At 44.3% G+C, this 112,426-nt stretch carries 100 protein-coding genes and 6 tRNA genes; 43 read left to right on the forward strand and 63 right to left on the reverse strand.

Going from position 1 to position 112,426, the window contains the following annotated elements:
- Positions 1 to 587: O-antigen ligase family protein (locus tag BSR11_RS10095; protein ID WP_139299825.1), on the forward strand; the 587-nt coding region annotated here is incomplete at its 5' end.
- Between the two features lie 57 nt (positions 588 to 644).
- On the opposite strand, the gene BSR11_RS10100 is transcribed toward BSR11_RS10095, so the two are convergent.
- Both BSR11_RS10100 and BSR11_RS10105 read right to left on the reverse strand, forming a co-directional pair.
- Positions 645 to 1,634, reverse strand: coding sequence for a WavE lipopolysaccharide synthesis family protein (locus tag BSR11_RS10100; protein WP_072670281.1), 990 nt, complete (start codon positions 1,632 to 1,634; stop codon positions 645 to 647).
- The gene (locus BSR11_RS10105; protein ID WP_072670282.1) at positions 1,621 to 2,760 is read right to left on the reverse strand and encodes a glycosyltransferase; all 1,140 of its coding nucleotides are present in this window, start codon (positions 2,758 to 2,760) and stop codon (positions 1,621 to 1,623) included. The genes BSR11_RS10100 and BSR11_RS10105 overlap by 14 nt, the downstream gene beginning before the upstream one ends.
- A 77-nt stretch (positions 2,761 to 2,837) precedes the next feature.
- Between BSR11_RS10105 and BSR11_RS10110 the strand changes: the two genes are divergently transcribed.
- The 5 genes from BSR11_RS10110 to waaA are packed head-to-tail and all read left to right on the forward strand — an operon-like array spanning position 2,838 to position 7,856.
- Positions 2,838 to 3,221, forward strand: coding sequence for an HAD family hydrolase (locus BSR11_RS10110; protein WP_072670364.1), 384 nt, complete (start codon positions 2,838 to 2,840; stop codon positions 3,219 to 3,221).
- Positions 3,212 to 4,786 carry a phosphotransferase gene (locus tag BSR11_RS10115; RefSeq protein WP_072670283.1) on the forward strand — a complete coding sequence of 525 codons (1,575 nt, stop codon included), beginning with the start codon at positions 3,212 to 3,214 and terminating at the stop codon, positions 4,784 to 4,786. The genes BSR11_RS10110 and BSR11_RS10115 overlap by 10 nt, the downstream gene beginning before the upstream one ends.
- Positions 4,786 to 5,529, forward strand: coding sequence for a glycosyltransferase family 2 protein (locus tag BSR11_RS10120; RefSeq protein ID WP_072670284.1), 744 nt, complete (start codon positions 4,786 to 4,788; stop codon positions 5,527 to 5,529). Before BSR11_RS10115 ends, BSR11_RS10120 begins: the two co-directional genes overlap by 1 nt.
- Positions 5,530 to 5,539: 10 nt before the next feature.
- Positions 5,540 to 6,589, forward strand: a complete 1,050-nt coding sequence (waaF, locus tag BSR11_RS10125) for a lipopolysaccharide heptosyltransferase II (RefSeq protein ID WP_072670285.1) — start codon at positions 5,540 to 5,542, stop codon at positions 6,587 to 6,589.
- A gap of 1 nt (position 6,590) precedes the next feature.
- A complete protein-coding gene (gene waaA / locus BSR11_RS10130; protein WP_072670286.1) occupies positions 6,591 to 7,856 on the forward strand; it encodes a lipid IV(A) 3-deoxy-D-manno-octulosonic acid transferase in 1,266 nt (421 codons plus the stop codon).
- On the opposite strand, the gene BSR11_RS10135 is transcribed toward waaA, so the two are convergent.
- Together BSR11_RS10135 and BSR11_RS10140 are read right to left on the reverse strand one after the other, a co-directional pair.
- The gene (locus BSR11_RS10135; protein WP_072670287.1) at positions 7,853 to 8,557 is read right to left on the reverse strand and encodes a 3-deoxy-D-manno-octulosonic acid kinase; all 705 of its coding nucleotides are present in this window, start codon (positions 8,555 to 8,557) and stop codon (positions 7,853 to 7,855) included. The genes waaA and BSR11_RS10135 overlap by 4 nt on opposite strands.
- Positions 8,558 to 8,578: 21 nt before the next feature.
- Entirely contained in the window at positions 8,579 to 8,965 is a 387-nt protein-coding gene (locus BSR11_RS10140; protein ID WP_072670365.1) for a diacylglycerol kinase, read from the reverse strand.
- A 100-nt stretch (positions 8,966 to 9,065) separates the two neighbouring features.
- Between BSR11_RS10140 and BSR11_RS10145 the strand changes: the two genes are divergently transcribed.
- The 3 genes from BSR11_RS10145 (at position 9,066) to BSR11_RS10155 (ending at position 12,164) form a co-directional block, all read left to right on the forward strand.
- On the forward strand, positions 9,066 to 10,133 hold the full coding sequence (locus tag BSR11_RS10145) for a glycosyltransferase family 9 protein (protein WP_072670288.1): 1,068 nt from the start codon (positions 9,066 to 9,068) through the stop codon (positions 10,131 to 10,133).
- 35 nt (positions 10,134 to 10,168) lie between these two features.
- Entirely contained in the window at positions 10,169 to 11,275 is a 1,107-nt protein-coding gene (locus BSR11_RS10150) for a glycosyltransferase family 4 protein (RefSeq protein ID WP_072670289.1), read from the forward strand.
- Positions 11,276 to 11,378: 103 nt separating this feature from the next.
- Entirely contained in the window at positions 11,379 to 12,164 is a 786-nt protein-coding gene (locus BSR11_RS10155; RefSeq protein ID WP_072670290.1) for a glycosyltransferase family 2 protein, read from the forward strand.
- On the opposite strand, the gene BSR11_RS10160 is transcribed toward BSR11_RS10155, so the two are convergent.
- Positions 12,133 to 13,167, reverse strand: a complete 1,035-nt coding sequence (locus tag BSR11_RS10160; RefSeq protein ID WP_072670291.1) for a glycosyltransferase family 9 protein — start codon at positions 13,165 to 13,167, stop codon at positions 12,133 to 12,135. The two genes, BSR11_RS10155 and BSR11_RS10160, sit on opposite strands and share 32 nt — an antisense overlap.
- A gap of 110 nt (positions 13,168 to 13,277) precedes the next feature.
- Between BSR11_RS10160 and coaD the strand changes: the two genes are divergently transcribed.
- The gene (gene coaD, locus BSR11_RS10165) at positions 13,278 to 13,772 is read left to right on the forward strand and encodes a pantetheine-phosphate adenylyltransferase (RefSeq protein ID WP_072670292.1); all 495 of its coding nucleotides are present in this window, start codon (positions 13,278 to 13,280) and stop codon (positions 13,770 to 13,772) included.
- Here the strand turns inward: coaD and mutM are convergent.
- The 6 genes from mutM to BSR11_RS10195 form a co-directional block, all read right to left on the reverse strand.
- Complete coding sequence (gene mutM / locus BSR11_RS10170; protein ID WP_072670293.1) at positions 13,769 to 14,578, reverse strand: bifunctional DNA-formamidopyrimidine glycosylase/DNA-(apurinic or apyrimidinic site) lyase; 810 nt, start codon at positions 14,576 to 14,578, stop codon at positions 13,769 to 13,771. The genes coaD and mutM overlap by 4 nt on opposite strands.
- A gap of 32 nt (positions 14,579 to 14,610) precedes the next feature.
- Positions 14,611 to 15,102: a hypothetical protein gene (locus BSR11_RS10175; protein ID WP_072670294.1), complete on the reverse strand. Its 492-nt coding sequence runs from the start codon at positions 15,100 to 15,102 to the stop codon at positions 14,611 to 14,613.
- 165 nt (positions 15,103 to 15,267) lie between these two features.
- Positions 15,268 to 15,435 carry a 50S ribosomal protein L33 gene (gene rpmG, locus BSR11_RS10180; RefSeq protein WP_004397475.1) on the reverse strand — a complete coding sequence of 56 codons (168 nt, stop codon included), beginning with the start codon at positions 15,433 to 15,435 and terminating at the stop codon, positions 15,268 to 15,270.
- 13 nt (positions 15,436 to 15,448) lie between these two features.
- A complete protein-coding gene (gene rpmB / locus BSR11_RS10185) occupies positions 15,449 to 15,685 on the reverse strand; it encodes a 50S ribosomal protein L28 (RefSeq protein WP_004728407.1) in 237 nt (78 codons plus the stop codon).
- A gap of 277 nt (positions 15,686 to 15,962) precedes the next feature.
- Positions 15,963 to 16,637, reverse strand: a complete 675-nt coding sequence (radC, locus tag BSR11_RS10190) for a RadC family protein (protein ID WP_072670295.1) — start codon at positions 16,635 to 16,637, stop codon at positions 15,963 to 15,965.
- 184 nt (positions 16,638 to 16,821) lie between these two features.
- Positions 16,822 to 18,498, reverse strand: a complete 1,677-nt coding sequence (locus BSR11_RS10195) for a methyl-accepting chemotaxis protein (RefSeq protein ID WP_072670296.1) — start codon at positions 18,496 to 18,498, stop codon at positions 16,822 to 16,824.
- 244 nt (positions 18,499 to 18,742) lie between these two features.
- Between BSR11_RS10195 and coaBC the strand changes: the two genes are divergently transcribed.
- From coaBC to BSR11_RS10225, 6 genes are all read left to right on the forward strand, one after another.
- Entirely contained in the window at positions 18,743 to 19,942 is a 1,200-nt protein-coding gene (gene coaBC / locus BSR11_RS10200; RefSeq protein ID WP_072670297.1) for a bifunctional phosphopantothenoylcysteine decarboxylase/phosphopantothenate--cysteine ligase CoaBC, read from the forward strand.
- 138 nt (positions 19,943 to 20,080) lie between these two features.
- Positions 20,081 to 20,671 (forward strand): nucleoid occlusion factor SlmA, encoded by a 591-nt coding sequence (gene slmA, locus BSR11_RS10205; RefSeq protein WP_072670298.1) that lies wholly within the window; start codon positions 20,081 to 20,083, stop codon positions 20,669 to 20,671.
- 8 nt (positions 20,672 to 20,679) lie between these two features.
- Positions 20,680 to 21,630 (forward strand): LpxL/LpxP family Kdo(2)-lipid IV(A) lauroyl/palmitoleoyl acyltransferase, encoded by a 951-nt coding sequence (gene lpxL / locus BSR11_RS10210; protein ID WP_072670299.1) that lies wholly within the window; start codon positions 20,680 to 20,682, stop codon positions 21,628 to 21,630.
- Positions 21,631 to 21,793: 163 nt separating this feature from the next.
- A complete protein-coding gene (locus tag BSR11_RS10215) occupies positions 21,794 to 23,443 on the forward strand; it encodes a LytS/YhcK type 5TM receptor domain-containing protein (protein WP_139299828.1) in 1,650 nt (549 codons plus the stop codon).
- Positions 23,428 to 24,141: a LytR/AlgR family response regulator transcription factor gene (locus tag BSR11_RS10220; protein ID WP_072670301.1), complete on the forward strand. Its 714-nt coding sequence runs from the start codon at positions 23,428 to 23,430 to the stop codon at positions 24,139 to 24,141. Before BSR11_RS10215 ends, BSR11_RS10220 begins: the two co-directional genes overlap by 16 nt.
- Positions 24,142 to 24,275: 134 nt before the next feature.
- Complete coding sequence (locus tag BSR11_RS10225; RefSeq protein ID WP_072670302.1) at positions 24,276 to 25,499, forward strand: MFS transporter; 1,224 nt, start codon at positions 24,276 to 24,278, stop codon at positions 25,497 to 25,499.
- Between the two features lie 153 nt (positions 25,500 to 25,652).
- Here BSR11_RS10225 and pyrE read toward each other — a convergent pair whose 3' ends face one another.
- Both pyrE and rph read right to left on the reverse strand, forming a co-directional pair.
- Complete coding sequence (gene pyrE / locus BSR11_RS10230; RefSeq protein WP_072670303.1) at positions 25,653 to 26,300, reverse strand: orotate phosphoribosyltransferase; 648 nt, start codon at positions 26,298 to 26,300, stop codon at positions 25,653 to 25,655.
- A gap of 97 nt (positions 26,301 to 26,397) precedes the next feature.
- Entirely contained in the window at positions 26,398 to 27,114 is a 717-nt protein-coding gene (rph, locus tag BSR11_RS10235; protein ID WP_072670304.1) for a ribonuclease PH, read from the reverse strand.
- Between the two features lie 322 nt (positions 27,115 to 27,436).
- Between rph and BSR11_RS10240 the strand changes: the two genes are divergently transcribed.
- Positions 27,437 to 28,303, forward strand: a complete 867-nt coding sequence (locus BSR11_RS10240; RefSeq protein ID WP_072670305.1) for a YicC/YloC family endoribonuclease — start codon at positions 27,437 to 27,439, stop codon at positions 28,301 to 28,303.
- A 171-nt stretch (positions 28,304 to 28,474) separates the two neighbouring features.
- Entirely contained in the window at positions 28,475 to 29,701 is a 1,227-nt protein-coding gene (locus BSR11_RS10245; protein ID WP_072670306.1) for a tyrosine-type recombinase/integrase, read from the forward strand.
- 134 nt (positions 29,702 to 29,835) lie between these two features.
- Here the strand turns inward: BSR11_RS10245 and BSR11_RS10250 are convergent, their stop codons facing one another.
- Together BSR11_RS10250 and BSR11_RS10255 are read right to left on the reverse strand one after the other, a co-directional pair.
- Entirely contained in the window at positions 29,836 to 31,875 is a 2,040-nt protein-coding gene (locus tag BSR11_RS10250; RefSeq protein WP_072670307.1) for an ATP-binding protein, read from the reverse strand.
- Positions 31,872 to 33,290: an SIR2 family protein gene (locus BSR11_RS10255; protein WP_072670308.1), complete on the reverse strand. Its 1,419-nt coding sequence runs from the start codon at positions 33,288 to 33,290 to the stop codon at positions 31,872 to 31,874. Before BSR11_RS10255 ends, BSR11_RS10250 begins: the two co-directional genes overlap by 4 nt.
- A gap of 751 nt (positions 33,291 to 34,041) precedes the next feature.
- Here BSR11_RS10255 and BSR11_RS10265 point away from each other — a divergent pair.
- From BSR11_RS10265 to BSR11_RS10275, 3 genes are read left to right on the forward strand one after another with little or no spacing between them, the layout of a single operon-like run.
- Positions 34,042 to 34,428, forward strand: a complete 387-nt coding sequence (locus tag BSR11_RS10265) for a hypothetical protein (protein ID WP_072670310.1) — start codon at positions 34,042 to 34,044, stop codon at positions 34,426 to 34,428.
- Positions 34,421 to 35,584 carry a hypothetical protein gene (locus BSR11_RS10270; protein ID WP_072670311.1) on the forward strand — a complete coding sequence of 388 codons (1,164 nt, stop codon included), beginning with the start codon at positions 34,421 to 34,423 and terminating at the stop codon, positions 35,582 to 35,584. Before BSR11_RS10265 ends, BSR11_RS10270 begins: the two co-directional genes overlap by 8 nt.
- Positions 35,585 to 35,586: 2 nt before the next feature.
- Positions 35,587 to 35,943 (forward strand): hypothetical protein, encoded by a 357-nt coding sequence (locus tag BSR11_RS10275; protein ID WP_072670312.1) that lies wholly within the window; start codon positions 35,587 to 35,589, stop codon positions 35,941 to 35,943.
- A gap of 71 nt (positions 35,944 to 36,014) precedes the next feature.
- Here BSR11_RS10275 and BSR11_RS10280 read toward each other — a convergent pair whose 3' ends face one another.
- From BSR11_RS10280 to BSR11_RS10350, 15 genes are all read right to left on the reverse strand, one after another.
- On the reverse strand, positions 36,015 to 36,680 hold the full coding sequence (locus BSR11_RS10280) for a hypothetical protein (RefSeq protein WP_072670366.1): 666 nt from the start codon (positions 36,678 to 36,680) through the stop codon (positions 36,015 to 36,017).
- Between the two features lie 133 nt (positions 36,681 to 36,813).
- A complete protein-coding gene (locus BSR11_RS10285) occupies positions 36,814 to 37,203 on the reverse strand; it encodes an ABC transporter substrate-binding protein (RefSeq protein ID WP_072670313.1) in 390 nt (129 codons plus the stop codon).
- A gap of 31 nt (positions 37,204 to 37,234) precedes the next feature.
- Positions 37,235 to 38,047 (reverse strand): hypothetical protein, encoded by an 813-nt coding sequence (locus tag BSR11_RS10290; RefSeq protein ID WP_072670314.1) that lies wholly within the window; start codon positions 38,045 to 38,047, stop codon positions 37,235 to 37,237.
- Between the two features lie 236 nt (positions 38,048 to 38,283).
- Positions 38,284 to 38,544, reverse strand: a complete 261-nt coding sequence (locus BSR11_RS10300; protein WP_072670316.1) for a hypothetical protein — start codon at positions 38,542 to 38,544, stop codon at positions 38,284 to 38,286.
- A 219-nt stretch (positions 38,545 to 38,763) separates the two neighbouring features.
- The gene (locus BSR11_RS10305; RefSeq protein ID WP_072670317.1) at positions 38,764 to 40,152 is read right to left on the reverse strand and encodes a hypothetical protein; all 1,389 of its coding nucleotides are present in this window, start codon (positions 40,150 to 40,152) and stop codon (positions 38,764 to 38,766) included.
- Entirely contained in the window at positions 40,152 to 40,415 is a 264-nt protein-coding gene (locus BSR11_RS17360) for a hypothetical protein (protein WP_208604782.1), read from the reverse strand. The genes BSR11_RS10305 and BSR11_RS17360 overlap by 1 nt, the downstream gene beginning before the upstream one ends.
- Positions 40,406 to 42,166 (reverse strand): ATP-binding protein, encoded by a 1,761-nt coding sequence (locus BSR11_RS10310; RefSeq protein ID WP_208604783.1) that lies wholly within the window; start codon positions 42,164 to 42,166, stop codon positions 40,406 to 40,408. The genes BSR11_RS17360 and BSR11_RS10310 overlap by 10 nt, the downstream gene beginning before the upstream one ends.
- Positions 42,163 to 43,131: a DNA methyltransferase gene (locus BSR11_RS10315; protein WP_072670318.1), complete on the reverse strand. Its 969-nt coding sequence runs from the start codon at positions 43,129 to 43,131 to the stop codon at positions 42,163 to 42,165. The genes BSR11_RS10310 and BSR11_RS10315 overlap by 4 nt, the downstream gene beginning before the upstream one ends.
- A gap of 36 nt (positions 43,132 to 43,167) precedes the next feature.
- Positions 43,168 to 43,407, reverse strand: a complete 240-nt coding sequence (locus BSR11_RS10320; RefSeq protein ID WP_072670319.1) for an HTH-like domain-containing protein — start codon at positions 43,405 to 43,407, stop codon at positions 43,168 to 43,170.
- Positions 43,408 to 43,762: 355 nt separating this feature from the next.
- Positions 43,763 to 45,385, reverse strand: a complete 1,623-nt coding sequence (locus tag BSR11_RS10325) for a hypothetical protein (protein WP_072670320.1) — start codon at positions 45,383 to 45,385, stop codon at positions 43,763 to 43,765.
- Entirely contained in the window at positions 45,386 to 48,496 is a 3,111-nt protein-coding gene (gene mobF / locus BSR11_RS10330; protein ID WP_072670321.1) for a MobF family relaxase, read from the reverse strand.
- A complete protein-coding gene (locus BSR11_RS10335) occupies positions 48,493 to 50,469 on the reverse strand; it encodes a type IV secretion system DNA-binding domain-containing protein (RefSeq protein ID WP_072670322.1) in 1,977 nt (658 codons plus the stop codon). The genes mobF and BSR11_RS10335 overlap by 4 nt, the downstream gene beginning before the upstream one ends.
- Positions 50,456 to 50,812 carry a hypothetical protein gene (locus BSR11_RS10340; protein ID WP_039508414.1) on the reverse strand — a complete coding sequence of 119 codons (357 nt, stop codon included), beginning with the start codon at positions 50,810 to 50,812 and terminating at the stop codon, positions 50,456 to 50,458. Before BSR11_RS10340 ends, BSR11_RS10335 begins: the two co-directional genes overlap by 14 nt.
- An 11-nt stretch (positions 50,813 to 50,823) precedes the next feature.
- Complete coding sequence (locus BSR11_RS10345) at positions 50,824 to 51,216, reverse strand: hypothetical protein (protein ID WP_072670323.1); 393 nt, start codon at positions 51,214 to 51,216, stop codon at positions 50,824 to 50,826.
- Positions 51,216 to 51,680, reverse strand: a complete 465-nt coding sequence (locus tag BSR11_RS10350; protein ID WP_072670324.1) for a hypothetical protein — start codon at positions 51,678 to 51,680, stop codon at positions 51,216 to 51,218. The genes BSR11_RS10345 and BSR11_RS10350 overlap by 1 nt, the downstream gene beginning before the upstream one ends.
- Positions 51,681 to 52,553: 873 nt before the next feature.
- Here BSR11_RS10350 and BSR11_RS10355 point away from each other — a divergent pair.
- The 3 genes from BSR11_RS10355 to BSR11_RS10365 all read left to right on the forward strand — a co-directional run bounded on the left by BSR11_RS10355 (position 52,554) and on the right by BSR11_RS10365 (position 54,316).
- A complete protein-coding gene (locus tag BSR11_RS10355; RefSeq protein WP_072670325.1) occupies positions 52,554 to 53,417 on the forward strand; it encodes a hypothetical protein in 864 nt (287 codons plus the stop codon).
- Between the two features lie 78 nt (positions 53,418 to 53,495).
- Positions 53,496 to 53,942: a hypothetical protein gene (locus tag BSR11_RS10360; RefSeq protein WP_072670326.1), complete on the forward strand. Its 447-nt coding sequence runs from the start codon at positions 53,496 to 53,498 to the stop codon at positions 53,940 to 53,942.
- 2 nt (positions 53,943 to 53,944) lie between these two features.
- Positions 53,945 to 54,316: a hypothetical protein gene (locus BSR11_RS10365; RefSeq protein WP_072670327.1), complete on the forward strand. Its 372-nt coding sequence runs from the start codon at positions 53,945 to 53,947 to the stop codon at positions 54,314 to 54,316.
- Positions 54,317 to 54,750: 434 nt separating this feature from the next.
- On the opposite strand, the gene BSR11_RS10370 is transcribed toward BSR11_RS10365, so the two are convergent.
- The 4 genes from BSR11_RS10370 to BSR11_RS10385 form a co-directional block, all read right to left on the reverse strand.
- Positions 54,751 to 55,512 carry an ABC transporter ATPase gene (locus tag BSR11_RS10370; RefSeq protein WP_439900663.1) on the reverse strand — a complete coding sequence of 254 codons (762 nt, stop codon included), beginning with the start codon at positions 55,510 to 55,512 and terminating at the stop codon, positions 54,751 to 54,753.
- Positions 55,502 to 56,413 (reverse strand): helicase RepA family protein, encoded by a 912-nt coding sequence (locus BSR11_RS10375; RefSeq protein ID WP_240004063.1) that lies wholly within the window; start codon positions 56,411 to 56,413, stop codon positions 55,502 to 55,504. Before BSR11_RS10375 ends, BSR11_RS10370 begins: the two co-directional genes overlap by 11 nt.
- Positions 56,410 to 56,649, reverse strand: a complete 240-nt coding sequence (locus BSR11_RS10380; protein ID WP_072670328.1) for a hypothetical protein — start codon at positions 56,647 to 56,649, stop codon at positions 56,410 to 56,412. The genes BSR11_RS10375 and BSR11_RS10380 overlap by 4 nt, the downstream gene beginning before the upstream one ends.
- Positions 56,650 to 57,026: 377 nt before the next feature.
- Entirely contained in the window at positions 57,027 to 57,593 is a 567-nt protein-coding gene (locus tag BSR11_RS10385) for a hypothetical protein (protein WP_072670329.1), read from the reverse strand.
- Positions 57,594 to 58,008: 415 nt separating this feature from the next.
- Between BSR11_RS10385 and BSR11_RS10390 the strand changes: the two genes are divergently transcribed.
- The 4 genes from BSR11_RS10390 to BSR11_RS10405 all read left to right on the forward strand — a co-directional run bounded on the left by BSR11_RS10390 (position 58,009) and on the right by BSR11_RS10405 (position 61,664).
- On the forward strand, positions 58,009 to 58,596 hold the full coding sequence (locus BSR11_RS10390) for a hypothetical protein (protein ID WP_072670330.1): 588 nt from the start codon (positions 58,009 to 58,011) through the stop codon (positions 58,594 to 58,596).
- Positions 58,597 to 58,657: 61 nt separating this feature from the next.
- A complete protein-coding gene (locus BSR11_RS10395) occupies positions 58,658 to 59,029 on the forward strand; it encodes a hypothetical protein (RefSeq protein ID WP_072670331.1) in 372 nt (123 codons plus the stop codon).
- Positions 59,026 to 61,137, forward strand: a complete 2,112-nt coding sequence (locus BSR11_RS10400) for a hypothetical protein (RefSeq protein ID WP_072670332.1) — start codon at positions 59,026 to 59,028, stop codon at positions 61,135 to 61,137. The genes BSR11_RS10395 and BSR11_RS10400 overlap by 4 nt, the downstream gene beginning before the upstream one ends.
- Positions 61,138 to 61,250: 113 nt before the next feature.
- A complete protein-coding gene (locus BSR11_RS10405; protein ID WP_072670333.1) occupies positions 61,251 to 61,664 on the forward strand; it encodes a hypothetical protein in 414 nt (137 codons plus the stop codon).
- Positions 61,665 to 61,721: 57 nt separating this feature from the next.
- On the opposite strand, the gene BSR11_RS17300 is transcribed toward BSR11_RS10405, so the two are convergent.
- A complete protein-coding gene (locus BSR11_RS17300) occupies positions 61,722 to 61,862 on the reverse strand; it encodes a hypothetical protein (RefSeq protein WP_167363658.1) in 141 nt (46 codons plus the stop codon).
- 267 nt (positions 61,863 to 62,129) lie between these two features.
- Between BSR11_RS17300 and BSR11_RS10410 the strand changes: the two genes are divergently transcribed.
- From BSR11_RS10410 to BSR11_RS10420, 3 genes are read left to right on the forward strand one after another with little or no spacing between them, the layout of a single operon-like run.
- Positions 62,130 to 62,378: a helix-turn-helix transcriptional regulator gene (locus BSR11_RS10410; protein ID WP_072670334.1), complete on the forward strand. Its 249-nt coding sequence runs from the start codon at positions 62,130 to 62,132 to the stop codon at positions 62,376 to 62,378.
- A complete protein-coding gene (locus tag BSR11_RS10415; protein WP_029852871.1) occupies positions 62,365 to 62,598 on the forward strand; it encodes a helix-turn-helix transcriptional regulator in 234 nt (77 codons plus the stop codon). Before BSR11_RS10410 ends, BSR11_RS10415 begins: the two co-directional genes overlap by 14 nt.
- A 52-nt stretch (positions 62,599 to 62,650) precedes the next feature.
- Positions 62,651 to 63,400, forward strand: coding sequence for a hypothetical protein (locus BSR11_RS10420; protein ID WP_039546400.1), 750 nt, complete (start codon positions 62,651 to 62,653; stop codon positions 63,398 to 63,400).
- A gap of 312 nt (positions 63,401 to 63,712) precedes the next feature.
- Here the strand turns inward: BSR11_RS10420 and fhuF are convergent, their stop codons facing one another.
- The 8 genes from fhuF to BSR11_RS10460 all read right to left on the reverse strand — a co-directional run bounded on the left by fhuF (position 63,713) and on the right by BSR11_RS10460 (position 74,575).
- Positions 63,713 to 64,543: a siderophore-iron reductase FhuF gene (fhuF, locus tag BSR11_RS10425; RefSeq protein ID WP_072670335.1), complete on the reverse strand. Its 831-nt coding sequence runs from the start codon at positions 64,541 to 64,543 to the stop codon at positions 63,713 to 63,715.
- A gap of 336 nt (positions 64,544 to 64,879) precedes the next feature.
- Positions 64,880 to 65,338: an ion channel gene (locus BSR11_RS10430; RefSeq protein ID WP_072670336.1), complete on the reverse strand. Its 459-nt coding sequence runs from the start codon at positions 65,336 to 65,338 to the stop codon at positions 64,880 to 64,882.
- 183 nt (positions 65,339 to 65,521) lie between these two features.
- The gene (locus BSR11_RS10435; protein WP_208604784.1) at positions 65,522 to 67,075 is read right to left on the reverse strand and encodes a TolC family protein; all 1,554 of its coding nucleotides are present in this window, start codon (positions 67,073 to 67,075) and stop codon (positions 65,522 to 65,524) included.
- Entirely contained in the window at positions 67,072 to 68,973 is a 1,902-nt protein-coding gene (locus BSR11_RS10440; protein WP_072670337.1) for an FUSC family protein, read from the reverse strand. Before BSR11_RS10440 ends, BSR11_RS10435 begins: the two co-directional genes overlap by 4 nt.
- Positions 68,963 to 70,021, reverse strand: a complete 1,059-nt coding sequence (mdtN, locus tag BSR11_RS10445; RefSeq protein WP_072670338.1) for a multidrug transporter subunit MdtN — start codon at positions 70,019 to 70,021, stop codon at positions 68,963 to 68,965. Before mdtN ends, BSR11_RS10440 begins: the two co-directional genes overlap by 11 nt.
- Before the next feature lie 2 nt (positions 70,022 to 70,023).
- Positions 70,024 to 70,275 (reverse strand): YtcA family lipoprotein, encoded by a 252-nt coding sequence (locus tag BSR11_RS17585; RefSeq protein ID WP_072670339.1) that lies wholly within the window; start codon positions 70,273 to 70,275, stop codon positions 70,024 to 70,026.
- Positions 70,239 to 71,402: a linear amide C-N hydrolase gene (locus tag BSR11_RS10455; RefSeq protein ID WP_208604785.1), complete on the reverse strand. Its 1,164-nt coding sequence runs from the start codon at positions 71,400 to 71,402 to the stop codon at positions 70,239 to 70,241. Before BSR11_RS10455 ends, BSR11_RS17585 begins: the two co-directional genes overlap by 37 nt.
- Positions 71,403 to 71,779: 377 nt before the next feature.
- Positions 71,780 to 74,575, reverse strand: a complete 2,796-nt coding sequence (locus BSR11_RS10460; RefSeq protein WP_139299827.1) for a M16 family metallopeptidase — start codon at positions 74,573 to 74,575, stop codon at positions 71,780 to 71,782.
- Positions 74,576 to 74,817: 242 nt separating this feature from the next.
- On the opposite strand from BSR11_RS10460, the gene BSR11_RS10465 reads away from it, so the two are divergent.
- Positions 74,818 to 76,137 carry a metal-dependent hydrolase family protein gene (locus BSR11_RS10465; RefSeq protein ID WP_072670341.1) on the forward strand — a complete coding sequence of 440 codons (1,320 nt, stop codon included), beginning with the start codon at positions 74,818 to 74,820 and terminating at the stop codon, positions 76,135 to 76,137.
- Positions 76,138 to 76,253: 116 nt separating this feature from the next.
- On the forward strand, positions 76,254 to 76,742 hold the full coding sequence (locus BSR11_RS10470; protein WP_004397492.1) for a TIGR00645 family protein: 489 nt from the start codon (positions 76,254 to 76,256) through the stop codon (positions 76,740 to 76,742).
- Between the two features lie 81 nt (positions 76,743 to 76,823).
- On the opposite strand, the gene murP is transcribed toward BSR11_RS10470, so the two are convergent.
- Positions 76,824 to 78,272: a PTS N-acetylmuramic acid transporter subunit IIBC gene (gene murP, locus BSR11_RS10475; protein WP_004397493.1), complete on the reverse strand. Its 1,449-nt coding sequence runs from the start codon at positions 78,270 to 78,272 to the stop codon at positions 76,824 to 76,826.
- Positions 78,273 to 78,296: 24 nt separating this feature from the next.
- The gene (gene murQ / locus BSR11_RS10480; protein WP_072670342.1) at positions 78,297 to 79,199 is read right to left on the reverse strand and encodes an N-acetylmuramic acid 6-phosphate etherase; all 903 of its coding nucleotides are present in this window, start codon (positions 79,197 to 79,199) and stop codon (positions 78,297 to 78,299) included.
- A 292-nt stretch (positions 79,200 to 79,491) separates the two neighbouring features.
- Here murQ and BSR11_RS10485 point away from each other — a divergent pair, with 292 nt between their 5' ends.
- Positions 79,492 to 80,340 carry a MurR/RpiR family transcriptional regulator gene (locus tag BSR11_RS10485; protein WP_072670371.1) on the forward strand — a complete coding sequence of 283 codons (849 nt, stop codon included), beginning with the start codon at positions 79,492 to 79,494 and terminating at the stop codon, positions 80,338 to 80,340.
- Positions 80,341 to 80,343: 3 nt separating this feature from the next.
- Here BSR11_RS10485 and BSR11_RS10490 read toward each other — a convergent pair whose 3' ends face one another.
- The gene (locus tag BSR11_RS10490) at positions 80,344 to 80,664 is read right to left on the reverse strand and encodes a DUF3630 family protein (protein ID WP_072670343.1); all 321 of its coding nucleotides are present in this window, start codon (positions 80,662 to 80,664) and stop codon (positions 80,344 to 80,346) included.
- The gene (gene recQ, locus BSR11_RS10495; protein ID WP_072670344.1) at positions 80,657 to 82,492 is read right to left on the reverse strand and encodes an ATP-dependent DNA helicase RecQ; all 1,836 of its coding nucleotides are present in this window, start codon (positions 82,490 to 82,492) and stop codon (positions 80,657 to 80,659) included. The genes BSR11_RS10490 and recQ overlap by 8 nt, the downstream gene beginning before the upstream one ends.
- 225 nt (positions 82,493 to 82,717) lie before the next feature.
- On the opposite strand from recQ, the gene rarD reads away from it, so the two are divergent.
- The 3 genes from rarD to BSR11_RS10510 all read left to right on the forward strand — a co-directional run bounded on the left by rarD (position 82,718) and on the right by BSR11_RS10510 (position 85,239).
- Positions 82,718 to 83,629: an EamA family transporter RarD gene (rarD, locus tag BSR11_RS10500; RefSeq protein ID WP_072670345.1), complete on the forward strand. Its 912-nt coding sequence runs from the start codon at positions 82,718 to 82,720 to the stop codon at positions 83,627 to 83,629.
- A 78-nt stretch (positions 83,630 to 83,707) separates the two neighbouring features.
- Complete coding sequence (locus BSR11_RS10505; RefSeq protein WP_072670346.1) at positions 83,708 to 84,502, forward strand: AraC family transcriptional regulator; 795 nt, start codon at positions 83,708 to 83,710, stop codon at positions 84,500 to 84,502.
- Positions 84,503 to 84,576: 74 nt separating this feature from the next.
- A complete protein-coding gene (locus tag BSR11_RS10510; RefSeq protein ID WP_072670347.1) occupies positions 84,577 to 85,239 on the forward strand; it encodes a LysE family translocator in 663 nt (220 codons plus the stop codon).
- 679 nt (positions 85,240 to 85,918) lie between these two features.
- Here BSR11_RS10510 and uvrD read toward each other — a convergent pair.
- Positions 85,919 to 88,093 (reverse strand): DNA helicase II, encoded by a 2,175-nt coding sequence (uvrD, locus tag BSR11_RS10515; RefSeq protein WP_072670348.1) that lies wholly within the window; start codon positions 88,091 to 88,093, stop codon positions 85,919 to 85,921.
- A 164-nt stretch (positions 88,094 to 88,257) separates the two neighbouring features.
- Positions 88,258 to 90,300 carry an oligopeptidase A gene (gene prlC / locus BSR11_RS10520; RefSeq protein WP_072670349.1) on the reverse strand — a complete coding sequence of 681 codons (2,043 nt, stop codon included), beginning with the start codon at positions 90,298 to 90,300 and terminating at the stop codon, positions 88,258 to 88,260.
- Between the two features lie 431 nt (positions 90,301 to 90,731).
- Between prlC and BSR11_RS10525 the strand changes: the two genes are divergently transcribed.
- Together BSR11_RS10525 and gorA are read left to right on the forward strand one after the other, a co-directional pair.
- A complete protein-coding gene (locus BSR11_RS10525; protein WP_072670350.1) occupies positions 90,732 to 91,571 on the forward strand; it encodes a 23S rRNA (adenine(2030)-N(6))-methyltransferase RlmJ in 840 nt (279 codons plus the stop codon).
- Between the two features lie 317 nt (positions 91,572 to 91,888).
- On the forward strand, positions 91,889 to 93,244 hold the full coding sequence (gorA, locus tag BSR11_RS10530) for a glutathione-disulfide reductase (RefSeq protein ID WP_072670351.1): 1,356 nt from the start codon (positions 91,889 to 91,891) through the stop codon (positions 93,242 to 93,244).
- 70 nt (positions 93,245 to 93,314) lie between these two features.
- Here the strand turns inward: gorA and BSR11_RS10535 are convergent, their stop codons facing one another.
- The 12 genes from BSR11_RS10535 to rep form a co-directional block, all read right to left on the reverse strand.
- A complete protein-coding gene (locus BSR11_RS10535; protein WP_072670352.1) occupies positions 93,315 to 94,079 on the reverse strand; it encodes a substrate-binding periplasmic protein in 765 nt (254 codons plus the stop codon).
- Positions 94,080 to 94,233: 154 nt separating this feature from the next.
- Complete coding sequence (locus BSR11_RS10540; protein WP_072670353.1) at positions 94,234 to 95,136, reverse strand: SPOR domain-containing protein; 903 nt, start codon at positions 95,134 to 95,136, stop codon at positions 94,234 to 94,236.
- 172 nt (positions 95,137 to 95,308) lie between these two features.
- Complete coding sequence (locus BSR11_RS10545; RefSeq protein WP_072670354.1) at positions 95,309 to 96,247, reverse strand: ABC transporter permease; 939 nt, start codon at positions 96,245 to 96,247, stop codon at positions 95,309 to 95,311.
- A 2-nt stretch (positions 96,248 to 96,249) separates the two neighbouring features.
- Positions 96,250 to 97,227, reverse strand: coding sequence for an ABC transporter permease (locus BSR11_RS10550; RefSeq protein ID WP_072670355.1), 978 nt, complete (start codon positions 97,225 to 97,227; stop codon positions 96,250 to 96,252).
- A 149-nt stretch (positions 97,228 to 97,376) separates the two neighbouring features.
- On the reverse strand, positions 97,377 to 98,933 hold the full coding sequence (locus BSR11_RS10555) for an ABC transporter substrate-binding protein (protein ID WP_072670356.1): 1,557 nt from the start codon (positions 98,931 to 98,933) through the stop codon (positions 97,377 to 97,379).
- 99 nt (positions 98,934 to 99,032) lie between these two features.
- Complete coding sequence (locus tag BSR11_RS10560) at positions 99,033 to 100,748, reverse strand: dipeptide ABC transporter ATP-binding protein (protein WP_072670357.1); 1,716 nt, start codon at positions 100,746 to 100,748, stop codon at positions 99,033 to 99,035.
- A 530-nt stretch (positions 100,749 to 101,278) separates the two neighbouring features.
- Positions 101,279 to 101,355, reverse strand: a tRNA-Pro gene (locus BSR11_RS10565).
- Between the two features lie 20 nt (positions 101,356 to 101,375).
- A tRNA-His gene (locus BSR11_RS10570) sits at positions 101,376 to 101,451 on the reverse strand.
- 69 nt (positions 101,452 to 101,520) lie between these two features.
- A tRNA-Pro gene (locus BSR11_RS10575) sits at positions 101,521 to 101,597 on the reverse strand.
- Between the two features lie 150 nt (positions 101,598 to 101,747).
- A tRNA-His gene (locus tag BSR11_RS10580) sits at positions 101,748 to 101,823 on the reverse strand.
- 40 nt (positions 101,824 to 101,863) lie between these two features.
- Positions 101,864 to 101,940: transfer RNA gene (locus BSR11_RS10585), tRNA-Arg, on the reverse strand.
- Between the two features lie 196 nt (positions 101,941 to 102,136).
- A complete protein-coding gene (rep, locus tag BSR11_RS10590; RefSeq protein WP_072670358.1) occupies positions 102,137 to 104,155 on the reverse strand; it encodes a DNA helicase Rep in 2,019 nt (672 codons plus the stop codon).
- 497 nt (positions 104,156 to 104,652) lie between these two features.
- Between rep and BSR11_RS10595 the strand changes: the two genes are divergently transcribed.
- From BSR11_RS10595 to ubiK, 3 genes are all read left to right on the forward strand, one after another.
- Entirely contained in the window at positions 104,653 to 105,759 is a 1,107-nt protein-coding gene (locus BSR11_RS10595; protein WP_072670359.1) for an efflux RND transporter periplasmic adaptor subunit, read from the forward strand.
- Positions 105,760 to 105,770: 11 nt separating this feature from the next.
- Complete coding sequence (locus BSR11_RS10600; protein ID WP_072670360.1) at positions 105,771 to 108,896, forward strand: multidrug efflux RND transporter permease subunit; 3,126 nt, start codon at positions 105,771 to 105,773, stop codon at positions 108,894 to 108,896.
- A gap of 115 nt (positions 108,897 to 109,011) precedes the next feature.
- Entirely contained in the window at positions 109,012 to 109,263 is a 252-nt protein-coding gene (gene ubiK / locus BSR11_RS10605) for a ubiquinone biosynthesis accessory factor UbiK (RefSeq protein WP_072670361.1), read from the forward strand.
- 224 nt (positions 109,264 to 109,487) lie between these two features.
- Here the strand turns inward: ubiK and ilvC are convergent, their stop codons facing one another.
- Positions 109,488 to 110,975 (reverse strand): ketol-acid reductoisomerase, encoded by a 1,488-nt coding sequence (gene ilvC, locus BSR11_RS10610; protein WP_072670362.1) that lies wholly within the window; start codon positions 110,973 to 110,975, stop codon positions 109,488 to 109,490.
- A gap of 136 nt (positions 110,976 to 111,111) precedes the next feature.
- Between ilvC and ilvY the strand changes: the two genes are divergently transcribed.
- Positions 111,112 to 111,999 (forward strand): HTH-type transcriptional activator IlvY, encoded by an 888-nt coding sequence (gene ilvY / locus BSR11_RS10615; RefSeq protein ID WP_072670363.1) that lies wholly within the window; start codon positions 111,112 to 111,114, stop codon positions 111,997 to 111,999.
- A gap of 253 nt (positions 112,000 to 112,252) precedes the next feature.
- Here the strand turns inward: ilvY and BSR11_RS10620 are convergent.
- Positions 112,253 to 112,329, reverse strand: a tRNA-Asp gene (locus BSR11_RS10620).
- Positions 112,330 to 112,426: the final 97 nt, after the last annotated feature.

The following is a 112,426-nucleotide window of genomic DNA, read 5'->3' on the forward strand; positions in this document are numbered from 1 at the left end:
TACTATGTGCAATTATAATAATAATTGCTTATTCTATTAAAAATAATAAACATTGGATGCGTATCGGTGTTACTATTATATTAGCGACAGTATCTATCTCCTATATGATGAAAGATACCATCAGTAAACGCATTGAACAAACGAGAGTAGAGATAGAAAGAATTGAATCTGGTGATCTAGCCAGTTCAATAGGCTTAAGATTACAAATGTGGCAAGCGGCAACAGAAATTGCCAAAGTTAACCCATGGTTTGGGGTCGGCTCTGAACATAAAAATATTCTTATTTCTTTAGTTGAAGAAGGTAAACTACAAGAAAGTATTGGCGAGTTTCACCCTGACCATTATCATAACCAATTCTTTGAAAACTTAGCCAAAATGGGAATAATTGGATTAATTCTAACTATTTTATTAATGCTGACACCTATTATCTATGCGATTAAGAAGAATGTCGCTAATCGTGAGCTGATCATATCATTATCCGTACTGTTTTTTATTGCTTGTTTAACAGATGTACCTTTTTGGTATGCTGAAACCAGTCTATTGTATTTTTTATTAATCATTCCTCTCTGCAATAGTAAGCTTGAATGATAAATATATAATCCATCAAAAATCAAGCCCGAGTTTAAATAACTTGGGCTTGATTTTTTATAATTTCAACCATCTCTCTAGTATTTTTATTTTTGTCTGCATTCGATTAGGAAAAATATAAAAACAACGCATCAAAAATAATTTTATGGCTTTCATCGTGTAATTCTCTATTACCATACTAGGATCGCAATGGCGTTGATACCATTTTTGCCACTCAAAGAACTGCACATGGGCAACCTTTCCACTACGTCTTGACACCCTTGCTGTGCCTAAAAACTTTTGACACAGCCCCAATCCAATCCGACGTGGTGAGGCAACGATTAAATTATTAGCAACCACTTTTTCTGATTTTAATAATGTCTCTTGATTGTTATCAAGCAAGCTATTTAGAGCAAGACTTGAATCAAATTTTTGAATCGCTGCTAAAAATAGAGCCTGAGTACAATCAATCACAAAATCAGGAAAGCCGTTATTAATCGGCACCGATTCGGTGGGTTGAAAGTCTTCAAATAGGGCAATATCCCATAAGGCCAGCACATCTTCCGTTCGTCCATAATAGAAAAAATCACTAATATGAAAAGCAACCGGAAAGCCTTTGGCATAACGCCGAGTAAAAACATCACTCACTACCACATGCTCTTTAAAAAAAGCGTACTCTTGAGAGCGCTTTCGATATTGCTGTTGTAGCTCAACAAAATGATTACCCGTTAAATAGTTATCGCTTCTTAATTTCACCGCGTAAGGGGTCACGACTTGTTGTAGGCCCGCTTTTGATGACACAATTTGCCTATTGTTGTTATAAGGTTGCGGTTTTCCTTCGATGGTGTAATGACGAACGTTAGCTCCGGGGTCTTCAGAAATGACTAATTGGTCATAATCCAAACCGGTAAGATCTTGATTTGGCCAAGTAGACAATATAATTGTTGCCCCTGGGAGGTACTCTCTTACCGATTGTAAGCACTTATGCGTTATGTTTGGTTCTTGAGGACGGTCTTGAAAAGTTTGTACTGGACCTTGTACAACGACGGTAATATCACGAAAATCCATCACGCATTTTCTCACTCAGTTGTTCATACTTTTTACCCACTTCTCGATAATCAAGAAAATGAATGTCTTCAATGCCAACAGTTGGCGGATTGGCTAAAATCGCATCAATTTTTGCAGCTAATTGATCAATATCTTGTCGCGGTACAATCCATTCCTTTAGACGTTCACCGAGCAGCTCCCTCACTCCACCGGCATCGGTTGCTACCACTGGCGTTCCTAGCATCAGGCTCTCAATGACGACTGTTGGTAAACCTTCAACATCAGAACTTAATACATACAGGCTTGCCTGTTTAAAATAGGGTAATAAGTTATCACAAAAGCCCCAGAAAATGACCTTATCTTGAATGCCTAATTGGATCGCCAATTGTTGTAAGTCTTTGAGTTTTCGTCCTTCGCCAAAAATGACCAGCGGCAAGGCTTGTTGGGTTTTAGCATAAGCGCGCAGTAAAATATCAAACCGCTTAGTTCTATCTGGTCGCCCTGCTGCCATAATAAAATGCTCGGGAACCTTTTCGGTCTGACCTTGATTGGCTTTATCAATTAGATCGTCAAAATTAAAGCCATTATAGATAGCTTCAATACTTCTCGGGGTCGCTTGCATATTATTCAGCATATCTTGTTTCACTGACTCAGATACGCAGAGTAACCGTTTACCGCTGTACACTTTTTGATAGATTTTTTGATACAGCTTTCTGGTTAAACGAGAACGCCGTCCAAGAAAATTATCGGTCTTACAACTGTGTAATACACCATAAAATGGTAAGCGTAACGCATGCAAAGGAATACAGAGGACACCATGAACGAAAATACTATCGTAACCAGCAAATAGCGGTTCAATTTGCCGACAAAAATAGCGGCTTAAAAAGTAATCATAAATATGTCTACTGAGCAGATTTTTCAGTAAACGAAAAGGTAAGCCCTTGAAGGAATACAAGCTGTTGCTACTCATTCCTTTGATATCTATGTATTGATCATTATCTCTGAGATCGTCAGCAAACCATTCAAGAAAAATCAGATCGACTTGATGTCCTCTGTCTCTCAAATATTGGACAGTTGCTTGAGTGACGCTGTAAAGGCTGGTGTTATAATTGCCAGCTATCACAAAAGCAATTTTCATTTTTGTCATTGCTCGATCTCTATGACTACAAAAAACTCATCACGAATGCTACCATAAATGCCTTTATAACCACCACGACGTTTGATATGAAAAGGCTGATTGTTGATCTCGATGGCACTATCACTACCGCAGATACCTCTGATTATCGTCATGTTTCTCCTAATTTAGCAGTGATTGAACGCTTACGCGAATACCAAGCTCTCGGGTTTAGTATCACCATTTCCACCGCACGAAATATGCGCACTTATGAGGGTAATGTCGGCAAAATCAATATCCATACCTTGCCAATTATTACCGAATGGCTCGACAAACACCAAGTTCCGTATGATGAAATTCTGGTCGGCAAGCCGTGGTGTGGACAAGCGGGTTTTTATATTGATGATCGCGCTATTCGTCCTTCTGAGTTTGCTACTTTAAGTTTAGATGCCATTAATGACTTACTCGAAAAGGAACGTCACTCATGTTCCTAATTATGTCTGGCGCTTATGTAGGGCAAGATCTTCGTGCTGAATTTGGGATGATTCCTCCCGCCTTCTTACCTTTAGGAAATCGACGACTTTTCCATCACCAAATCGCTTTGGTTCCTAAAGGAAAACCAATTTATCTTTCTATTCCTCAGTCCTATCAGGTAGAAGCATTCGATAAACAATGGTTAACCGAACATAACGTTGAACTATTAGCATTACCGGACGATCTCTCTTTGGGTGAATCGTTAATGGCAGCTTTAGCCTTAACCTCTCAATCTTTTGATACGGATCTGAGCATCCTCTACGGTGATACATTACTCACACCTCCAACACAAAAGGATGTGATTACGATTGCTCAGGTGGATAGTGGTTATAACTGGGCAACCATTGATGAAAACAATTCTCAATGGTTGGCAACAGAAGACAGCAATTTGACGAGTCAAAGCCAAGTGGTTAGTGGTTTTTTCAATTTTTCATCACCACGCACATTAATGCGTTGTTTAAGTCAAACCCATTGGAACTTCTTACAAGCATTAAACGTTTACCACAAAACTCTCGGCATTCAAGTCAGTCAATCTAATGATTGGCTCGATTTCGGCCATGTAAATACTTACTATCGCTCCAAAGCTGAATATACAACGCAAAGGGCGTTCAATGAACTGACAATTACCCCTGACTGGATAGAGAAAAGCAGCGTTAAAGAGCATAAAATTGTGGCGGAATCGCTTTGGTTTCAACACATCCCAAATGAATTAAAACATTTTTCTCCGCAGTTTCTCGGTGAATATACTAAGAACGACAAAGTGGCATATCGTTTAGAATATCTATATCACAATGCGTTAAATGAATTGTTTGTTTTTGCCCGCTTACCAGAAATGACATGGCGACAAATTTTGCTGCAAATGCGTACTTTTCTTTCTGCTTGTTACTCAATGACCGCACCTGAACATGCCGTTACCGATTCGTTAGAAACGCTATTTGCTAGCAAAACCGAGCAGAGATTGATGCAGTTCTGTCAAGAACGACAATTCGACTGGACACATCCTTGGACTTATAATCAACACCCACACTTAAGTCTTAAAGCGTTACATGAGGCGTCTTTGCAGCATTTACCAACGAGTCAAGTGGCGACCGTCATGCATGGTGATTTTTGCTTTAGTAATATTTTGTATGACTTTCGTAAAAATCGTATTAAAGTCATCGACCCTCGAGGCATGACGGCAGATAATCAACCCACTATTTATGGGCATATCGAGTATGATATTGCTAAGGTTTGCCATTCAGTGATTGGTTTGTACGATTGGATCATTGCTGGGTATTATCGCGTTGATATCAATAAATACACGATTGAGTTTTCACTGGCCGATACTGATCACCTCTCTGACGTACAGCAACTCTTTTTGGACACACTCTGTGCCGACTACCAGTTGACGGCTAAGGCACTCTACGCGATGCAAATTCAACTGTTTTTATCTATGCTCCCCCTACATAGTGATGATCTTTCTCGACAAAACGCTTTATTAGCCAATGCGTTTCGACTTTATAACTGCATGTTAGAGGCAAAGTAATGATTGTGATCCCGATGGCCGGACTCAGCTCTCGCTTTTTTAAAGCCGGATTTGATAAACCCAAATATATGCTAGATGCTCATGGCAAGAGCCTTTTTGAGCACGCCGTGAGCAGTTTCCAGCACTACTTTCAAAGTGAACATTTTTTATTTATTGTCCGAGATGTCGATAATACCGTCGAATTTGTCAATCAACAGGCACAAACATTGGGCATCCGCTCCTTTAGTGTCAAGTTGTTGACCCAAGAAACTCGGGGCCAAGCAGAAACAGTCTTTATCGGTATTGAGGATGAGGGTGATCAAGAACAATCACTCACCATTTTTAATATCGATACCTTTAGACCAGGGTTTGTTTTCCCTAGCGAACTCGCTCACTGGGATGGCTATCTTGAAGTCTTTGATGGCCAAGGTGACAATTGGTCATTTGTCCGGCCACAATCAGCAAACACAACACGAGTGATCGAGACTGCAGAAAAAAGACCCATATCACAACTTTGTTGCACGGGGCTCTATTACTTCGCGTCACTGCAAGACTATCGCGATGCTTATCAGCATTACCTCGCTTTACCACCAGAGTTGTGGGAAAAAGGCGAGCTTTATGTGGCTCCGTTGTACAATTACTTAATTCAGCAAGGTAAACAGATCCATTATCACTTAATCGAACGCGATGAAGTTATTTTTTGTGGTGTTCCTGATGAATATTATGCTTTCTTAAAGCAAGAGCCTTCTGCTTTCAAAGGTTAACACGCTACTTATGAATCGTATTCTTATCATTGGCCCATCTTGGGTGGGCGATATGGTGATGTCGCAATGTTTATATATCACCCTTAAAAAGCAGTATCCTGATGCTTTGATTGATGTCATGGCTCCCGCTTGGTGTAAACCCATATTGGAGAGAATGCCGGAAGTCCATCGCGCATTAGAACTGCCTTTTGGGCATGGCGAATTTAATTTTTTTGCTCGTCGAGCACTTGGGCTATCCCTACGTGGTCAATATGATCACGCCTACGTTCTACCTAATTCTGCTAAATCAGCTCTGATCGCTTGGTTTGCGCGTATCCCTGTACGTACAGGCTGGAAGGGAGAGATGCGCTATGGTCTTTTAAACGATATTCGGAGTAACAAAAAACAGTTCCAATATATGACTGAGCGCTATGTGGCACTGGCTTACGACAAATCAACCATGACTGGCTCTGATGCTTTAGGGGGCTTAGATAAGCTACCAAAGCCTAAATTGACCATTACACCAGAGCAACAGCAAACTACCGCTAGAAAGTTTTCTTTATCGCAAGGTGATACCGTTGGCCTTTGCCCTGGCGCCGAATTTGGCCCCGCCAAACAATGGCCAACCACTCATTACGCCCAAGTTGCCACCTATTTGCTACAGCAAGGTAAGCAGGTATGGTTATTTGGTTCAGCAAAAGACCGCGTGACGACTCAAGCCATTATTGATCAGGTGCCTGAAACGCTTAGAACTCACTTGGCTGATTTGGCTGGAAAAACCAGCTTAATCGAAGCCGTTGATTTACTCTCTTGCTGCCAAACCGTAATCAGTAACGACTCAGGATTAATGCACGTGGCTGGCGCTGCTGGCTGTCAGGTTATCGGTGTTTATGGCTCAACCTCCCCGCATTACACGCCTCCTTTGGCTGAGAAAAGTGCTATTGTCCATACAGACATAGAGTGTCGTCCTTGCTTTAAACGTGAATGCCCTTACGGTCATTTAAAGTGCTTAACTGAATTGGCCCCACAACAAGTGATCATGGCCTTGCAGACTTTTGAGTCGTCAAGCGTGGAGCTATAACGTGCTGATTCGCTGGCTATACAGTACACTACTATTACTCGCAGCGCCTTTTATGCTTCGCTCGTTGTATAAACGCAAACCGGGTAAACCGCCTTTTGGCTCTCGATGGCAAGAACATTTTGGTCGAACCCCAAAACTCAATGGCTCAAAAAGCCCAATTTGGATTCATGCTGTATCCGTCGGTGAATCAATAGCCGCCACACCTATTATCCATGCGATTAAACAACATAATCCACAGCAATCGATCATTGTTACCACCACCACCAGTACCGGTGCGCAACAAATTGCTAAATTAGGCAATCTGGTTGAACATCGCTATATGCCGTTGGATTTTTCCTATTGTGTACGTCGATTTTTAAACGTGGTACAACCAAGCCAACTGCTGATCATCGAAACGGAATTATGGCCGAATACGCTGCGCTGTGTTGCTCAGCGCTCGATTCCGATCACAGTAATTAATGCTCGTCTTTCTGAACGATCTTGTCGGCGATATCAACGGTTTCAAGTGGTTTTTGATCAACTAGCCTCACATATTACTAAGCTGTTATGCCAGTATCCAAGTGACGCAGAACGCTTTTTACGGTTAGGTGTTGCAAAAGAAAAAGTCATGGTCACGGGCTCAATAAAGTTTGATCTCAATATCAATCATGAGGTAATCCAAGCCGGTCAGCAGCTTCGCCAGCAATTGGGTCCACATCGCCCAATATGGATCGCCGCAAGCACCCACAAAGGTGAAGATGAACTTTGCTTGGCCGCTCATCGGCAAGTATTGACTATTTACCCAGAAGCTTTGCTGATCCTTGTGCCTCGTCATCCAGAACGTTTTGATACGGTCGCACAACTTTGTAGAGCTGAAGGTTTTACTTTAAGTCGACGAACAGAGCCAATGACTGTAAAGACTCAGATTTATCTTGGAGATACCATGGGTGAGATGCTGACCTTGATTGGTAGTGCAGATATTTGCTTTATGGCTGGGAGCTTATTGGGCAATAAAGTCGGAGGGCACAATCCACTAGAGCCAGCAGCGTTAGCAAAGCCGATACTTAACGGCCCCAGTTATTATAATTTCAGTGAAGTGACAGAGGCTTTATTAACAGCGAATGCGGTACGCCTTTGCGCTTCAACTGAAGAAATTGCTGACACCCTGATTGAGCTATTCAGTCATCCTGATGCTGCTCGTGAGCAGGGGCAAAAAGCCGCGCAAGTAGTCGCAGTCAATCGTGGCGCGCTAGCAAAAACCGTAGCGGTTATTTTCTCTACAAATTAAGAGACATAGCCCGCTAATAGTGACTGCCATTGCTGCTTTTGCCAGTGAATACCAAATCGCTGCTGCTCTTTATGAAAAGAGCGCAGCAAACGCTGTAAATTCGCTTCTTTCCACTTTTCACCAGATTGCTGATGGCATTTATCAAAATCGATAATCCATACCTTGTCTTGATCATCAATTAAAATATTATGGATGTTAAGGTCGGTATGATTAACTTGCGCGCGATGCACCTTAGCAATCTCTTGACCTATCAAAAAATAGTGTTGCTCATCGAGGGGGGTTTCCTGCAAAACCGCCACTAGATCACGGGCATTGGTGATTTTTTCACTCAATAAATCGGCTTGATAAACCAGTCCGCGTTTAACCGCTCGCGCGGCTATTGGGCGGGGGACATTCACACCTTGTTGACGTAAATGTGCCAACAGATGGAACTCAGCATAGCTGCGCGTTTTATGCCATCCTTGAAACCAATATTGATCGCTAACTACCTTGCCAAATAATCCACCACGATGGTAATGACGCAACGCCGCCTCTATATGCTGCATAGCAACAAACCACGTCGTTCCTCGCCCCTTAGCACTACCAATGATTTTTTGTTCAGCGTGCCAATAAGCCACATCAAAAAGATCGTAGAGTGGTTCACTAACCCATTGATCGTCATACCAAATCATTTGCTGCTTAAGCGAGCATTGCTTAATCATTATGAGTTATCCTTCATAGACTTATAAATAATGAGTATAGATAAGCACCGTCCATATTAGTCCGGCTAGTAGTAATGTCACCATTACCGCCGCAGACCCGATATCTTTCGCACGCCCACTCAGCTCATGACGCTCAGAACCGACTCTATCCACCACCGCCTCAATCGCTGAGTTAAGCAATTCCACGATCAGCACTAATACTACGCTAGAGAACATCAATAATCGTTCCAATGCAGGCAAATCTAGCAGGCATAAAGTAACGCCAGCAATCACTAGCAATAGCAACTCTTGGCGAATAGCCGCTTCATGTTGAAAAGCGGCTTTTAACCCTTGCCATGAATAACCGGCCGCATTGATGATTCGGCGTAATCCTGTCGCGCTAGGTTTTCCGCTAAAGGGAGGTTGCATCATGAATCTCTCTTATTTTATGGTGGATTTGAAAAGGCTTATTTTACATTTATCGGTGGACTCTGCATAATTTAGGCTCATTAATAAGTGAGCTTTTTCTATGCCTCTGTTTTCTTCGCCGCCTCAGTCTGTCTGTTTTTTACGCCTTTCAGCGATAGGTGATGTCTGCCATGCCGTCGCCGCTGTTCAAGCTTTGCAAAAACACTGGCCAGACACCAAAGTAACTTGGATCATTGGCAAAGTTGAAGCGCAGTTATTACAAGGCTTAGACCATGTCGAACTGATCATCTTCGATAAAAAAGCGGGTTTCGCTGGTATGAAAGCGGTTTGGCAACAATTAAAAGGCCGGCGATTTGATGCCCTCATCCATATGCAGCTTGCGCTGCGAGCCAGCTTACTGACGTTAGGGATTCATGCTCAATACAAAGTGGGCTTTCATCGCCGACGTGCCAAAGAAGGCCAGTGGTTATTCACAAATCGAAAAATTGCCGATCATCAATCTACTCACGTCTTAGACAGCTTTTTGGCCTTTATTGAGTATCTCGGTGTACCTCGCACAGCACCAACATGGTCAATGCCGATTGGTGAGCCAGAACGAGCCTTTGCTCGTCAACAATTACACGATAAGCCAAGCGTGGTGATTTGTCCTGCAGCCAGTAAAGATGAGCGAAATTGGTTAGCCGAGCGTTATGCACAATTTGCCGATTATGTTACCACTCAAGGTTATCAAGTGGTGTTGTGTGGGTCACCTGCCCCACGAGAAGTTCAGTTAGCAACAACAATTTCAGGATTAATGACTCAACCTGTCATCAATCTGGTAGGCGAAACCAGCTTAAAACAATTAACCGCTATACTGGGTGAGGCTAAGTTAGTACTTGCTCCAGACTCAGGGCCAGCCCATATCGCCACAACGCAAGGCACACCAGTACTTGGTTTGTATGCGCATAGTAACCCTAAACGTACCGGGCCTTATTTTAATATTGACGATGTGGTGAGCGTATATGAAAAAAACGTCACTGAGCAACAAGGAAAACCACTTCATGAGCTGGCTTGGAGCACGCGAGCCAAAGGCGCAGATTTGATGCAACAGATCTCGCTAGCAGAAGTGATCAAAGCTTTTGAGCGCATGATGTCATCCCAGCGCACTCAAAAAGATAAGCGCCACTAACGGCAATTCAACCATAACCCTTAAGGTGCTTTTTAATGCGAATTCTAATTTTTAGCTCTTATCATGATGCGTGGAATAGTGTCCGTCCTGAAGCGGAAATGTTTATCGAGATCGCCAAACTTGGTCACGATGTGACGGTTATGACTCAAGGAGACTCAGAATATCTTCCTCGATTTAAAGAAAACGGTATCAAAGTTATCGATTGTTACCCAAGTAAGAAAATTTGCTGGAAAGCAATTCAAACCTTACGCACTGAATTAGCTAAATATCACTATGATATTGTCTACGCAATGAATTCAAGGACCATTCCTAATGCTGCGTTTGCTTGTATCGGTTTTAAACACACGAAATTGGTTACTTATCGAGGTACCGTCGGTGGATTATATCGCCATGACCCCACCGCTTATCTCACTCACCTACATCCACGCGTCAACGGAGTGGTCTGCGTTGCTGAGGCGGTGGCTAATGATGTCAAATCGCGAGTGTGGAAAAACAAGCAAAATGTGGTGACGATTTATAAAGGTCATGATATTGCTTGGTATCAAGCGCAACCTATAAACTTAAGCAGCTTAGGCCTCCCTGATGATGCGTTTTGTGTCATTTGCATTGCCAATGCTAGATTAAGTAAAGGCGTGCATATTTTACTCGATAGCACCAAACAACTGGCTGATTTGGGTAATTTACACCTTCTCTTGGTTGGCCGAGATATGCAGACCGAGCAAAACTTATTATTAGCCAAATACAGTGGTATGCAAGAACGTATTCATTTTCTTGGTTACCGTAAAGATGTCCCAGAATTACTCGCCGCGAGCGCTGTACAAATCCAACCCTCAATCAGCGGAGAAGGACTGCCTAAAACGATCATTGAAGCCATGGCGATGGGTATCCCTTCTGTGGCGACCACGACGGGGGGAGGGAAAGAATTATTGGTTGATGGTGAAAGTGGCTTTATTGTCCCAGTACAAGACCCCACAGCGATTGCCGAAAAAATTCGTTTACTCTACCAATCACCTGAGCTACGTCAATTGATGGGGCAACGTGCTCAACAGCGGATGATTAATGACTTTTCTTGCCAAGAAAGCGCTAAACAGCACCTAGACTTTTTTCAGCGGTTATTAGGGTCTGTTGACCTTTCGAGCTGATAATATTGAATCGCGAAAAGACAACAGATCCTATATTCGTAATTAAAAACTTTGAGCTTGTGAATGACATAAACTCATCCACTTATTTTTGGGGATAACTACTATGGCAGATTCAATGCCAACACTCGCAGTAGCACTGATTGTAAAAAATGAAGCTAAGCATTTGCAAGCGTGCCTAGAAACCGTTGCTGATTGGGTCGATGAAATTGTGATCCTTGATTCAGGCAGTACCGATGACACTGAACAGATTGCTCGCCGTTTCACCGATAAATTTTTTGTTAATCGTGATTGGCAAGGTTTTGGCCCTCAACGCCGCTTAGCTCAACAATATGTAACGGCCGATTATGTACTGTGGCTAGATGCCGATGAGCGCATTACCCCAGAGTTAAAACGCTCGATTCAACAGGCAGTACAAGCTAATGAAAACCAAACTCTCTATAGTATTTGTCGTCTAAGCTGGGTTTTTGGGCGATATATTCGTCACTGCGGCTGGTATCCCGATAGGGTTGTACGCTTGTACCCAACCGCATTGACGCACTACGATGAATCACTAGTACATGAAAAGGTCATAATTCAACCGGACATGCAAGTAAAATACCTGCAAGGCGATGCGATTCATTACACCTATAATGATATTCACCATTACTTAGTAAAATCTGCTGGTTATGCGAGAGCATGGGCGGAACAACGGCAAAAGCGCGGTAAAAAAAGCAGCATCAGCCAAGGTATTTTACATGCACTGGGCTGCTTTCTTAAAATGTACGTTATTAAGGCTGGCTTTTTAGACGGTAAGCAAGGTTTCTTACTGTCGCTATTATCGGCGCATTCAACCTTTGTTAAATACGCCGATTTATGGGTTAGAACCCAAACTGAGCCGCCCAAGGATTAAGCTCGACGAGCACCTGATCGATCTCGATTCGGCTCATATCGGCTTGATCCTGTTTTGATTCTGCTGGTGGTGGAGTAAACGCAATATGGCGGCCTGATGAATTTAAAGGCAGCCAACGTAACGGGGTTGATGAACGTTTGGCGGGAAAAAAACCTACTGTTGCTACATCCAAAGTAGCAGCGATATGCAGTGGTCCGGTTGAGCCAGCAATAAACAGATCCGCGCAGGCGATTGAGCGAGTAAAATCCACCAGCCCGTCATTTTTATCATACAACGCGGAAGTGGCGCCTTGTCGCTCTAATAAAGCTTTTAACTCCGCCGCTTTCGCTTCCTCTCCCGGTCCAGCCGTCAGAACTATCTCTTTCTCGCCTTGAATACCTAGTAATAACTGGGCGTATTGCGAGAGAGAGAGGTTATTCGCTGAACCACCGCTGCCAGCATGAACAAATAGCCACGGCTGATTAATGTTCAAGTTCAACTGCTCCGCGAGTTTCTGTTTCTGGTTCGCTATCAATGCTGGTTCAAATTGCAAATAAGGAGCTTTAGGTTCAATGATCGGCTGGCCAATGTCCTGCAAAAAAGCTCGGATCAGATCGAGATTATATTGATATTCTGGTTTTGCAGATTGAGAACGCTGCTGCTTAATCCGTTTATTATAAAAAATCTGAGCCAATTTGGTCGCAGGAGCAAGACGATAGGGTATGCCCGCTTTCCAGACTAAAAGAGCGTTATAAGTGGTTGAGAATAGATTGATCGAAGCATCAAAATTGTGCGCTTTTATCGCTCGTAAACACTGTTTTTTTTGCTCAGGGGAGCCATTTTTCGTTGGATCAATCAATACCTCATCAATCCATGGACACAGTTTAGCCAGTGCCTCTGTATAGTGCGGGACCAATGCCGTAATCTGACAATCGGGCATGGCGTTTTTTAACATTGCAAAGCTTGGCCAAGCCAGCATAAAGTCGCCAATTTTATCGTTACGAATTACCAATATTTTTTTCATGATTCTTTTTCTCACCAGCTCGTTAGCCGCTCTATGATACCGAGTTGAATAGGTTATTGAGAGTATTTTTGCTACTATCACACTAAGTTAATCAGTTGTGAGTCACTGTCGTGAGCCAAAAACGCATTTCTCGGGTTATTTATCCCGGTACTTTTGATCCGATCACCAATGGACACTTAGATATTGTTGAACGTGCCGCCAGTATGTTCGATGAAGTGATTATTGCGGTAGCAGCAAGTCCCAGTAAAAATACCATGTTTACTTTGGATGAACGGGTCGCATTTACCCAAGCGGTGACTCAGCATTTACCTAATGTCACCAGTAAAGGCTTTAGCGGTTTAATGGTCGATTTTGCCCGCACAGAACAAGCCAATGTTTTGATCCGTGGTCTAAGAACCACAGTGGATTTTGAATATGAATTTGGCCTAACCAATATGTATCGCCGCTTAATGCCGGGGTTAGAAAGCGTGTTCTTAACCCCAGCAGAAGAATACGCTTTTATTTCATCGACCATTGTCCGTGAAGTGGCAATTCATGGTGGCAATGTTGATGGCTTTGTTCCTGCCGTTGTCGCGCACGCTTTGCACAATAAAAAACAAATTTAGCGCTGACAAGCATCGCAAAAAAAGGTGTTGCGCTGAGCGATCTTTTGCTCAGTGATCGATTCTGCACAAATGGGACAAGGTTTACCGCCTTTGCCATACACTTGCAGCTCTTGGGCAAAATAGCCGGGCTTGCCATCGGCTTGCGAGAAATCTTTCAAGGTTGTGCCACCTTGCTCAATGGCCGTCGCGAGTACGGCTTTTATCTCGCTAACCAAGCATTGCCATTCAAGGTTCGATAAGCTGTGCGCTGGTCTTAAAGGGTGGATTTTGGCTTTAAACAGTGATTCATTAGCGTAAATATTGCCCACCCCAACCACGTTTTTATTATCCATAATAAATGCTTTTATCGCTAAGCGTTTATTATGCGCGCGTTTAGCAATCGTCTCGGCATTAAACGCGTCGGTCAATGGTTCAGGCCCCATATGTTCAAGTAAGGGGTGACGCTCTCCGGAAGCAATGTAGAGCCAAGCGCCAAAGCGGCGTGGATCGTGATAGCGCAGTAACTTGCCATTCGCAAGAACAAGATCAACGTGATCGTGCTTACCTGCTGGGAAATCTGCGTCTAATACTCTCAGGGCTCCCGACATACCGAGATGAATAATCGCACTGCCTGCCTTGGTTTCGATAAATAGGTATTTTGCGCGGCGTGAAATGGCAACAATCTTCTGACCTTCGAGCTGAATTAACTGATGGGGAATAGGCCAACGCAACTTTTCACAGCGCCAAGTCACTGCAGCGATGGTTTGACCCACTAAATGCGGCGAAATGCCTAAACGACTGACTTCAACCTCGGGTAATTCAGGCATCATAGCTCCAAGATGGTTTACGAATTAAGATCTTAACGACTGGATGAAGGGAAAAGATAATCGGCTTCCACTGAGATAGCAATCCACTTATCTTGCCAGTTTTTAAATAGCCAAAACTGCGGTGCTTGATAATAAGTGATCCGTTGTGGCTCTTCCAGATCTTGATACCAGACTTCGATGGTTTGCGGTCCTATCAAGCTCGGTTGTAACGAACGTACGGTTTGTTCATCAACCTCAGTACCGACTAAAGCTTGCCAGCGCTGCACTAGCTGTTCAGGTGTTGCATCAATCGAAGGAGTTACTTGCCACTCACCTTGATCTAGCGTCAGCTCAAACGCTCGTGTATAAACGGCCTGTAATGGTGCATTCGGAATAAATAAACTTGGGTAAACTTGTTCTTCATTGCTGTTAGACATCAGATAAGATTTAAGTAATGGCGGTAAGTTTAACACTCCAATAAACAGCAGTACCAAGATAATCAGGATATTGTTCCATCGCCGACGACGATGAGGGGCAATACGCATGCAGCATTCCTTAGCTGATGAACAGGATGAACTAAGAATAGCAAAGTAGCTAGCTAGGTTCTAGGTTCTAGGTTCTAGGTTCTAGGTTCTATTTTATCCACATAAAGAAAAACCCAACCAAATTGGCTGGGTTTTCGCTACTTTTACAACAGAATGCGCAATCAATTACTTGATTTTGCCTTCTTTGTAAACAACGTGCTGGCGAACTACTGGATCAAACTTTTTGATCTCAAATTTGCCTGGCATGTTGCGCTTGTTCTTGTCAGTTGTGTAGAAGTGACCAGTACCTGCAGAAGATATTAGTCGGATTTTCTCACGAATGCCTTTAGCCATTGCTCAATTCCTCTTAAACGTTTTCGCCACGTGCACGGATATCAACAAGAACAGCATCGATGCCTTTCTTATCAATGATACGCATGCCTTTAGCAGTTAGACGTAGTTTAACAAAACGTTTTTCGCTCTCTACCCAGAAACGATGAGTTTGTAGGTTCGGCAGAAAACGACGCTTAGTAGCATTTCGTGCGTGTGAACGGTTGTTACCCGTTACTGGACGCTTACCAGTTACTTGGCATACTCGGGACATGAATGTCTTCTCCAAATCGTTTCAGCTCGATATCAACCTTGGTGGCCGAACCTCGTTCTCGATGTATTAAGAAATTTGAGGTTAAAAACCGTTATGGAAAATCCATACAAGGCTATCAAAGGTCGCGTATTATACTAACTTGACATGCATTGCTCAAGACCCGAACAGATCCTTTTTACGGATTTGGTGATCTTTTTTAAGCAGAGCTGAGTTTAGGTTGATAATTTAGTGCGCGAATCATACCAGAATAATCTTAAGTCACAACATAAAATATCCGTCAAATCCATCCTAGTTCTGCAAAGGAAACCACCTCACCATCACCAATCACAAAGTGGTCAAGCACTCGAATATCCACTAACTGCAAGGCTTCTATCAAACGCTGAGTAATTCGGCGATCCGCTTGGCTTGGTTCAGCAATACCAGAAGGATGGTTATGCGCCAGAATTAACGCCGCCGCATTGAGTTGCAACGCCCGCTTGACGACTTCCCTAGGGTAAACACTAGCGGCATCAATTGTCCCTTCAAATAAGATTTCATCTTGGATAACACGATGTTGATTATCGAGAAAAAGAATATAAAAGGCTTCACGATGACGATCGCGTAGCACACTGGTTAAATATAACTTGGTTTGTTGGGGGCTAGTCAACGCGTCACCGCGCTTTAACGTTTCAGCCAAGTAACGCTGAGTCATTTCTAAGACCGCTTGTAATTGAACAAATTTTGCTTCTCCCAATCCTTTATGTGCACAAAACTGATCTTTACTGGCAGAAAACAAAGCGCGCAATGAACCAGATTGACGTAATAAAAAATCCGCCAATTCTAAGACATTCATCTCTGGCGTACCGGTGCGTAAAAAAATGGCTAACAGTTCAGCATCAGATAACGCTTGCGGTCCTCTGATAAGTAATTTTTCCCGTGGCATTGATTCGACAGGAAGATCTTTAAGGCCCATGATTCAGCTCCAAGTCTGCTAAATAGGGGGCGAAGTGGCGCTCTCTCACCACAAAGCAACCGATTATTTAAACTAGATTAATGTCGCACATGAGCTCTTTTATAAGCCAAGAATAGACTCAGGCCCAAATGGGCCTGAGTGAAGATGGGAATAAGATCAATCTCGGTGGTAACTCATTTGTTGATTAAAGCTTAAAGTGACTGACGAGATTCCCCATTTGTTGTCCTGAGGACGCCAAGCGTGAGCTGATCGATTCTGAGTGCTGTAAATTATCACTCAACTGGTTAACGATTTGCTGAATCGCGACCAAGTTCTGATTGATGTCTTCGGCTACCGCACTTTGCTGCTCTGCCGCCGATGCGGTTTGGATCCCCATATCTTGAATTAAACCGACGGCTTGTGAAATCCCAGCCAAACTTTGTTTGATATGCATCGATTCTTCAGCGGTTTTTTCGCCCCGCTTTTGGCTAGTATTCATGCTTTCAACCGCTTTGCTTACCCCTTGGTGAAGAGACTGAAGCATCTCACTGATCTCTTGCGTACTATTTTGTGTCCGACTGGCCAACGAACGAACTTCATCAGCGACCACGGCAAAACCTCGGCCTTGTTCTCCAGCTCGCGCCGCTTCGATAGCCGCATTCAATGCTAGTAGGTTTGTCTGCCCCGCGATTTCACCAATCACATTTAACACTTGAGTGATTTTATCGGTACGCTGACTCAGATCTTGAATCGCGTCTGAGGTGAGGTTAACCTCACGCACCAATTCGCTGATCCCTTCAATTGCACTATTCACTTCATGCTGGGCATCTCGGATTTGACCATTAGCAGATTCAATCGCTTGCGAAGTCGCATTGGTATTATTCGCCACTTCTCGTGCGGTGGCACTCATCTCTGTCACCGCGGTCACAACTTTATCTGTTTCAAGGCAGTGGCTGTTCATTTTCTGATTAGATTGCGTGGTTTGTGTATCTAACTCTCCGGCAGCCAATTGCACTTCTTGTGCCGATTCTCGTAACTGTTTGATCATCGGGTGGAGTTTATCCATAAAGGCATTAAACGCTTTGGCAACCTCACCAATTTCATCTTGGCTTTCGACTTTTAGTCGAGCGGTTAAATCCCCTTCACCAGCCGCCACGTCTTGCAGTGAGGCAACCACGTGCTGTAATGGCGCAACCCCCTTAGCCACCAACGCGCTAACCACCATACTGGTGATCAATAATCCAACTAACGATAAACCAATCGTTGACCACATTTGCTCTTTCGCTTGGTCTTGACGCAATACTTGAAATTGGGCGACTTGTGCATCGATATCATCAATATAAATTCCAGTGCCCAGTACCCAATCCCATTTAGGTAAATACTCGGCATAGCCCAGTTTGGGCGCTTGCGCATTAATCGTCGGTTTATGCCAAGAAAAATACAGAAAACCATCACCGGATTTCGCGGCGCGGATCAGCCCAGCAATCACTGGCACGCCATTTTCATCTTGCAAACCATAGAGATTTTTTCCTTCCAGAGAGGGATTGATGGCATGCAAGGTATTGACACCTTGTGAATCATAAGCAAAAAAGTAACCATCACTTTCAAAACGCATTGCTTTCAGTAAGGTTTTTGCTGCAGCTTGATTCTCACCATTACGATCACTCTCATACAGGGACTGAACCGCAGTCACACCCATCATTAAATACGCTTGCAACTCAGCTTTACGAGTCTCGACCAATTGCTCGCGATATTGGGTTAATTCTTGTTCGAGTGCGCGCGCGTTACTCCAATAATTCACCATGGTCATTAATCCAGTGATCAGCATCAATGGAATCAACGTCAATAATAGCAATTTGGTTCTGCTCTTTAACGAGATCATTCTGTCATCCTAATTAGCTTTTTGTTGTTTTTATGATGCAGAAAAAATCGCAATATATCTGTGAGTCCCCGTGAAATTTGACGATATTTAGGCCAACCAATTGGTTTTTTGTTCGGCGTAAAATGAGAAAATCCTCATAACTATTGATAAACCATATAATTCAGAGAGAAAATGCAGCGAACACGGCAGCCACATATTTCGGGAGTTGTGCTAACATAACTCGCAGAATTTTCGAGGAATCCAGATGCAAACATTAGCAGGAAAACATATTCTGCTTGGCATTAGTGGCGGCATTGCGGCCTATAAATGCGCAGAATTAACCCGTCGCTTACGCGAACGAGGCGCGGAAGTCCGTGTGGTGATGACCCATGCAGCAAAAGAATTTATTACCCCTTTAACCATGCAAGCCGTCTCGGGGCATCCTGTTGCAGATAGCTTACTTGATCCTGCTGCAGAAGCGTCCATGGGGCATATCGAGTTAGCTAAATGGGCGGACTTGGTATTATTAGCGCCGGCAACGGCGGATCTTATCGCACGTTTGGCGGCCGGGATGGGCAATGATTTATTGACCACTTTGGTGCTTGCGACCGATGCTCCCGTGGTGATTTCACCCGCCATGAACCAACAGATGTACCGTAATCAAGCAACACAAGATAATATCGCGACCCTCGTGCGACGCGGCGTTTCGGTATGGGGGCCTGCCGCTGGAGAACAAGCCTGTGGCGATATCGGGCCGGGACGTATGCTTGAGCCACTCGAATTGGTTGAGCGCTGTAACGTTTTTTTTGCGCCTAAACCTTGGCTGGGGAAAAAACTGTTGCTTACTGCAGGACCGACACGCGAAGCGTTAGATCCCGTTCGTTATATTACTAATCACAGTTCAGGCAAAATGGGCTTTGCCATTGCCGAGGCAGCGGCTACTCTAGGCGCTGAAGTGACGTTAATCAGTGGGCCGGTTACCTTAACAACGCCTGCCAAAGTGAAGCGGATTAATGTTCAGAGTGCACTAGAGATGCACGCAGCGGTGATGGATCATGCCCAACAACATGATGTCTTTATCAGCTGTGCAGCGGTCGCGGACTATCGGCCTGACGTCGTCGCTACGCAAAAAATCAAAAAAACGGAACAGAGCGATACACTGTGTATCACTATGGTTAAAAACCCAGATATCGTAGCTTCGGTGGCGGCATTAACCGAACGCCGCCCTTTCACAGTAGGGTTTGCCGCAGAAACACAGGATGTGGAAAAATACGCTCTAGGAAAATTGACCAAGAAAAAGCTGGATATGATTTGTGCCAATGATGTCTCTGTTACTGGCCAAGGTTTTGATAGCAACGACAATGCACTGACAGTGTATTGGTCCAATGGTCAACACGCTTTGCCACTCAGCAGCAAACGTGAGTTAGCCCAAGCGTTAATGTTATTCATTCATCGCCATCTATAGTAGATACGCATGAGTACTCGCTTTGCCAGTAAGTTTATCATCGCACAACCACTCGTTAGCGAGGAACCCACTTAGCTAACTCGGCAAAGCTTGCCGCTTATTATCTCGCTATCAATGGTCATCAAAGGAAATCGGGTTATGGCTGGTAACAAAAAAATCAATCGCCGTGAAGAAATACTCCAAGCATTGGCACAAATGCTGGAATCCCATGAAGGTGCCTCGCGCATCACGACGGCCAAACTCGCTAAGCAAGTCGGCGTATCGGAAGCCGCTTTATATCGTCATTTTCCCAGTAAAGCGCGAATGTTTGAGGGGCTGATTGAATTTATTGAAGAATCACTCATGTCACGTATTAATCGTATTTTGGATGAAGAAAAAGACACGTTAAATCGCATTCGCCTCGTTGTGCAGCTGATTTTAGCCTTTTCCGAACGTAACCCTGGTCTGACGCGAATTTTATCCGGTCATGCTTTAATGTTTGAAAATGAGCGGCTGCGAGAGCGCATTAATCAGTTGTATGAACGAATCGAAACGTCTCTGCGCCAGATTTTACGCGAACGTAAACTGCGTGAAGGGAAATCGTTTCCTGTCGATGAGAGCATTTTAGCGGCACAATTACTCGGCCAAGTCGAAGGAAGTTTAAACCGTTTTGTTCGTTCTGATTTCAAATATCTGCCTACCGCTAATTTCGAGGCGTATTGGGCATTACTGAGTGCACAAATTAAGTAGTAATTACCATGACAAATCCCAAAAAATACGGCAAACCAGAATTTTCAGTGGCATTACTGCACCCTAAATATTGGGGTGTATGGCTGGGCTTTGGTTTTCTCGCACTGATGGTTAATCTCCTTCCTTATTCATGGCTATTAAATATTGGCCGTAGCCTAGGCCAATTTGCTATGCGCTTTGGTAAAAAGCGGGTACATATTGCGCAGCGAAACCTCGAATTGGCTTTTCCAGAGATGACCGCCACTGAGCGCCAGCAGTTTGTGATTGAGAACTTTAAAAATACCGGCGCAGCACTGATTGAAACGGGTATCACTTGGTTTTGGCCAACGTGGCGTTTTAAAACCTTATTGGTTGAAAAAGATCTTTCCGCGCTGCGAAAACATGACCAAAACAGCCGAGGCGTACTATTGTGTTGTGTGCACGCGTTAAATTTAGAAATTACCGCTCGAGGTTTCGCGGTATTAGGATTACCTGGTTATGGCGCATATCGACCACATTCAAACCCTGCCTATGAATTCATTCAATATCGGGGACGAACACGTAATGGTAACCAATTAATTGATCGCACTGATTTAAAGCAGATGATTCGAGTACTCCGCCAAGGCGCACGCCTTTTTTATCTGCCCGATCAAGATTATGGACATAATAAGTCTGTGTTTGTGCCTTTCTTTGCCGTGCAAGAAGCCTGTACTACGACAGGTACCAGCATTTTAGCTTATACCAGCCACTGTGCGATTGTCATGGGCTCTGGTTTTCGCAATACACAAGGTCGCTATGAACTAATGGCCGATCTGTCTGTTGAGACCGACTATCCACAAAAGGATGAAACGACGGCGGCGGCTTATATGAATAAGTACGTTGAACAGGTTATCTTACGTGCTCCAGAACAATGGATGTGGCTGCATAAACGATTTAAAACCTTACCAGATCCTGAATTAAGGGACAGTCGCTACGCCTAAATGATTTGCCTGCGCTATTCATTTGCCGGCACTACTTTCTGCGACGAAAAGAGCTTTATCAGCGCATGATCTGAATCATAGGTATTAAAAAGGGAAGTCCGTTACACTGGCTTCCCTTTTTCATTTCTCACTCTTGCCATTTATGTATAACGACCAATTTGTGATGTTACTGGCGGTGTTTGAACGCGCGGCCCTACTGCTGATGGTGCTGTTTTGGTTAACACGCTTGCACCTGATTCAAACCATAGTACAAAAGACCGATCGCCGGCCCGCGGAAACCACCTTGCTGGCGGCGCTGTTTATCGGTTTTGCCCTGTTTAGCACTTATACTGGAGTCAATGTGGATGGTTCTTTGGTCAACGTACGGATTATTGCCATTGTCGCCGGCGGTATTTTGTTTGGCCCTTGGGTTGGGGTCAGTGCCGGCGTCGTTTCTGGGCTGCATCGCTACTTAATTGATATTGATGGCCCCACTTCACAAGCCTGCTTGATTGCTAGCATAGTGGCGGGATTATTATCGGCGTTGATCCATTATCGAGCTGACAAAGCTCACTATGCTCGCTACGGTATTTTGGTCGGCATGGCGTGCGAAGCGCTCACCATGGGACTGATTGTACTGCTCGCCGAAGATAATCAGTTGGCTTATAGCATTGTCAGCCACATCAGCTTTCCGATGATCGCGGGTACTTTATCTATTGGCTTGATTATTCAACTGGTGCAACACCTAGATGATGAAAAAGAGCGTCTTGCTGCCCAGCAAGCCAAACAAGCGTTACATATTGCTACGCAAACTTTGCCCTATTTTCGCCAAGGTGGCCGTTCGGCTTTAACGAAAGGTTGCCAAGTCATTTTACAAAACACACAAGCCGATGCGGTTGCGATCACCGATACACAAGATGTCCTAGCTTATGTCGGAATCGGTGAAGAAGAGTACCTCGATGCGCATCATCAAATCAGTGAACTGACCCAACAAGCGGTCAAACTCGGCCAACAAATCATCAGTAATAATTTGAATCTACATAACTTTCGCTCCTTGTTGATCATTCCGTTGTGGGAAAATCAACAAGTCGCTGGCACCTTAAAGATTTTTTATCGCCAACCGAACCGTATTCGTCGCCCACTCAAAGAGATGGCGATTGGTTTATCACAGCTGATCTCCACGCAATTAGAAGTCTCTCGGGTGGAACAATTAAAAGAAATGGCTAGCCAAGCCGAATTTTCTGCCCTGCAAAGCAAGATCAATCCCCATTTTCTGTTTAATGCGTTAAATGCGATATCCAGCTTGATTCGTCTGCGCCCCGATGAGGCGCGCAGCTTAATTGGTAATTTAGCAGACTTCTTACGCTATAATTTGCAGCGCACACAAATTCTCATCCCATTAGAGGATGCGTTAAAACAAGTGCGCGACTATGTGGCCATTGAACAAGCTCGCTTTGGGCGTAAACTGCAAGTGCATTTTGATGTTGAGCCGGTCGCAATTTCGATTGCGCCGCTTTTGATCCAACCTTTGGTGGAAAACGCCATTCAACATGGATTTCAGCCTTCGGCACACGCCTGCGAGGTGACGATCAAAGTACGCAAAACCGCGCAAGGTGCGCAAATTACCATCACAGATACAGGGGTGGGTATCGCCGCAGAACTGATTGATAAGCTGTATCAAGGTGACATAGACAGTCAGCATATTGGCTTAATGAACGTTCATCAGCGATTGCAGTTACTGTACGGTCAAGGGCTGCATATTGAACGGTTAAACCCCGGCACACAAATTCGCTTTGATATTCTCACTAAGGGGAAAACATGTTACGCGCAATAGTGGTTGAGGATGAATATCTGGCTCAAGAGGAGCTGCGTTATTTAATTGCCAAACACAGTGATATTGAGATTATCGCCAGCTTTGACGATGGTTTGTCAGCGTTAAAATATCTACAAAACCATCCGGTAGAGGTGCTGTTTTTAGATATTAATATGCCCGCGATGGATGGCATGTTATTAGCTCGTAGTCTGCCAGCCGCCATTCGACCTCCTTATATTATTTTCACCACCGCTTACAAAGAGCATGCGGCGGAAGCCTTTGAACTGGACGCTTTTGATTATTTGTTAAAACCGCTCAATGAGCAGCGAGTGCAAAACGTGCTCGATAAGTTACAACAGGCACAATCGATCAAGCAGCCGAAGCCAAGCAGTACGCCGCTGCACCTTATGCGTGAGAATCGGATTCGGATCACCGAACCTGAGCAGGTCATTTACGCCATGGCGAAGGAGAAAATTACTCTAGTGTACTGTGAAGATGGTGAGTTTTATGTGCCGTATCCGATCAGTGATTTTTGTGACCAGTTGCCAGCGCAGCACTTTTTCCGCTGTCATCGCTCTTATTGTGTCAATCTCACTCGCGTGCAGGAGATCATCCCTTGGGTTAACAGTACGTACCTCCTGCACTTACAAGGTACGCAAAGCGAAATCCCTGTCAGCCGGAGTAACTTAAAAGCCTTCCGCGAGCGAATGCAATTGTAATTCATGCCAAATAATTGCATTTGATGCGCGAGTAATGCAGCTCATTTTATCTTGTTTTAACCCTATTGCAGCTAAGGGATTTAGGCTCGTATCTTAACGGTAGTTCTTACCCATTTTGTTATGGAGTACCGTTTATGTTAGGCATGATATCCCCCCGATCACGGACCTTAATTGGTACCATTATTGCGCAATTTGCCCTTGGCTCTGTGTATACTTGGAGCTTATTTAATGCTCCGCTGGCGGAAAAACTAGCCGCCCCAGTCAACCAAATTGCCTTCTCTTTTGGTCTTTTGACTTTAGCCCTAGCCTTGGCCTCATCTGTCTCGGGCTTACTGCAAAAACGTTTTGGCGTGCGCCGAGTGACGATGGCAGCAGGCTTATTATTAAGCCTAGGTTTACTTTGGGCAGGACAAGTGACTCAAGTGTGGTTGCTGTATGTCAGTGCAGGGTTAATCCTTGGCTTTGCCGATGGCACTGGTTACTTAATGACATTATCCAACTGCGTGCGGTTTTTCCCAGAACGTAAAGGCCTAGCTTCAGCTTGTGCTATCGGCGCTTATGGCCTCGGTAGCTTAGGGTTTAAGTACATTAATTTATACTTTCTTGAACATAGCAGCGTGAGTATGACCTTTACCATGTGGGCTCTGATTGCCGGCAGTTTGGTGGTATTGGGTGGTTTGCTGATGCATGACGCCCCCGTGCAAGCGCCAAGCTCATCGAGCAGCACAAGCAGCCAAGATTACTCGCTACAGCAAAGTACCAAAACACCTCAGTTTTGGTTATTGGCAACGGTATTTTTTACCATTTGTATGAGCGGATTATACGTGATTGGCGTTGCGAAAGATGTTGGCGAACTGCAAGTGCATCTCTCCACCGCGGCGGCGGCTTCTTCAGTGGCGATCCTGGCGATGGCGAACCTTGCGGGTCGATTAGTGCTGGGGATTTTGTCTGATAAAATGGAGCGTCGCAAAGTGGTTGGGATAGCACTGCTGATTTGCACGGTAGGCATTAGTACTTTGTTGTTTGTCCCTCTCAATGAAATGCGCTTTTTTATGGCGATTTCTTGTGTTGCCTTTAGCTTTGGCGGCGCGATTACCGTATTTCCAACCTTAGTCAGCGATTATTTTGGGCTAAATTCTCTGACTCAAAACTACGGAGTGATTTACTTAGGCTTTGGTTTGGGTAGCTTCTTTGGCTCTATCGTAGCGTCATTATTCGGTGGCTTCCAAGCGGCGTTCAGTGTCATGCTCATATTGTTTGGTGTGTCCTTATGTATCGCTCTTTGGCTACGGGCCCCAAAAGAGAAAGCATCCGCCACGCTGACTTGGCAGCCATCGCTTCATTCAAGCAGTCGTTAATCACGTCGCACTTAGGCTGCTTAACGTTGCCGCCAGCACCACAGCATATTTCAATAAGCAAAGATGAACAGCAATAAGCAACGGCTCGGTTATAGACTGAGCCGTTGTTTTCTCTAACGGGCTTTATCTAACGGACTTTCTGTTACGGAGTCGTTAAGCGACAACACCATATTGAGCTCGGTAAGCCTCTACTGCAGCTAACTGCACCGGATCTCCCCCTTGCTCTTTTAGATAAGTCACTAGATCGCCCAAGCTAACGATAGAAATAATCTGACAACCAAAATCACGCTCAACTTCTTGAATCGCCGATAATTCGCCTTTACCTTTTTCTTGACGGTCAATCGCTACTAAGACACCGGCCAATTGGGCGCCATTGGCTTGAATGATTTCCATTGATTCGCGAATCGCGGTGCCCGCGGTGATGACATCATCCACCAACATGATCCGACCTTCTAATGGCGAACCAACCAAGTTACCGCCTTCACCATGATCTTTGGCTTCTTTGCGATTAAAGCAGTAAGGAGTATCGATTTGATGGTGATCAGCTAAGGCAACCGCGGTGGTCGTCGCAATCGGAATGCCTTTGTAGGCAGGTCCAAATAACACATCAAATTTAATCCCCGCATCAACCAAAGCAGCGGCATAAAAACGACCTAAACGGGCCAGATCACCACCGGTATTAAACAGCCCAGCGTTAAAAAAGTAAGGGCTTTTACGACCGGACTTCAAAGTAAACTCACCAAATTTCAATACTTGCTTTTCTAAGGCAAACTCAATAAATTCACGCTGGTAGGCTTTCATGAATACTCTCTCGATGTTAAATGGGTTTTGGGTTCTAGGTTCTAACTTCTTGCAATAGATAAAAAAATAGCCCCCTCAACGGGAGCTACTTACTCAATCATTCCGCCAACGCGGCTTTCTGTGCGGCGACAATATCAACAATGCCTTTTTGCGCCGAGGCAAGTAATGCCAGCAACTGCTCATGGCTGAACGGTTCGCCTTCTGCGGTGCCTTGGATCTCGATCATCTTGCCTTCTTCGGTCATGACCACATTCATATCGGTATCAGCGGCAGAATCTTCCACATACTCTAAATCGCATAGGACGTTTTCACCTAAGATACCCACGGATACCGCGGCAACGTGGCTTTTCATCGGACTCGCTTTCAGTTTGCCTTTGGCGACTAAATGCGCGAAAGCATCAGCCATAGCAACACTAGCACCACTGATCGCTGCCGTGCGTGTCCCGCCATCCGCTTGAATCACATCACAATCAACGGTGATCATGATTTCACCCATGGCTTTTAAATCAACCACGGCACGTAAACTACGAGCAATCAGGCGCTGAATTTCCATCGTTCGGCCACCTTGCTTACCATTGGCCGCTTCGCGACGGGTGCGCGAATGGGTGGCTCGTGGCAACATACCATATTCAGCCGTTACCCAGCCTTTGCCTTGACCTTTCAGCCAGCGTGGTACGGTTTCTTCCACCGTTGCGTTACACAGCACTTTGGTATTACCAAATTCAACGAGTACCGAACCTTCAGCGTAAGCCGTATAGTTACGAGTGATTTTAATTGGGCGAACTTGATCTGCAGCGCGGTCATTTGGACGCATGGATAAATGCCTTTTGTGAAGGGAACAACAAGATTGGGGCGAGATTATACTGGAAGTCACGGTAAAATCCTAGGTGCTAGGTGCTAGGTGCTAGGTGCTAGGTGCTAGGTGCTAGGTGCTAGGTGCTAGGTGCTAGGTGCTAGGTGCTAGGTGCTAATAAGCAAAACTCAAACGAAATACACAAGCAACCTATGAACACGCGTTTTTTAACTATCTGTACCTCGAAAAAAGTCAGTGCTTATCTAACCTAGGATCTCGTCAGTCTTTGCCGTATTATTGATTTATTGCACTAAAAGCAGACCGACTAATAAAGGATACCGTAATGATTTACAGCATGACCGCTTACGCACGTAAAGAAGTCAAAGGCGACTGGGGCACGGCAGTATGGGAAATTCGCTCCGTTAACCAACGTTATTTAGAAACTTACTTTCGTCTTCCTGAACAGTTTCGCGGTTTAGAACCGGTGCTGCGTGAGCGTTTTCGTCAACGCCTTGCCCGCGGTAAAGTCGAATGCCATTTACGTTATGAAGCCAATCCAGCGGCCAAAAGTGAACTCAATATTAATGAAGCATTGGCGAATCAAGTGATCAAAGCCGCTAATCAAATCATGCATATGACCGGTGAGCTCAGCCGCATCAATCCCTTCCAAATTATGCAATGGCCAGGTGTGATGGAAACGCCTGAGCAAGATATGGACAGCATTAATAAAGCGTTATTGGCCGGTTTTGATGACGCGATTGTTGAATTTATTGACGCTCGTGGTCGTGAAGGCGACAACATGAAAGCGTTAATCGAGCAACGCTTAACCGCGATCAGTGAAGAAGTGGTCAAGGTTCGCGCGCGAATGCCAGAAATTTTGCAATGGCAACGTGAACGACTATTGAACAAGTTTGAAGAAGCAAAAATTGAGCTTGATGCTACCCGTGTCGAGCAAGAGCTGATCCTACTGGCGCAAAAGTCGGACGTGGCGGAAGAGCTGGATCGTTTAGATTCTCACATCAAAGAAACGCGCAATGTCCTGAAAAAAGGCGGCGCGTGTGGCCGTAAGCTCGATTTTATGATGCAAGAGTTTAACCGCGAGTCCAACACACTGGCTTCAAAATCGATCTCAACCGATATCACAGCTTCAGGGGTAGAGCTAAAAGTTCTGATTGAACAAATGCGTGAGCAGATCCAGAACATTGAATAATTTTCTCTTGTTTTCCAAAGCTTTCCAATACTCACCAAAGCCCTGATTTAGAAGGGCTTTTTATTTTCACTCTGTTCTTGTACGTTTCAATCTGTTTCATCTAAGTGGTGAGTTAACTGGTGAGTAATGCCTCGCTATACTTGCATCAAATGGTGAGTATTAGGAGGCACAATGGCATCAATGACCGCAAAGCAGGTGGCATCACTTGCAAAATCAGGAGAGCCAACAAGGAAATCCGACGGGAAAGGACTCTACTTTGTCGTTCCAGACTCGGGAGCGCCCTATTGGGCCCTTCGATATAGTGGAAATGGCAAACGTAAACAAATGACTCTGGGGCAGTACCCTGATATGTCGTTGGCCGATGCAAGATCAGAAGCCGAAGTGTTTAAACGTGACTTAAGGCAAGGCGTAGATCCCCTCATTGCAAAACAGCGTCAAAAGTGGACGGGTATCATATCGGTCGATGATTTATTTGAGGATTGGTATAAAAACGATTTAGCGCCAAGGCTAAAGCATCCCAACATTCCAGCTCGAATATATAGAAAGGAAATTAAGCCAGTCATCGGCGAGTTCAAAATTCAGGACGTCACAGCTCTGGATGTTCGAGAAATAATTCAAAGAGTTAGGGATAGCGGCCGTCTAACCATTGCCAATGACACTCTGGGTTATATGAAGCAGCTTTTCAAGCACGCATTAAAGCTTGAGCTAACCGCCAATAATCCCGCTGCACCGTTCACAATAAACGATGCTGGAGGGCTCGAAAAAACTCGTAAGCGAGCATTAGAGCTAAATGAAATAGAGAAAATATTTAAAGTATTTCGTAGTCATCTAAACAGTTTTGGTAGAGAGAACTATTTGTTGTGCTGTCTCTTCTTGGTACTAGGTAATAGGAAGAGTGAACTGTGTGAGGCTCCCTGGTCAGAGTTCGACCTAGAGGAATCTGTCTGGCATATCCCAGAGTGGCGGGTAAAGACAGGCATCGCTATATCTATTCCCCTGCCAAGCCAAGCAATGACATGGCTCAGTGAGCTCAAAGTAAGATCGATGGGTTCTGAATACGTTTTTCCAGCCCGACGCCGAAGCAATCTATTACATATGGGGCCTGACACCCTAAATAGCGCAATCTCAAAGTTGTTTGGACGAGAAGCTGGGAGGAAGATTCAGCCACCCAACGTGATGGGTGACATAGAGCATTTTACAGTACATGACTTACGGCGAACATTCAGGAGTCTAGCTGCATCAGTAGGAACACCAAATCACGTCGCTCGGTTGTGCATCAATCACCGGCAGGGAGGAGTTGACGGTATATATGATAGGTATGAATACTTTGAAGAACGGAAAGCTGCTCACCAGAAAGTTGCCGATCTAGTTACACCTCTCATTCATCTAGGCCAATAAGTTCTTCTCATCTTCCTTAGCAAATAACCATTTGTTTTAAATGGATATATGAAGGCGCTTTCGTCGTTTGAGCGATAAAAACGCCTTATGAGAACTAACCGGAAAGTTAAGGTGATAGATATATCTTTGGTTTGTTAGTCTTGGTTCTGCCAGCTATCAGCTATCGGCTGCCAATTAACCACACGAGGTTCTTCTGTAGTGTTAGACCACACATCCCAAAAATCTGGATCGTCAGATTGCGGTCTTTGCTTTTCGGTAAGCTCTTTCATTCTAACTAAAACAGGAAGCTCAGAAGCCCATCCCAGTAAAATAGCGTGTCGAGATGGTAGCGATGGCAATTCCCTCAATAGCCCTCGCATATTATCAGGAACAAGTCGGTGGACTTGCTCCTGATCTCTATCATTGCTAATCCTGTGTAACAAAAAAGTATTGCATTGGGATAATACCGTAGGAGATAGTTCTGAAGGTCGTTGGGAAGAAACCACAAGACCTAAACCAAATTTCCTTCCTTCACGAGCAATTTTCTCAAATACTTTGCAACATACGTCAGAGACTGACTGACTTTCACTATCTTCTTTATAGCGCTTAATAAATGTGTGCGCTTCCTCTGCAACCATGACTGTTGGAAGTGGTTTTCCATGCAGCCTTCGATAACGTTGAAGTGCTTCAAAAGTTACTCTCGAAATTACAGCAGTTACCAGATGTATTATTTCATTTGGAACTAGTGATAAATCGATTACAGTTATAGAACCTTGTCTATCTTTCCCGAGAAAAGTATCTAACCAGGTTGTTAAACTGATAGGCTCTTCCGAATCATTTGTCACTGCGCTTATTCGAGTGTCACCTAACATTGTGCGAATACGAGTCAGAAGAAACTCCACGAACTGCTCTGTACCTGTTTCTTGAGCTAAGGCCTCAAGATATGCTACAAAATCGTCACCTTTAAAACGAATAGGCGCATCTTCACTTTTCGGAAGAAGCTCTTGTTCATCGCCGCCAAGCGCAGCATGTGCATTTTTTAATTCGCTAATCAACTGGTCTGTGTCGGAAACTTTGGGTTTTTCAGGCCACTGGACTCCTGTTCGAGTGGAAAGATATCCGTTAATCGTATTTATTATGGGATCAAAAGGCCTTTTATCGATTTTTTCATTTAACGTGGAGAGGCTATTAACCCATGAGGTTAAACTTTCAACAAAACCTTTCGCATGACCGCCATTTACATATATCTGGCCTTGGCTTGCTAATTGTCTTATTGACACAAGAAGGATGCCGCAGAAGTGTTTAGCTTGAATTGTCACATCATCTTCTGACAAAACATCATTTCTCATAGCCCTCAGAGCTCGGCGCAATAAAGGAAGTTGAACTTTTGAACTTGCTTGAGTAAAAGCAGCCCATTCTGAACTATTCCATAACCATGACGGCACTTTAAGTTCAATCTCTTCAGCTTCAGTGTTAGCTTCTACACGTAACAGCTTACCCTTATATCTTGATTCTGGTCCGAATGCTCTACTGTATTCTCCATTTGGATCAAGTATTATGAACCGAGCATTAGGAGTTTGTCCCTGTTGCAAAACTGCATCTAAAGACCATTGAATCAACCCAGCCACTGAGCATGATTTACCACTACCTGTATTGCCCAAAACAGCTATATGTCGTCCAAAAAGCCTATCAGGGTCCACTTTTATTTCTGCATTGTTAGCTAGGGGGCTATCCCCTATTTTTACTCTTCTATTGTCACCTGACTCGATTATTGATTTTAATTGCTCATCAGTTGGCAGGAGCACCGAGTCACCTACCGATGGAAAAGCATCTGTTCCTCTTGTGAACTTGAAACCTTCGTTTTTTCTATCAACTCTTAACGTGCCAACTGGATTGATGCTGAGCTTCTTAAGTGGAAAAGGAAGGTCTATTAAGCCAAAATCTTGCAATCCCCTTCTTTTAGGGTATGGTGAATGTTCTACGGCAATCCACTCAACCTGCCCAACAAGAAATCCATCATCACTACTTATAAGCACATAACTATTTATTCGAGGAAAATTACGAGGTGAACCTCCTTGAAGCGATACGGAATCTGGAGAGTCAATCTCTAAAGAAACTCTGATTTCACTAGGCGATACAAAACCAACAGTCCCAATTCTTAATTGCTCTAACCTTTCAATTGGTAAGTAGCTCATAGTGATACCTCGACGTCAGTTGAATTACCTAATTCTTTTGACTGCATGAATCCTCTTTGCTTGAGCAATTCAGCCATCTTTATTGATGCTTTATCAATAGCAGGTTTAGGTAGATAGTTATCAACTAAAGTTTTGAGATCTCCTAAATGGTCTCCCATTAACAGAGTGATCTGAGCTTTCCTTCCACTCTTAGTAATGAAATTCATAATTCTTCCAAGTGGATCTCCGAAGGCTATTATGACTATATGAGTCGAGGGAACTGTAAGCATGTCTTCAATTACCCTATTGATATGCTCATCACCAAAGCTATAGCCATAGGTGACTAATGTGCTGTTTGGACGGCTGGTTGCTGCTGCAAGATCTCGAAATAGCTCAACATAAGGGTACTCAGCAGTTTCCCTGTCTTTTACTGAATTAGGGTAAATCATGAGTTGTTCATAGCTGTTGCTCTTATGACCTTCAGCTTCTAAAAATGGATCAACAGAGCGTGCCCCAAAAGGTAAACCAAAGCGCCTAATCGCGCTATTTTGTTCATGCCAATCAAGAGAACCATGGAGTTTAGTAAAACGCGCCACTCCCTCTAAATATCTTGGTTCGCCACGGATTCCTGGAGGATTATAATGATAATCAACTTCTAATCTCGAAGATCGAAACACTGGAGCGATACTTCCTACAAAGCGATCTATAAGTCTTAAACCAGCAAGCTCAGCACCGACTTCGATAATACGGTCGTAGTTTGTTGTGAAAATATGTAACCTATCGCGAGTGGCAGTTCTACTTGCAAAGCTCATCAAGAAGCTCACCAGATAATTGAATGTTTCCTCTTTTCGCTTAGGGTCAGCATTTTTAATCAAGTATTCTCCAGTACTTACAGATCTTGAAAACTCACCTAGGCATCGAGAAAGCTCTACCCTAAGTGCTTCCAAATCAGCTTTTAGATTTCTATAAGCAACATGAGGAGCTGGAGGGTTTTCAGGTTGAGAGGTATTCAGCACTGTCAGAATTTCAAGCCCTTTAATAAGTTCATTAATAGCTCTAATTTGATCTTCTATATTTCCCTTATCGCGGCCAGCAGCTTGGGCGGCTTGGGTAGCAAATGTATCTATTTCACTTTGACATACTGCTAGGTCGCTTATCCAGCTCATTCCTGCTGGAGGTAAACCTGTAGCAGACATTTGAATAGATGTACTTAAGCCTGCCCCGATCAATAAATTTAAATGCTCGGATTGGAAGAGAGCTGTTAGCCAAGGCTCAATATTTTGGCGCAATTTCTCTATCGATATTTCTGCATCTTGCTCCCCCCATGCGCAGTTTGCCGATAGGATAAAAGGGTGAAAGTCAGCTTGCTCGTTAGAGTTGGGTAACAGCTCAACAATTTCAGGGACACTGCCAACCTTGATATACTGATTGCTCATAAATGCACTTCTCTTATTTGTATGGAAAACATAGTGTTATTGAGGCAAACGAAAAATATTAGTGTGATAGCTTAGAACCTCACGCCTCTCAAACCGCCAAAATCCTCCGCGAATCATCAATGCCCCCGAGGTACTCGACCAACTTCCTAACTTAGCATGGCTAAATAGCGACCGAATAGCACATAAGCTCTTGGCTTTGACATAAATTGACTATTCTTCTCAAGTGAGTACGTTCAGCGAGGTAAAAATTAGGCTGTATTCATGCTCTTTGCTATCAGATTAAACGTGCAACTGGCCCATATACCAGTTCAAGGTATCCGTGCAACGGCCCCACATACGCTCCCAGACCAACGAATCAGTCCGTATACATGTGATTTGGCCTTCATTTTGTTCAGTAAACGCCAAAAGCTGGGCTTTGTGCAGCCCCAATCGTGCAACCACCCCATAGGTTTAAGCGTTAATCGTGCAGCAAACCAATATACTCAAGGCTAAAACGTGCAACGTTCCCACATATGCCCTGGCAGTGGCGTTACATGTCACACTTTATATTCGTGACATGTAACGAAAAACAAATAACTTTTTAAATTCAGTCAGATATATTCAATCAGCAACACCAATCTAGGTCAAAATCTGGAAATTCCCTTTTGACTCTACAAACAAAACATTTGTCCAAATCGGGCAATTTGGCGTGCCAATCTCGGCGGTTATCAGCGGGATAATGGCTCCGTCCACTAAGCACGGAGTTATTTTTATGAAGTTAAATGGCATTGAACTGCTCAACCTAGCTGTAGCACATGAGCTAAGAGAAGTTTGGGTCGTCAGGTTAGACCCACCCGATCAGCCCGGCAATCGAGGACCAGATGGAGAACTGCTCTGGCCGGAGGTTTTGCTGTGCAAAAGTTCTGACGATGCTACTCATTTGGCTGAGTATTTAAGCAAAGCAGCCTTTGATGATTTTTCTGATTTTATGGCCGCAGAAGAAGATGGGGAAATCCATTCAGAACCTCAGGACGCAGATCAGTACATAGTTGCGCTCTGTAAAAGTATTCAAAGGTACAGATACGCTTGGCTGGTAGAGCCGAGCATCAATAGCATCTCACAAATCACCTTGCTCAAGGAGGCTTTTCAACATGATTAAAAAGTCATTGAATTTGCTGGCCTTTACATTAATTGCATACTCAAACATTACACTTGCTCAAGAAAGCGCCACTGTGGGCCAAAAATCCTCACAGGAAAAGCGCACCCAAAAAGAAACCACGTTGAACGATGAGACAAGCATGGAGTTACAACGCCAAAAGGGAGAGGAAGCAAGAAAAGGTGAGGAAAAAAGAGACACGACTTCCACGTCAGTTCGAAATGCAAGCGAAGCATCATCTAGGCAGCAATATCAAAATGCTAACCGTCTTTCAGTAAAAACAGCACCACTTTCTATTCTCGTAGAGCTATTTGCCTATGTCGAAAATGGCAAATCTGTAAGAGGGAAAACAGCAAACCTCATCAGAAATTGTTCGCTCATTACGAACCCACAAGCGCCACAATTTCCAGAGCTAGAACCCAAACCCCTAGTTACAAGCGTTCAGGCCTGTATGGCCTGGAACAAAGAAAAAACACTGGGACAATGCCAAGTTGAGTTGCAGCAGGCAGCTTTCAACTGGACGACCACTGGCATGCCTTCATCCATAAGAGTTCCTTCTGAGCACCTGAAAAGAGAGGGCGTCTGCTGGGTGACATACGGGCTTGTAGCAGAAGCAACGCTAGATGACATATCAAGCGGGATTTCGGTCAACGGAAGTGACAAGTCCGAGATAAAAATGGCACTTGCCAAGGCGATGAGTAAACAGCTCATACGTAATGACTTACCAGAAAAGGCCTTGAAGATAATAGATAGACAATTTGGAAGGAACTGCGTAGTGCCATCGACACGAGGGTATAAGTATGAAGGAAAATACGAATGGTCTTGTGGCTCTTTTTCTGCTGATCCAAAAAATCTGTCAGCTTCAATTGGCGAGTTCACTATCTTTGGCCGAGGAAACTCACTATTTGGAGAGTCATGGGAGCTGGAGACATCATTAAATCACGACACTCTTTTTTCATTATCGACTACCAGAACTAACTCAAAGGAAGCGTCAACGTCTAATGCTCAGTATGCAAGCGCCGACAATCGTTCATCCAAGTCCCGTAATCTCTCAATGAGAACTTCCGAGCGCCTACAAACTGAGGAAGCATCCAATCTCAGCAACTCCACGGAGGCAAGCTTCACAGTGTCTCAGCCAGGCATAAAAGGGGGTAATTAAAAATGAAATCTGTACTGTATGGCATCATCATTGCCTGCCCAATAACAGCCATCGTGATCTACTTTGCCTTAACTGGTAGGCAGGAAGTTCTTATCCAACAAAAAACACATGAAGTTCAACAACAAATCCGCTCGGAAGAGTTTCATCGTGACTTCTCTAAGGCTTGGGCTGAGTTTGATCTACCCAACAAGCATGATAAGGCCCTTCTCTCGTCGGAAAATGCTGAACGAAACGAGCGAATAAAGCAGCTCAAAAAACTTCGCTCTCAGTTGGAAGCGGCTAACGGTGAGTCAATGGATGACCTCAAAGGAGACTTAGCGGAGATTAGAAAAGCGTTAAAAGAAGCCGATAAAAATTAAATTAAAAGCCACATTCTCACCTTCTACCTATATGTTGTAGTAGTAAACGGAATGTGGCCTTCCAATTTTATCTACACTTCATTCTTTTCAGTAAATGAATGGTATGCGGCACAGTATGCGTCCCGATCTAATATTGCGTCTCTTATAAACGCAGGATATAGCTTCAGTGCAGCACAGTAAGACTCCCAGTATATGCCTTCTGTTCCTCTTGGATTCTCTGGCACACCACTCTTTACTATATCGAGAGCTTGTTCTGCGGTGAAAGTTATTCTATGACCTTCTAACTCTTCAACATTGGCAACGATCACGTGGCCATTTTCTACTAATTTTATAAATGGCTGTAAGGTTAAGCATATTGGCTCAAACTGGTCCCAACGCAACATTTCAATTCGCCCATCACTATTCTTAATAAAGCGACTGACATCCGTTTCAAACATGCAGCGCTCTGCTGATGAATAAGGCGCTGGAGGCTTATAGCCTAAAACTTGCTCCCTCCATTTTATGTAGTCGTTTTTACAATCACTGTAACTGAATTGCTGGCTGCGCCTTATTTTTAAGCACACATCTATATCACCAAATTTTTCACCACCTCTAGCCAAACTGCCGACTAATGCAGCCTCTTCTATTTCATAGTAGGAAGAGTAAAGCTCATTCCAATCATTCAGCCTTTCTAAAACACCTTGCAGCTTTTTGTAAGCAACTGCTTTGCTTACCTTAGATCTATAGTTCTTTGGCACGGCAATCCTCATATTATGGTCATTAGAAGCACCTTTACTCGAACATACACCAAAGCCGGATAAATTTTAAGCCACCATAAATGACAAAAAAGGCAGGTTAATCTGCCTTTTTAAAGTGGGATAGGAATAATTATTATTTTGTCTTATCCGGTTTTAGCGCTACAAGTTCCTCTAATGGACTAGGCCCTGTAAGGCTAAAATTAATCACCGCCGGATTATTGTAACGAACATCAGAGAGGTCCAGATGTAGTCCCACTTGGCTCTCTCCTGTTACATCCTCCAGGCAATGTCGAGATTCCATATCAAGAGCAGCCATATATTTCTCTTCATTACTTTGAGGGCCGAGCGCCATGGTAATGAGACAATCTTTTCCATGCTCAATCTTGTAAGTAACATTAATAGTGTCACCACTTGCAGGGAACTTAAAAACCATAAGTGAAGCGTCGTTAATTCCAGGCTTTGTCGCACACCCAGCCAAAGAGAGCATAGATGCGGTTGCCACTGCTAAGATTGCTTTTTTCATTTCAGTTTCCTCATTTATTTGAATGTAATTCTCAACGGCCAATTGACTGGTTTTTGTCGCGGTCGATTCTTTTTTCACTGTGTTGTTGGTGCTGAATTGACGATACAGCTTGGCGTTCTTTTTCTCTCGATTGAGCCTGGGATATAGATTTTTGATGTTCTGAGCGAGGTTGATATTGGCTGTACTCTTTCTTGGCAGAATGAGATAGCTTGTTATAGGTACTAACTATCAACTTATCAGCCTCCTTCTGTTGGCCGCTTTGCTCCAACCGTTTGGCATTGCTTATCGCGTCTGACATCAGTCCATGCCGCTGTTCTGTTTTGACCTCTAGTTGAAGGCGGGATAACTCAACACCTAGGGCCTTTGTCATTTTCCCAATATCTTTTTTTAGTTCCTGGGCTGCTTGTTGCTGCTTAGCGTTATCTGACTCAAAAAAGATTTTCTGGATAGCCTTTGCAGCCATCCACACCATGGCTCCTGCGGCTTCAGTGAAAATATCGTTCTCCAGATAACCTCTTTGATAGTTAGAAAGCGTTTTAGATAGCCAGTTATCTTGAGTTGGTTTATCGAGCCCCATGCTTTCAACCTGCTTCATTAGCAACTGGACAGAATCAACAATTTTCATCTGCTGCTCAGATAGCTGTCGATACTGCTCATTCATGTAAGCATGATCAAAAACGCTAGTTTTAATCTGCTCATCTTTAATAGAATGACTATTCAAACTTTGCACAATTGACTTAGCCGCCGATTCAAGCTGCTCAACCAATTTGTTAGGGTCAGAGACATCAGCTTTGCTAAGTTCTTGATAGAGCGCCGCAACTTTCGCTTTTTCGTTCAATTCCATTCCAATTACCTCTTAATGACGATGTTTTACATGTAGATTTCCATTAACCCACTCTGCGCTAATGAAATTATTGGGCTCGGTAATGTGTTCAAAGTGGCTAGCTGACGCCTCTATATCTGCATGAAAGCGCTCGATCTCAGCCTGATAATTCCGAATTTCAGCCACAAGGTTGGATAGTTGAGAGTACAGATCAGGCTTGGGCTCTCTTCTGAAGATTTTTCTGAAAATACTGGTAATCATTGAGTGCCGCCTTGATACCAAGAAGCAATAGGTTCGAAGTGATCTCCCCACTCCATGATCTTCAAAAAGTCATCGATGTTATCGACTCTGGCAAGTCCACAATATGTTTTCGTGTATCGACCATCGAGACACTTCAATACAGTGAAATGAAGAGGTTCACCAGACACTGCTCTTGCAGCGGTTACGCCTCGTCTTTGATGAATGTGAGCGTCATTTATTGGAAGTACTAATCCGTTAATTTGAATCTCTGCCGTCATAGTGTCCTCATTTATCTCTACTCTCTTTGAGCTAATATTTTCTCAGGTAATAGAGGGATAAATGGCACGCCAAACTGCCCTTTTTGGACAAAACAAGATCAAGTAATAGTGGCTACGTACATGTATCAAAGAGGAATAAAACTATAGTATGAATGTAAATTCGTTTGAAATAGAGGCGCCGTATATAGCACGCCTCTATTTTTAATTAGATGTGAAAATCTACTCACTCATAGATTGGATAGCAAATTTCTCCAACATCTTGGAAGAAGGGTGATTCGCGAGAGATACTAGCTGATTTACCAAAGCAATAGGCACAATAGCATTCTCGTACATATCACATTTTAAGTAATCCACTACATTTAGAATTTCATCAAGATTTGAGAACGAATTCCTATTCAATACTTTTACTTCGTTACTGTCATGGATTGGAATAGTTAATACCCAAGTTCGATCTGTTTGACTACGATAAATCAACTTTCCACTATAATATGAGGTTGATGCGTATGGAGAAAGTTTGTCTAGTTCTTCCTCTGTAGATGGTCCAGGTAGAATATGTTTATAAATATAATTATTAAACAGCGGTAGGACTTGCCCCTTTTTAAGGCAAGCATTTTCTCCTGAAGATATATGCTCTGCATGTTCCACAAAAGAGCCTGACTTTTCTAACCCAACCAACTTTAACGAATATTCCCGAATATAAATATTACATAATTCCCTCATATCTTTATGCAACTTAGCTGTTTGACCAAAGAAACCAAGAGGTCCATCTTTAATAAAGAGGAAACGCTTCAGAAAAGAAGGTTTTCTAGTGACAATTTCTTTGATGCAATGAACTATAATTACGTGCTCTATAACATTTGTTAGATAACCTAAAATACCACTAGCACCAAGCTCTTCATCTACAACCTCATGAAACCTTAGTATGTCAATAAGATTGAACTTTTCACCGTCGCATTCGAAATATCCACTAGAGTCAATCTCTGACTTTTCTATTTCTATATCTTTAAATACTTTATCATTTCTTTTTGGCAAGCTTCCAAAAGTGATATTCTTCAACGACTCATCATTTCCAATACCTTTATTCTTAAACTCATGAAAGACAAGCCACTTTAAGGTATCTATATATTTTTTCCCATCACGAATCTCATTAAAGAACTCAATTAATGGAATTCTTACCGAGTCGATCATTGATAAAGAGTCTAAAGAGGTTGCTTTTGTTGGTATTGCAAGCTTAAAACGTTCTAACTTTTTAAATTTTTCCATTTTTTCTGGGTGAATAAATGGTGACTCGCCCAATTGCTTCAAATCATCGAGACTAAACTCTAAACCACCAAACTGAAAAAATGCAACCTTAGAACTGGGATAGTTTTTTCGCACTGTTACTTCAGAGTATCCACCATCTACCGCAATAATAGTTGTTATATTGCGATAAGAACCTGTTTCTATATCAAAAGCAAAGTCTCTAACATCATTCTCTGCCTCCTCATTAGTAGATGGAAACTTACATCTTTTCATCAAACTCTGAACATACGGATCGTTTATCACATGAGAATGTTGTGACTTACTGGCCCATTCAAATGGACGATTTCCCTTTGAACTGTAGCTCATCACATTCCCCTATTCGCCAAGAATCTATCAATCTGAACAGGAACAATAAATGGGTTTGTGTAGGTTTTCATTCTCACAAATCCCTTGTCATTTGTGGCAGAGAAGCGAACTAATGATTGTGTGAAATCCTTGAAATCATAATATTTCTCTAACTCTCTTGTTTCATCAACATTATTAAGGTGAGCGATAAACCAATTTTGTGTGTTTTTTAAAATATTAGAACTAATTGAACTCACTTCTTGTGTCGCATATATCATTCCCAAGTGAAGTTTTGCTCCTTCCTTTGCGATCCTATTATATATTTGACTGAGGTCTTTATCATCCTTTTTGGGAATAGGTTATGGGCCTCTTCAAAGTAAAACTGAATGAAATTGTTAGGAAGATTTTTTATAAATCTATCCATGGAAATATTAAAGACGGAACGGCATATTTTCTCTGAAAAAAGCCTTTGTACGACAGGCTCCCCCTGAGACAAATCAACAATAACAATCTTACCTTCTTGCAATAGCTTAGGAATTTCAACTTCAAATGATTCATCCATACTTATTGTATGCAAATTGTGCAGCTGCTTTACACGAATCTTTTTATAACCACTGACTTGATTCTTTTTCCCTGGTGATTTATATGTAGATAAGAAAACCATCATAGACTTCAAGTCATCATTTGCCCATTCATATCCTTTTTTGTTTATATAATCCCTAAAAAAACTTAATTCGTCGTATTGTTCCCAAGCTCTTTCAAACCAAGTACATGCCTCTTCCAGAGTTAAGCCTTGTTTTGGGTCTAGTACTTTTCCCTCAAGAATAGTGCTGTTTATCTCAGTTGCTCCAGTGAATTTTACCTTTAATCCCTGAGGAACCTTGAAGCCAGCTCTATACAGACAGCATTTATATGCAGCAATTAACCTATTGTGTCTAGTCCATTCTGATCCATTTACATTAGTGCTTTCTGGTGTTTCAAAATTAGCTGCAGTAAAGTTATTAACATAGTCCCCACCTATTGATTGCTCTTGAAGATAACTAGATATCAGGCTAAAACCACTTTCAATATCTTTAAAGAAGTTAACCTTCATTACCTTGAAATTATCACCTTTCTCCAAAACACTATATCTAACTACTTTATTTTTATATAGATCATAAATAGCTGTTCCCGAATCTTGTCTATTAGCATTGGCGTATTCACCATTAACATCAAATATAATTTGGCCGACAGGGAATGTAGGGCTACCGGAAGCAGAAAACTCCAATGTATCAACAGGGGCAGTAAGAAGTTCCGTTTTGGCTTTTGCCGATATTTCCTCGGTAGCTTCTATGATTTTCTTTACGGTATTAGACTTACCAGTACGAGTCATACCAAACATCGCAGATCTCTTACCTAAAAAGTCTTTAGGATTTACCCATACACCAACATCTTGTTCTTGTGTTTGGTGCCTGCGGCTGGAAGAATATCTGACACTACCAATTTTAAAGTCAGAGTCTTGACCAGCTAAACCATCATCATCCCTCTGATTTACAATGAATTCAAGGACATCGCCACTTGCTTTGTAAACACTATAATTGTTAGCCGAATAGAAGTTTTCAAGATCAGCGCCGAACTCTATTTTCCCATTTTGGTTTCGATAAAATACGCCAAGAACGCGACATTCAAGCCCTGAAAAACTAAACTCGTATCGCGTGAACTCATCTAGCTTTCCTCCTTTTACACTGCCAGCTCGACCAGATATATCTAAATTATCTTTATAATATTCGATCATTGATGATATTACATCGTTATCAGTCGGTAACTTTGTCTGTGAAAGAGCTCTCAATAGCACAGCTTCTTCAACACCGTCCTCACCATCGTAAAATGCTAGAAGGAAACAACCAGCTGGAATACCTTTTACCTGAGCCTTCCATGCATCACAGACTAACAACCTCGCTATGTCATATGACAAATAGAACGGGCGCCCAACAAACTGTTCTTTGTTTTTACCTTCCTTTAACAAATCCGTCGATAAAGCTTCGTTCAAATTCATATTATTTCCTTTTTTAAGTCAGGGTCTTCAAATCTGATTTTTGATTGTTCTGCGTACTTACAGTCCGCTTCAATAGACAACCATTTTCTATTTTTCAACTCAGCACAAAACCCAGATGTATTACTACCGCCAAAGGGATCAAAAACTATATCATTTTCATCGGTTAGAAATTCTATAAAGAAGTTTACAATACCTTTGTTCATTCTTGCTGGGTGAGGTGTAATACCTAGCTCTTTGCACTTCCTTGTAAAGAAGTCGTTTGATGACACATTTGAGAAAGACATTACATTATGTGGTAGACGAACTTCTCGCGACTCGTCTAAAGGTTCCATCTCAAAGAAGTTATGACAAATGCTGCCACCATGGTCTTTCAGAAACCCTGTTTCACTAATTTTATGTTCTGAAGGTCTTACGCCTGCATTGTAGCTCTGGCGTTCTAAAAGCTTTTTCATACTTTTGCTATAAGGACGTAAGACCTTACGGTTATCTGCTTTGGGAAAATCTGTTTTTGCCAACCACCAAACATGAGTATAGCTGTCAACAGTTCGCCAGCGATTTACTGTAACCCACTGAGCAGGTGAGGGAAGTTTGGCAGGGTTATAACAAATAAACTCTTGGATTAGTCGTAACTCGGAGTTTTCCTGCTTAGTCATTTCAAAAAGGCACTCTAAGTGTAAAGTAGACTGAACAGGTCTCTCAGGCTCCCAAGCATTCCCAATCTCAATAACAAGTGAGCCATCCTCAGCTAGGAGCTGATTGAATATTGGTGTTAGTTTTCTAAACCATTCACGATAAGCATCTCCAATCTCATTGCCGTATTTCTTCTTATTATTTAATGGGAATGGTGGGGAAGTAATTATTAAATTAACCTTCCCTTTATAATTATTTATATCGTCCTCGTTCAGTGCCTCCAAAGAGTCACCTAGATAGAGTTTTCCAAGTTCAGTTTTATAATAAAGCTTCATTTAATGCTGATTACCTTTTTGTTTTATTCATTCTGGTTAAATTAGATCTGTTACTAAACCAGCAGCTTTCAATCTTGGAGTAAGATTACGCATCTTAGAAAATTCAGTCCCTAAACTTTCTCTGATGCCAACTCCTTCACAGAACTCCTTTGCGGTTATGTGGTTAAGATCATCGGCATATTTCAGCATTTGAAGATGCAGTTCGAGCGTGTAATGATTCCTTGGAGCACGTTCTAGGGCTTCCCGGATTTTATTGAAAATAGTTTGATCATCCATAGTGAGTCATCTGTGGCATATAATTTATATAATTTATATAATTTATATGCCCAGTTCAAGGGAAACTTGCCAACCCTCAGATTGCTAAATCAAATATTAGAAATTGTTAGTCAGAATGCCAGCCGAACGAGGGGTTACCATACGAGAAATCGATGACTCTTATAGAGATATCAGTCATAGTTCAGTGCTTTGAACTGAGAGAGGATAGTTTGGAAGCTACTCTAGTAAGTTAATGTCTTTTTGTACTTAGAAAAATATATTCTTGAAATAAACTAATGGGCCTAAAACTAGACCCATTACAATTTAACTAAAAATCAACAACATAAGTAAATTGAAACATTTATAACTCTTACAGCTATTTCTGATGTTCACCCAGTTCTATTTGCTCTCGGGTGAAGACGGTTGGACAGCGAGATAGATCAGGTTGTCCGTCCCCATTTAATGTATTTGACCGGCTGCATATGTAGGCGTCAAACCGACCTGCGGTTTGCATCATTTTTGCCTTCGCCTTCATTGATTCACTGGCTTTTTCTAGGTAATCACAGGCAGGATAAGACCATGTTGCGAGTCCTGAATGGCCTGCCGCATATGTAGAGCAGGTTTCCCGCTCCGTGACTTTCTCTGTGTAACTTGCAATACCACTTCCTTTTTTCTGGAGTTGAGTCTGAATAGTTGAGTCGTGCTGGTACGGACCGGGATAGCTCCAATAAGGCACCTGATAGTTGTTGAATGCAGGAGAGTACACCGACATAAACCCACGAAGACCCTCGCTTTCGCCAGCAATGTAATCAGCAACACGTTTCCAGTTACCGTCTGTCCATTTCAAACAATGGTAACCTCCATCCGCTTGACGAGGTTTAGCTCCCAGCGCGATAGCGAGCTCATCAATTTCGATGTCACTATCCTGGTTGCTATTGTCTGTACCAAACGCTGCACACATACCACCCACGTGCATTACGGATATGACGCTGGAGCGGCCTATGGCGTACGGCTTGATATCAAACGCATCAAAGTACCCAGTTCGTTGATAATTATAGAAGTTGGCAGCAATCATATTCATTGCTCCAGACCTGGATTGCATGTTTAACACATCACGAGACATTTTAAGCGCACTATCCCAACCAACTCGCGACGCCGCTGCCGCAATAAGGCTGCCCATCACATCATTATCATGAGACGAGATAGTGTATTGAACAGATGAAACTGGAGTCCGCACTGCACAGTATTCGTAATATTCATTAAAGGCTAAATCCTTACGCGCTTGTGGAGCGGCTGTATTGTGGTTCACCAAGAATTTATCCAAGCTCAGTTCCTGACCGTTCTCCGTACACTCACTACCTCCGTTGATTAGACAACGCTCATAAAGCTCAACCGTGCTTTTGAAAGAGGCAACGTTGGTAAGCGCATAATGGTCGATAAAATCGTCTACTGAGAACATTTGACCAGAATCATTGAAGCAATCATGGAATCCATACTTCATAGCCTTATCTGCTTCGTCGGAATAGCGATCTATTTTTGAAAAATTCACTTTCCTTTCTTTTTGGCGTCGCTCATCGTTGGCTGTACGAATGCGTTCTAGGGCTGCTGATTGATAACCCGGCTCTAGCAACGCCTCGGTCCAAGAGTTAAAGGTTTGCCACTCGGCACCTAAATTTGCCACCATCTTAGCTGCCGAGTTGAATGCCTCCTCACTGCCGAAGTCTTCCTGTCTGAATCCAACGAGTTTCATGTCGGCTAGTGCCGCTTGTATGTCCGGATCTGTTTTTTCAATTTTCTGGACCGACGTATCTGTCTTAGTCTTTCCGGCGATGTTAGGCATGGTCGCGGAGCAACCTGCCAGTGCAGTCATTACAACTATTGACGTAAAAAGAACTTTCACTTTTAGATCTCCCTTTTGGTTCTGTATCCATTCCATTTTCAAATAAAAGGGCAGTCTAGCCAGTACGCCAAACTGCCCTTTTTGGACAATAGACTGCAATTATCTAGTTAGACTGCGTTCACTGTCGCCTCTTGATATACCTTTAGCCTGAGATTTACCAGTTGTCTGCGTTGATGAGCGTCCTGACTCTGGTTGTTGCCATAGCTTATCAATCAAGTGCTCCAGCGGTTCCAGAGACTGGTAACGGCTTTCCTTAGCCGTCTGTTTTTGACCTGATCGTTGCTCTACAGCTCGAACCAGCCCTTCTTTTGAATCGGTATAGAGATACACGCGGTCCTTTGCTCTTGATATCTGCACATAGAACTGTTCCGTGTTCAATAAAGCTTCTCGGTTGGTTTCAGCGTGCACAAACACGTTCTGGGCTGTCTTACCTTGGGCAGCGTGAACAGTCATGGCGTAACCGTGATCCCAATGGGAATTAGCCAGCTTGGACATGTCAAACTCACCAGTTTTACCATTTGAAAGTCTGAAGGTTACGTTCGTGCCTTCTATCTTCTCAACAGTGGCCGTGTCATTGTTCAATCGTCCAGTCGGCTTATCGTTATCACGCCACACGATCTTCTCACCAACGGCCAAGCCACTTTCAGTTAGTTCGAACAACTGGATGTTCTTGGCCGCATAGTTTTCAGGAGAGAAGCGAATCAGCTCAGCCTGCTCATTACCCCCCAACTTCTTCAATAAGAGATCGTGATTCTCTCGACCAACGACCTGATAATAGAGGCCCTGCTTGATGCCCTCACGCTTGAAGCTACGCGCAAACCGAACGATGCACCCATTTTGATATGACGTCACCATACGCCTTTCAGCTTCTGTTGCATCGACCGGTGATAGCTGGTTAGTACGCAGCTCTTCGCCCAGAGCATCTTCTTTTTTTAGGGCGTCACGAACTAATTCATTCGTGCGACGGCGGCCCTCACGGCTTGGTTCGAGGATAATACTTTTGGCTCGTTCATCCGGCGCAAGAGCCATGTAGTCCTTCACAAGCTCTTGTCTGCGGACTTCACCGCTTTTCTCATGGTCAATTTTTCCACTTTTCTTATGCGCGACCAATTCTTTAATCGTGCTGCCACTCTCCTGTAACCGACTTAGAGCATTAGATGCCCTTTTCATTAGGGAGAGGTATACCGCATCCCTTGTTCCTCGGTTCGTCTGCCGAACGATTTCTTCTAGTCGATATGTTTCCATTCCATGAGCCTGAAGCTGACGAAAAGCAGCACCAGCCTCTACTGAAGCAAGCTGGCGGACGTCACCAGTCAACACAACCTTAGCACCTACCTGGCTAGCTCTTTGAAGTAGATCGCGCATCAATTTTGTACCGATCATTGATGCTTCATCAACAACCCAAAGTTGAGGGGACCGCTGCATTCCCTTAGCTAACTCATCCCGCTGACTTTTTAACTCTGTTTGTTCGTAACAAAGTTCATCGAGTCGCTTTTGGTAAATGGGGGAGGTTTCAGGGATCTGAGCACCAGTTTTTAGGTCTACTCCGGGGTTTTCAAGGGCCTTCTTGAGCCGTTCCAGCCGTCTGTCTATTCTCTCTACTTGGGCGATCAGTCGCTTCTCTTCTACCCATTCATTGCGATTTTGTCCCAGAAAACTTTGGATTGTACTGGAGGGAATATTCGCGCCCTCAGATAAACTTTGAGCAGCCGAGTTAGTTGGAGTAAGACCTCTTACTTCGTACCCCATAACTCGTGCTTTTTCAGCAACAGTGCTGAGCACGGAGTTGGTTTTAGCTGTACCGGCTAATCCTTGCACTCCAACGATCCGATTCTCGGAGAGAAGAATGCCCTCTGTAGCTTTCCTTTGGTCAGCGTTCCACTCGTACCCCAATTCGTTGGCTTTCTCCTCGGCATTAGAAATGGCCGCAGCCGCCTGTTCCCTGCTGCACAATGCCTGAACTCGGTCGCGGCCAAGGTATTCCTCCTTGATCACCTCATCCTCGATGGCGATGGCCGCTTTCGACGTATATCCCCGAACATCAATCTCTTGCTTGCTGACCTTATCAAAGGTTCTAACCGACTTCTCTATGAGCTGACCACTGCGAATTGCAGCATCAATTGCATTCGTTATATCAGAAAGTAGTACTCGCGATCCGGCATAACGGCTAGCCACTTTGACTAGATCGTGGTGTGCCCAAGACGTATCACGTTCTCCAAGGTGCTCAGTCGCCCACATGACGGCTTCGTTGGCTAATTGAACCCGCGCCAAAATCGCCTCGGATTGCCGCTCTAGGGATGGGGTATTCTCCCGAGACAGAGCTATGACCCCTTCCAATTCTGTCAGCTTCTCTTCGCCCAATTCTGCATGCCAGCGATTCAGAAGTTCACCACGCTCAGCAGCGACTTTTCGATCCCGCGTGTCGAGCGTGGCGGTCTCCTTTTCCCCAGCCGTGGCCGTTTCACGAGTCTTTCCCCTAGCCTCCAGCGCATCTCCGATTGCCTCTGATCGTTTCGACAGTTCACGTACAATATCTTTACTTACCCCAGCAATCTCCCAGGTCCCATCTTTACCCTGGTGCTCTAGTCGAAAGCCCAGTGAACCAACCTCTTGAGCGAGAAATTGACGGTAGACCAGACCAAGGTGCTTTTGGTCAATGAAGATTGGTTTATTCTCCGTTGAGCGCCACTGGCCGTCATTTCGCTGTGTTAAGTTCATTACCACGCAGTGTGTGTGAAGCTGAGGATCAAGGGCACGACTGGTTGTGTGTTTGAAAGTGGCTGCGACCAGCGAACCTGTTTTCTCGTATTCAACGGTATCCTTAGTACGGTTGCGATTCCTTGTGACAATATATTCACTCTCTATATATTGAAGTACCGCTTGGACAGCCCGGTCATGGGCTTCGAGAAGCCGTTTGTCGCCTGCAACCTCTGCCAGAATAGAAACACTCTTAGGTGCCGAAAACGTAAGGTCGGTTCCTGGTTGGTGTTTCCATTCGCCGTCACGGAAAATGCCAACCTGTTGACCATCTGGAAGCCGCCCCTCCAGAAGTGATTTAAAAGTTCCTCGATCCACCTCACCAGCAAGGCCAAGAGTCTCAGCTCCAGAACCTGTCCATGTTGAAGGAGATAGCCCGTCTACATAGTAATCATCATGCTCAAAGTAATGACCGGCAGCTCCGGCACTTTTAATAGAAGACGCAGACATCATGATTTCTTGCCTCCTTTTTCAAGCAGACCAAATACCAAATCATCATCCACTACATCCGTTCCCAACACTGAATGTACTTCCTGTTCTATATCACTTAGGGCTGGTAATTGCCCTTTAGACACCTCATTACCATGCTTATTGGAAAGTTCTTTCGGAGCAAAGTCAGTATCAGCTTCCATTTTCAAGGCCCGTGCGGCATTGAGCAGACGCATACCAACTGTCTCATTCTCATCACCTTGAATAAAACCGTCAGCGATCTTCGGTAGTCTCAAGAAAGGAATATCAATACGCGCTTTACTCTCCACGCCCCAAATTTTGGCAAAACAAGACAAATCAGGCAGGTCCATGATTTCACTGGGAAGCACAATTTTTCGGTTTTGACGTTTAGAACTGACCCGAACGCCGTCTCGAATGTCATCGGCGGAGTAGTTTAAGTCTTCATCAACTTCCTCACGCTCAGCTTCACCAAGCACCTTGGAGACCCATTCCGCAGTGTCGGCATTATTCAAACGAAAATGAAGCTGCGTGGAGCATAAGCCTAGTATGGTTTTAGAGGTGTTTTTCCCGAACTCTTCCTCTAATTGGTTTATTTCCTGAATACCCAAAATAACAGCGGCACCGAAGCCCCGCCCTTCAGCCATCAACATTGAAAGAGCAGGAATTTTTTTGAGGCTTGGTAGCTCATCGACAACAATCCAAAGAGTCCGCTCGTTATTAACCCCGCGTGCCATCAACCCTTTGGCCGCAGCTTGTATCCAGGTCGAGATAAGCGGTTTCTGTATTTCTATTTCAGATTCTCGTACTGGTAAGAATAACCAACTATCATCGGCATTAGGTTCATCGCCTTCTGCTATCCAATCTCTTATTGAGAAGAATCCCTTTTTATTCTCTTCTTTCAACAGGCGAAGTGGACGAACACCATCTACGATGGTTGAACGGATACTTTCGAGAGTTCGCTCGTTATCTTCATTGAAATATGTCGCTGCTGGAGTGCCTGCAACCAGTTCTTTGAGTAACTCAAGGTCATTCCACGCTGTCGCCCGAAGAAGTGGAAGCAATGACTTCGGCCCATCTAGATATAAATTCTGAAGTGAGGCTGAAACAACGGCTCTGGCAGCGGATGTAAAGAATTTCTCAGAACCGCTATTACTATTAGAACTAGGTAAAAGTGTCTCAGCTATCCAGTCTGCATCGAATGGTGAGGCCATTTCTTCCCATGGAGTCCATTGGTGTGAGCGGCTATCTGCCGGATTGAGTATGTGATCAACTCTGTCCCGGTAGAACATCTCTACGAACTCGCCTTTCTTGTCATATACCACGGCTCGGTCTCCACGAGCACGAATAGCTTTAAGCAAATGAGTTAGTGCAGTAGATTTACCGGCCCCGGTGGTGCCACTAATCAAGGTATGCTTTTTTGAAAATCCTGTGGGTAAAGGGAAATCGCCGAGGGTTAAATCAGAAACACCATGCTTTTCTACGATTTCTCCTTTCAATTTTTCGGCTGAAACAAGTTTCGCACCTCGAATATATTTGTCTTCTTTGATTTCCTTACCTCTTTTAACGGCCCTAACAACAAGATAAACACCAATAGGCAAGTACAATACAAAGAGCGAAATGAAAGCCAATCCAAAGGATTTGAGAAGCTTAACAGCAGCTTCCTGGAATAGTGGTTCATTTATCACCAGAGAGGATGGCAGAGAGTCGCGTCCATCTAGGGCAACACAGGTTCCTATAGTCACGCTTGAAAATGGTTGTACTAGTGCCTTCAATTGTGCCCAAAGATATGTACTAGCGTTTTGCAAGACACATTTATCGTCGTCTATTCCGATGTATAACAGGCCACCGACAATCGCCAACAAAACACCAGGCAGAAAGATCCAAATTCCGCTGAATAACAACATCTGCTGGCTATGAAGCCATGTATCCGCACCACGAACAAAGTCACCGACTCGACCTTTTCTAATCGTTGCCATTTTCAGCACCTCCAATGAAATACTCTCGCAAAGCATTTGTGCGGGCTGAAATGACCTGTTTAGCCTCAGCCATTTCATCCTCAGAGCAGGTCTTTTTGAGCAGAAAATCGGTGGTTGCCACATTTATCGATATCAGGTTAATTAGCTGCTGATAAATCTCCTTCTGATCCACTTGTACGTTTCTGATTTCGAGCAGTGTTGAGTCATTATTTAATGCCTGCTCAATCAAAGACACCGCCGTTTTACTAACTGTTTGTCCTGATTCTTTAGCTAATTCCTTCAACAAAATATGTACTTGTCTAGGTGGATATATTTGTACGCGGTACGCCTTAGAAACTCCCATTGTAGTCCCCCTTATCCCTGATTCTCTTGCGTGCGACTCCTTTGCAACTCTGCATGTGCAGAGGCGCAGGGAGTCCCCTCAGAAGGCGCTGCTGCGCCGGATGAGACAGACCACTCGCGGTGAGTGGGGTGTGGAGAAAAATCCGGGCGAAGCACGGCTTTTTCTTGCTGTGAGATGGGGTCCCCGAGCGCTAAGCTCGGGGTGATTGAAGAAAATAGTTCCGCTAGTTTTCTGGTAGAATATTCGCGTTGCTCTGCTGCCAAAAGTGCCAACTGAGAAGCTATGGTATTGATTGCATCAACGGCGGTACTAGATTCAGCAGCGATCTCTAATATTTTTAGATAGCTGCTACCGCAGCAATGCAGGCAGGTATAAGGGTTGTTAAGACTAAATTGATTACGCATCACTTAGCCTCCTGCCATCGGATATCAATGGAATCACAGTTTGGTAAATTGAGCTCCGCCATTGATTCATAAGACCGACTGATGGCTGCTGGTTCATCTGGCCATAAACCATGTTTACCTTCATTTTTAGCTTTTAATGTTACTGAGCAAACAGGTCTCTTACCTCGATTATCCCATTGAAATTTAACTTCAGGATTAAGATACCGGCCATGAATCACTATGGAGTCACACTGATACTTGTAAATGGTCTCCCGAATCTCACCAAGATCTTTCTTAAATTGATCCGAGTTGCCAGTATCGTGAGACACGATGCATGACTCATTTCCGTTTTTTCCGTCAATAACGAACAGGTCGCGGGCATTAAGGAAGTAGTGGTGCATCGTGATTGAATCAATGCTTTTGGTTGTACAACCAGCCAGCATACCGACAGCGACGAGCGCAGTAGTTAAAGTGATCAATTTCATTGGTTTATCTCCTGATTGATTAAAATCAGGATTATTTTTACTTAGAGGGGAGTCATTGTTGGCACGCCAAACTGCCCAATTTGGACAAATCGGTCACTTAGAAAAATGCCTGACATCACTCAAAAGCCACCTGTTGATGGCTTTCTGATGTAGCGCAGCCACAACTTTCCTTAGTCGTAATCGAAAAGCGACCTATTGGTAGTGTTTTGGTGGTATTCAGTAGGTTTTAGACAGTCTCATCCCCTCAGAGTCATCGAAAAGCCACCTATTGGTGGTGTTTCGATGACTATTGAGATAAACAACGAATGCAGGTTTGTTTTTAGGGTTCAAACAACAATAGGTTGGGCTTAAGGCGTCCATACAAGTCTGAGGGTCAATAGATTTATCTTCAGGTCACAGATATCGGGATTCAATGTAAGGCTGTACATCATTCAGCTCGTTACTTTTCCTCTGCAAGTTCACCTGGGAGAAATGATGGTAAAAATCTTATCGAAAACACGCTGTTGCCCCATTCCGTGTTTCGGCTCGTTAGCTCAATCGAAAATCCCCACTCCTGCTGGCTTACAAATTCTTATCTATTTGCCTATGTTTGGCCTTACCAGAAATCGGCTAACAATGTATGGGTATACAGTCATATTTAAATTTAGGTATTTTTGTATGATTTTAAGACAAGAACAGTGCGCACTAATTCCATGCGCAATAAATAAAACGCTATAAAATCAATTGACTATAGAGGCTGAGTTTTAGTTAATAGGTTTGGAAAACGCGCATGCGCGTTTTTCCAGATGGTGTATTTGGCAGAAAGCTGATAAGTTCTTTGCATACAGATAGTTAAGCGTGCGCGTTTTCACTGGTCCAACGAGGTAAACGCGCATGCGCACTAATAAAATGTTATGTTCCAGAGATACGACAACTGATAGGGGAAGTGAAATCATGAACTTGTTTGCTGTATGTATAACTTGTTCCCAGACAAAAGGTGTGCCCCTGCTTAATAAAGTGCAAGCATCTTACTTCGATGATCGGGTTGTAAGAACCAAATGCAACCAAGGCCATGATATGGCCATTATAGTGCGCGCCCCCAAGTTTGAAGTCTTATTAGAGTCTGGTGCAGATGCGTTAAATTTGGGCTTTACATTAGAGGCGTCATCAAGTTTTTCTGCTGCGCTTGAAAGATTCTATGAATTTGCGATTAATATAATTTTGAAACAACAAGGCATGGGCGAGGATGTTTATCAGAAAATGTTCAAGGCCATGTCTCGTCAGTCAGAACGTCAATTAGGATCTTTTCTGGCTCTTCATGCTTTGTTTTTTGGTGAGGCTTATGCGCCTAATAATAAAATTACAGAGTTTCGTAATGCAGTTATTCATAAAGGTACTATTCCTACACCTGATGAGGCTAAGAATTTTTGTAGCTTGGTTTATGAAGAGATCTACAAAATAGGCATGCTCCTGAAAGATCACTGCAAGCGCGAAATAGAATTGGCGCTTGAACAGGATTTCAAAGCTAGAGCGTCTAAAGTTCCAAGCGGGGTTAGAGTTCATGGCTCCCAGAAAAGCTCAATTTACAATATGTTAGGTGAAAATAATAAGCCTACATTTGAAGAGGCTCTGGTTAATTATAATAACTTTAATAAAACCTTAGAAAGAGCGATTAATGACATGCCTATTTTCGCTCAAATAATGGAGAGGCCAGAAGTTAAAGCAATGATCGATAGCATAAGGCCTTTTGAGCAATAAAAACATAACAAGGCATTGCAGCGGACAAGCCGCTGAATGCGGCGTTATGTTTTTCGAGAGTACCAAGGAATCAAATAAATGCCTGAGTGGCTGACAGATATAAACAAGTTAGGCTCAATAAGTTCAATTGTAGGGCTTATTGTTACCGTATTCTTATTTCTTGAGGCGAGGAAAATAAGAAATTCATTTCTTCGGAGAGCAAGATTGCCTGAGGTAAATAGAGAACTCAGCAAGGTTACTTCTGAGATCGCAGAAAGTTTAAAAAAATGGGATTCAGATAAAACGCCAGCGCTGGAAACATTTTCGAAAGTAAAAGCCTTGCTTGAGAATATCAGTCCCAAGCTGCCTTCTGATGAAAAGCGAAAAGTAGAAAATTATCTTAATCGACTTCAGCCAAAGAAATACTTCATCATTAAAAGCTCAATATCTGCGTTAAATGAAGATTCTGCGTGGGAGCTATATACCGAGTTGAGTGGACTCGTCACATCTCTTCAGCAACTGGCAAAAGATTCTAAGTGGGACTGAATATGAGCACTGAAAGTAAAACAGCACAATTAATCACAAAACTTATTAGAGAAACAGCAAAAGGCAATGTCCAGTGGAAAGTTCATGATGCTCCTAGAGCTTTAAATCATGATACCGAGCAATCGGTTCCGCTGTACCTTCAAACTGAATATAAGGGTAAAAACTTGGGTGTGTATGACTTACGCACCAAGAGCTTCTATGACGAGCATGAATTCTATTGGTCAGAAAGCATAGGATTCTGCATTGTTGATGATTACGGGCGTGTTGTTTGGGAGGCAAACGAATATTCTCCCGCATTACTAGATTTGTTTAATACGGCGAGAGAGCAAGCTTCTGGAATAGACGATATTTTAGATGACTTGCTTGGTGACTAAACATAACAAAAAAAGGCAGCGGACAGCTAAAGCTGCGCGCTGCTTTGGGCGTTATCTCCTTAGAAATTTTAATCCGAAACTGAAGAGTTAGATCAAAGGGTCTATGTTGCTTTTGTCCCATTTTCATTTAAGGACAGCTTACTGGCCGCCCTTCAGCATCCTTTTCAACCGTTAGAGAAGTTCGAAGAATCCCCCTAGCCAATATGGTAAGGGGGAAGGCTTTGCAGGGCCAGAGAGCTTAGCGGTTAGCCGAACGCCATAAAGGCGGAAGGCTATGCCGCCCTGAATATACTGAATATCCTAAAGATACTGCCAAAATCGGGCCGTTGTGGCACACAACCGGGCCACTATGGCACGCTATCGGGCCGCTGTGACACGCTATCGGGCCGTTGTGACACGTTTTTCTCAGCATCTTCTCAGCACAATAAATCCAATCAGGCCGCTGTGGCACGCATTATCCGAGTTGCGGTTTCGCATAACTCAATGCCCACCATCTTTAAACCCGCTCTATCTTCCTTCAACCGTCGTCGGCCATTGCGCAGATCCATGCTTGTAATATTCTGTCCATACACAGCTCGCAGTAGAGTGTCAGTGTACCAGCCACCACTTGGATTGTTTTGATGGGTTAACACATGACGAGCCACAGCTTGACTAACTCCATGTTGAAGTCGTGCTATAGGTCCAGGTGAGTAGTATAGATTGAGGTCTCGCTCTAGGAGCATTACTAGAGCAATGCCTAGTCTTACTCGCCAGAGGTGACGCTCACCTCCTGTAAGTGGGTTGTAACGCGTTTTAGGTGAAGGGATCACGTGATCGATCAGCCCACCAATAATCCGATCTCCTGACAGCTCAAACTCTGGCGTGACAATTTCAACTGTTGCACTTCTAAGGTCTTTTAACAACGACTGTAGACGAGACAAACTGTAGTTATGATCAGACAAAATTCGACGGACTTTGGCGGGGTCAACCAATAACTCAATACCCCCGTCAGAAATCTCTCTCTTACGCTCTGCTGTGTACATTATTGCCTCAACCACATCAGCATGTCGTTGCCCTAAGCGGCCATTGACGCGACAACGACCGAAAGATGTAGTGATCCAATCGCCTTGCATTTCCCTTGGGCGTAACGACGGCTGATATAACATGACTCGCGCTTGTAATACTGTGCTGGTAGGCACGACTTCATTACCAGTCATTATCACCTCCAACAACTTTGCTTAAACGCGGCTTCCCATATTTCTCCTTCATCGTCGATTTTGAAGAGCCCCCATACGAAAGCTGCGCTGGTTGTAGCACACCTCCAGGACCCCTTTGGAACCATCGATCTTCTATCGGTGCGGAATAATTGATCTTTGGGAATGACAGTCGTACAAAGTTACGGCGGCAATTTTCATCGATGTTGAATTGTTTCGCCTGCTTTAGAGTCATTCCGATCAAATTCGCCTGAAATCGAGCGTTATCTGTCAGAACTGAGCTGCCCCTACTGGCTTGCTGGGCATCACCACCATTGAGTGCTCCAGCTTTGCTTGTGTGGTGAAGGAATAGCACTGTTGTTGAGTTCTCACGGCAAAGTTGCTCCATGTAGGCTAGCAGTCCAGCCATGTGACCGCCGTCATTCTCGTCGAGTTTATGAAAGCGCCGCAACGTATCAATGATGACTAGCCGTGCATCACGGGTAACGCTGGCAAGCCAGCGCCGCCATTCTATCGTCATCACATCCACGCCACGGCCAATAAGGGGAGCAACATGTAGGTTAGTGAATACTGCTTCCTTCTCTATTTTTTTAAGATGTTCACCGATTGAGTAAAAACGCCCATTAAGCACATCGCAAGGATCTTCACCTGTGAGGAATACAACTCGGCCAGCGGTTCGCTGCCATGCTGTGTCCATGCCAGCGAAATCGAGTATGTCAGGGCCACCTGATACTGTTATGGCAGCTTGTAATGCAAGCATCGTTTTCCCTGTCGCGCCAGGCGATACAAGTGCCCCCACAGTACCTGATTTGAAACCTGGCAATACAAAATCGAGCGGGGTAGGCTCATGTTCTACGGCATGTCGCAGGTCGAGCCACGAAAAATTTTCCATGAATTCGCTCATGCAACACCTCCAGCTTTTGCAGCTTGGATAGAGGATGTCTTGATACGACGATTAATTTCAGCTTCTACTGCTGGATTTATAGCGGTTGGAAGCAGTTTGGTGAAACGTGCAATGGCCAGGCACACATAGGCCTTATGGGTTATTGAGCCGCTTGCAGCCGCCACATCGATCATTTGTGAAAATGGTTCCGACAATACAATCTTGCGGAAATAAGAAGGGTGAATTTGTACGTTCATAACAAACCTCAACGAATAAAAAGTTGAGGCACTGCGCTCGCGGCTGTTGATAGCACTCCGCCCCATTCGCGCCTGATTAACGGGGGGTTATGGCGATACGCTTTAACCACGTAGGTCAGAACCTACAGGGCCGCTCATGCTAACCATGAACTCGCAGTGGAACTTTCACATGTGAAAGTTTTCCGCTTACCAAATCAATTAATATGCTGTTTGTTTAGGGAGGCCAGCTACCTCACCAGTTTAAAAACTTGCTATTAAGATGGAGGTAAATATCTTGCTGGCGATTCGAATTATGTCCACTCCGAACAAACTTGCGATTAGTAAGCCAGCGATTACCATTTCAATTTTTGTGATTTGTGTGTACATAACAAATCTCCTCAAAACAACGGTTGTTGGTCACCAGGTTTAGGACAGGTAGCAATATGTCCAAGACGATGATCTGTTTTTGGATGCTCCCAATTACTCTTTCCACAAGTAGGGCAGAATTTGCTAACAACTTTATCTCTCAGCCCAGGACCGCTGAATACTTCACTTTTACAATGCACGCATTCAACAAAAAAAGCCTTGCCACTTTTTATTTCTTTACATGCTTTGTAAAAGCCAGAAATATCAAAGTCTTTTTCACTTCTTAACCACTCAGATGCTTTTATAACAGCTTCTATGTGAGGCATTTTTTCACTCAGCTCAGAATAAATATGAATTGCTGCGGAATATTTTATCCAGGCTGACTTTGAGAGAATATCTTGCCCATAAGTTGCCCGACTACATTCCTTAATGGATAAGTCCTCCCTTATTTTTCTAATTTGCTTATAGGTAAAGGAGGTCTCTTCCATAACTATGGAAGTAGAAAAACCTTTTTTCACAAGATAATAGCCAAACGCCCATCGATTAAGGTGATGGTTACCTGGCAGGAACGGTAGTGGTTTGAATACATCGGAACGCATAAAGCCCCCTGTTCAAAGTTTAAAACAATGAACAAGCGAGACCCCATGCCTTACTTGGTGTCCCAAACACAAATCATGAATGGGCTGTTTGATGTGCGAAAGAATAAATCCTTACGCTAATGAAAATGCTGTTTAAAGGCCAGCTACCGTTGTTTAAATAATATCAAGACGGGGGGAGTTGTCAACAACTCTAAAAACAAAATTAGTCAATTATTTCATTAGCTTAAGTTTGTTACGTCAGAACAAATTTCAATTACTGTAATTATCATAATTACGATAATACCGTAATTATCGTAACCCTAATCCTTTTTCCATTTTGTCCAAATTGGGCAGTTTGGCGTGCCAAATCATCAGGTAATAACCATCAAAATTCTCCATGCGAAAACGCATTTCTATTCAAATGGAGATACAACAAATGCAAGTTTTTAAATACACCGCCCTGTCAGTAGTTATTTCCCTATCGTCCGCCGCTGCTTTTGCTGGTACAGGCACGGGAACTTCTCAAATCTCGGCAACCCCGCCAGCTTTGTCTGTGGCCGAAGTTCAGCCGTACACAATGACTTTGGAACGCAAGCCGGGAGCCGCTCCAACTGGCGGGTTCTCTTTAAAAAGTTGGGCGACTTATTTGGCGCAAAATCCGGAGGACACAGTACAGCCCGGCTGCTTAAAAGTGACAGGAGATATGGATAAATCGGTCGGGATTACCATCACTAACCTGTCAAATCCCACAGCGCCGGGTGGAGCAACTTTAAGCTTTTCGGGAACACCGAAAATTAACCTAACTACTTCAACTGTTGACTGCTCAGATGCGATCTCAAAAACGAGTACAGGCGTGGGAGTTAATGCAGCGCCAGTGGCAGGAACCACATCAGCTTCTGGTGAGCTTTACATAGCCTGGTCGTATCGTCAGCCAGCCACGGCAAGCAGCGGATACATGCAGCTCAGCACGTGGGAGGAAGGGATCTTTTCCGGAACGGTCGATATCACCGTCGATTACCAATAATTCCAAAGTGTCAGGGCCAGCAAAGCGTTGGCCCTGACCATTGCTATTCAATGAGGTCCTTATGAAGTCCTTTACTACTTCAATCATGATGTTGACACTATCATCTCTTCTATCTGCACCCGCGACTGCATTTCAACTCAAGATCCACGAAGTGGACATCGTTCACAAGGCGGTTGCTGAAATCCCCATAGCAAATACCTTAAATACACCAATCATCGTGAGAATTACTCCCCCGGATGGAGTACAAGTCTTCCCACGACGCTTCCAACTGCTGCCTGGAGAGCGGCAATTAGTTAAAGCCCGAGAGAGAGATGGGAAAGTCTTATCTCAAAATGCAAAGATGGCATTCTCATACGCCGTACAAAGCCAAGAAAAACAAGGTGTTCACTCAAGAATCACGCTGAGACTCCCAGTTAGGGAGGTATCTCGATGAAGAAAAAACTTTCACATGTGAAAGTTTTTGTCCCCACTGTCTTGTTGGCCGCAGCTTTCACACTCACAGCTTCACCAACTAGTGCGGATGACTACCTGATGAAGTTTGTCTTGAACGGACAAAACAAGGGGGAGTACCTTGTTTCTCGTGAAGTAGATAGCGCCATTGCTGAGCCAGGGCTATGGCATGCTGCTGGTGTAAACACAAAAGAGCAACTTCCCTTGGAAAGGCTAAACAACCTTGGTCATGCCAAAATTGTTTGGTCAGAACAAACCATCTACTTTTACCCACGCAACAACGCAGCCAAAGCCAGAAAGGTCAAACCAGAGGTTACAATTGAGCCAAATGTATCCAATCTGGATGTAAAATCCTTTGACTACTTTCTCACCTATCAAAGCAAAGGTGATATTGCAGGTAACATCACGGGAACAGGTCGCGTCGCAAATCTCGATGTTGATGTTAGAGCAGGGTTAGGAGAGCAAGAATCATATTTCTCCAGCCAGTGGCACGACGAGGAGAACAGCAACGTCAAAGACATTGAAGTCGGTCGTGTTCAGCGTTACGGGCTGGATGGTTTCTCACTCACGAATGAAAGTAGCCTTGCCACTGGATCATTTTCTAATGACCAAATTGAGCTTTATTGGCCTGTTGGAACACGGGTAGATGTTTACCGTGACGGAACCTATTTACAATCTCTAGTTCTGGATAGCGAGCCGTTCTCTTACAAAATCGAGCTGAATTACAGTAATAATCAATATAAATTCTATGCGGTTTTACCTGACGGCAGAACAGACACTAAAACAATCGAGAGAGCCATTTCAGGGCGGCTTGCGCCAGTAGGAGGCCTAACCTATCAAGTAGCTGTAGGCAAATCTCCAGCCACTGATGAAAGCAAGTTAATTGGACGCTTGAGCTACGGGATGACCAATGAATTGTCACTTTTCGCTGGTCAGGATGAGCAGGAAAGACAGTATTTTTCCGCTTTATATTCAAGAGATGACTTTTCATTTGAGCCTATTTGGTATGGCAGTAGTGGATACGCTCTGAGCGGTTCTTGGCAGGATGGCAATCTTGCGATCTTTGGGAAATTAAGTGATTTAGACAACTATCACTTACGCTCTGTTAGTGTTTCATCACGCTCTCTGTTCCAACCAACTATTCAGTATTCTTCCCGCACGCACGGCGGCTATGAAACTCAGGAAACGACGCTACGCACGTATCACAGCACGCGCCTTGAGACACTGAATACATCAATTTCTTTATCTCCATACTATTCGAATCGTTTAACCAATGGTGTCAGATCCAACATCTTTGGAGGGCGGATGCTTGCTAGCATGGAGGCGGGTTGGCAAGTTTTGGCGTCTTATGAGCACGAAAGTAAAGATATTAATGGTATTAGAGATATAGAACGTTTCAATGGAGAGATATCAAAACGATTCAGCTTAGGGCGCCTCACCTACCGCTACGCGGCGAGCAATTTTGGTCATGGATGGGAAGGCCAGCAACAAAGCTTGCGTGCTGATCTTTGGAACTGGAAATTTGCAACTGTGTCAGCTTCGTTCAATCATTCGTCTGGTGGAGGTAACAACATTACTTTATCAGTCAGTGGTAGCTTTGGCCGAACTGGATTCCAGCGAGCTCCCCAGAGAAGTCAAGCCACCCTTGTGTTGTCCACCTGTCGGGACCTTAATGCTGATGGTATTTGCCAGGAAGTTGAACCAGAAGTTAAAGGTGTTACCGCCAGTGTTGATGGTCGTCAGGTTAGAACTCCGGCCGTCATTGATTCTCTAACTCCGTACCGACGGTACGATATAGAAGTATCTGGAGATTTTGGATTGTCGCCTCAATACGATTCCATTCAGTCAGATCGGCTAGTTCGTGGAGGGATAAACCATCTTCGCCTGCCTTTGTCTGAAGTCAGGGAAATTGAGGGCCAGCTTGAGCGAGACGGAATTAGAGTCGCTCTCATTGACACAGAAACAGGAGATGTTCTGGCGGAACAAACCACTGAGTTTGGGGGATGGTATCTGTTTTATGCACCGGCAGGACTCAAGGTCAAGGTTGTGGAAGAACCTGAGTTAAAACCGACTAAAAACTTTCACATGTGAAAGTTTTTAGTACCAAAAGTGACCGATTTGTCCAAAATGGGCACTTTAGCGTGCCAACTATGGCTAATTTCTGAGTAAAAATAGCTCTGTCTTAAGCAAATTGGAGATTGGTCATGGTATATCATTTACATCTTGATTTTGAAAACAAAGAGTATTTTTATTCCGAGCAAGCTTGGTCAACTCAAGAGACAATCCAAGGCCTTCTTCTTCCTATCTCAGCGCATCCTTGCGCAGAGGATAAAGAAGTTTTGAGCGCTATTGAGGATGTTAAGCCTTTAATTGTTCAAGTGCTGGGTAAGGTTGAGATTGAGTGGAATGACTGGATGACTCAAAAGCCAACAATCATCTACAAGGAAGATGTTAAGTTGTTGATAAGAAAACTTAAAGAGGAATTTTATGTTAACTCATATCTCTCTTACCTAGACAATAAAAAAATTAGTGAGGGACATAAACAAGTCGCCCGTGGTGAGTTTTTTTCCCAGGATATCCCCTGCATGAGAGATGAAGGTGGATTTGCCTTCGATTGAATCATGCTAAGGCAGAAAAACTTTCACATGTGAAAGTTTTTTGTGCCTACTCCATAGTCAGCCGTCTGATTTATCGCCAGCGGCTGACGCCTCAGCCTTCTCATCAATATCTTTTATAATTTCCTTTGCTTTTTCATGAGCTTGCTGAACAACCTCCGGTTTCTCATGCTCGATGATTTCATCTAACGATCTTGCCATGATGCCCTCCTTCTAAGTTCAAACTATTATAAACGATAGATGTTAGATAACGAGAGGGATGACGGATGACGCCGTTGATCTGGGGAATCTTGGGATTATTTGCCTTCTTTACAATAGTCACTATAGGTAGTCTGTACCTTTACAGTAAGCGGGATAAGCACTGAGCTAAATAACGCTCAATGTGTCCGTATTGGGCAGTTTGAGAGTCAATATACTGAAGGAACAAATGAGAAAATAACAGCAAGTAAAGTAAGTGAAGGGAAGAAAATGACTGAAAATCAACTTGCTGAAATGTTTGAAAACATCCGCTCATTAAAGGCCATGACAAAAGAAGTCATGACTATAAACGAGTGCGCACAATACACCGGGCTTTCCGTCTCATATCTTTACAAGCTAACCCATAGAAAACTGATCCCGTTTTTCAAGCCGATGGGCAAAAGGGTCTACTTCAAACGCACAGAAATAGACCAGTGGTTGCTACGTAACAAGCAAGGGGGTATCTATGAAGCAAGCTAATAGATACGCTCCCCCGCGAGCAGACGAGCGTGGAGCACTTCTCTGCGCCTACCGTGAGTCCGAACGTTTTATAAAAGAGCTCGAACGAGAGCGCATAACATCGATCAGCAGAACAACCTGGTGGAGATTAGAAAAAGCTGGTCAAGTCCCCAAAAGGAAAAGAGTTGGCGGCAGCACAGTCTGGCTGCTGTCAGACATTCTAGCTTGGATGCAAAAGTAGTTACTGTTATATATAAAGCATAGCTTTCATCATCTAACAATCCGGATGACATATGGTTCATAGTTTAAAAACAAATCTCCAAGAACTAAATGAGAAAACCCCGGCCCCATTTACCAATGATGTCATCCTTAACTACTCAGATTATTTAAGAAGTAAGGGGATCACACTGTTCCCTAACTACAAAAAGATTATTGAGGATGTACCCTTAGGAAAAATCATCGGTATTGACCAAATGTATGGAGATATGAAATGGGGAGATTGTCTTGATGGCCGCTACTTAAAAAGGATCAATCGAAATCTTCAAGAACTTGAGAGAAATCCTGATTACTATCTTTCCGATATTGAAAAATCAGGCCTGTCTCTAAAAAAAATCGGGGATGAGTACTTCATTAATGCTGGAAAGCATCGGGTAGTGATAGCTCGATTTCTTGAACATTTTAATCCTCAAGCTTTCCAAAACCTTTCTCCCCTTCGTAATGTAGAAATATATGAGTATTTCTTGGATTACGAATTCATGGGCATACAATCGTCAGTTAAAGAGATAGAAAAAGATTTTCCGGAGCTGCACTTTAGTCTGACGTATACCGATAAGGCCGATGAAGTCTGCTTGACGATAGTTAGAACTGACTCTTATAACGGCTCGGAGAGGTATACACGCTCAGAGGTTCCCTGCTGTCTGGAAAAGCTCAAACACCCTAGCATTGTGCAGAAATTTAGAACCGAAAAAACTCACAATCTGCTAAGTTTTAAACAATGCTTGGCTGTTCTTAAGAATAATTTTGTCTCATGGTATAATTCGTAGTAACTAATATAAGGCAGCTCTAGGGTGCGAGTAAAAAATCATGTTTCAGCCAAGTGGTGAGTAAACTGGTAAGTGGAAGCATATTGCTCAACCGAAAAAACAGCATAAGACATTGATTTTTGTAAGAATATAAATATCACTCCACGAGCAGATCCAAAACATCGAATAAGGTTTTTTGAGTCTCTTTAAGCTTACCAAGCCCCTGTAAATTGGGGCTTTTTTTTGTTTTCAGAAGATTTCAACCCCTTTCTGCTGTTTTCAACCAACTGGTGAGTAAAGTTTAATCCCCCCTCGCTCTGATTAAACAGCGCACTAACCACAAGCTTTTTGGGCAGCATGTATGCGAGGCTTCTTATCTAGCGGACAATCTGCGCACATTTGGGTACAAGGCAGCTTGTGACGCAGGCAACATACGATACGCGCGCTTTGCTGATCTTTAAGTCTTAATTTTCGCCAAAAGGGATTGATTGTCGGCTGATCATTTACCCTTAGGGATAACTCTGGACGAGCGAATATTTCTTTTATCCGTTGCTCACGCCAGCTATCAGGGAGTGACAGCTCCCCCAGATACCAATGCACAATATAAGCTTGATGGCTAAAATGAAGCTTTGCAGCCACAGGGCTAAGGCAAGTTAAACGCTCGACGATCGGGATGAGCAATTGTTCGAGTAGCTGCTCCCAACTGGCAAGCTGACTGACGGAAGCGAGATAATTCGCCTCTGGACTAAGCAATAAATAAAAAGTTTCTACTCGACCACTTTCGTGCGCTTCAAAATACCAATTATCCCAACGGGATGCCGCAGCAATGGCACGCTGAAGCTCACTACCGAGCGGACAACAAAACAGCCACAATAATAAAGGAGGCAGTTGCAGACCAAAAAACCACTGACTCCACATTGAATGTAATGCCCTCGCATCGACTTCTCGCGTTGCCTCTCCAGCAACGTTCCCTTTTACTCGATAGCTAAGAGCAAACTGTTCCAACCATGGTCTGTAATGTGTCGCACTGAGCACCGAGTTTAAACAATGGGCATTTGGAGGTAACTGCTGCAAGTTATCAATGGCTTTGAAATGTTCAGCATAAAATGTCGCTTTTTGGCTGAGTAAATGGTTAACCTGGCCAGATAGGGTGATTATTCCCATGATGGTAGTCCCCCATTGACTTCATTATGTTCATCACTTCGGTGATAACTTTTTGCCATTCTCACCCGAGGGATAATCATTGGACACAGCGCTTCAGGGTCGGGCTAAAGGGATTAATGGAAGGCGTGTTTATATCCATCCTTTAGTTAATTCCTCGAAGGTTTACCGGGCTGAACGAAGCTAACATCACGCGAAGGAAAACGATAACATCTTCTTCTAATGCTCTCTCAGAATAGTAACAACACCCTAACACAAACAAGAATCAAAATACAAACGATTATCAATACATAAACTAAGGACTATAACTATCTTAAACTCTAAATACATACCCTGTTTTTAGAGACTATTTTCCCATACCGTTTGAATGACGAAGAAGAGAAAAGCCGTTGAGCACCCAAATTTAAGCACCCCAGCGATAGCAATTATTGGTCCAATCTGTCGCCACGGCTTCGTAAGTACAACATCACCATAACCTAGAGTACTGATTGAGGTACCCACAAAATATAACCCCTCTGTAACCGAAGAGACTAATCCAGCGCAACGTAAAAATATCCCCCACCCGACAACCTCAAGTAAATGGGCAAAAAATAGGATCATAAAACAGCATAGGATAATTATCTTTCCTGCGTAGCTCGAGCTAAAGTGCTCAATAAACCAAGGATGAGCTCGTAGAAAATCTCCCGCAACATCAAATATTAACCATGCATGCACATAGAAGAGACCAAAAACCAGCAAAATGGCTAATAAATATATTCTAGAGATATAAAAAGGCTTAAAACTTTTAATTTTGCTCATGTTATCTCTTGACCTATTATCAAAAATTAATTCATAAAGCCCTAAATGCTAGAAAGCGATATATTTCAATAATAGTAGTTATATTGCCATCTCAATTATCTAAGCGGATGAATAATGTGACTTAAGAAAAAACGAGGAGAATCCAATAACAAGGACTATCGTCTTAGAAGCTGCATTTTAACTTCAGGGTAAGCTCTCGCGCGAAGTCAGTTTACCCATAATAAAAGCTAAGTTAACTGAGCTAATAAGTGTCGCCACATGAGCATCCCCTTGCGCTTGCCGAGCATCAAGTAATGCCGTATCTGCAGCTGTGATCGCATCAATCGTACCGATATCATTACGATAAGCGGCAATGGCGGCTTCGTAAGTAATTAACGCAGCTGCAACCAGCTCTGTTGCTGCATGATAGGCTTCATGTGCGGTGCGTAACGCGTTATGCGCAGCAATAATTTCTGCTACAGCAGCATTTTGTACCCGCTGAAACTCATCCTCTGCCGCCTCAGATCGAGACTTGGCCTCTGTAACCCGCGCACTTCGTAAACCGCCATCATAAATAGGCACGGTTATTCCCAAGAGAACACTGTTCCCAGATCCCTGCTGACTGATTGAGGGAAGGCCAGAAATATCGAAGTTTCCAGATCCCCAGCTAGCACTCGCCCCCAAATAGACCTTGGGTAGGTAACTCGCCTGAGCGGCATCAACACCAGCTTTACTCGCCTGTAAAGCGGCGTAACTTGCAGCAACATCAGGGCGTTGTGATAAAGCTTGGTGTATTAGACTATCAATAGGAGTATCAATGGGCTCAGGAAGAGGGTGCTGCGTTATATTAGCAGCATCAACGTTCAATTCGCGATTAACACCGACAATGGCAAGAAGATGATAATAAGCCGTACGCTCATCACCAATGGCCTGAACACGACGAAACTTAGCCTGAGCGACAGCCTGCCGTGCTTGAGCGATATCCATGGTCGTAGCGAGCCCTTGAGCAGCTCTTGCTGTAACCGCGGCTTGAATATCTTGAGCGTTGTGTAAAGCCTTTTCGGCAAAACTTCGCCGTTGAATGGCAGCACCGTAACCGTAATAAGCTTGAGAAACATCGAAAATCAATTTTTGATGTGTAGCATTGAATAAAATATTTGCTGCTACCGCAACCTGCTGCCCTTCCATTGTAAGCGCTTTTCGCTGTCCAAAATCAAACAGAAGCCATTGAAGCGAGAGTATTTGTGCACTGCCTTGTTCTGTATTATCGATATGACGCTGGCCGAAAATTTCCGGTAATGGAACGGTGACCGTTTGAGAGCCTCCCACAACACTTGCTGCAATGAAGGGTAAGTAAGTACTTTCGACCATACCAACAGCAATTGCTGCTTGTCTCGCGCGTTGCCAAGCCGCTCGTGTTTCTGGATTCGTTCGTTGCGCTAAATCGATTAATTCAGGGAGCCCATAGCGTTGTTCAGAATGAATAAACTCATTTTTCCTAAATTGTGCACGAGCAGGGTTTTCAGGAATAATGAAGTCTGGAATAACATGAGTTGGGGTGGACTGACTCTCATCGGAACCCGCCAAACTCCATAACACAGTTTTATCTTCATCACGTGGTACCCATGGCCTATCTGGAGATGGCGACACCCTGTGAGCCGCATTAGATACGCAGCCTGATACGATAAAAAGCATCATCAATACGATGAATGGAGAATAAACACGACATCGCGAATCACATTGACCATTATTCATCATGCTGCCTCCATAACGTGATCCAGTGAATCAATAAATGATGCTGAAAGATCAGAACACTCTCTCAATTCAATATTGTAAGAACCGGGCTCTCCGGCTTTATCATGAAATCGTAATGCAAGCTCATCAAGTAAATCAGCAAGTTGTCCAAGGTCCGTTTCGCCGCTCAACCAAATGGCTCTATTGAGTGATTCTATTTCATCGATCGCTTTTTTAAGAGCGGCTTCACGCGTTGGTGGCGGACGTAACCATGTCGGCTCAAACGGCAACAGACACAACGCTTCATCACACTTTCCGACTAAGGATTCTACAGCGGCAGTATGCCCCAAAGCATGTATGCGTTGATGGGAAGGTAACCTAGCCATCTGAGCTAACTCCTTTAGAGCACGAGAAAATAATGTACGAACCTCGCCTTCTAGAGGAGCGGGCCAAAGACGAGAAAAAATCAGATAAACCACAAAATTACCGAGTAATATACCAAAGATTCGACCTTGCGCCGTTTCCAAACTCAGATTCGGACCAAAGCCCTGCAACACGGTGAGTAGAAAGGCGAGTGCTATCTGAACACCAGCATAAGAACTACGCTCTGGCCCTGTTGAAATCCAAGCACTGATTAAGCAGCCTAGAAATATCAATACCATTAACGAAGCAATATCATCAATATAAGGGATCACCCAAAAGATAGAGGCAACGCCAATTGATGCTCCTATCAAACACCCGACAATGCGCAGCGCCAACTTATGCAAAGTCTCTCCAGTCGTTCCTAATGCTGCTACATAGCAAGTAATCATCGCCGTATGAATACCTTGCCAATCGATAGCGGTATAGATAAGAAAACAAATCATCGCAGCCAACGTCGTTTTGAACGCAAAACGAATGTAGGCTGGATTACTAAAAGCGTCTGGGGCAACAAATGCGGGCTTGCTCGTCGATACGATTTCAGGCTCACTAGCTCCCGCAAGTAAGCGGAGCGCATCCCAGGCCTGCTTCTCTGCATCTCCCATTTCAGTGTCAAGATCTTGAGCACGAGCAATGGAACATTGGGGAGCCTTCCCCTGACCAAGTGAATCATCAATATCACGAATAGCATCCACTAGAGCGATGCGACGATCAGCATCCATAGAGGCGGGTAAGGCGGAGACAGCAAGCATGAGTTTAAAACCAGCACGAATATCGGTGGCTATCTGTTGAGCGGCAGAAAGATTAACTAAACGAAGTGCTTTTACAACAAGTGCTTGTGGCTCAAAGGGGCTATTTCCTTCGCGTAGATATTGAAGTAACGCGGCTGAGTCACCCGTTTCTAATGCTTTAATAGTCACGGCCAATCGAGAGCGCAATTTATCACGTAATAGCTGTACTGGTGAAAAGCCGAGTAGAAAATTAAAGCCGATCATCAATATCATCGGCATAGCAGCCATTAACCAAGCTTCACGCAGTGCAAAGCTCGCCGCTTCACCAAACGGAGCCTTAACAATCAAGGTGAGCAAAAAAGCAATAATCAGTGCCGCTACGCTGCCTTGCTCACCTAGCTGGGTTGCCGCGCCAAGATAAACGAGAAAAATAGAAGTGATAATAATGGCCGCCATGATATGCATCGTCGAGCCATTCGTTAGGTTGATCAACCAAACTAAAAATGCAATAAGTCCAGGTAATAAGATGAGAAAGCCAAAACCCGTGACAATATTGACCACCGCATCAGGCTTCATTAGAAATATGACGAGGTAACAACTGATCGCAGCTTCAGGGATCTGAAACATCATACCGACCCCAGTAACCAAAGCGCATAACAGTGCAATTCGCCAAGCTAAGCCTGCTCGTCCCGGTGCTGGCTGTAAATCCTCCCACGATTGAGACCATAAATATGACAGTAGATCGCGAGTATTACTCTTTTCAATGGTCATCACAATTTTCGCTATGCTTAACTACTGCAGCCGCTGAAGCTCCTACACGCATCAAAGATGCAGGAGGATTATCGATGATGATTCGTACAGGGAAGCGTTGAACAATCCGTACCCAATTTAATGATTTGGGTACGTAAGGAACATTGCGAGGTAAATTGATCAGCTCTTCAGATATGACTCCCCAACCGATACTATCAACCCGACCGTAAACGGGAATAGAACGATCTGCCAGTATATAAACCTGTGCACAGTTGCCCACGGCAATATGAGCCAGCTCTGTTTCAGGAAAAGTCGCCAAAGCGTACCATTTACGAGTATCAATAAGCGTAAACAAAGACTGTCCGGGAGCAACAATCTCTCCCGCTGAAACCGTGAGACCGACGACAAGACCTTCATGTGGGGCACGTACTTGAGTTGCTGCTAATTCATGCTCAGCAATCGCTAATGCTGCTTGCCGAGCACCAACTAATGCCTCTGATTCATCAAGACTGGTGATCAAAGCTTGAGCGGCAGCCTCTTGATGTATGGCTTGTTCGAGCGTGGTTTGAGCATCATCCCTCGCCGTTCTCGCATCATCCACTTGCTGAACAGTAACGTACCCCTTAGCCGCTAATGGTAATAATCGGGCAAGCGCGGTCTCAGCAAGAGAGAGATTGGTTCGAGCACGATGAACCTGTTCTGAAGCGATAGCAGCATTAGATAACTCAGCCGTAATTGTTCTACGCTGAGCATCACGCAATGCCGTAGCAAGCTGTAATTCTGATCTGGCTTTATTGACTATTATTTCATAGGGTTTAGGGTCAATTTCAAATAATAACTGTCCCTCTTCGACACGCTGATTATCGGTTACAGCGATAGTGATTACTCGCCCTGCAACGATAGAAGCAACATTGACAACATTTGCACTCAGTACCGCATCCTCAGAAAGAACCTTATCTGCGCTGTGTTGAAAGTAATACCATCCCGATACCAGTGCACCAAGGACAACCGCTATCGCCAAGGCCCTACCCACAACACTATGTCGACGTGTATAAGCAGAGTTAGACATCACTAAACTCCAAAAACAGTGATCGCGAGCGTTAAAGTAATCATACTCGCGAGCGCGATATAAACGATAGTTCGTAACGGGATGCCTTCATCAACACCAAGTCGAATTAAGACAATTCGTATTAATACCGTGCTGATTATTCCAATCATGGCGCATATAAGCCAAGACGGGAAATAGGCACCGTAAAAAGGTAGCAAAGGGCTCACCGATATGCCCCTTATTGATGAGATAAGAGTGTTTGCGTTCCATCCCATGTTCCACCAGAGAACTGACTGAGAGGAACGACCATTGGACTTGATTGTTTGCGTAATGCTCCTAGATCAAAAGTGACGTAATTTAAGCTTTCATATAAACGAACACTCAATCGCAGCCGTTTAAGATCAGATAATGAAGTCCAAGTCGAGTATTCTGAGGTGTACATACGGTGACCAACCACTCCAGGAGCTATCTTATCTTGCAGAGCCTCGGTAGTACGGCTATCAATAGTAATACCTCTAGGACGGTCGAAATTGTTCATAATATGCGCCAAGGTCGTGACGGCTTCATCGGGTGTTTTCGCTTTTTCAGCAAACTGTGAATAATAAACCGCACGAATAAAACGGCCTACCGACGTATTTGATGCCGGCAATCCTGCCGTGGCGATCCCTGAATCCGGTTGTTTAAACGTTACCCCACCGAGTTTTATCTCTGATTGGTCGATATTACTTAAAAACGTGTAATTATTAAGATTAGTTAAGTGCCAAGTAAACTCAGGACCATTGGTCATAACACCTAAAGGGTTTTCATAGATATGCTGTTTACCATTCGAAAATTCAATAACGATAGAGTGACCATTAGCATCGTGTAGAGTGTAGTGGAAAGGAGTTTTCAATAATCCCATGGGTAGTAGAGCGGTGACCAATACAGGCTGCTTCTCTAATGCTGCCTTAACTTCATTCACCGTTTTGAATTGTGATAATGCCCAACTTCCTAAATCGATCGCAGATAACATTTTTTGAGTTTTGTCCGACATATCTTCTGGGCCTTCAGTACTTGCAAAAGCTAAGACACTGAAACTCAAGCCTTGATCATTAATGCCCTCGACTACTTTAAGATCTTTAGTAATAGGGTCTGGCATGGCAATCGATAAAAAAGCGTGTTTTGCTTGATAATTTAGAGAAGCATGCTCATCGGCATGGGAAGAAAATTTCGAGCCTTGAGGAAAGAAAGCGACTTTATAATCTAACTGGACTGGGAGTTCCATGGTCCTTCCTGCATAAGGTGCGCCATTGGCATCAGTATACAAAAGCGACGTACAAGCTTGGCTAATTGCTGGAAGCATAAACGTTGCAGCCAGTACTGTTGAAATAAGTGTTCGTTTGAGTGTAGATGATGCGCGCATGAGAACTCCTTGAAATAATTCTGTACCAAGTCACATGAATCCCAATTTAATAGGAGGTGTATCGACAAAGTATTCGTAAAAAAAATATAGTCCAATCAATGGCTTTGTCAATGAATCCACCTCTCTCATTAGTTCATCTCAAAAAATAGAGTTTTTCCGCACCATAAATGTTGTAAATTCATTGCTAAGCATCAGTTTTTACTGACAACTAAATAACGATAAAAAATAAATACATTTAAAAAGGAGATGGATTGTTTTAAAAATGTATTTAAAAATCGTGATCCTCGTGCTTGAAAAAAATGCTACTCGCATTAAACGAGTAGCATTCTTATATTTACAAAGTCAGTTGACTCTCTTTGCAACCAATATTCAGTAAATCAATCCACGGACTCTCCAAACGAGGTAATGACTTTTAAGCACTTGTCTTTACTTAAATAGCGTTGGGCACTGGCTTGTACTGACTGACTGTCCGCCGCAGCAATATGATCATAAATTTGCTGCACGCGCTGATAATACTTGGGTTGAGTGTGGCTCATCGCAGCAATCTCTAACCAAAAGCTATTGCTATTATCGGCATTGGCAATCGATTGTAGTAACGGCTGCTTGGCTCTGGCCAATAAATCAGCGTCTATTCGCTGCCCTGAACTGAGCTGCTCGATGAGCGTGTCAACTTTACCTTCAATAGACAACACATGCTGTCTGTCAACTCGTGCGAATAAACCGATATGACCTAACTCTGAAGGTTCTGTCGCGTTAAAGTGAAAAGCATAAGGTGAATAACTCATCCCACCTTGTACTCGCAGCTCTTCGGTGATCAGCAATTGGAGAACGCGCTCTAATAACCATATTTGTGCCGCTTGCTCAACGGAGTAACTATCACGATTTGGCCAAATCCAAGCTAACCCTGTGGAATCAACTGCTCCTTGATGGACCAACTGGCGGCTCGCGGGCAACTCAGGCAGGCTAGCTACGACTGGACGCTTGGTGATTGGCAACGGATGACGTTCTACCGCACCCAATGTTTCGGCTACCGCTTGAATCGCCTGAGATTCATCAATATCGCCAACGATAGTGACTTCGAGTACTCCGCGATCCACTGCTGATGTAAGCACTGGAGCTATTTCGGAAAAATCTCGCTTCAATAGCTCTTTATCGCGCCCAAGGGCGTAGCGTATATCCTCTGGGTGTAATAGCTCCGCAAATCGCTCCCAAAATAACGTTTCGGCATTAGTATTACGGCTGATTGCATGTTCTCGCACTTGTTGTCGGAACTGATGTAACGCTTCAGGTCTAAACCCTGGTGCGGTCAAAAAGGCCGTGTGTAGCCCTAGCTGCGCTCTTAATCGATCAGATCTCACAGAAACGGTATCAACAAAACCTTGCTCCGATAGACTCCACCCCACGGTTAAACCTTGCCCGGCTAATATTTGTCCTAATTCTGTATAACTATGCTGAGCTAATCCTCCCAAGACAAAGCTACGTTGAAAGAGCGTGGCTAGCCCTTCAATTTTAGGTAATGCGACATCACCAAAACCGACCTTAAGCTGCACTCTTGCTTGACCTATTTCAAATTGAGTTGGCTTTAACGTCAATCGAACGCCGTTAGCAAAACCCAGTTGGCGGATCCCTGTGTTCTCATCACGCTGATCACTAATGACTTTTCCCGGCTCACCGAAATTTGCATAAGCAAACGGAGTCACTTTTTGCTCTTGATGAGTGCTAATCGGCTGCTGCTGACTTTGCTGATAGACGCTCAGAAGTTGTTTTGCTACCTGCTCTTCTGGTTGAGAGTGAGTCAGATAAATCCATGGGGCGCCTTGCCAGCGCTGTTTTAATGCGTCGTGCAATGTCGCTGAGGTTAAGCTAGGCTTCATCTGTTGAAATAACGCCCATTCCTGCTTGGCATCTAAAAAATATAAGCCGCGGGCGTTATAATCCACCAATTGCTCTGCCAAACCAAAGCTATTCACGTTCAATGGCTGCTCTACGGCATGCCATATATCTTGCTCAATCAAGTCCAGTGCTCGATTAACTTCCTGTTCGGTAAAACCACCGACTAAAGCTTGACGCATGGTCTGTTCGAGCAGTTCAAGATTTTCTCGCCACTGGTGAGGCGCTGAATTAAGTGATAACTCAAAACGTAAGCCATGTTTGAACTCTTCAAATAAAGCGACATCCACTCCACGGCCCATATCTTCTTCTGGCAGATGGGCGGTTAAGCGGCGATACAAAAGATGGCTCAGTAACCAATCGGTGAGCATCTGATGCCGCCTAGCGATACCATCAGCAAGTGCATTATGAGGTTGTAATACTCCAAGGGTAACCGTTGTGGGTAGACGAGGATCAAAAAAACCATCCGCGCGCAACGCTGTCTGCACCGTCAATTTGGGCAATGGATCCTCACTAACAGCGATCGCCTGAGGATGTGGTTGCCAGCTGGTAAAACGTTGCTGAATTTGACGCTCTGTAGCAGCAATATCAATATCGCCAACGATTATGATGGTGGTGCGCTCTGGAGTATAAAACTGCTGATAGAGGCGACGCAGTTGTTCCTCTGTCGCTTGACTAACCACACTTTCCAAGCCGATGGGCAGACGACTCGCTAATGGGCTATCTGGGTATAAAAATGCCTGCTGATGTTGGTAGCTTTCTTGCTCTTTCGATTGTCTTTCGCGTATTTCCGCCATCACGATCGGCTTTTCTTGTGCTAATGCCTGAGGTGTTAAAGTCAGTTGATCACCAATCTCACGCATTAACATCAATCCAGTCGCAAGCTTATCTTGAGAGCCTTCAGTGATGTTCAATTGATAGACCGTTTGATGACGCTCGGTAATTGCATTGGTATCCGAGCCAAAACTAAGGCCAAGCTTTTCGAGTTGAGCAACCATGTCTCCTTGTGGAACGGAGTGAGAGCCTTTAAACGCCATATGCTCTAATAAATGCATCAACCCCTGCTGCTGTTCAGATTCCACCAGCGAGCCACCCGCGATTTGCATGCGCATAATGATGGCTTTTTCTGGGTACGGATTAACCATCAACTGATACGTTAAGCCATTAGCTAAACGACCTTGATGGATTCGTGGGTCAGGCGTTAATTCGTTGGCAACCGTGTGCAAAGAAATAATGATGTAGCAAGCGCCAAAGAATGGCATTAACCGAGTAAAGAGAGACAAAAGATAACCTCGAATAACATCAGTAAAAAAGAATCGTTATTATTCATGTTTTATCTCGCTTTAGAATGGTTGCATACAAAAGCATACAAAAACATCAAGCAACGCTGTGAGTAAGCTACTGACGTTTATTCAACAAAGTTGGCATTTTTGCTCTGAAAATCGGATCGTTTCGCCAAATATCGCTACAATTTTATTTATCTGTGTATCAAGGCGCCCTGCCGATAGTTGATTGGAGTGATGGAATGAATAAACCTTTTTGGTTACTGCTCGGGGCAAGCATGCTCGCTACTCCTGCTTTTGCCGCTGAGTATGTGTTTAAAAATGTGCAAGTATTTGATGGCCGACAAGCAACGCTCAGCGCAGCAAAAAATGTCTATGTGCAAGATAATCTGATCAGCAAAATCGAAGATTACCAAGCTATCAACGTCACTGACCCCAATACCATAGTGATTGATGGGCAAGGCAAAACCTTAATGCCGGGATTAATTGATGCTCATACTCATTTAATGCTCGCCGCACTACCTCAACAAGCCTTAATGGTTGCTGATCAAGGCTTTATTAATATTGTTGCCGCTAAAACCGCTGCCGATATGCTGCAACGAGGTTATACCAGTGTACGCGATTTGGGCGGCCCCATTTTTGGCTTAAAAATGGCGATCGATAAGCAGATCACGACCGGCCCTCGCATTTGGCCAGCAGGGGCTTTTATCTCTCAAACTGGCGGCCACGGTGATTTTCGCCTACCCAATGAGTTAACAACACCTGATAGTAAAAAGCGCACCGTATCAGTCACCAGCGGAACGTCAGCAATTGCCGACAGTCCCGATGAAGTGCGGCAGCATGTGCGAGAACAGTTAGCACTCGGGGCGTCACAAATTAAGTTAATGGCTGGCGGTGGTGCTTCGTCGTTTTATGATCCGATTGATGTGACTCAATACAGCGTGGCAGAAATTCGCGCGGCGACGGAAGCGGCAGACAATTGGGGCACCTATGTGACCGTGCACGCTTATACTCCCCGCTCGATTAATCAAGCCATTGATGGTGGGGTTAAATCGATTGAACACGGTCAATTGATTGATGAAAAAACCGCAAAACGAATGGCCAAAGAAGGCATTTGGTGGAGCTTACAACCGTTCACTTCTGAGCGAAAATCCAGTTTTGCCGAAGGATCACCGCAACGTCTGAAACAAAAAATGGTCGAACAAGGCACGGATAGAGCCTATCGTTTAGCGAAAAAACATCAGGTAAAGGTCGCATGGGGAACCGACATTTTGTTCAGTGCGGAAAAACTCAAAGGGCAAACACAGCTTTTGAGTATTATGACTCGCTGGTACACCCCTGCTGAAGTACTGAAAATGGCTACCTACGACAATGCGCAACTGCTGATGCTCTCAGGAGAGCGTGCGCCTTATCAAGGTAAGTTAGGGGTGATTGAGGCCGGAGCTTTGGCCGATCTGTTAATCGTAAATGGTAATCCACTACAAGATTTAACCATTTTAGAAGCCACAGATAACCTACAGCTAATCATGAAAGACGGTCGCATCTATAAAAATACGCTCTAATCAATACGTCTGCTGAGGGGATGTTATCCCCTCAATTTTCACTACACCTTAAGTATAAAAACAAAGTAATATCGGCCTCATTCTGCCCTGTTGGGCTTTGTTGATGGTTACTTTAAATGGAACGTATTATCGAAAAACTGCTCTACTCCGCTCGCTGGATCATGGCACCTATTTATCTCGGTTTGAGTTTTATCCTCCTCGCCTTAGGGATTAAATTTTTTCAAGAAGTGATTCACCTACTCCCGAATATCTTTGCTATTCAAGAAGCTGACCTGATTCTAATCGCGTTATCATTGATTGATATCACCTTAGTTGGTGGGCTGATTGTGATGGTGATGTTTTCTGGCTATGAGAATTTTGTTTCTAAAATCGACGTTGAGGAGCATAACGATAAGTTAGGCTGGTTGGGTAAACTCGATGCAGGTTCACTGAAAAATAAAGTTGCTGCGTCAATTGTCGCGATCTCTTCAATTCATTTATTGAAAGTGTTTATGAACACCGAAAATATCGCCAATGAAAAAATACAATGGTATTTGATGCTGCACATTACCTTTGTCATCTCTGCTTTTATGATGGGTTATTTAGATAAAATCACCAAAAAATAATCCGCCGCTAGAGCTAAACATAAAAAAGCCCTGAACCAATCGGATCAGGGCAAAATCATTCACCAACAGGGGGAAGGTGAACTAACTTAAGTCAACATCTTTGCAGCCAAACCAAAGCGTTGCAAAAAAACCAACCACATAAGAAATGAATAGACCGCAGATAAATACCAACATCCCTGGGAAAATACCTTGCGCTGATGTCATTAACGGAATAGCAACAATACCCGATGGCCCAAATACCGTATTAAGTCCGACAGGTAAGCCAAGATAAGAGACTAAACCAATAAAGAAGCCACCGGCCGCACCACCAATACATGCCGTGACAAACGGTTTCACTCTGGGTAGGGTGACGCCATAAATCAGCGGCTCACCAATGCCTAAAATACCCGGAATGATCGCGCCCTTCACTTGGGTGCGCAGCACGGCGTCTTTTTTGGCTTTAAAGTAAAGCGCTAGCGACGCGCCAACTTGGCCGCCTCCGGCCATCGCCAAAATGGGAAACAACGAGTTAAAACCCTGCACATCCATCAAAGCAAAGTAGACCGGAACAAACCCTTGATGAATGCCAAATACTACCGAAATCAAAAATAAACCGGAGAGCAACGCAGCCCCTAGTGGATTATCATTTAGGTTGAGAAACAGCCATGACATGCCTTTAAATAACTCACCACCAATCGGCATTATCACCAAAAAAGTCACCGCCCCCATGATCAATAACGTGACGCAAGAGGTTAAGATCATGTCTAAATCATCAGGCATGTATTGGCGAACTTTTCTTTCGACCTGAGCTCCCAAAATCGCCGCTAACAGTACGCCGATAATATTGCCTCTAGGGTCAATCGCAAAACCGAAAAATTCACTCATGCCAGAATAAACGCCCGTTGTCGCATCTGGGTTGTAACCCAGTACAAACAAGGAAGCTAAAATAGCGCCATTGACCCCAGAACCGCCAAATGCCTGCTGCGCGTTATAACCGATTAAGATGCTCAGAAAAGCGAATAATCCTTTGCCAAACACCTTCATATAGGCGATCAGATCCAGTGTAAATTGACTTGGCGATTGACCAAGGACCAGCATCTGCTCTAATAAAGTGGCAAAACCAAGTAATAAACCTGCGGCAATAAAGCCCGGAATTAATGGCGTGAAAATGGTCGCAAATTTACTGAGGAAACGCTGCACGGCACTGGTTTGCTTACTCTTCATCTGCTGTTTCTGCGCCGCAGCAATTGTCGATAAATCCGGCGCATCTGACGTTGATGTAGCAGTGAGCCCAAGATTGGCGATCATCTCATTCATCATTTCAGCGGCAGTTTGCGCTTTACCTGGACCGAGAATAATCTGCAGTTGTTGATCGCTTTCTACCACCCCCATAACCCCAGCAATGGCTTTAATCCCAGCTTGATCGGCGAGGAGGTTATCATTCAATGTTAAGCGTAAGCGGGTCATGCAGTTACCACACTTACTAATATTATCACTGCCGCCGACCGCGCGAAGCAGTTGAGCTATCATGCTCGATGTAATTTTAGCCATTTACCTTACCTCAACACGATTGGATTATTGATCGTTCAGTGCCGCACGAATAAAGCCATGATGCTTTGCCAGCCGCTCCGCTGCTTGCTCTGCATTCAGATCGGCAAGGATCATCAAAATCGCCGTTTTACAATGCCGTTGGCAGGCCGCGAGCGCTTGTTCCGCTTGATCTGTACTGCAGCCCGTTGCTTCACGAACAATGTGCGTTTGACGCTGAATAAGCTTGGCATTGGTGGCTTCAACATCGACCATTAAATTGCCAAAGACCTTACCACTGCGAATCATCGCTCCTGTGGTTAACATATTGAGGATCAGCTTCTGCGCCGTGCCGGCCTTCATTCTTGAAGAGCCAGTGACAATTTCAGGACCAACCACAGGCGTAATAGCAATATCCGCGGCTTGTTCCATTAAACAATTAGGGTTGCAGGCCAGAGAAATCACCGTCGCACCAACGGATTTTGCGTAAGCCATACCGCCCAGTACATACGGTGTTCGGCCACTAGCGGCGATACCCACTAAAACATCTTGTTTACCAAAATGAAAACGCTGCAAATCTTGCTCACCAAGCTCTGCATTATCTTCTGCATTTTCCACGGCTTTTAAAATCGCTTGATGACCACCAGCAATCAGGCCAATCACCAAATCGGGCGAGGTACCATAAGTAGGAGGACATTCGCTAGCATCCAGAATACCTAATCGGCCAGAGGTTCCCGCTCCCATGTAGAACAAACGCCCACCAGATTGCAGAGCAAAAGTAATCACATCGACCGCTTGCGCCACTTGAGGCAAGGTTTTTTCAACCGCTAAAGCGACTTTCTTATCCTCCTGATTGATGATTTGTAACATCTCAAACGTGGATAAGGTATCAATCGCCGCGCTCGCTGGATTACGGCTTTCCGTTACCCATTGGGTTAAATCTATTTTCATGCACAAGCCTATATGTCTAATAACAACTGGTGGCGATTCTATAGAATAAAAAATTCCAATCGAGTGATAAGGATCACAGCTATGGTTATTCATTAACCAGCTAAAGCATGGAATAATCATCCACAATAAGGTAAGACAAGGCAAAAGATACGCCAAGTCACTGAATATTATTCACCTTCAAAGCAGATTTAATTCCCAATAAGGAATAAAAAATTCCAAAAACTGCACCATAAATCGTCTTTCGAATTACGGATTCGTGGTAAAACCGCTTGTAGAATATGGAGAAATCATGATGTCTATAGTTAATCGAATGATCAGTCGACGTACTCAGCTCTCAGCAAATGAGTTAAAAATTGCCGACTGGATCCTTGCTCATCCTCAGCAAGCGGCCTTAATGACCAGTTTACAATTGGCCGAGCAGGTGAATGCTAGCCAATCCAGTATCATTAAGTTTGCTCAAAAAATGGGCTTTAAAGGTTACAGTGCTTTTAAGCTATTGCTGGTAGAAGAACTCAGCCGCAAACAAGCGCTCGAATCAACGCCTGTACAGCACAATATTTTTATTAATGATCCACTAGCAGTGATTGCACAAAAGTTAGTCCAAGCAAAAACGGATGCCATGTTTCATACCACCAACGCGCTCTGTTTTGAACAATTTCACCATGCGGTGAATTGGATTAATCAAGCGCATCGAGTGCAAATCGTCGGCATTGGCGGCTCGGCACTGACTGGGAAGGATTTGGCTTTCAAGCTATTGAAATTAGGCATTACCGCTCTCGCTGAGCAAGACAGTCATGTACAAATTGCTACCGCGCGAACGCTCACACCTCAAGATGTCCAAATCGCGATTTCTTTTTCTGGGGATAGAAAAGAGGTGTTTATTGCTGCCGAAGCGGCCAAGCAACAAGGGGCCAAAGTTATTGCTCTGACCGCACCAAAGAAAAGTAAACTGCGTCAGCTGGCAGATATCGCTTTAGATACCATCGCCGATGAAACGCAACATCGCAGCTCATCTATCGCTTCTCGTACTGCGCAAAATGTCTTAACCGATTTACTGTTTATCAGTTTGGTTCAGCAACGAGAAGATTCAGCGCGACAATTGATAGAGACCATTTCGTCGGACATTCAGCAAATTTTATAAGCCTCAGACTCCATCAGCGGCGGATGGGTGACCTGAAAGTAACTGGGCGATAAAGGCCAGCTCTTCTCGGCCTTGCTCATCACTCAATGTTTCAAGCCAAATACTGGCGCTGTAATGCTCGGCTTTGAGTAGTAGCTGACAACCTTCAAAATCAATTAGCCAAGTATGTAAGTCGGCATCAAGCTGCTTATCGATAAGCGAAGCCGATAACCAGTGCAGAAAACGCTCGCCAAGAGCGGGGAAACTATCGATATCCCATTCTGGCGTACTCAGGATAAGTCGCCCCGGATCGGCAAGATAATCGTGTAAAGCAAACTCAGCCATGACCGGTTAAATGCTCCTGAATGACATCCAAAAACGGATCGGCGTATTTCTCTAGTTTGCGCTGACCAACCCCATTCACGGCCAGCATTTCGCCATAAGACGTCGGTAAAATATCCGCCATATCAATTAAGGTCGCATCGCTAAAGACCACATACGGTGGTAAGCCTTCTTCATCGGCCAGCGATTTGCGCAGTTTGCGTAATTTCGCAAACAATTTTTTGTCGTAGTTTTTATTCGACAATTTATCCGATTTCACCGCCCGTGCTGCGGTATCTAAACGTGGCACGGCTAATTCAACCGCTTTGTCGCCACGCAGAATCGGCCGGGCTTCTTCGGTCAACTGCAAGGTGGAATTGCGAGTAATATTTTGCTGTAGCAAACCCTTATGAATCAACTGACGGAAAATGCTCACCCAGTAATCATGGCTGTGATCGCGTCCTAAACCGTAGGTAGAGAGTTTATCGTGACCATTTTCACGAATCCGGATATTTTGCATCCCACGCAGCACTTCCACCACGTAACCAATCCCAAAACTCTGCTGAACACGATAAACACAAGACAGCGCTTTGCGCACTTGCTCCGTGGCATCGAAATGTTTCGGTGGGTCAAGGCAGACATCACAGTTACCGCAAGGCGTGTCACGGTATTCGCCAAAGTAGTTGAGCAATACTTGTCGGCGGCAGGTTTGCGCCTCAGCAAAATGGCTCATCGCCGTCAGTTTATGGCTTTCGACTTGCTTTTGTGGCCCCTCTTCTTTTTCATCTAGCATGCGGCGCAGCCAAACGATATCCGCAGGGTCGTAAAGCATGATCGCTTCAGCAGGCAAACCATCGCGTCCCGCACGTCCGGTCTCTTGATAGTAAGATTCAATATTGCGTGGAATATCAAAATGGACCACAAAACGCACATTGGACTTATTTATGCCCATCCCAAAGGCGACCGTAGCGACAACAATTTGCACATCATCACGCTGAAACGCCTCTTGGACATAAGCACGCTCATCAACCTCCATCCCGGCATGGTAACTGGCCGCTCGAATGCCGTTATTGCACAGTTTTTCAGTCAGCATTTCGACTTTTTTACGACTGCCACAATAGATGATCCCACATTGACCACGTTGCGCTTCTAAATAACGGATCACTTGCGATACGGGTTTGTGCTTTTCAACTAAGGTGTAACGAATATTGGGCCGATCAAAGCTACCCAAATAAATGTGCGGGTTAGCCAATTGCAGGCGATGTAAAATATCAACGCGTGTCGCATCATCCGCCGTTGCCGTTAAGGCCATAAAGGGAACGTGAGGAAATATCTGTTTAAGCTGACCAAGCGCGGCGTACTCTCGGCGAAAATCATGCCCCCACTGAGAAATACAGTGCGCCTCATCCACGGCGATCATCGCTAATGGTAGCTGTTGTAAGCGTTCGATAAAATCGGCCATTAACACTCGCTCTGGCGAGACATAAAGCAATTTTATCTGTCCGCGATTAATCCGGTTATAAATCGCAATCAGCGTCTCGCGTGAGAGACTAGAGTTGACACACTCCGCGGCAACACCATTGGCTTTGAGCTGATCGACTTGATCTTTCATCAATGAGATCAACGGTGAAATCACCACCGTGAGTCCGGGAAACACTAACGCCGGGATCTGGTAGCAAAGCGATTTACCGCCCCCAGTAGGCATAATCACCAAGCTGTCTTGCCCAGCGATCGCCGCCTCTATCACCTCTTGCTGTCCAACCCGAAATGTCTGATAGCCAAATACCTCACGTAATACGTGCTTCGGCGATAAGTTAAGTTCCGGTTGTTCAACGAGTACAGTGGCGGTCATGCAAGCTCTCAATCATGAGTAGGTATGCTGATACTTCAAGTATCAGAACAGTCGAGTATTGTAGTGCCGTTTGCCGGTGAATAAAACCGCAAAGTAGTCGATGAATTCGATTTACAGGTTATACTCTCAGCGGTTAACCTTTAGTTACGTTTTTACGTATTAGTTAACACGCCCTGACCAGCATTTCTCCTCTTTATCCCTTGCGACAGCAGAGAATTCAACATCATGACACTAGAACAACAACAAGAAGCTAAAAAAGGTATCTTTTTAGCGATCTGTGCTTACACCATGTGGGGCGTAGCACCGATTTATTTTAAATTACTGGGCCACGTTTCTCCGCTAGAAATTCTCAGCCATCGGGTTATTTGGTCTTTCTTTTTATTGGCAGGACTGCTCCATTTCAGCCGTCAATGGCGAGCGGTTGTCGATGTTTTTCAATCTAAGGTCAAGCTCGGTTATTTGTTGATCACCGCCCTCTTGATTGGGGGTAACTGGTTGATTTTTATCTGGGCAATTAATGCCAACCATATGCTTGATGCCAGTCTTGGCTATTACATCAATCCCATCCTGAATGTCTTTCTTGGCATGCTATTTTTAGGTGAACGACTACGTAAATTACAATGGTTTGCCGTGCTACTGGCGATGATTGGCGTTGGTATTCAGTTGGTGGTATTTGGATCGCTGCCAGTGGTAGCGCTAGTGCTCGCCACTACATTTGGTTTATACGGTTTGCTGCGCAAAAAAGTCGGCGTGGGGGCACAAAGTGGTCTATTTATCGAAACCTTATTTTTACTGCCTGTCGCCGCGTTATATCTGTTTATGCTGGCCGATACGCCAACCAGCCACCTATCGAACAATGACTGGTCATTAAATCTACTGCTGATCAGCGCAGGTATCATCACCACTTTACCTTTGCTCTGTTTCACTGGTGCGGCAACACGCCTTAAGTTATCGACGCTCGGTTTCTTCCAATATATCGGCCCCAGCTTGATGTTCTTACTCGCCGTTTTGGTATACGGCGAAGCGTTCAGCGCCGATAAAGCGATCACTTTCGTCTTTATTTGGGGCGCACTGATCGCCTTTAGTTACGATGGGTTAACTTATAAACGCCATACCACGCGTATTGTTACCGAGTAAGGTGATCATTTTTTACAAGACAAGGCAATGGGTAACGATTAAGCTTAGTGGTATCGATTCTCATACCACTAAGCTCATATGGATACGATTCGATATTATTCAACGCAGCATCAAGCGATTAATCTGATTGAAGCTGACTATAAAAAGTTTGCCTTTCAACGCCACTATCATCTGGATTTTCATATCGGTTTGATCACCAGTGGCCAACAAAAGTTTGTTTATCGTGGCAGCCAACATCAGGTAGGACACGGACAGATCGTCATTATGCCACCGGATGAACTTCACGATGGTCAATCTTTATTTGATTCAGGCTATCAAGTACGAGTGTTATCAATCACTCCAGAATGGTTTAGTGAACATGTAGCATTAAGCCGCTCTCATGCGATGATCAATTTTAATCGCGTAATTGTTGATGACCAATCGATTTTTCAGCAACTGTCTCAGCTCCATCAACGCTTACTGTTGCCTAACCTAAGCCAACTAGAACAAGATTGCCTCCCATACGAAGGACTCGCCAATTTAATTCATCGCTATAGTATAACTAAAGAAAAAGTGGCGATTCCGCTTGGCGTACAAACTATTGCGACGCTGAAAGAATTTCTGATCGCCAATATCGATCAACCTGTACAATTGGCACAACTTGCCCAGCTTTGTCAGCTCAGTCCAACTCAGTTTCAACGTCATTTTAAAGCTCAAATGGGTATGACACCCTACGCTTGGTTTACTCGACTACGTCTAGAGCAGGGCATGAAACTGATAAAAAGTGGTCTAGCAGGAACGGAAGTCGCTCATCGAGTCGGATTTTACGATCAAGCCCATTTTACCAAAGCCTTTAAATGGACTTATGGTGTAACTCCCTCAGCCATCAGTTAAACGTCAATAATTTACAATCCCAGAGCTTTTTAATCTGGCATTCTTAATTCTCTTTAATTTTTTGAGCCATCACCATGAATGAAATCAGCTTATTAATCACCTTAGCCAGTGTCCATTTCATTGCTTTGATGAGTCCGGGGCCAGATATGGCGCTGGTGATTCAAAACGCCACTCGCTACGGTCGCCACACTGGGCTTTATATTGCCCTTGGGCTATCCTGCGGCATCTTACTTCACTCGTTACTAAGCTTAACGGGAGTCAGCTATCTTGTTCATCAACAGCCCTTGCTGTTTGCACTCGTCCAAGTCGCCGGTGGCAGTTACTTACTCTATCTGGGTAGTAATGCACTACGCCATACCATGCAACACTGGAAAGCAAACAGTGGGGTTATCTCTCAGCGCACAGAACTGCTACTGAATAATAAACGGCAAGCGTTTTCTCGTGGCTTAATTACCAATCTGTTTAATCCTAAGGCCTTAGTTTTTTTCATCAGTTTGATGTCAACGTTAGTACCGGCCAGCATGTCACTACAAGGTAAAGGGATGGCGTTACTGATTCTATGGGCTATCTCACTGCTCTGGTTCGCCGCACTAGCGTGGATGCTGTCAACCGAGCGCTTGCAGCGTAAATTGCAACGGGCAAGCCGCTATATTGATTTATTGTGTGGGATTATTTTCAGCCTAATTGGCTTAATGATTCTCTCTCAAGCACTGATCGGCTTGTTTTATCAATCATAATCGCTCCTCGAGCCAAGCGCGCAAAGAGGAAGATTGGCTTGACCTTTTGTAAGCGATCTCGCACAAATAAGTAAGCCAACATCGTTTTCTCTCTAGAGCAACGCCACTTAAAAACAAATAACCAATTGAATTTATTGGCTTTATAATAAAATCCACAGCAAAAAATTGAGCGCCTATTTATTTTTAGTCTCTTGTTGATGTGGCCTAAAAGCGTAGTATGGGTGGTGTCGGAAGGATGCTGACACGGAACAGAAATTACTACGGACAGTAAACGTCAGGATGACGAGTGATGGTTAAGGATTAATCATCAGCAAGGATAGCACAGGGACATTGAAAGGATGCGCTCGTTACTAGGATGGTAACGACAACGGAATGACAATGGACTCCTCTGGATGAGGCAAGGATTGAACATCAGGATGATGTCAAGGACACTGCTCAGGGAACAAGTAAGCGAACTAACAGGATGGTTAGTCGATCAGGATGATAAAGGACACCGCTAGGAAGGCGATGGACGGATTACGCTAAAGGATATGGCATACTATCAAGGAATTGATGCAGGGAGCACCGATTGAGTAGCTGGATTGCTGCAAGTAAGACCCTAACCCCGCAGGCTTTGCCCGCGGGGTTTTCTTTTATCGGTAATCAGCGTTACCCACTTGTTTGGTAACGCTGAAAAACGCTAAGCTTTTTCTAATCGAGCATAAGCGGTGACCAGCCATTTAATGCCTTCACCATTAAACGCGACTTGCACTCTGCTCTGTGGGCCACTGCCTTCAAAGTTGATGATCGTACCTTCACCAAATTTCGGATGCCGCACTCGAGCCCCTAAACTAAAGCCCGTTTCATTAAAATTCTCTTTCACCGCGCTAGTGCTAAACCGGCCACTGCTCGTGGGTCTGCTGACTTGCGCTTTCATGCGCACTTCATCTAAACAGTGCTCAGGTAATTCGCGAATAAAACGCGATGGCTTGTGATATTTGTCTTGGCCGTACAAACGGCGAATTTCTGCATGGGTGATGTATAACTTTTGCATCGCTCGCGTCATGCCGACATAACACAGACGGCGCTCTTCTTCTAAACGCCCCGCTTCTTCAGCGGACATTTGGCTCGGGAACATACCTTCTTCGACACCAACCATAAACACCAAAGGAAATTCGAGTCCTTTCGCGCTGTGTAACGTCATCAATTGCACCGCATCATCAAACTCATCCGCTTGCCCTTCCCCTGCTTCCAGTGCTGCATGGGTTAAAAATGCGGTTAGCATGCTCATCTCATCGGCTTCTTCTGGTTTTTCAAACTGACGCGTGGCGGTGACCAATTCCTCCAAGTTTTCGATTCGCGCCTTAGATTTCTCGCCTTTCTCTTGTTCATACATGGCGTATAAACCCGAAGTTTTGATTACGTGGTCCGTTTGTACGTAAAGTGGCATCTCAGCGCTATCATCTTCCAAGGCATTAATCAGCTCAACAAAACGGCTCAAAGCTCCGGCAGCACGTCCGGTTAGCACTTGCTCATTTAATAACGCGATACTGGCATCCCATAAAGTACAACCGCGATCACGGGCAGCAAAACGAATGGTTTCCAGCGTTTTATCACCCAGCCCTCGCACCGGAGTATTGATCACTCGTTCAAAAGCCGAATCATCATGACGATTAGCGATTAAACGTAAATAGCTCAGCGAATCTTTGATCTCTTGGCGTTCAAAAAAGCGCATCCCGCCATAGATACGATAAGGTAGACCAGCTTGAATTAACGCCTCTTCCAATACCCGTGACTGAGCGTTATTGCGATAAAGCATCGCACAATCATTGAGTAAGCCCCCGTTATCTCGCCACTCTTTAATTTTGGTCACCGTGAAGCGGGCTTCATCCAAATCGTTATAAGCAGAGTACACCGAGATCCGCTCGCCTTCATTACCATCGGTCCATAGCTCTTTACCCATCCGCTCGGTGTTATTGGCAATTAAGGCGTTCGAGGCCTGTAAGATAGTTTTGGTTGAACGGTAGTTTTGCTCAAGGCGAATGGTGTTAACACTCGGAAATTCCAAGGTGAATTTTTCAATATTGGCGATATTCGCTCCGCGCCAGCCATAAATCGATTGATCGTCATCACCCACAATCATCACATGACATTCAGGTCCGGCTAACATGCGTAGCCAAGCGTACTGAATATTATTGGTATCTTGAAATTCGTCGACCAGAATATGTTTGAAACGCGCTTGATAGTGTTCGCGAATATGCTGTTTATCACGCAAAAGCTCGTGAGTACGCAATAAAATTTCGGCAAAATCGACCAGACCGGCTCGGTCGCACGCTTCTTGATAAGCGCTGTACAACTGCAGATAGGTTTGCGTCACCGGATCGCGGTAGACATCAATATGACGCGGACGTAAGCCTTCGTCTTTTTTGCCATTGATCCACCAACAAACCTGTTTAGCGGGCCACTGTTTCTCATCGAGATTTTGCGCTTTGATTAAACGGCGTAATAAACGCAGTTGATCTTCAGAATCCAGAATTTGAAAATCTTCCGGCAAATTGGCGTCTAAATAGTGAGCACGTAAAATACGATGACAAATGCCGTGGAAGGTACCATTCCACATACCCGATGCGCTGCCTTGCATTAGCTCTTCAATGCGTCCACGCATTTCTGCAGCGGCTTTATTGGTAAACGTCACCGACATGACCGAAAACGGCGATGCTTGTTCAACCGAGATTAGCCAAGCAATACGATGCACTAGTACCCGTGTTTTACCACTGCCCGCTCCTGCCAACACCAATAGATTTTCTAAAGGGGCGGCAACGGCTTCGCGCTGTTTATCGTTGAGACCATCGAGCAAAAGAGAGGGATCCATCATGGCTAATCTACTGTTTATTTATACATAATTTGTACGATTATACTCTTAAACGATGGGATAACCAAATGACGTAACAAGTCTCCGTTTCATCGTGATCGTCGAGTGATGGAGTAGAAAAGGGCTGCATGTGCAGCCCTTCTAAGTGATGTTCACTTAACGTGTATTTAAGCGGCAATCCCGGCATGGCGTAGCATAGCGTCGATTTGTGGTTCACGACCACGAAAACGCTTGAATAGCTCCATAGGCTCTTCACTGCCACCCATTTCAAGAATGTTTTCTAGGAAGCTTTGTCCAGTTTGAGTATTAAAAATACCCTCTTCTTCAAAGCGTGAAAACGCATCTGCAGACAACACTTCTGCCCATAAATAGCTGTAGTAACCAGCGCTATAACCACCAGCAAAAATATGGCTAAAGCTGTGAGAGAAACGGTTCCACTCTAAGCTTGGTAATACTGAGACCTTTTTCTTCACTTCAGCTAAGGTTTCTAGCACTTTTGGCCCGACTTCTGGGTCGTAGGTGGTATGAAGCGTAAAGTCGAACAGACCGAATTCCAATTGACGCAAAATAAACATCGCCGATTGGAAGTTCTTCGCAGCGAGCATTTTATCCAGCATTGCTTTCGGCAGCGGTTCACCAGTTTGATAATGACCTGAAATAAAGGTCAATGCCTCTTCTTCCCAGCACCAGTTTTCTAAAAATTGACTCGGTAACTCAACCGCGTCCCAAGGCACACCATTGATGCCAGACACCGAGCCAATATCAACTTGAGTCAGCATATGATGAATACCATGACCAAATTCGTGAAACAGCGTCACCACTTCATCATGAGTAAATAAGGCTGGCTTATCGCCGATTGGGCGGTTGAAGTTACAGGTTAAATAAGCCACTGGCGTTTGCAATTCACCATTTTGCGTCACACGACGGCCACGGCAATCGTCCATCCAAGCACCGCCCCGTTTATGCTCACGAGCGTACAGATCAAGATAGAAGCTACCACGTAAGGTATGGTTGGAATCAAAAATATCAAAGAAACGTACCGAAGGATGCCAAGTATCTACCCCTGCACGCTCTTTAACCGACATACCGAACACACGGTGAAGCACTTCAAATAAGCCTTTAACTACCGTTGTTTCAGGGAAATAAGGACGCAATTCCTCATCGGAAATGTTAAACAAGTGCTGTTTTTGCTTCTCACTGTAGTAAGCGACATCCCACAATTGCAGCTCAGACACGCCATATTCTTGCTCAGCAAATTGGCGTAAGGCTTCCACTTCACGCTCGCCTTGAGGCTTGGCTTTCGTCGCCAAATCATTCAGGAAGCCCAACACTTGATCTGGGGTTTCCGCCATTTTGGTCGCTAATGATTTTTCACTGTAGGAGTTAAACCCTAACATCCGAGCAATTTCATGGCGTAGCTTGAGTTTCTCAGCAATGATCTCACTGTTGTCCCATTGACCAGCGTTAGGGCCGCGATCCGATGCTCGCGTCACGTACGCTTCATACAACTCTTGACGCAGAGCTTGGTTATCACAATAGGTCATCACGGGCAGATAAGAAGGCATCTCTAGAGTCAATAAATACCCTTCTAACCCTTTCGCTTCTGCGGCTGCTTTCGCTGCAGCAAGGGCCGATTCTGGCATACCCGCTAACTGCTCAACATCGGAGATCTGTTTGCTCCAGCCCATGGTGGCATCAAGGACATTATTAGAAAACTTTGAACCTAACTCGGACATGCGCTTACTGATCTCACCATAGCGTTTCTGCTCGGCGGCAGGTAAGCCAATCCCCGAAAGCTCAAAATCACGCAAGCCATCGTCGATGGTTTTTTGCTGAGCTCGAGTTAAGGTTGCAAACTCTGGACTGGCTTTGATCGCTTTATAAGCTTCGAACAGTCCTTTGTGTTGTCCAACCCAGGTGCTGTACTCAGAAAGCAGAGGCAGGCAGCTTTCATAAGCATCACGTAGCTCATCACTATTGACAACGGAATTCATGTGACTGACCGGTGACCACACTCGGCTTAAGCGATCATCGACTTCTTCAATCGGCGCAATCACACTCGCCCATGAAGGTTGAGTGTTACCCTCAAGAACTTGGTTAATTTTAGTGCGGCAAGCTTCAATCACTTGTTCAACCGCAGGTTTTACATGCTCAGGTTTAATGGCAGAAAACGGCGGTAAATCCGTGAACGTGAGAAGAGGATTTGACATATAACATTCCTTTTGAGTTAAGACGTGTCGCTCTCCTTCCTATTTGTAGTGGCAAAGTAAGAAGGTTGTGTTATGAGAAAGTAAATCGGGGTGGTGAGGCAAAATTTCAATAGCGACTTAAGTATTATGACTTAAAATCACCACAAGATTGACGATGTTAAGCTAACTTTCACCCCACTATCCCAAACGACTTGGAGTTACAAGTAAGCGGCAAGTGAATCAATCCCCATGAGCATAGACAAACGATGTGATTGGGGTGAATAAATGCAACCAACACCGCGGCAGCTTCAAGTACGAAGAGGATATCATCAACCCACCTCGCTCAGACTGACGTATCACCAACTGCACCTGAAATGCTTTTGAGTATATAATCAGGCAATATTATTTGATTCACTAGCCACACTCGCGCAGGAGTGTTTTGAGAGCTCATTTTGCTAAGTTATCGTCACAGTTTTCATGCTGGCAACCACGCTGATGTATTAAAGCATATCGTACAAAGTCTTATTCTCAATGCTTTACAGCAAAAAGAGACGCCATTTGTTTATCACGATACTCATTCTGGCGTTGGGCGCTACGATTTAACCCACGAGTGGTCAGAAAAAACCGGAGAATACAAACAAGGGATTGGCCGATTATGGCAGCAGACAGACACTCCCGCGGCAATAGACAGTTATCTGGATGCGGTTAAAGCGCTCAACCAAGGCGAGGAGCTACGCTATTACCCAGGTTCACCACGCATCGCTCGCGCTCACCTTCGTGCCCAAGACCGCATGGTACTCAGCGAACTGCATCCCAGTGATTACCCATTACTGGAGCAAGAATTTGCTCGTGATCGCCAAGTGGCCATTTACAAACAAGACGGCTTTGCACGCTTAAAAGCCAGCTTGCCGCCGAAAGAACGCCGCGGCTTGGTGCTGATTGATCCGCCTTATGAGCTGGCCAAAGAGTATCGCGATGTGGTGCAAGCCATCGCACAAAGCCATAAACGTTGGTCAACGGGCATTTATGCGATTTGGTATCCTGTGGTTAACCGCTGCGATATTGAAGATATGTTAGAAGGCCTAGCTAACCTTGGCATTCGTAAAATCTTACAAATTGAACTTGGCGTGGCGCCCGATACCAATCAACGTGGCATGACCGCGTCAGGGATGATTGTAATTAACCCGCCGTGGAAACTGGAGAGTGAAATGCAAACCATTCTGCCGTTTCTCAAGCAAGCCATCGCTCCCGCAACGGGTCATTTTAAAGTCGAATGGGTTGTTCCAGAATAAACAGACCCAATCTACTTAGGGTCTGTTTATCTTTCGCGGTTAAATTTTGTTCGAGATAAAAGTGTTTTAATCGCGGCGAGAGGTTTGTAGCCTAGTTATTCTAGGCAAAACACCTCTCAACAAAGAGTAAAACACTTTTAGCCGAACCCTTCGGGCAGCGTTTGTGGCTCCTTTCTACGGCGTTATCGGCTTTTCAGGTAGAATAACTACATTTCAAAGCCTCTGCCTTGTATAAAGAAGCCACAAACAGCTGCAAAAATCAGCTCGAAAGATAAACAGACCCTAATAACGCACTGAAAAGAATAACGGAGAAAGGAATGACAACACATTTTGATTATATCTGTATTGGTGGCGGCAGCGGTGGCATCGCTTCAGCGAACCGCGCGGCAATGTATGGCGCAAAAGTCGCTTTGATTGAAGCGAAAGATCTCGGTGGCACTTGTGTGAATGTCGGCTGTGTGCCGAAAAAAGTCATGTGGCATGGCGCTCAAATTGCCGAAGCCATGCAGCTTTACGCGAAAGACTACGGCTTTGATGTCAAGGTTAATGGTCTAGATTGGTCAAAACTGATTGAAAGCCGTCAAGCCTATATCGGTCGTATTCATCAATCTTATGATCGCGTACTCGGTAATAACAAAGTGCAGGTTATTCGTGGTTTTGCCCGCTTCATTGATACCAAAACTATCGAAGTGGAAGGCAAACACTATACCGCCGATCATATTTTGATTGCCGTGGGTGGCCGACCAACCATTCCAAACATTCCTGGTGCAGAATACGGTATTGATTCCAACGGCTTCTTTGAGTTAACCGAGCAACCGAAACGCGTAGCCGTGGTCGGCGCGGGTTATATTGCGGTTGAGATCGCCGGGGTACTGCATGCCCTTGGTACAGAGACCCACTTGTTTGTACGCAAAGAATCGCCACTGCGCAGCTTTGATCCGATGATCATCGATACTTTGACCGAAGTAATGAAAACGGAAGGGCCAACGCTGCACACCCATAGCGTGCCAAAACAAGTCGTTAAAGAGGCCGATGGCAGTCTGACGCTGCATCTTGAAAATGGCCAAAGCTGCAATGTCGATACTCTGATCTGGGCGATTGGTCGCCATCCTGCCACGGATGCGATTAATCTTGCCGCCACTGGCGTAGCGATTAATGAGCAAGGCTATATTAAAGTCGATCAATACCAAAACACCAATGTTGAAGGCATTTACTGCGTCGGCGATATTATGGAAGGCGGTATTGAGTTAACCCCCGTGGCTGTTAAAGCTGGTCGTCAACTGTCCGAGCGTTTGTTCAACAACAAACCCGAAGCAAAAATGGATTATGAGTTAGTGCCTACCGTGGTCTTTAGTCACCCACCGATTGGTACCATCGGCTTAACCGAACCCGACGCGATAGCTAAATATGGCGCGGATCAGGTCAAAATCTATACATCAAGCTTTACTGCCATGTATACCGCGGTAACCTCTCATCGCCAGCCATGCAAAATGAAATTAGTCTGCGCAGGGCCAGAAGAAACCGTGGTCGGTTTACATGGTATTGGCTTTACAGTGGATGAAATGATTCAAGGTTTTGCAGTTGCAATGAAGATGGGCGCGACGAAAGCTGACTTTGATTCGGTGGTGGCTATTCACCCAACGGGCAGTGAAGAGTTCGTTACTATGAGGTAGCCTCTCATCCTAATAAAACTGCGAGCTCACGTTTTGGCTCGCAGTTTTTTATGCACTTGTCTTAACGTAATCACTCTTGTTGAATCGGCGCTTCTAAACCGTAAGACTCAAATATCCGGGTGATTTCCCCAGAACGGCGCATTTCAGTCAATGCAGCCTCTAATTGATTAATGTATTGATAATTTGCTGAGCGTCTAGGTACGCTGAAAAAGCGTCCATTGAGCGAAACATCCGTATAACTGATTTTTCTCAGTTCGGGATCACTTTCAAACACTTCAAGTCCATGCTGCTCCGAAGTGATTGCCAAATCAAATCGTCCCGCCTTAAGCATATTAATAATTTGATCGCCACTAGTGACAAAAATGGTCCGTAGCTGATCGGTATTTTGATTGAATTGTGAACTATAAAAACTGCCATTTAATGCACCAACGACATACCCTTTACTGACGATTTCATCAAAATCTTTAGCATCGATATCAGAGTTTTTCCGGGTAAAATAAAAGACCTCTCTTTGACCATAACCCATGAGTAGTGGATGTAAATAGACCTCGCGCTCCTCATCCATCGAGTGTAAGGGGATTAAGTCAACACCGCCTTGTGGCGCAACACCAATGGTTCTCGCCCAAGGCACTTGCGTCCACTGAACTTGATGGCCTAATTTACCAATGACTTGAGTGATCACATCCCCACCCGGCCCTTTGCACTGACCATTTTCAAAATAAAGATAGGGGATTCGGTCTCGACAATGGCCTTGCCACGTCACATTAGCCCAAAGTGGTGCAGAAAAAAACAAACTTAACCAGCTGATAATTAATAACTTAATACCTTTACTCATGCTAACTCCTCCAGTTAGTAAAGCATATGCCCCATAACAGAGCGGCTACCAATGAGCAAAGTATAGACAGTGATTACGACTATTGCTGAATGGATAGTGTTAGTGCAACATCGATGAACTCTTCAATAATCATCTTAAATCACTCTCTACGGCTTTATTGTGCAGACTTCACACACAATACATTCAGCTTCGAATTACCTTGCAGTTGAGTCACTTTACCGCTGGCAAATAACCCTTTACGGCCTTCTCCCCAATAGGGAATGTACAATGGCCACTGATCTCGCTCAGCAATCTGACTGGCTAATAGCTGCTGCCACTCTTGCTGATTTACTAAACGCATCGTTTGTTGCTGACAGAGCGTTCTTGCCTCGTCATAACTGAGTCGATTCCATGGCTGGTTGTGCTCCATATAAAACGACTTATTTGTCGCAAAGCTATAAGGAACGACGTAAGTCGTGCCATTAATTGTCGCTTGATGACGGATCTCAACATCTTCAGAAGCACTTACTGGCCGAGCAGAACGCAGCGGTTGAATTGCCGCCACACCGCTTTCCGCCACTTTTCGTTCTGCCTGTTTTGCCGGACTGACCGTGGTTGGAGTGGTCACCGTTGAGAGAGGAGTTGTTGATGGGCGAATTTCTCGAATAAACGCTTCACGATAAGCGGCAAGGTTATTAACCAGCATCAACTCACTGCGAGCTTGGGTAAAATTATCATAAGGGCCAATCAAACAGCGTGTGGCGCGCCCTTCGGGTTTCATCCATACATGGGTTGAAATACGCTGATAGATAGGTTTCGCTTGCTCAAGGGATAAGGGCTTATCAAGTAAACCGCATTGGATCCAGAACTGAGATTGACTTGAACGTGGCTGACTATTGCCCCATAACCCATCACCGATCGGGCAATCACTGGCCAGAACCGGTAACTGTTCGCTAGAGGCTTGCGTTGCTTCGCAAAGTGCCTCTTGAGCAAATAATCGGCCGTTAAAGAATAAAGCTCCGCCTAATAGTAGGTAAACGAGCCCTCGCGGTGCCGTGTTGATTGTGCTGATTCCCATATCTATCGTTATCCCGACTCTAGTGACAACAGTGATTTGATTCGCTGCGAACTCATGGCCTCAAAACCACTGCGAAAATCACGCCAACATCGATGTCCTGAGAAAGAGAGTCGTCCTCAATGACGACTCTCAGTGTAAGTGGCATATCGATATAAAATCAATCAGCTAGGCCTCAACCTTTGTAAATTTTAGGATTGAAGACATCACGCAGCCAATCGCCCAACAAGTTAATCACCAACACTAGGCTGATCAAAATAATGCCGGGGAATACGGTTATCCACCACGCGCCAGAGAAAATATACTTAAATCCGGTACTAATTAACGCTCCTAAAGACGGTTGATCAACGGGCAATCCTAGACCAAGAAACGACAACGCTGCTTCAGACATGATCGCATTGGCAATTTGAACTGTTGAAATGACTAATATTGGTGATAAACAGTTAGGCAAAATATGTCGAAACATAATCCGTAGCGACTTGAACCCCATCACGCGTGCCGCTTCAACGTACTCTTTTTGCTTTTCAGCTAACACGGATGCGCGAATGGTTCGAGCATACTGAGGCCACTCCGCAATACCGATGATCACCACCAGCATGATCACCGCATATTGGCTATAAAATTCGCCGCCAAAACTGGCTTTAAAAATCGCCGAAACGATGATTGCCACCATCATGGTCGAAAAAGAGAGTTGAATGTCGGCAAAACGCATTAAAAAACTGTCGATACGCCCACCAAAATAGCCCGCAGAAAGGCCAATAATGATCCCCAAGATAAGCTGTAACCCAACGGCGAGAAAGCCTATCGTCAGCGATAAGCGCGAGCCATACAAAATGGTTGAGAGAATATCTCGTCCTTGCCCATCGGTACCCAATACAAATTGCCCATCACCGCCCTCAATCCACATAGGAGGCAGCTCAGAATCCATAATGTCGATACTGGCGAGATCATAAGGGTTCGTCGGCGCGATCACAGGCGCTAACAAGGCTAACAGCAAAAAAACACTAAATAGCGCAAAGCTGACCATCGCCACTTTATCGCGTAAAAAATAATACAAAAAATCCGATTGTTTAAAGCGCTGCCAAGCGGAAGGCATGGTTGTTATTGCCGTCATGATTAGGCTCCTTTTCCGGTGAGATTCACCGTCGGATTAATTAATCCATACAGTAGGTCAACGATCGTATTGGTCACGACAAAAATTAACCCGACAAAAATTACGTAAGCCGTGATCAGCGGTGTATCAACACGATTAATCGCTTCCAAAAAGAGCAATCCAGTCCCCGGCCACTGAAAGACCGTTTCGGTCAAAATGGTATACGCCACCATGGTACCAATTTGTACACCGCCTACCGTCAACACCGGTAATAGGGTGTTTTTTAAAGCATGTTGAAAATAGATTTTATTCATCGCTAAGCCTTTGGCTTTAGCGAACTTAATGTATTCAGAGTTTAAAACTTCTAACATCTCTGCTCGGACTAAACGAATAAACAGAGGTAGCATAATCGAAGACAAGGCGATACTTGGTAACACTAAATGACTTAACCCATTGAGGTTAAATAATCCCGACTGCCAGCCGAAAACATTGGTGGTTTGCCCGCGGCCATAAGAAGGCAACCAGCCCAGTTCAATGGAAAACACATACATCAACATAATGGCGGTCAAAAAGACGGGGATCGAAATACCGATACTGCTGCCAGCCATAATCAGTTTCGAAAACAGCCGTTTAGGATGAATAGCCGAATAGACGCCTAATGGAATGGATAAAGTAATAATAATCACGGTCGCGGCAAAAACTAGCTCAAGTGTCGCAACCAGTTTATCTAAAATCACCTCAGCCGCTGGACGTTTAAAAAAGTAGGAGGTCCCTAAATCACCTTTGATCGCCGCGCCCAAGAAACGACTATATTTGACTAAAAATGGGTCATTAAGCCCCAACTCATCACGCATCGCTTGACGCTGTGCTTCTGACACCGATTGCCCAACCAGTTCACGCAACGGATCGCCTAAATTATCTTGAATGGCAAACGCCACCAAGCTAATCACAAACATGACGATCAGTGCCTGATATAGACGTTTGATCAAAAAAGAAAACATTCCCTGCCCCTTACACTATCCATAACTCTTGTCGGATTGATGACCACATCAACCACAATAAAACGACCGCTTTAAAGAAGAAAAAAGGTTGCCGTCTGAGAGGGCAACCTTTCCTCAACTTCAAACATTTCAGAAAGGTTATCTAAACGCTACTTGTTAACCACCAAATCGCCAAAGTAAGGGAAGTCCATACCATTGATGATCGGCGCTAACTCTAGGTTTTTCTTCGCCGCCCAAGAAGGATCTTGCCAATGCAATGGTACGAATGCCGCTTCGTTGTATAAGATCTCTTCTACCTTTTTCAACATCTCGCTGCGTTTGGCTAAATCGGTCTCAACGTTAGACGCATTGACCAAAGCATCCACTTCTGGATTAGAGTAGTGACCACAGTTGTATTGCCCTTTACCCGTTTGCTCATTACGCGTCATGGTTAAAAACTCAGTAAAGTTAGCGGAATCTTCTGTATCTGGGTGCCAGCCAATCAGCAACATATCCGCTGCACATTTATCAAATTCTGGCCAATATTGCGCTTTAGGCATGGTTTTCAAATCAACTTTAATATTGATACGAGCAAGCATTGCAGAAGCGGCTTGAGCAATTTTATCGTCATTAACATAGCGGTTATTCGGCGAAATCATCGACAAATTAAAGCCTTGTTCATAACCAGCGTCTTTCATCAATTGTCTGGCTTTTTCAAGATCAAAGCGCGGTTTGAGATTCTCGTTATAACCGGCATAACCGACTGGGCTTTGCTGACCAGCGGCCGTCGCCGCGCCGCGCATAACACGATCAACAATCCCTTGATTATTAATCGCATAGACAATCGCTTGACGAACACGTACATCACGTAGGGCTTCATGACTATTTTGGTTTAATTGAAAGGTGATCACGCGTGTACCCGGCATGGTGTACAGCTCAACATCACGCGCATTACGAATGCGTTGGTAATCATTAGGCGAGACAGGTGCAATCATATCGACGCCACCGGATAATAATGCCGCCACACGGGTTGCATCTTCTTTGATCGGCACGAGAGTCAGTTTCTCAACATTACCCTTGCTGGCTGTATCCCAGTAATCCGTAAAGCGAGCAAACTCCATACGAATACCCTGCTCACGGTGAGTAATAATGAAAGGGCCTGTGCCCGAAGCATTTAAAGAAGCAAAGGAAGATCCGTGTTTGACAATTTCCGCTTTATCTTTGCCATCAGCGGTCTTGCCAGAGTAGAACTGGCTGTCCATCGGGAAAATATAGGTCGCAACGTTTTCGATCAGGGGATAAACACCATGGGTTTTAATATCCACCGTATAATCATCCACTTTACTGATCGAAGCTAGCGGCTCAAAAATACCTTTAAAATCGGCCGACTCTTTCAAGCGATTGAACGTCCATATCACATCATCGGCAGTGAAAGGATTACCAGAGTGAAACTTGACGCCTTCGCGCAAATGAAAGCGCATGGTTTCATCATCCAAACGCTGCCAAGATTTCGCTAAACGGGCTTCAAATTGCATGTCTTGAGTAAAACGAATCAGCGGGTCAAACACCATGTGCGATAACTGAAGTGTACCGCCAGAGAGCTGCTCATGAGGATCCATCGATACCGGGTCTGAATCGTAAGCGATTTTTATTTGTGCTGCGTTGAGCGAAAAACTCAGTCCAGCAGTAATTAAGGCTAGGGCTAGCTTGCTTTTAATGATTTTCATTGCATAACTCCTTATGCGGGAATCAATATCCCTATGGGTTGTTTTGATTATGAGATGTTACGTCGATAATCGATGACTAACGGTTAACGCCACCGCACATTAGGCAGAGACTTTCTGCTCTCTTAGTCCGGTGAACTCTGGCATTAACGAAATTAATTGCTGACTGTATTCATGTTGTGGATGAGTGAATAATTGTTCTGTCGGAGCCACTTCTAATAAGGTCCCCATCTTCATCACCCCGACTCGGTCACACATTTGGCGAATCACCGGCAAATCATGACTGATGAATAACATGGTTAAGTTGAGCTCTTGTTGTAAGTCTTTTAATAAATTCAAGATTTGTGCTTGTACAGAAACATCCAAAGCAGAGGTCGGTTCATCACAAATCAATAAACGAGGGCGAGTCGCGAGAGCTCGAGCTATCGAAATTCGTTGGCGCTGACCACCAGAAAACTCATGAGGATACTTAACACCAGCCATTCGCCCTAAGCCGACATACTCTAAAAGATCGTGTACGATTTGCCGCGTTTGCGATTCATTATCCGTTAAACGGTGGAAACGAATCGGTTCCGCGATGATGTCCATCACCTTCATACGAGGATTCATTGACGTGTATGGATTTTGAAATACCATTTGCATCTGACGACGAATGGGGCGACGCTGCTTCTCTGATTTTAACGCTGTAAGATCAATGCCTTCAAAAGTGACTCTACCTTCATTCGGCTGATACAAGCCAGCAATGACTCGCGCAATAGTGGATTTACCCGATCCCGATTCACCGACCAGCCCAAAGGTTTCCCCCTCATGAACTTGAAAACTGACGTTATTCGAGGCTTGAACATACTCACGGCGACTGGCAAATAGGGAGTCCTTAGTCACAAAGCGCAAGTTAACCCGCTCAACATTCAAAAGTGGGCCCGTATAGGCGCGCTGATCTTGGCTTTGTCCTAACCAATGAGTTTTGATATCCAGTGGAGCTAGCTCACTGGCTTGTTCGATGTAGCTGACCAGTGGAAATCGGTCTAATTTGATATCTGAACGCGGGACGGCAGAAATCAAGCTACGTGTGTAAGGATGATCTGGGTCGCCAAGCACTTTCGCTGTTGGTCCAAATTCGACTAAATCGCCCCGATACATCACAGCAACGCGATCAGTCACATTGGAAACGACGCCCATATCATGGGTCACCAGCATACAGCCAACATTATTTTTCTTACACAAATCACGAATCAAACTCAAGATCTGATCTTGAATAGACACGTCTAGCGCAGTGGTTGGTTCATCAGCAATGATCAGATCAGGCTCTCCGGCCAAGGCGATAGCGATCACCACTCTTTGACGCATACCACCGGAAAATTGGTGAGGATATTGCTTAAGACGATTTTCAGGTTGGGGAATACCCACTTGGTTCATCAACGCTAAGGCACGCTGGTAAGCCTGTTCATTACTCACTTTCATATTGGCATGAATGGTTTCCGTCAACTGTTGCTCAACGGTGAATAATGGATTTAAAGAGGTCATCGGATCTTGAAAAATAAAACCGATTTTTGAACCTCGCACTTGGCGCATTTGTTCTATCGATAGACCAGAAATTTTCTCGCCATTTAAAAACACTTCGCCGCCAGCAACAGTCCCTGGTGGACTCAATAAATCGATAATTGCATTACCAACAGTCGATTTTCCAGCGCCAGATTCTCCCACCACACCGACAATTTCACCGCGCTGAATATCCAATGTGAGTGATTTTACCGCAACATGAACCCCATGACGTGAGGGATATTCTATTCGTAAGTTATTAACTTCTAAAAGTGACATGCAAACCAGACCTCAACCGCTATGGCGTAATTATCCGTGTCTGAGACTGACTGATTCAGACCATAAAATGGCTGATTATTCAGTCAGTACCCATCAATCCTTTTGACCAGTCCACTGTTCTGGTTATTTACAAGTTGAACAATTTGGCAAAATTTTCACATAAAAGCAACAAGCAAACTCGAAAAGATAAATTTACCGATAAACGATTGAAAAGCGCAGGACAACACAGATTTGCAGAAGAATTCTTTATAAAGAAAAGCCCTAGTCTCTCAACTAGCGCTTCTTATCATGGTCGGTGAAGAGATGGGCTTGAATATCAGGCGCCCCCCCGCCCCTAGCAAGAGCGCTATATCATTTTAAATTTAGCGCATGAAAAAAGCCCCAGTCTTTCGACTAGGGCTTCTTATGATGGTCGGTGAAGAGCTGGGCTTGAATATCAGGCGAACCCCCGCCCCTAGCAAGAGCGCTATATCATTTTAAATTTAGCACATGAAAAAAAGCCCCAGTCTTTTGACTAGGGCTTCTTATAATGGTCGGTGAAGAGGGATTCGAACCCCCGACCCTCTGGTCCCAAACCAGATGCGCTACCAAGCTGCGCTATTCACCGAGATTTTATTCGCTTTATAATGGGGTGACTAACGAGGCTCGAACTCGCGACAACCGGAATCACAATCCGGGGCTCTACCAACTGAGCTATAGTCACCATCAATTTTTTTATCGTTAGCTGTATTTTAACGATTTAAGTCAGCTTATTGACCAACTTATTGAAAAATGGTCGGTGAAGAGGGATTCGAACCCCCGACCCTCTGGTCCCAAACCAGATGCGCTACCAAGCTGCGCTATTCACCGAAACAATTTTTGACTTTAAGAACAACTACCGAGGGTCGCCCTCTGGTCCGCTGTTCCCAAATTCGGGATGCGCCACCAAGTTGCGCTGCTTACCGATATAATCTTTTTATCTCGAAAAATCAAGAACGGAAGCCATTGCTACCAAAATAATGGGGTGACTAACGAGGCTCGAACTCGCGACAACCGGAATCACAATCCGGGGCTCTACCAACTGAGCTATAGTCACCACTGATGTTGCCAATACACACCCTGATCAACCAACCGGATGGCGCGCCCGAAAGGATTCGAACCTTCGACCTTTGGCTCCGGAGGCCAACGCTCTATCCAGCTGAGCTACGGGCGCATGCCCTATCGGCGGAGTGGAATAATACGGATATCCCCTGAGGGCGTCTAGTACTTTTTCAACTTTTTTTCTTGTTTGGCGTCTTTTTCAACAAAACAGACTGATAAAAGCCAGTTTCATGACGAATACCTAATACTAAGGCGCCTCATCCACGATAAAAACACGCCATAGCATCAAAAAAATCCATCAATATTGACTATTTTTTATTAAACATGGCTTTTAAATTAGCGATATGTGCTTGGCCTTTATTCATTCGCTCTTCTTGAGAAAGTACTTTTTTCTGCGTTTCCCATTCAACATCATCGTAGGGTAACTCGTCCAAAAATCGACTTTGCGTTGGTTTAATCAGTTCACCAAACTGGCGGCGTTCTTTACAAACAGTAAAAGTTAATTCTCGCTGTGCTCGTGTAATGCCAACGTACATCAAACGACGCTCCTCTTCGACATTCTCTTCATCAATACTGGTTTGATGGGGCAAAATACCTTCTTCAGCGCCTATCAGATAAACGTAAGGAAACTCCAATCCTTTCGAGGCATGCAGCGTCATTAACTGTACGGCATCACTGTCATCATCTTGCTCACCACGCTCCATCATGTCACGCAAAGTTAAGCGTTGAACCACTTCTCTTAGGGTTTTCTCTTCTTGATCATAATTATCACCTTCTAAATCGGCGACAATCCAAGCATAAAGTTCAGAAACGTTTTTCATACGCATTTCTGCCGCTTTGGCGCTCGATGACGTTTCATACAACCAATCTTCGTAGTGAATATCGCGTACCAGCGAGCGTAAGGCTTCGACAGTATTGCCACGTTCCACATTATCGGTAATTTCAACTAACCACTGCGTAAAACGTCGTACATTATCCAGGCCACGCCCCGATAAATGTTGTTCCAATCCTAATTCAAAACTCGCTGCAAATAGGCTCTTTCCTCGCATGTTCGCGTAACTGCCTAATTTCTCTAAGGTCGCTGGCCCTATTTCTCGCTTCGGGGTATTCACAATCCGTAAAAAGGCATTATCGTCATCCGGATTCACCAATACTCGTAAATAAGCCATGATGTCTTTAATTTCTGCTCGGGCAAAAAACGACGTTCCCCCAGATAATTTATAAGGCACTCGGTTCTGCATTAATGACTTTTCAATCAAGCGCGATTGATGGTTGCCACGATATAAAATCGCGTAATCACGGTATTCGGTGCGGTTAAGAAATTTATGGGCAATCAGTTCGGCGGTCACTCGTTCTGCTTCATGATCTTCATTATTGGCCAGAATAACTTTGAGTTTTTCCCCATCAGGAATGTCGGAAAACAATACTTTTTCATAAACATGGGGATTATTAGCAATCAAAATGTTCGCGGCACGTAAAATTCGACTGGTTGAACGATAGTTCTGCTCTAATTTAATCAATTTTAAATGACTAAAATCTTGACCTAGCTGGACCAAATTTTGTGGTCGAGCGCCTCGCCAAGAGTAGATCGATTGATCATCATCACCGACGACGGTTAAGCGCCCACGCTCACCAACCAGTAATTTGACCAATTGATATTGGCTGTTATTGGTGTCTTGATATTCATCAACAAGTAAATACCGGATACGGCTTTGCCAGCGCGTTCTCACCTCTTGATGATCACGCAAGAGTCGAACGGGTAGTGAGATCAAATCATCGAAGTCTAACGCGTTATACGCTTGCATCTGTTTTTGATAACACTCATAACAAAAAGCAAAAAGTTGTTGTTGCTCACCCTTTGCAGTCGCTTTAGCTTGCGATGGCGATATCATGTCATTCTTCCAATTAGAGATGCTACTCAATAACTGGCGCAACAAATCTTTATCGCCCTCTAACTGAGATTCCGTGAGCTCTTTCAATAAGGCCAACTGATCTTGATCGTCAAATAATGAGAAACCCGGTTTTAACCCTAACGTTTTATATTCTCTACGAATAATGGTTAAGCCAAGGGTATGAAACGTTGACACAATAAGGCCACGAGCTTCCGCCCTGCCTAATGTTTGACCAACGCGTTCTTTCATTTCTCGGGCAGCTTTATTGGTAAAAGTCACCGCGGCAATATTACGCGCCTTATATCCACACTGCTGAACTAAATAGGCAATTTTATTGGTAATCACGCGAGTTTTTCCCGATCCTGCCCCGGCAAGGACGAGACAAGGACCCGATACATATTTTACCGCTTCATCTTGTCGTGAGTTCAGCTTCATCTTCTTCTCTGTGTGGATTATTCAAGACGCTAATCATAATGCCGCTGATGATTCAATACTATGTTGAACTCAAAAAACAGCCGCAAAGTAAAATTTTTTATTATTTACTGCACAACTGTATTGCAAACATGGTTAGGTTGTAGGCTATAATGCTCTCTCAATTAGCCAAGATGATGGCAAGCTTGTTGTTCAGGAAGAAGAAAATATGAGCAACAAGTCATAACAACTGATTGCAAATAAAATGAATTGAGCAAAAAATAGCTATTGGACTCTCTCTTTACTGGTAATCATCGGTACAACCACCTACGTTTTATAAACGTTGCTACCGGTTTATTTAGCTACTGAGCATGAGGTGTATCCAACACACTTAGCCCAAAAACCCTGATCCCTCTCATCGATTTTGATAGGGAAACCTTTCAACAATGTGGCACATTTCAAGTCGTCATCAAACCGATTGAGATACCGTCATTCAACATTAACTTGGAGTTCTCACCAGAATGAAAAAGTGGACATTATTTATGTTACTTATCGTGGTGCTGCTATTTGGTAGCGTGATAGGTTTCAATCTGTTTAAACAGCAAAAAATCGCTGAATTTATGGCCAATCGACCTGAAGCAGAATTCCCAGTGACGGTCACTCAAGTCAATGCCGTTGATTGGATACCGGTCATCGAAGCGATAGGGTTTATTGAACCCAACCAAGGGGTGACATTGACCACGGAAACCAGTGGCGTGATTGATCGCATCTTGTTTGAATCAGGTGCTCAAGTAGAAGAAGACCAACCACTGGTAATGCTTGACTCCGCCGTCGAACAAGCCAATTTGAAGAGCTCGCAGGCTCGACTCCCAGCGGCAAAAGCAAAATACGAGCGTTATAAAGGTCTGTTCAGTAGAGGAGCCATCTCTCAAGAAGCATTTGATGATGCAGAGGCCAGTTACTACTCTCTCGCGGCCGATATTGAAAGCTTAAAAGCCGCTATCGCTCGCCGTGAAATTAAAGCTCCTTTTGCTGGCGTGGTAGGTATTCGTAATGTCAATCTCGGTCAATATTTACAACCTGGTACCGATATTGTCCGTTTAGAAGACACCACCGTTATGCGTTTACGTTTTACCGTGCCACAAACCGATATTTCTCGCATATCAATTGGACAAAATGTTGATATTTTTGTCGATGCTTATCCTAACGATGCTTTTAAAGGCTCGATCACCGCAATTGAGCCAGCAGTCAGTGTGCAAAGTGGTCTGATTCAAGTTCAAGCTGATATCCCTAATAGCGATGGTAAATTACGCAGCGGTATGTTTGCTCGCTCGCACATCATCTTACCAACCTTAGATAATCAGGTAACTCTGCCTCAAACCGCCATCACCTTTACGCTCTATGGCGACAGTGTGTTTGTACTAACTGAAGATAACGGTGAGCAGCGTGTCGAACAACGAGTGATTAAAGTTGGAGAACGTGCCCGTGATATCGCTCATATTCTCGAAGGTATCAATCCTGGGGATGTCGTCGTCACGACAGGGCAAGTTCGTTTAAGTAACGGCGTGAAAGTGCGTATCGTAGAAAGCGATGCGACAACGCCACCAGCCAAAACACCGATGCTGTAACCGGAGGAATTATGCGCTTTACTGATGTTTTTATTAAACGTCCGGTTTTAGCGGTATCAATCAGCTTTTTGATTGCATTGCTTGGTTTACAAGCCATGTTCAAAATGCAAGTGAGCGAATACCCTGAAATGACCAATACGGTGATCACCGTTTCCACCAGTTACTACGGTGCCAGTGCTGATTTGATCCAAGGCTTTATCACTCAGCCATTAGAGCAAGCCGTCGCTCAAGCTGATAATATTGACTATATGACGTCGCAATCGGTGTTAGGCAGCTCAAAAATCACCGTTTACATGAAACTCAATACCGATCCGAATGCCGCATTGGCGGACATTTTAGCCAAAACTAATTCGGTTCGTTCTCAATTACCTAAAGAAGCTGAAGACCCATCGGTCAGTATGTCAACGGGCTCAACTACCGCTGTGCTGTATTTGGGTTTTACCAGCGATGAGCTCGATTCCAGTCAGATCACCGATTATTTACAACGAGTGATAAACCCTCAACTGTACGCGATTAATGGTATTTCCAGTATCGATCTGTACGGCGGGATGAAATATGCCCTACGTGTGTGGTTAGACCCGGCGAAAATGGCGGCATTTAACCTCACGGCTAAAGAGGTTATGGGCGTATTGAGCGCGAATAACTATCAATCAGCGACTGGTCAAATCACTGGTGAGTTTGTTCTGTTTAACGGCAGTGCTGATACTCAAGTTTCGAGTGTTGAAGAGCTCAAAAACCTTGTGGTAAAAACCGAATCAAGCGACATCATTCGTCTATCTGATATTGCTAAAGTTAGCTTAGCGAAGAGTCATGATACCTACCGCGCCAGCGCTAATGGGCAAGAGGCAGTTGTCGCAGCGATCAACGCAGCACCAAGCGCCAATCCTATCAATATTGCCAAAGATGTCCTTGATGTTCTGCCTGAGCTTGAGCGTAATATGCCAAGCACGATAAAAATGAATGTTATGTATGACTCTACAGTAGCAATTAATGAATCCATTCATGAGGTTATCAAAACCATCATTGAAGCGGCGTTAATTGTACTGGTGGTGATCACGCTGTTCTTGGGATCGCTGCGAGCGGTCATTATTCCCATTATTACCATTCCGCTATCACTGATTGGGGTCGCAATGGCGATGCAAGCAATGGGATTCTCATGGAACTTGATGACGCTTCTCGCAATGGTGCTGGCGATAGGTCTGGTCGTTGATGATGCGATTGTCGTACTGGAAAACATTGACCGACATATTAAAGAAGGTGAATCCCCATTTCGAGCGGCCATTATCGGTACCCGAGAAATCGCCGTACCGGTTATTTCGATGACTTTAACACTAGGTGCGGTGTATGCTCCGATCGCTTTAATGGGCGGGATCACGGGTGCATTGTTTAAAGAGTTTGCGCTAACCTTAGCTGGAGCTGTATTTGTCTCTGGTATTATTGCCTTGACCTTATCGCCGATGATGTGCTCGAAGATGCTCAAAGCCAATGAAATACCGAGCAAATTTGAACAAACCGTGCATCATCTACTCGATAAGTTAACACAGCGTTATGATCGCATGTTGCAAGCGGTGATGTTGCATCGCCCAGTCGTGATTGCCTTTGGGATCATCGTGTTTGCGAGTCTACCCGTTTTATTTAAATTCGTTCCTAGTGAACTGGCCCCATCGGAAGATAAAGGGGTAATCATGTTGCTCGGTACTGGACAATCGAACGCCAACTTAGATTACCTGTCGAACACGATGCATGAAGTAAATAAAATTCTCTCTGCTCAGCCAGAGGTACAATTTGCTCAAGTATTTACTGGGGTGCCAAACTCTAACCAAGCGTTTGGTATTGCTTCAATGTTCCCTTGGAGTGAGCGTCAAGCTAGCCAAGCTGAAGTGACAAAACGTGTTGGCCACTTAGTGCAAGATATTCCCGGCATGGCGGTAACGGCCTTCCAAATGCCTGAGTTACCCGGCGCGGGTTCTGGGTTACCGATTCAGTTTGTCATCACTACACCTAACGCATTTGAGAGCTTATTCACCATTGCCAGTGATGTATTGGCGCAAGTCAAAGCCAGCCCACTCTTTATCTATTCGGATTTGGATCTGAACTACGATTCCGCGACGATGAAAATCAACATCGACAAGGACAAGGCGGGCGCTTACGGTGTGACCATGCAGGATATTGGTATGACGTTAGGCACCATGATGGCCGATGGCTATGTTAACCGTATTGACTTAGATGGCCGCTCTTACGAGGTCATTCCGCAAGTCGAGCGTAAATATCGCCTTAACCCAGAATCAATGAAAAACTACTTTGTCCGTGCTGCCGATGGCAATATGATCCCGTTGGGTAGCTTAATCACCATTGATGTGGTCGCCGAGCCTCGTTCACTGCCCCACTTTAATCAGTTGAACTCAGCAACCGTTGGTGCGGTACCTGCACCAGGCACGGCAATGGGTGATGCCATCGCTTGGTTTGAAAACATTGCTGAAACTCAGTTGCCTAAAGGCTACAGCCATGACTACATGGGTGAAGCAAGACAGTACGTAACTGAGGGCAGTGCCCTGTATGTCACTTTTGGTTTAGCATTAGCGATCATCTTCTTGGTCTTAGCGATCCAGTTTGAATCGATTCGCGATCCATTAGTGATCATGGTCTCTGTACCTTTAGCTATCTGCGGCGCGCTGATCGCGCTGGCGTGGGGAGCATCAACCATGAATATCTACTCGCAAGTCGGCTTAATCACTCTGGTCGGTTTGATTACGAAACATGGGATTTTGATTTGTGAAGTCGCTAAAGAAGAGCAATTGCATAATAAGCTGAGTCGTATTGATGCTGTAATGGCCGCGGCCAAGGTTCGTCTACGTCCAATATTGATGACCACAGCAGCAATGATTGCAGGCTTGATACCATTGATGTATGCCACCGGTGCCGGAGCTGCACAACGCTTTAGTATTGGTATTGTGATTGTCGCGGGTCTCTCGATTGGTACTCTGTTTACGCTATTTGTACTTCCGGTAATTTATAGCTACTTAGCGGAGAAACACAAACCGCTTCCTATCTTCGTTGAAGATAAAGATCTAGAGAAACTCGCACGGATTGATGAAGCAAAAGCCGCTCAACGGCAACTAGCCGAAAATCGCTCGTAAGCTTCTTCCTCTGTTATCATAAAGGCCACAAACGTGGCCTTTTTTATAGGCTAAGTAACGACTTTTCAGCATTAATTGCATAGAATAGCGGCAATAAAATAGGAGAGACCACCCAATGTTTGATCCCAAAAAGCTAGAGCAAATTGCCAAACAGATCCACGATTCAATGCCTCAACCCGTCAAAGATCTAGGCTCTGATGTAGAACAGAAAGTGCGCCAAGTTATCCAAGGACAATTAAATAAACTCGATGTGGTTAGCCGAGAAGAATTTGATGTGCAAACGCAAGTGTTATTACGCACTCGTCAAAAATTGAATGAAATGGAACAAAAAATCAGCCAGTTGGAAGCCAAGCTCAACGATAAGTAACTGACGACTCCGCCCCGATACAGATTCATGTTGTTAACATTAGTCAAAACAATATCAGGTAGACAGCCTAAGGTCTGTTTATCTTTCGCGGTTAAATTTTGTTCGAGATAAACAGACCCTAAACATCGCGGACAAAAAAAGTGGGGCTTCGTGTATCACTTAGCCCCTTTATTATATTTTTATGTTGTTGTGTTTGCAGTGTTGCTCTTTAATGTGGCTTGCGATTATTCATCACCAACCGCAATACGCTTCATATCTTGCATATAACCACGTAGTTCCTCGCCGATATATTCAACCGGATGGTTACGAATCGCGCTGTTAACTTCAATTAAGGTTGCGTTATCCACTTGATTGGAAACCGCACCCAGCCCTTTACCAATCACATCGGTACTGATTAAAGGCATAAATTGCTCACGTAATAATGGCGTAGCGACATTAGCAAATAAATAATTGCCATACTCAGCGGTATCTGAGATCACTACGTTCATTTCATATAAACGCTTACGAGCAATGGTATTGGCAATCAATGGTAACTCGTGTAGCGATTCGTAGTAGGCGGATTCATCGATAATGCCTGATGCGGTCATTGCCTCAAACGCTAACTCTACCCCAGCACGAACCATGGCGATCATCACAATGCCATTATCAAAATACTCTTGTTCAGTAATTTTAATGTTTGACTCAGGGTAGTTCTCAAAGGCCGTTTGTGCCGTTTCAGCGCGCCACCCCAATAGCTCAGCATCATCATTCGCCCAGTCGGCCATCATGGTGCGAGAAAAATGGCCAGCAATAATGTCATCCATGTGTTTGTTATACAAAGGACGCAGTAAATCTTTTAGTTGCTCAGACAACTCAAACGCTTTAATTTTCGCTGGGTTTGATAGGCGATCCATCATGTGGGTGATACCACCAAACTTAAGTGCTTCGGTGATGGTTTCCCAACCATATTGCAGAAGCTTTCCGGCATAACTCGGGTCAATACCATCCGCAACCATCTTTTCATAACAAACGATGGAGCCAGCTTGTAACATGCCACAAAGAATGGTTTGCTCACCCATTAAGTCTGATTTTACTTCAGCCACAAACGATGACTCTAAACAGCCGGCGCGATGACCTCCGGTTGCTGCTGCCCACGCTTTAGCAATCTCCCAACCTTCCCCTTGAGGGTCATTTTCAGGGTGAACTGCAATTAGGGTAGGAACACCAAAGCCACGCTTATACTCTTCACGAACTTCAGTCCCAGGACACTTAGGAGCCACCATAACGACAGTGATGTCTTTGCGGATCTGCATACCTTCTTCAACGATATTAAAACCGTGAGAATAGCCAAGAGCAGCTCCTTGCTTCATCAATGGCATGATACTTTCGATGACATTGGTGTGCTGCTTATCTGGAGTTAGGTTAATCACCAAATCCGCCTGCGGGATCAGTGTTTCATAGCTACCGACTGGAAAGCCGTTAGACTGTGCATTCTTATAAGATTGACGTTGTTCATCAATCGCGGCTTGGCGTAAAGCATAAGCAATATCAAGCCCAGAATCACGCATGTTGAGGCCTTGGTTTAGACCTTGAGCGCCACACCCTACAATGACTATTTTCTTGCCTTTCAGATAATCTGCTTCTGTCGCAAACTCTTCCTTTGCCATAAAACGACAACGGCCCAACTGATCGAGCTGTTCACGTAAATTTAATGTGTTGAAATAGTTAGCCATTGGGCGCTCCTTGATGATGATCCATACGCTCGGTGGTCATACACCGAATAGCTTTCATAGTAGTGCATGAATATCATTGCTTAAAGTGATATATTCACAAGTAGTAATTGCAATAAATGCAACAATGGCGAAATAGATGAACATTAAAACCCTGCAGCTATTTGTACACCTGTGTGAGCATAAAAACTTTAGTAGTACCGCAAAGGCATTGCATGTCAGCCCTTCAGCTCTGAGTCGACAAATTCAAAAGCTCGAGGACGAGATTGGTCACAGTTTGTTTGTACGCGATAATCGAAGTGTTGAAATCACACCATCGGGCTACAAACTGTTACCGGTTGCCCAACGTATGCTGCACGATTGGCGGCAATTACAGTTGCAGCTAGATGAACAACACAGTGAATTAAAAGGAGAGATCCGCTTATTTTGCTCAGTTACGGCCAGTTATAGCCATCTACCGGATTTGCTCAATGCTTTTCGACTTCAGCACCCTTATATTGAGTTTAAATTACTGACAGGTGATCCTGCTCAAGCGATTGAGATTATTCTTGAAGATGAAGCGGACATTGCCATTGCTGCTATCCCCGAGCATATTCCCTCAAGACTTGAGTTTGCGACAATCAGCGAAATACCATTGTCAGTGATCGCTCCTACGGGAGTGAGTCATTTCTTAGAAGAACTGCAAAAAGAGTGTCCTGATTGGAATCGAATCCCCTTCATTGTTCCTGAGGCAGGGACAGCACGGGAAAGAGCCAACAGTTGGTTTAAGCACATGAAGATTAAACCAACGATCTACGCACAAATCGCCGGACATGAAGCCATTGTAAGTTTAGTTGCATTAGGCTGTGGGGTGGGCGTAGCGCCGGATGTGGTGATCAACAATAGTCCGCTCAGAGACAAGGTGCAAAAGCTTTCAGTATTACCAATTAAACCTTTTAAGTTAGGGGTATGCTGTAAACGATCGCAACTCGATGATCCATTAGTCAGAGCATTATGGCAGGTGATCAGCGACTTCCAAAAAGGTTGATTAATAGAGATAGGGCTAATTTCTGCTGATTATGTCTCAGTTCATCTGATACAAAAAATCCCCAGCATTGCTGCTAGGGACTCTTATCATTGGCGGAGCGGACGGGACTCCCTGCTATTAAAAACAGGCGCGACCCAGACGTGACAGGCCTGGATTCTATTCAATGGTAATTATCCGCTGTCCACTTTTCTCTCATATTGATAGCGAACCAATAAAAAAATCCCCAGCATGACTGCTAGGGACTCTTTATCAGTGGCGGAGCGGACGGGACTCGAACCCGCGACCCCCGGCGTGACAGGCCGGTATTCTAACCAACTGAACTACCGCTCCACATTGTCTTGTTACTCGATAAAGTCTGATTGGCTGCTTTATTGAGCTTTTGTCTTCAGACCTTAGGTCTAAAAACCAGTATTAAAGCCTGGCGATG

The organism is Vibrio injensis (assembly GCF_001895205.1).
Classification (GTDB): Bacteria; Pseudomonadota; Gammaproteobacteria; order Enterobacterales; family Vibrionaceae; genus Vibrio; species Vibrio injensis.

Bases quoted from the DNA above. Each gene is read 5' to 3' on its own strand.
- BSR11_RS10600 (WP_072670360.1), top strand. From the start codon at position 105,771: ATGCGCTTTACTGATGTTTTTATTAAACGTCCGGTTTTAGCGGTATCA.
- BSR11_RS10300 (WP_072670316.1), bottom strand. From the start codon at position 38,544: ATGACGGCAGAGATTCAAATTAACGGATTAGTACTTCCAATAAATGAC.
- BSR11_RS10365 (WP_072670327.1), top strand. From the start codon at position 53,945: ATGAGCACTGAAAGTAAAACAGCACAATTAATCACAAAACTTATTAGA.
- BSR11_RS10385 (WP_072670329.1), bottom strand. From the start codon at position 57,593: ATGCGTTCCGATGTATTCAAACCACTACCGTTCCTGCCAGGTAACCAT.
- BSR11_RS10120 (WP_072670284.1), top strand. From the start codon at position 4,786: ATGATTGTGATCCCGATGGCCGGACTCAGCTCTCGCTTTTTTAAAGCC.
- recQ (WP_072670344.1), bottom strand. From the start codon at position 82,492: ATGACCGCCACTGTACTCGTTGAACAACCGGAACTTAACTTATCGCCG.
- BSR11_RS10465 (WP_072670341.1), top strand. From the start codon at position 74,818: ATGAATAAACCTTTTTGGTTACTGCTCGGGGCAAGCATGCTCGCTACT.
- gorA (WP_072670351.1), top strand. From the start codon at position 91,889: ATGACAACACATTTTGATTATATCTGTATTGGTGGCGGCAGCGGTGGC.
- BSR11_RS10270 (WP_072670311.1), top strand. From the start codon at position 34,421: ATGATTAAAAAGTCATTGAATTTGCTGGCCTTTACATTAATTGCATAC.
- BSR11_RS10415 (WP_029852871.1), top strand. From the start codon at position 62,365: ATGAAGCAAGCTAATAGATACGCTCCCCCGCGAGCAGACGAGCGTGGA.
- BSR11_RS17585 (WP_072670339.1), bottom strand. From the start codon at position 70,275: ATGGGATGGAACGCAAACACTCTTATCTCATCAATAAGGGGCATATCG.
- BSR11_RS10195 (WP_072670296.1), bottom strand. From the start codon at position 18,498: ATGATCTCGTTAAAGAGCAGAACCAAATTGCTATTATTGACGTTGATT.
- BSR11_RS10355 (WP_072670325.1), top strand. From the start codon at position 52,554: ATGCGCACTAATAAAATGTTATGTTCCAGAGATACGACAACTGATAGG.
- BSR11_RS10420 (WP_039546400.1), top strand. From the start codon at position 62,651: ATGGTTCATAGTTTAAAAACAAATCTCCAAGAACTAAATGAGAAAACC.
- mdtN (WP_072670338.1), bottom strand. From the start codon at position 70,021: ATGTCTAACTCTGCTTATACACGTCGACATAGTGTTGTGGGTAGGGCC.
- BSR11_RS10560 (WP_072670357.1), bottom strand. From the start codon at position 100,748: ATGTCACTTTTAGAAGTTAATAACTTACGAATAGAATATCCCTCACGT.
- BSR11_RS10435 (WP_208604784.1), bottom strand. From the start codon at position 67,075: ATGATGAATAATGGTCAATGTGATTCGCGATGTCGTGTTTATTCTCCA.
- ilvY (WP_072670363.1), top strand. From the start codon at position 111,112: ATGAACATTAAAACCCTGCAGCTATTTGTACACCTGTGTGAGCATAAA.
- BSR11_RS10305 (WP_072670317.1), bottom strand. From the start codon at position 40,152: ATGAGCTACAGTTCAAAGGGAAATCGTCCATTTGAATGGGCCAGTAAG.
- BSR11_RS10345 (WP_072670323.1), bottom strand. From the start codon at position 51,216: ATGCGTAATCAATTTAGTCTTAACAACCCTTATACCTGCCTGCATTGC.
- BSR11_RS10310 (WP_208604783.1), bottom strand. From the start codon at position 42,166: ATGAATTTGAACGAAGCTTTATCGACGGATTTGTTAAAGGAAGGTAAA.
- BSR11_RS10340 (WP_039508414.1), bottom strand. From the start codon at position 50,812: ATGGGAGTTTCTAAGGCGTACCGCGTACAAATATATCCACCTAGACAA.
- rpmG (WP_004397475.1), bottom strand. From the start codon at position 15,435: ATGGCTAAAGGCATTCGTGAGAAAATCCGACTAATATCTTCTGCAGGT.
- BSR11_RS17300 (WP_167363658.1), bottom strand. From the start codon at position 61,862: ATGGCAAGATCGTTAGATGAAATCATCGAGCATGAGAAACCGGAGGTT.
- BSR11_RS10400 (WP_072670332.1), top strand. From the start codon at position 59,026: ATGAAGAAAAAACTTTCACATGTGAAAGTTTTTGTCCCCACTGTCTTG.
- radC (WP_072670295.1), bottom strand. From the start codon at position 16,637: ATGGGCCTTAAAGATCTTCCTGTCGAATCAATGCCACGGGAAAAATTA.
- BSR11_RS10430 (WP_072670336.1), bottom strand. From the start codon at position 65,338: ATGAGCAAAATTAAAAGTTTTAAGCCTTTTTATATCTCTAGAATATAT.
- BSR11_RS10510 (WP_072670347.1), top strand. From the start codon at position 84,577: ATGAATGAAATCAGCTTATTAATCACCTTAGCCAGTGTCCATTTCATT.
- BSR11_RS10360 (WP_072670326.1), top strand. From the start codon at position 53,496: ATGCCTGAGTGGCTGACAGATATAAACAAGTTAGGCTCAATAAGTTCA.
- prlC (WP_072670349.1), bottom strand. From the start codon at position 90,300: ATGTCAAATCCTCTTCTCACGTTCACGGATTTACCGCCGTTTTCTGCC.
- BSR11_RS10100 (WP_072670281.1), bottom strand. From the start codon at position 1,634: ATGGATTTTCGTGATATTACCGTCGTTGTACAAGGTCCAGTACAAACT.
- BSR11_RS10540 (WP_072670353.1), bottom strand. From the start codon at position 95,136: ATGGGAATCAGCACAATCAACACGGCACCGCGAGGGCTCGTTTACCTA.
- BSR11_RS10135 (WP_072670287.1), bottom strand. From the start codon at position 8,557: ATGATTAAGCAATGCTCGCTTAAGCAGCAAATGATTTGGTATGACGAT.
- BSR11_RS10275 (WP_072670312.1), top strand. From the start codon at position 35,587: ATGAAATCTGTACTGTATGGCATCATCATTGCCTGCCCAATAACAGCC.
- ubiK (WP_072670361.1), top strand. From the start codon at position 109,012: ATGTTTGATCCCAAAAAGCTAGAGCAAATTGCCAAACAGATCCACGAT.
- murP (WP_004397493.1), bottom strand. From the start codon at position 78,272: ATGGCTAAAATTACATCGAGCATGATAGCTCAACTGCTTCGCGCGGTC.
- BSR11_RS10485 (WP_072670371.1), top strand. From the start codon at position 79,492: ATGTCTATAGTTAATCGAATGATCAGTCGACGTACTCAGCTCTCAGCA.
- BSR11_RS10320 (WP_072670319.1), bottom strand. From the start codon at position 43,407: ATGGATGATCAAACTATTTTCAATAAAATCCGGGAAGCCCTAGAACGT.
- pyrE (WP_072670303.1), bottom strand. From the start codon at position 26,300: ATGAAAGCCTACCAGCGTGAATTTATTGAGTTTGCCTTAGAAAAGCAA.
- BSR11_RS10410 (WP_072670334.1), top strand. From the start codon at position 62,130: ATGACTGAAAATCAACTTGCTGAAATGTTTGAAAACATCCGCTCATTA.
- BSR11_RS10290 (WP_072670314.1), bottom strand. From the start codon at position 38,047: ATGGAATTGAACGAAAAAGCGAAAGTTGCGGCGCTCTATCAAGAACTT.
- BSR11_RS10110 (WP_072670364.1), top strand. From the start codon at position 2,838: ATGAAAAGGCTGATTGTTGATCTCGATGGCACTATCACTACCGCAGAT.
- BSR11_RS10115 (WP_072670283.1), top strand. From the start codon at position 3,212: ATGTTCCTAATTATGTCTGGCGCTTATGTAGGGCAAGATCTTCGTGCT.
- rarD (WP_072670345.1), top strand. From the start codon at position 82,718: ATGACACTAGAACAACAACAAGAAGCTAAAAAAGGTATCTTTTTAGCG.
- BSR11_RS10535 (WP_072670352.1), bottom strand. From the start codon at position 94,079: ATGAGTAAAGGTATTAAGTTATTAATTATCAGCTGGTTAAGTTTGTTT.
- BSR11_RS10380 (WP_072670328.1), bottom strand. From the start codon at position 56,649: ATGAACGTACAAATTCACCCTTCTTATTTCCGCAAGATTGTATTGTCG.
- BSR11_RS10555 (WP_072670356.1), bottom strand. From the start codon at position 98,933: ATGAAAATCATTAAAAGCAAGCTAGCCCTAGCCTTAATTACTGCTGGA.
- BSR11_RS10285 (WP_072670313.1), bottom strand. From the start codon at position 37,203: ATGAAAAAAGCAATCTTAGCAGTGGCAACCGCATCTATGCTCTCTTTG.
- coaBC (WP_072670297.1), top strand. From the start codon at position 18,743: ATGCAAACATTAGCAGGAAAACATATTCTGCTTGGCATTAGTGGCGGC.
- BSR11_RS10145 (WP_072670288.1), top strand. From the start codon at position 9,066: ATGCCTCTGTTTTCTTCGCCGCCTCAGTCTGTCTGTTTTTTACGCCTT.
- BSR11_RS10265 (WP_072670310.1), top strand. From the start codon at position 34,042: ATGAAGTTAAATGGCATTGAACTGCTCAACCTAGCTGTAGCACATGAG.
- BSR11_RS10550 (WP_072670355.1), bottom strand. From the start codon at position 97,227: ATGTTTTCTTTTTTGATCAAACGTCTATATCAGGCACTGATCGTCATG.
- murQ (WP_072670342.1), bottom strand. From the start codon at position 79,199: ATGAAAATAGATTTAACCCAATGGGTAACGGAAAGCCGTAATCCAGCG.
- fhuF (WP_072670335.1), bottom strand. From the start codon at position 64,543: ATGGGAATAATCACCCTATCTGGCCAGGTTAACCATTTACTCAGCCAA.
- BSR11_RS10375 (WP_240004063.1), bottom strand. From the start codon at position 56,413: ATGAGCGAATTCATGGAAAATTTTTCGTGGCTCGACCTGCGACATGCC.
- BSR11_RS10390 (WP_072670330.1), top strand. From the start codon at position 58,009: ATGCAAGTTTTTAAATACACCGCCCTGTCAGTAGTTATTTCCCTATCG.
- BSR11_RS10160 (WP_072670291.1), bottom strand. From the start codon at position 13,167: ATGAAAAAAATATTGGTAATTCGTAACGATAAAATTGGCGACTTTATG.
- BSR11_RS10440 (WP_072670337.1), bottom strand. From the start codon at position 68,973: ATGACCATTGAAAAGAGTAATACTCGCGATCTACTGTCATATTTATGG.
- BSR11_RS10405 (WP_072670333.1), top strand. From the start codon at position 61,251: ATGGTATATCATTTACATCTTGATTTTGAAAACAAAGAGTATTTTTAT.
- BSR11_RS10255 (WP_072670308.1), bottom strand. From the start codon at position 33,290: ATGAGCAATCAGTATATCAAGGTTGGCAGTGTCCCTGAAATTGTTGAG.
- BSR11_RS10490 (WP_072670343.1), bottom strand. From the start codon at position 80,664: ATGGCTGAGTTTGCTTTACACGATTATCTTGCCGATCCGGGGCGACTT.
- BSR11_RS10595 (WP_072670359.1), top strand. From the start codon at position 104,653: ATGAAAAAGTGGACATTATTTATGTTACTTATCGTGGTGCTGCTATTT.
- BSR11_RS10150 (WP_072670289.1), top strand. From the start codon at position 10,169: ATGCGAATTCTAATTTTTAGCTCTTATCATGATGCGTGGAATAGTGTC.
- BSR11_RS10225 (WP_072670302.1), top strand. From the start codon at position 24,276: ATGTTAGGCATGATATCCCCCCGATCACGGACCTTAATTGGTACCATT.
- BSR11_RS10315 (WP_072670318.1), bottom strand. From the start codon at position 43,131: ATGAAGCTTTATTATAAAACTGAACTTGGAAAACTCTATCTAGGTGAC.
- BSR11_RS10350 (WP_072670324.1), bottom strand. From the start codon at position 51,680: ATGAAATTGATCACTTTAACTACTGCGCTCGTCGCTGTCGGTATGCTG.
- BSR11_RS10250 (WP_072670307.1), bottom strand. From the start codon at position 31,875: ATGAGCTACTTACCAATTGAAAGGTTAGAGCAATTAAGAATTGGGACT.
- BSR11_RS10395 (WP_072670331.1), top strand. From the start codon at position 58,658: ATGAAGTCCTTTACTACTTCAATCATGATGTTGACACTATCATCTCTT.
- BSR11_RS10240 (WP_072670305.1), top strand. From the start codon at position 27,437: ATGATTTACAGCATGACCGCTTACGCACGTAAAGAAGTCAAAGGCGAC.
- uvrD (WP_072670348.1), bottom strand. From the start codon at position 88,093: ATGATGGATCCCTCTCTTTTGCTCGATGGTCTCAACGATAAACAGCGC.
- lpxL (WP_072670299.1), top strand. From the start codon at position 20,680: ATGACAAATCCCAAAAAATACGGCAAACCAGAATTTTCAGTGGCATTA.
- rep (WP_072670358.1), bottom strand. From the start codon at position 104,155: ATGAAGCTGAACTCACGACAAGATGAAGCGGTAAAATATGTATCGGGT.
- BSR11_RS10455 (WP_208604785.1), bottom strand. From the start codon at position 71,402: ATGCGCGCATCATCTACACTCAAACGAACACTTATTTCAACAGTACTG.
- BSR11_RS10175 (WP_072670294.1), bottom strand. From the start codon at position 15,102: ATGCGTATTGCCCCTCATCGTCGTCGGCGATGGAACAATATCCTGATT.
- BSR11_RS10470 (WP_004397492.1), top strand. From the start codon at position 76,254: ATGGAACGTATTATCGAAAAACTGCTCTACTCCGCTCGCTGGATCATG.
- BSR11_RS10545 (WP_072670354.1), bottom strand. From the start codon at position 96,247: ATGACGGCAATAACAACCATGCCTTCCGCTTGGCAGCGCTTTAAACAA.
- mutM (WP_072670293.1), bottom strand. From the start codon at position 14,578: ATGCCTGAATTACCCGAGGTTGAAGTCAGTCGTTTAGGCATTTCGCCG.
- BSR11_RS10140 (WP_072670365.1), bottom strand. From the start codon at position 8,965: ATGCAACCTCCCTTTAGCGGAAAACCTAGCGCGACAGGATTACGCCGA.
- BSR11_RS10245 (WP_072670306.1), top strand. From the start codon at position 28,475: ATGGCATCAATGACCGCAAAGCAGGTGGCATCACTTGCAAAATCAGGA.
- BSR11_RS10505 (WP_072670346.1), top strand. From the start codon at position 83,708: ATGGATACGATTCGATATTATTCAACGCAGCATCAAGCGATTAATCTG.
- BSR11_RS10220 (WP_072670301.1), top strand. From the start codon at position 23,428: ATGTTACGCGCAATAGTGGTTGAGGATGAATATCTGGCTCAAGAGGAG.
- rph (WP_072670304.1), bottom strand. From the start codon at position 27,114: ATGCGTCCAAATGACCGCGCTGCAGATCAAGTTCGCCCAATTAAAATC.
- BSR11_RS10370 (WP_439900663.1), bottom strand. From the start codon at position 55,512: ATGACTGGTAATGAAGTCGTGCCTACCAGCACAGTATTACAAGCGCGA.
- slmA (WP_072670298.1), top strand. From the start codon at position 20,081: ATGGCTGGTAACAAAAAAATCAATCGCCGTGAAGAAATACTCCAAGCA.
- ilvC (WP_072670362.1), bottom strand. From the start codon at position 110,975: ATGGCTAACTATTTCAACACATTAAATTTACGTGAACAGCTCGATCAG.
- rpmB (WP_004728407.1), bottom strand. From the start codon at position 15,685: ATGTCCCGAGTATGCCAAGTAACTGGTAAGCGTCCAGTAACGGGTAAC.
- BSR11_RS10335 (WP_072670322.1), bottom strand. From the start codon at position 50,469: ATGGCAACGATTAGAAAAGGTCGAGTCGGTGACTTTGTTCGTGGTGCG.
- waaF (WP_072670285.1), top strand. From the start codon at position 5,540: ATGAATCGTATTCTTATCATTGGCCCATCTTGGGTGGGCGATATGGTG.
- BSR11_RS10105 (WP_072670282.1), bottom strand. From the start codon at position 2,760: ATGACAAAAATGAAAATTGCTTTTGTGATAGCTGGCAATTATAACACC.
- BSR11_RS10215 (WP_139299828.1), top strand. From the start codon at position 21,794: ATGTTACTGGCGGTGTTTGAACGCGCGGCCCTACTGCTGATGGTGCTG.
- mobF (WP_072670321.1), bottom strand. From the start codon at position 48,496: ATGATGTCTGCGTCTTCTATTAAAAGTGCCGGAGCTGCCGGTCATTAC.
- BSR11_RS10155 (WP_072670290.1), top strand. From the start codon at position 11,379: ATGGCAGATTCAATGCCAACACTCGCAGTAGCACTGATTGTAAAAAAT.